Below are 115,343 nucleotides of genomic sequence, written 5' to 3' on the forward strand. Positions count from 1 at the left end.
CGTACGTTACGTGGCATGGCGATCAGTGAGCTGCCCAACTCCCGGACCGAGGCGGACGGTTCGGCCGTCCTCAGGGTCCTCAGCTACAACGTGCGATCGATGCGCGACGACGAGGACGCCCTCGCCCGGGTGATCCGGGCCTGCGCGCCCGACCTCGTCTTCGTCCAGGAGGCCCCGCGCTTCTTCCGCTGGCGCAAGCACGCCGCCCGGCTCGCGGCCAAGAGCGAGCTCGTCATGCTCAGCGGCGGCGCCACCGCGGCCGGACCGATGCTGCTCTGCTCCCTGCGGGCCACCGTGGAACGCACCGAGGACGTGCTGCTGCCGCTCACCCCCGGCCTCCACCGGCGGGGTCTCGCGACGGCCGTCGTCCGCTTCGCCGGGGCCCGGGTCGGACTCGTCAGCTGCCATCTGAGCCTGCGGAAGGAGGAGCGGTACGCCCAGGCCGGGATGGTCCTCGAACAGGTCGCCGCCCTGGGGACCCCGTACGCCCTCGTCGCGGGAGACCTCAACGAAAGGCCCGACGGCCCCGCCTTCCGCCGGCTGACGAAGGAACTCCAGGACGGCTGGGAGGTCAGCCCCTGGGGCGGCGCGAACACCTCGACACCCGCCGACCCGCACCAGCGGATCGACGCGGTCCTGGCCACCCCGGGCGTCGAGTTCCTCGGCTGCGGAGTGCCCACCGACCTCGATCCGGCGGATCTGCGGGCCGCCACCGACCACCTTCCGGTGCTCGCGGCGGTCCGCGTCCCCGCGTCGTAGGAAACGGCCGTGCGACGGCCGGACGGCTCAGACCACCGCGCCGCGGCCCGGGTCGTCGAAGCCGTCGTCATCGTCGTCGTGCTTCATGCGCCCCACCAGGGTGGCGAAGCCGCCCAGGAAGCCGCCGACGCACAGCGTGGTCAGCCACCACGTCATGTCCCACCGGAGCAGGACCGCGAGCAGCATCAGTACCGGCCCGCCGACCACGGCGAGCCAGGCGAACTTGGTCGTCGTGTCCGCGTCCGGCAGCGGCGGGGGCTCCGGCGGGACGAAGTGGCCCTCCTCCGAGCCACCGGGGGCGTCCTCCGGTTCGGCGGGCGAGTAGTCCCGGGGGCCGGCGGGCCGCACCCCGGGCGCGAAGACGACGGAGCTGCCGAGCGCGGGGCGCGCGGGACCGTCGTCCTCCGGACCCTCGTCCCCCTCCGCCTCGGGTCCCCCGGAGGCCTCCGGGGTGGTCTCGGCGGTGTCGGGCCTGGGCTTCGGCTTCCAGGGCGTGCCCTCACCGAGGGTCGGCCGCGGCTTCACGGGCCGGGTCCCACCGCCCCCGTCGCTCCCTTCCGCGTCCGCGTCATCTGTGCTTTCGGGCTCCGGCAGCGACAGGTTCTCGATGGTCCGGAACGGCTTCGCCTCCGGCGGATCCACGGGCTCGTCGCCGTACCCGGCGACGATCGCGGCCCAGGCCGCCTCCTCGTCGATGGGCTGCGGCTCCCGTTCGCCGCCGTCCTGCTGTTCAGCCACCGCTCCTGCTCCCCTTTCCGTCGACCAGACCCGGAGCGAGACGCTCGACGAAGGCCAGGCTCTCGTCGAAGATCCGCTCCGCGTCATGGTCCAACGTCGCCACGTGGTAGCTCTGTTCCAGCAGGATCTCCCGGACGTCCGTCGAGGAGATCCGGGAGAGGATCCGGGCCGAGTCGGCCGGCGGCACGACGTGGTCCTGCGGGCTGTGCAGCAGCACCACCGGCTGGGTCACCTGGGGGAGCTCCGCGTCCACGGTCCGGAAGAACCGGCGCAGGGAGTACGCGGCGTGCAGCGGCACCCGGTCGTAGCCGACCTCGGTCACGCCCTCCTTGGCGATGTCGCTGGCGATGCCCGGGTTCGACGGGATCAGATGGCGGACGACCGGCAGCGCGTGAGCGGCCAGACCGTGCACCTTGTTGGCCGGATTCACCAGGACGATGCCCTTCACGGCGTCCCCGTGCTGGGCGGCGAGCCGCAGGGTCAGCGCCCCGCCCATGGAGAGGCCGAACACGAAGACGGTCTCGCACCGCTCCAGGAGCTCGCGCAGCGCCCGGTCCACCTCCGCGTACCAGTCGTGCCAGGTGGTGAGCTGCATGTCCTGCCAGCGGGTGCCGTGGCCGGGCAGCAGGGGCAGGGACACCGTCAGACCGCGTTCGGCGAGGTACTCCGCCCACGGGCGCAGTGACTGCGGGGAGCCGGTGAATCCGTGACAGAGAAGAACGCCGACCTCTCCGCCCTCGTGGCGGTACGGCTCGGCTCCGGGAAGGACCGGCACCGGGGTCTCCTGTTCGGTTGCGACTTCGGCGTCTTCAGGTGCGCCGGAGCGACGGAAAATGGGGAAGGACCTTCACGGTACGCGACCGGACCGACACCGACCAGGGCCGTAGCGGGGGCCGTGCGCCGGTACGGGATAAAGTCGTCGCCACGGCACACGGAAGGCATGGCGAGTTGATCTACGGCGCAATGAAGTTCTCCCTCGGAGGGTCCCTGAAGCTTGCCTTCCGACCCTGGGTGGAGGGTCTGGAGAACGTTCCCGCCGAGGGTCCCGCGATCCTGGCGAGCAACCACCTGTCGTTCTCCGACTCCTTCTTCCTGCCCGCCGTCCTCGACCGCAAGGTCACCTTCATCGCCAAGGCGGAGTACTTCACCTCGCCGGGCGTGAAGGGCAAGCTGACGGCCGCCTTCTTCAAGGGTGTCGGCCAGCTCCCGGTGGACCGTTCGGGTGCGCGGGGCGCGGGCGAGGCGGCCATCAAGGCCGGCATCGAGGTCATCGAGAAGGGCGGGCTCTTCGGGATCTACCCCGAGGGCACCCGCTCGCCCGACGGGCGGCTCTACCGGGGCAAGCCCGGCGGTCTGGCGCGGGTGGCCCTGGCCACCGGCGCGCCGGTGATCCCGGTCGCCATGATCGACACCGAGAAGATCCAGCCTCCCGGCAAGGTCGTCCCCAAGCTGATGCGGCCGGGGATCCGGATCGGCAAGCCGCTGGACTTCACCCGGTACCAGGGCATGGAGGGTGACCGCTTCATCCTCCGCTCGGTCACCGACGAGGTCATGTACGAGATCATGAAGCTGTCCGGCCAGGAGTACGTCGACATCTACGCGACCGCCGCCAAGCGGCAGATCGCGGACGCGGAGAAGGCGGCCAAGGAGGCCGTCAAGGCCGAGATCGCGGCCCGGGAAGAGTCCGGCGCGTAGGCACGGGGGCGCAAGAGCTCGGCGGGTGACCACGAGCGCGTAGGAGCCCGGCGGGCAGAACGGTCCGGCGGGTCGTTCCGGGCGTGACAGTCCGGCGGGTAGGCCCGGACACGTGACGGTCCGGCGGGTAGGCGTCCTTCGCGGACGTCCGGGGGTGGGGGAGATGGCCAAGCGCGAGCGTGTCGTGCGCATGTCGGTCGAGCAGCCGTTGTGGCGGGCGCTCACCGGCTACCGCGTCCTGACGATGGTGTACGCCGTCCTGCTGTTCGCCTTCGGGCGGGAGCGGTACGAGCGGCCCTGGGTCGCCGTCGCCTATCTGGCGGTGATGTGCGTCTGGACCCTCGCCACCCTCCCCAAGGTGGCGAACGCGGCCAGCTGCACCAAGCGCTTCCTCGGCGTCGACCTCACCGTCGCCCTCGTCGGCATCCTCCTCACCCCCCTCGCCGACGCCCACGCCCAGACGATCGACGGCCCCACCCTGCCGTCGATATGGACCGCGGGATCCGTCCTCGCCTTCGCCATCAAGGGCGGCTGGCGCTGGGCCGGAGTCGCCTCCTCCCTCGTCGCCGTCGCCAACATCGTCGAGCGCGGCCACCCCAGTCGGGACACCTTCCACAACGTCCTGCTCGTCTGGGTGGCCTCCATCGCCATCGGATACGTGGTCGAGGTCGCCCGCGCCTCCGAGCGCACCCTCGCCCGCGCCCTGGAGATCGAGGCCGCGACCCGGGAGCGGGAGCGGCTCGCCAGGGACATCCACGACAGCGTCCTCCAGGTCCTCGCGATGGTGCAGCGGCGCGGCACGGCGCTCGGCGGCGAGGCCGCCGAACTGGGACGGATGGCGGGGGAGCAGGAGGTGGCCCTCCGTACCCTCGTCGCGGGCGGACTGACCCGCCCGAGCCTGGTGTCCGAGGACGAGTCCGAGGGGGCCGTCGTCCGCGTGGTCGAGGTCGACGACCCGGACGACGACACGCCCGTCGACCTGCGAGTCCTCCTCGCGCCGCGCGCCGGGGCCCGGGTCACCCTCTCCGAGCCGGGCGCCCCGGTCCTCCTGCCGCCGCCCGCCGCCCGTGAGCTGGCCGCCGCCGTCGGCGCCGCCCTGGACAATGTGCGGGTGCACGCGGGGGAGGACGCCCAGGCCTGGATCCTCGTCGAGGACTGGCCGGACGAGGTGATCGTCACCGTCAGGGACGACGGCCCCGGCATCCCGGAGGGCCGCCTCGCGCAGGCGGAGGGCGAGGGTCGGATGGGCGTCGCACTCTCCATCCGGGGGAGACTGCGGGAGCTGGGCGGCACGGCCGAGCTGGTCTCGGTACCCGGCCAGGGCACGGAAGTCGAGTTGAAGGTTCCACGGGGGAAGGCAGGACGAGGAAGATGAACGAGCAGCAGGCCGAGCGGCCGATCAGGGTGATGGTCGTCGACGACCATCCGATGTGGCGGGACGCGGTCGCCCGCGATCTGGCCGAGGCGGGCCTCGACGTGGTGGCCACCGCGGGCGACGGCGAGCAGGCGGTGCGCCGTGCCCGGACGGTGACCCCGGACGTCCTGGTCCTGGACCTGAACCTGCCCGTGAAGCCGGGCGTCCAGGTGTGCAAGGAGCTGGTCGGCGGCCGGCCCGAACTGCGGGTCCTCGTCCTCTCGGCGAGCGGTGAGCACGCCGACGTCCTGGAGGCGGTCAAGTCCGGCGCCACCGGCTACCTCCTCAAGTCGGCCAGTACGGCGGAGCTGATCGACGCCGTGCGGCGGACCGCGGTCGGCGACCCCGTCTTCACCCCCGGTCTCGCCGGTCTCGTCCTCGGCGAGTACCGCAGGCTCGCGTCCGAGCCGGTCCCGGCGACGGGCGGCGACGAGCCGAAGGCCCCGCAGCTGACCGAGCGCGAGACGGAGGTCCTGCGGCTCGTCGCCAAGGGGCTCAGCTACAAGCAGATCGCCGAGCGGCTTGTCATCTCGCACCGCACGGTGCAGAACCACGTCCAGAACACCCTGGGCAAGCTCCAGCTGCACAACCGGGTGGAACTCGTCCGGTACGCCATCGAGCGGGGCCTCGACGACGCCTGAGTCCCGGGGCCGGGCGGGCCGACGGAAGGGGTCGTATATTCGCGAGGAGTGCGGACATACGGCCCATCACCGTCCTGAGGGGAATCTCGTGGAAATCCTGGCATTCGGCGTGCAGGCGGACGAGAAGCCCCTGATCGAGAAGGCGTTCGCGGGGCACCACGACGTCCGCTGTCTGAGCGTCTTCCTCAGCGAGGACACCGCCCCCATCGCGGCCGGCTACGAGATCGTCTCCACCAGCGTCAACGCCAACCTGAACAACCGGGTCCTGCAGACCCTCGCCGCCGGCGGGACGCAGATGATCGCCCAGCGCTCGACGGGCTTCAACAACATCGACCTGGAGGTCGCCGAGCGCCTGGGCCTCACCGTCGCCCGTGTCTCGTACTACTCGCCGTACTCCGTCGCGGAGTTCGCGTGGACCCTCGCCATGGCCGTCAACCGTCGGATCGTCCGCGCCTCCAACCGCACCCGCGACTTCGACTTCCGGCTCGACGGACTGATGGGCCGTGACCTGCGGGGCCGTACCGTCGGCGTCCTCGGCACCGGCAAGATCGGCGAGGCCTTCACCCGGATCGCCCACGGCTTCGGCATGAAGCTCCTCGGCTGGGACGTCGCCGAGAACCCCACCTGCGTCGCACTCGGCATGACGTACGTCGAGAAGGAACGGCTCCTCGCCGAGGCCGACCTCATCAGCCTCCACGTGCCGCTGCTCCCCTCCACCCAGCACCTCCTCGACGCCGCCGCCCTCAAGATCATGAAGGACGACGCCATCCTGGTGAACTCCAGCCGCGGCGGTCTCATCGACACCGAGGCGCTGGTCGTCGAACTCCGGGGCGGACGCTTCGCCGGCGTCGGCCTCGACGTGTACGAGGCGGAGGCGGGGCTCTTCTTCCTCGACAGGTCCCTGGAGGTCGTCGAGGACGACACCCTGGCCCGCCTGGTCACCTTCCCGAACGTGGTGGTCACCTCCCACCAGGCGTACTACACCGTGGACGCGGTCGGCCAGATCATCGACACCACGGTCCGGAACGTCCTCGACTACACCGCGGGGCGGCGCAGCGAGAACGTCCTGGTCCCGCGAGGCTAGGGCCTGTCTTTCGGATCATGCCGGGCTCGCGGCGTCCGGTGCCGCGCCTCGCCGCGTTGTCGTCGGTCTCCCCCCAAGCTCTCGGCTTCGCTCGAGGAGGGCGGTACCCCCACCGCTCCGCGTTGGCTCCCTCCTCCGCCTTGCGATGCACGGCACCAGACGCCGCTCCCTGTTCCGGCCCGATCCAAAAGACAGGCCCTAGTCAGACGAGCACCCCCGCGAGGAGCGAGGCGGTCAGCGCGGCCCCTTCGAGCGTCAGGACGGACTCGGGGTGGAACTGCACGCCCGCGAAGCCCGGCCCGCGCAGCGCGTGCACCTCGCCGGTCTCCGCGTCCCGGCTCACCTCGATCCGGTGCAGTGCCAGCTCCGTCGCCGTCCGATCGTCGCAGCGGGCGGTGAAGCTGTTGTAGAAGCCGACCGTCCGCTCCTGCCCGAACAGGTCGATCCGCATCTGGGCCCCCTGGAACGGGGTCCGCTTGCGGACGATCTCCAGGCCCAGTTCGGCGGCGATCAGCTCGTGCCCGAGGCAGACGCCGAGGAGACCGTGCCGGTGGTCCCGTACGAGGTCGGCCGTCAGACCGCGCAGGAAGCGCATCTTCGGGTCGGCGGTGTCCGAGGGGTTCCCGGGGCCGGGGCCGAGGACCACCGGCCCCTCGTGGGTCAGTGCCAGCTCGCGCAGCCCCGGCTCGTCGTAGCGGAGCACCGACACGTCGAGGCCGGAGGAGCGCAGGACGTGCGCCAGCATCGCCGTGAAGGTGTCCTCGGCGTCGATCACGAGGGCGTGGCCCGACAGCTCCGCCGACCGGACCTGCATCTTCAGCCAGAACGGCGCCAGATCGGCCCGCCGCGCGTCCAGGGCGGCCCGCACCCGCGGATCGTCGGCGAGGAGTACGGGGGCCGGTGCCGGTCCGCCGGACGGCCGCCCCTCCCGTACCCCCAGGGCGGTGAGCACGCCGGCCGCCTTCGCGTGGGTCTCCGCGACCTCGCCCGCCGGGTCCGAGTGCCGGACGAGGGTCGCGCCGACCGGCACCCGCAGCCGTCCGTCGGCGTCGATGTCGGCCGTCCGGATCAGGATGGGCGAGTCGAGCGTCTGGGCGCCGCCCTCGTCCGTGCCGAGCAGGGCGAGCGCCCCCGCGTAGTAGCCGCGCCCGCCCTCCTCGTGACGCTCGATCACCCGGCAGGCGTTCTGCACGGGCGAGCCGGTCACCGTCGCCGCGAACATCGTCTCCCGCAGCACCTCCCGCACGTCGAGCGAGGACCGGCCGCGCAACTCGTACTCGGTGTGCGCGAGATGGGCCATCTCCTTCAGGCGCGGGCCGATCACCACCCCGCCCATGTCGCCGACCGTGCACATCATCTTGAGCTCCTCGTCGACCACCATGGAGAGTTCCTCCGTCTCCTTCCGGTCGGCGAGGAAGCCGAGGAGGCCCTCGGCGGTGGGGGCGGTCCCGGCCGGGTAGCGGTAGGTGCCGCTGATCGGGTTCATCACGACCGTGCCTCCCGACATCCGGACGTGCACCTCGGGGCTCGCCCCGACGAGCGTCCGGTCGCCGGTGTGCACCACGAACGTCCAGTACGCGCCGCGCTCGCCGGCGAGCAGCCGCCGGAAGAGCGCGAGGGCGTCGGCCCGGCCGAAGCCCGGGATCTCACCGGTGTACGTCCGCCGGATGACGAAGTTCGCGCCCTCGCCGGAGCCGATCTCCTCGTCGATGACCCGCCGCACGGTCCCGGCGTACTCCTCGTCGGAGACGTCGAACCCGCCGCCCTCGACGGTCACGTCGTGCGCGGGAAGCTGGGCGAGCGCCTCCGCGAGCGGCAGCTCGTACGTCTCGTCGGCGACGAGCACGGAGAGCGGGGTGCCGTCGTCCCGCACGTCGAAGCCCCGCTCCCGGATCTGCCGGAAGGGCACGAGCGCGAGCGTCGGCAGCGGGCCGACGGGCAGCTCGGCGAGGCGCTCGGCCTCGTGGACCCGGCCGATCAGCACCTCGACGGTGTCGTGGTCACGGCCGGGGGTGCGCCTGCGGAGCAGGGCGAAGGGCGGGCAGGAATCGTCGAGGAGACGGGAGAGGTCCATGGGGCGGGTCTGTTCCTTCCGGGAGGACTACGGAGAGGAGGAGACGGCCCGGGTACGAGAAAAGGCCGCCCCTCGGGCGGCCTTCGCGTGTCAGTCGGTGTACGCGCGATCAGTGGGCCGCCGGATGAGCGGTCCACCACCAGTTCTGGATCTGAGGCGCGAACATGCGAGCACTGTAACCCGACGGGACACGGAAACGGGGCCCGGTCCGCACCGTGGACGGTGCGAGCCGGACCCCGAGGCCCGTCGGACTACCCGATCAGAAGATCAGATTGTAGCTCTGCCAGCCGGGACCGACCTGCACGCGCGGGGCGTACGGGGAGGTCGCGCTGCCGGTGCCCTTGTACAGCCACAGGGTGCCGGAACCGTCGCGGGCCACGAAGTCCACCTTGCCGTCGCCGGTGAGGTCGCTCGGTCCCACGATGCTGTTGTAGATCTTCCAGCCGGTGCCGACCTGGACGCGCGGGGCGTACGGGGCGGTGGCGCTGCCGGTTCCCTTGTACAGCCAGATGATCCCGTTGGCGTCGCGGCCGATCAGGTCCGGCTTGCCGTCGGAGGTCAGGTCGCCGGTGCTGACGATGTTGTTGTAGATCTGCCAGCCGGTGCCGACCTTCACGCGGGGCGCGAACGGCACGGCCGGGGTGCCCGTGCCCTTGTACAGCCAGATGACACCCGACTTCTCACGGGCGATCAGGTCGGCCTTGCCGTCACCGGTCAGGTCGCGGACGCCCATGATCTGGTCGTAGATCTGCCAGCCGCCACCGGTCCTCAGCCGCGCCTTGAACGGCGCGGAGGGGTTGCCGCTGCCCTGGTAGTACCAGAGCACGCCGGAGGCGTCGCGGGCGACGGCGTCGCCGGTGCCGTCGGCGCGGAGCGCCGTCATCGGGGTGACCGCGTTGTAGACCCCCCAGCCACCCCCGACCCGGTACCGGGTCAGGAACGGCGCGGTGGAGCTGCCGGTGCCCTGGTACTGCCAGAGGACACCGGAGGTGTCACGGGCGAGGAGGTTGTAGCGGTTGTTCGCGGGGACGGGGGCGGTGGCGGGAGCTTCGGTGATCTCGCTCTGCTTCACCCAGACGATCTTGTGGTGGTAGCGGATCGGCACGAACATCGTGGAGCCGATGACGTTCTTCTGCGCGGAGCCGAACCACTCGTCGCCCGCCACGGCCGGACCGGCCTTCACGTAGGCCTGGTCGGCCGGGAGGGAGAACTCCGTGAGCGAGTCGTTCTCGTCGCCCGGCGCTTCGAGACCGGCGGCCGTGTAGGCGGCGGTCTCGGGGTAGGAGCGGCCGTAGATCTTGGCCGGGGTCTCAGCGGACCTGGCCTTCACCGTGGTGGCGCTCACCGGCGCGGTGTACTGGCCGCCGGGGTTGTGGAACCACGCCTTCACGCCCGCGTACCAGATCGCGGTCCAGTCGGACCGGACCTCGGCGACGACGTACAGACCACCGGCGCGGAGCTTGCTGCCGTAGTACCAGCCCAGGGTCGGGTCGTTGCCGGTGAAGTACGGGTCCTTGACGATCGGGTCGCTGGTCGAGGGCCCCGTGTGCAGGTAGACGAAGTTCGACGGCCGCGGGGACGCGGTCAGCGTCTGCCCGGTGTCCTCGTCGACGTACGTCAGCTTGGGCTGGTTGGCCTCGGTGAGCGGCGGCACCGCGCGGACCGTCTGCCCGGCACGGAGCAGGCCGCCCGCGCCCTTGTCGCCCTGGGGGGCGCCGAGCAGGGACATGTAGTAGTTCCAGTCCCAGTACGGGCCCGCGTCCCAATGGAGGTCGCCGGTGCGGCCGTCCGTCGCGAGCGCCACCTCGTCGTGGCCGATGATGTGCTCACGGTCGAGCGGTACGTTGTACTGCTTGGCCAGGTGCTTCACCAGCTCGGCGGAGGTGCGGTAGAGCTGCGGGTCGAACCAGAAGCCCTCCTTGAGGGCCCAGCCCACATGCTCCACACCGATGGTGTGCATGTTGTGGCTCCAGTTGCCCGCGTGCCAGGCCACGTCCTTGTTCTGGACCAGCTGGTTGACCAGGTCGCCCTTCTCGCTGACCAGGTACTGGGCGCTGACCGCACCCGTCGGGCTGCTCAGCGTGTTGTACGAAGAGGTCCAGTCGCCCTCGGTGTCGTGGATGACGATCTGCCGGATGTCCATGCCGTCGGCGGGACGGTTGGCGAAGGTGAAGTTCTTCCGCCCCGTGGACGTGGGGACGATGAACTTGGCCTGGCAGTTCACGGTCGTCGGGCATTCGAGGGTCGCCGTCGTCGCCGTGGTGGTCGCGAAGGAGGCGGCCAGCGGCACGTTCGCCGGTTTCACCGGCTCGACCGAGGGGTCGGCCGGCAGGGCGACCTGCTCGCCGTCGAGGGTGAGCGCTCGCTCGCCGTTCTCGATCGACTCGAAGACGCGCTTCGCGAAGACGTCGGCGCCCTTCTTCTGCGAGGACTCGCTGAACCGGGCCACGGCCGGGTACCAGTCGCCCGGTTCCTCGGACAGCTCGGCACCGGCCTGTTTCTGGTACTCGGCCAGGAGCGCGGCGCCGGCCCGGATGGAGGCGTTGGTGTCGTTCTGGACGGCCTCGGTGGAGCTGTCGATCAGCTCGGCGGCCTTGTCCAGGGTGTGCAGCTTCGGGTCGTCGGTGTCCACGACCGACTTCTCGAGGATGCGGCGGACGGCCTCCGGGTCGAAGTTCTTCTCGAACTCCGCGTGGCCGCTGCCGTTGGAGTGCCGGATCTGCTCGTCGGTGATCTCGACCTCGACATCGCCCGGGTCGACCTTCGTCAGGCCCATGACGTTGTACCCGCCGGTGGTGCTGGGCGCGCCGTCGTGCGACTCCCACAGCGACTTCTGGTACGACACCGCCATCAGCACGCTCTGCGGCACATCGAACTCGCGCGCCGCGTTTGCGAACTGCGACTGCAGGGAAGTGTCCCCAGCAGCCTTGCCGTCGTCCGCCGTGCCCAGGAGGCTCGGTGAGGCGACCGCGAGGGTGCCGATCGTCGCCGTGGCGACGACGGCGGCCGCCGCTCCGTACAAGAGTCGTTTCTTCTTGCGGTCCCTGCGGTGCCTCTGGGTCACGCCCACCCCTGTAGTTCGACTGTGAACTTGTTGAAACGGGCCAGAGGGTAACACCCCCCGAAGGCGTGAAGATCGCCCTTGGACATATCGGGCGCGCGTCTCAGCCACTGGTCAGGGGGACAGGACCGGACGAAGAACCCCGTAATGTGGTGGGTGTGACCGTGAACGCTGATTCCCACGCCGTCGCCAAGGCGACCTGGCGAGACCTGCCCGCGGCGCAGCAGCCCGAGTACCCCGATGCCGAGGCTCTGCGCGATGTGATCGCGGACCTCGAGTCGTATCCTCCGCTCGTCTTCGCCGGCGAGTGCGACCAGCTGCGCGCCCGGATGGGAGCCGTCGCCCGTGGCGAGGCGTTCCTGCTCCAGGGCGGCGACTGCGCCGAGGCCTTCGACGCCGTGTCCGCCGACCACATCAGGGCCAAGCTCAAGACGCTGCTCCAGATGAGCGCCGTCCTCACCTACGCGGCCTCCGTGCCCGTGGTGAAGGTCGGCCGCATCGCCGGCCAGTACTCGAAGCCCCGCTCCAAGGGCACCGAGACCCGTGACGGCGTGACCCTGCCGACGTACCGGGGCGACTCGGTCAACGGCTTCGCCTTCGACGAGAAGTCCCGCATCCCGGACCCCGAGCGCCTGAAGCGGATGTACAACGCCTCCGCCTCCACGCTCAACCTGGTGCGCGCCTTCACCACCGGCGGCTACGCCGACCTGCGCCAGGTGCACGCCTGGAACCAGGACTTCGTCAAGGCGTCCCCCTCCGGACAGCGCTACGAGCAGCTGGCCCGCGAGATCGACAACGCGCTGAACTTCATGAAGGCCTGCGGCACCGACCCGGCCGAGTTCAAGGCCGTCGAGTTCTACGCCTCCCACGAGGCGCTGCTGCTCGACTACGAGGGCGCCCTCACGCGTACGGACTCGCGCACCGGCAAGCTGTACGACACCTCCGGCCACATGGTCTGGATCGGCGAGCGCACCCGCCAGCTGGACCACGCCCACATCGAGTTCGCCTCGCGGATCGCGAACCCGATCGGCATCAAGCTGGGCCCGACCACCTCGGTGGACGAGGCGCTGACGTACATCGACCGTCTCGACCCCGACCGCGAGCCCGGCCGGCTGACCTTCATCGTCCGCATGGGCGCCGACAAGGTCCGTGACAAGCTCCCCGAGCTGGTCGAGAAGGTCACCGCCTCCGGTGCGGTCGTCGCCTGGGTCACCGACCCGATGCACGGCAACACCTTCGAGGCCGCCTCCGGCCACAAGACGCGCCGTTTCGACGACGTGCTCGACGAGGTCAAGGGCTTCTTCGAGGTCCACAAGGGCCTCGGCACCCACCCGGGCGGCATCCACGTCGAGCTCACCGGTGACGACGTCACCGAGTGCGTCGGCGGCGGCGACGAGATCTTCGTCGACGACCTGCACCAGCGCTACGAGACGGCCTGCGACCCGCGCCTCAACCGCAGCCAGTCCCTCGACCTGGCGTTCCTGGTGGCGGAGATGTACCGCGATCAGTAAGTAGGTACCTACGACGACGGGGCGCGGATCCATGTGATCCGCGCCCCATCGTCGTATCCAGGGCTTTTGCGGTCCCCCCGCGCCGGGTAAGGTTAGGTTAGCCTTATCGATCACGGCGGGAGGTGAACCGCGTTGTACGTCTGCTCATGCTTCGGTGTGACGGAGAAGCAGGTCAAGGAGCATGCGAGCGCGGGCGCCTGCACGCCTCGCCAGATCGCCTCCGCCTGCAAGGCCGGAACGGACTGCGGTTCCTGTGTCCGTCGAATTCAGGCCATTCTCGGTCGCGGCAACTGCCCCCGGCGCGAACTCCTCGACCAGGGCGTTCCCGCGCTGACCGCAGAGCCCGCCGTCGTCGGGGAAGTCGCCCGGCTCGGGGAAGCCGCCTAGCTCGGCTGCTCGATCAGCGTCGAGATGTAGAGCGCCTCGCCCAGGGACTCGATCAGCTCCAGCTGCGTGTCCAGGTAGTCGATGTGGTGCTCCTCGTCGGCGAGGATCTCCTCGAAGAGGTTCGCCGAGGTGATGTCACCCTTGGCGCGCATGACCTCGATGCCGCGCTTGAGGCGGTCGATCGCCTCCACCTCGACCTGCCGGTCCGCCTGGAACATCTCGGTGATGGTCTGGCCGACCCGCACATGGAAGAGCCGCTGGTAGTTGGGCAGACCGTCGAGCATGAGGATGCGCTCGGTGATCTTGTCCGCGTGCTTCATCTCATCGATGGACTCTTCGCGGGTGTACTTGGCGAGCTTCGTCCACCCCTTGTTGTCCTGGATGCGGTAGTGCAGCCAGTACTGGTTGATGGCCGTCAGCTCGCCGGTCAGCTGCTCGTTGAGGAACTCGAGGACCTCGGGGTCGCCCTGCATCGCAGAGGCTCCTTCCACGTTACGTGTTTATGCCGTCACTGGGCAGGATGGCCGCATCCTCGCACCCCGAATGGGGGGCGTCCAGTAAGTGCAGGCTTAGTGTGAGTTGCCCGAATCCCGTGGCGGGGAAGGTCTCCTGGTCATGACCACCCCTCGCCGTCTGTCACCATGGATGGCATGGGTCAGCCGGAGAGCGGGGTACACCGGGAAGCGGGGCAGCCGGATCGTTCACCGGACCTTCCGCCGGGTCAGCGGCTCCAGCGCGGCTGGCCGGTCACCCATTACGGGCCCGTCCCCAAGTTCAAGCCGGACCGCTGGGAGTTCCGTGTCTTCGGGGCGACGGCGGACGGTGACAAGCGGTGCTGGAACCACGAGGAGTTCTCGGCCCTGCCGTTCTCCACGGTCGTGGCCGATCTGCACTGCGTCACGAAATTCAGCATGCTCGGGGCCGAATGGGGTGGTGTCGCCGCCCGGACGGTCCTGGACCTCGCGCCGCCCGCTCCCCAGGTCACGCACGTGATGGTCTGGGCCGAGTACGGCTACAGCGCCAACATGCGGCTCGCCGACTTCGCCGCCGACGGCGCGATCTTCGCCACCCACAAGGACGGTGAGCTGCTCACCGCCGAGCACGGCTTCCCCCTCAGGCTCGTCGTCCCCCACTTGTACGCCTGGAAGGGCCCGAAGTGGGTCCGGGGTGTGGAGTACATGGCCGCCGACCGCAGGGGCTTCTGGGAGGAGCGCGGCTACCACAACCTCGGCGACCCCTGGAAAGAGCAGCGGTACTCGTACCAGGAGGAACCGGGAGACGGCCCGGAGCTGTAGGGGCCTGTGGGCCGGTTCTTTTCGGTCAGTGGTGGTACTGGTGGACCACCGCGTGGCCCTTGCCGCGGCCGATCATCCACTTGTTGATCGGTGTGGTGATCACGAACGCGGCGGCGAGCGCGATGGCGAGCACGATCCAGAAGAACGGCTCCGAGAGGTGCGCGTCCATGGCGCCGGGCCAGAGGGCGAGCACGCCGTTGTCGATGGTCTCCATGACCGCGATGGAGAGGGTGTCGGCCGCGAGGGCCACCTTGAACGCCGTCCTGAAGTCGACGCCGGCGGCCAGGACGCCGCGCAGGGTGAGCGCGTAGCCGAAGAAGAAGGCCAGGATGATCGCGAGGATCATCGTCTCCACGTTGCCCCAGCCGAGCGAGGTGCCGATGACCATGCCGAGTACCTCGCCGATGGCGCAGCCGGTGAGGCAGTGCAGGGTGGCCTTGGCCGCCATGGCCCAGGAGACCTTGCCGGAGTGGCCCGCGTGCTCGTGGTCGGCGTGCTCGTGGCTCGCGTGAGCGGTGTGAGCGCCGTCGTCGTGGTGGGTGTGTGCGTCGTGGTTCATCGGGTGCCCCCCATGTCGGGTAGCGGTTCCTGCCGTTACAGGAACCGTATACCCCCTAGGGGTATTCCTCAACGGGAAACGGCGTCCCTGAGCTTCTTCAGCAGCTCCACGTCCGCCAGATGCCCGTCCTTGCCGCCCGGCGTCTCGATGACCAGCGGCACGCCGTCGGTCGCCGGGTGCCGGAGAAGGTTGCGGAACCCGTCCTCGCCGATGTGACCCATGCCGATGTTCGCGTGCCGGTCCTTGCGCGCGCCGACCACGTCCTGAGAGTCGTTCGCGTGGATCAGCTTCAGGCGGCCCTCGCCCACCGTCGCCACCAGCTCGTCGAGGGTCCGTGTCGCACCGTCGGGACCGGTCAGGTCGTGGCCGGCGGCGAAGATGTGGCAGGTGTCGAGGCAGATGCCCAGCTTGGGGTGGTGGTCGAGCGCGTCGAAGTACGGCCCGAAGTCCTCCGCGCGCGAACAGAGCGAGAAGCCCTGCCCGGCCGTCGACTCCAGGAGCAGATACGGATCGTCCTCGTGCGTCAGCTCGTCGAGGAGCGGCAGCAGCCGCTCCCGTACCTGGGCGAGCGCCACCGTGCGGGGGCGGCCCCCGGTCGCCGATCCGGTGTGCACCACCACGCCCTTCGCGCCGATCTCCCGGCCCCGCCGTAGCGAGTGCCGCATCGACTCCACCGACTTCTCGGCGGTGGCCTCGGTGTGCGAGCCGAAGTTGATCAGGTACGGGGCGTGCACCCAGGCCGAGATCGACTCGGCCTCGCACTCCGCCCGGAACCGCTCGTCCTGGGCCGGGTTGCCCACCGGGGTGGCCCAGCCGCGCGGGTTGGCGACGAAGACCTGCACGGTCTCCGCGCCCAGCTCACGGGCGTAGCCCAGACCGGTCGTGGCGAGGCCACCGGCCACCGGGACGTGGCCGCCGACGGGATTGCGCATCGGTTTCTACAGTCCCTTGATCGTGATCGTGACGGTGGATCCCTCGGGCGCGGTGGAGCCGCCCTCCACGGACTGGCTCGCGACCGTGTCGCCGAGGTAGGGGAAGGACTTCTTGACCTCCACCTCGAAGCCCGCGTCCTCCAGGGCCGTGCGGGCGTCGTCGGCCGTCTCCCCGGTGACGTCCGGGACCTCGACCTGCTTCGGTCCCTTGGAGACGGTGAGCGTGATGGTGTCGCCGTCGGCGGCCCGGCTGCCCTCGGCGAGGGACTGCGCGGCGACCGTGCCGGCGGCCTCGGGGGAGTGGATGCGCTCCGGGGCGACCCGGACGGTCAGCCCGTCCTCCTGGAGCAGGGCCGTGGCGTCGGCGACGGTCTCGCCGGCGACGTCGGGTACGTCGATCGGCGCGCCCCTGCTGACCAGCAGGGCCACGGCCGAGTCGGGGGCGCGCTCGGTGCCGGGCTCGGGGTCGGAGCCGATCACGGAGCCCTGCGCGACGGACTCGCTGAACGCGGTGGTGATCACCCCGGGCAGCAGGCCCTCCCGTTCGAGGGCGGCCTTGGCCTCGGCGAGCGGCTTGTTCTTGAGGTTGGGCACCTTCACGACCTCGGGGCCGCGGGAGAGCGTCAGGGTGACCGTGCCGTTGCCCCGGATGCGCTCGCCCGGTGCCGGGTCGACGGCCATGACGGTGCCGCGCTCGTACACCTCGCTGAACGCGCGCTTCGTCGCGCCGACCTCCAGGCCGGCGTCGGTGATCCGCTGCGTGGCGGCGGCCTCGGTCTGGCCGAGGACGGCGGGGACGCGGGTGAACTGGCCGGAATTGATGTACCAGACACCGGCGCCGAGACCGAGTGCGAGCAGGACGGCGACGACCACGAGGAGCGGGCCGCGCGGCGGGCGCCTGCGGGCCGTGGGCACGGGGGACTCCGGTGCGGGCAGCCGGTTCGTGTGCTGGACCTGATGGGCGTCGTCCGCCTCGGCCGCCGGTACGGGCCGGGCGATCACGCTGGTCCGGTCCTCGGCCGTGTCCCTGGCCTCGGAGCGCGCCTGCGGGGGCACGGCGTCGAGCTGGTCCTCGCCGAGTGCGGCGCGGGCCTCCCGGAGGAGGGCGAGAAGGGCGACGGCGTCGTGCGGGCGGGCCTCGGGGTGACGGGCCGTGGCCGCCGCCACCAGCTCGTCCAGCTCCAGGGCGAGCCCCGGGACGGTGGCGGAGGGGGCGGGGACGTCCGTGTGGAGGTGCTGGTAGAGGACCTGCGCGGGGGTGTCACCGGCGTGCGGCTTGCCGCCGGTCAGCATCTCGTACAGGACGACACCGCAGGCGTACACGTCGGCGCGGGTGTCGGCGGTGCCGTGTTCGATCTGCTCCGGCGCGAGGTACGAGACCGTGCCGAGGACCGAGCCGGTGGTCGCGGTCGCCGAGCCCACGGCCCGTACGAGACCGAAGTCGGCGACCTTGACCCGGCCGTCGTCCCCTATCAGGACGTTCTCCGGCTTCATGTCGCGGTGCACGAACCCGGCCCGGTGCGCGGCGCCGAGCGCGGCGAGCACCGGCTCCAGGATGTCGAGGGCGGCCCGGGGCGCGAGGGCGCCGCGCTCGCGCAGCACGTCACGGAGGGTGCAGCCCTCGACGTACTCCATCGCCAGGTAGACGTACGCGCCCTCGGTGCCCTGGTCGAAGACGCCGACCACGTTCGGGTGCGAGAGCCGTGCGACGGACTTCGCCTCGCGGATGAAACGCTCGACGAAGGCGGCGTCGGTGGCGAGGGCGGGGTGCATCACCTTGAGCGCGAGGACGCGGTCGAGGCGGGTGTCCACGGCCCGGTAGACCGTGGCCATCCCGCCGACGGCGATGCGCGCGTCGACGCGGTAGCGGCCGTCGAGCAGCCGCCCGACGAGGGGGTCCTGGAGGGTCGTGTCCACGACGACGAGTCTACGAGCCGGTCGGCGGGGGCTCGGCCGGGTGGCCCCGACTGCGACGGAGCTGTGACGAGCCCCGCACCACGCCCCCGCCGCCCCCGTCAGAACGCCGGGCGTTCCGGGTCCAGGACGGGGCGGCCCTCCATCGGGGAGGACGCCTCCGCGAAGTGGCGGCGGGGGATGCGGCCCGCCCGGTGGGCGAGGCGGCCCCCCTCCACCGCGTGCCGCATCGCCGCCGCCATCAGGACCGGCTCCTGCGCCCGGGTCACCGCCGACGCCAGCATCACCGCCGCGCACCCCAGCTCCATGGCGAGCGCCGCGTCCGACGCGGTGCCCGCGCCCGCGTCGAGGATCACCGGCACCCCGGCCCGTTCCGCGATCAGCTGGAAGTTGTGCGGGTTGCGGATGCCGAGCCCCGAGCCGATCGGGGAGCCGAGCGGCATGATCGCCGCGCACCCCACGTCCTCCAGCTTGCGCGCCAGGACCGGGTCGTCGTTGGTGTAGGGGAGGACGGTGAAGCCGTCGTCGACGAGGGTCTCGGCCGCGGCGAGGAGCTCCTCCCCGTCCGGCAGCAGGGTCCGCTCGTCGGCGACGACCTCCAGCTTGATCCAGTCGGTGCCGAGCGCCTCCCGCGCGAGCCGGGCGGTCAGGACCGCCTCGCCGGCCGTGAAGCAGCCCGCCGTGTTCGGCAGGACCCGGATGCCGAGCCGGTCGAGGACGGACAGGACCGAGCCCTGGACGGTCGGGTCCAGGCGCCGCATGGCGACCGTCGTCAGTTCCGTACCGCTGGCGATCAGCGAGCGTTCCAGGACGTCGAGGCTGGGCGCCCCGCCGGTGCCCATGATGAGGCGCGAGGTGAACTCCGTACCCCCGAGGGTGAACACGTCGTCGGACATCGCGCTCAGCCTCCCTGCACCGCGGTGAGGACCTCGACCCGGTCGCCCTCGCCGAGCGGAGTCGCCGCCCACTCGCCGCGCGGCACGACCGTCTCGTTGAGGGCGGCGGCCACCCCGGAGCGGGACGTGGTCAGGGTCGCGACGAGGGCGTCGAGGGTGAGGGGGCCGGAGAGCTCGCGCGGTTCTCCGTTCACGGACACGTTCATGCGGGCTGCTCCTGACGTACGGGGAGGGCGGGGGAGAAACGGCGGGGGGTGAAGGGGCGCGCCTCGTCCGGGAGGACGCCCGTGGTGAGCACCTCGGCCATGACGTCGCCGGTGACGGGGGTGAGGAGGACCCCGTTGCGGTAGTGGCCGGTGGCCAGGTGGAGGCCGGGCAGGGCGGTGGGGCCGAGCAGCGGCGCGTTGTCCGGGGACGCGGGGCGGAGCCCGGCGAGGGTCTCGGTGAGCGGCAGCTCGGTGAGGCCGGGGACGAGTTCGTGGGCGTCGCGCAGCAGCTCGTACACCCCGCCCGCCGTCACCGTGGTGTCCCAGCCAAGCTCCTCGCTGGTGGCGCCCACGACGAGCTCGCCGTTCGCGCGCGGCACCAGGTAGACGTGGCTGCCCCGGACGACGGCCCGGACGGTACGGGAGAGGAAGGGGGCGTACGGGGCGGGCACCCGCAGCCGCAGGACCTGGCCCTTGACGGGGCGGACGGGCGGCAGCACCTCGGCGGGGACGCCCGCGAGCCGCCCGCTCAGGCTTCCGGCGGCGAGGACGACCTGGTCGGCCGTCAGTTCCCGGTCCCCGGCGAGTACGGCACCGCGCGCCCGGTCCCGTACCACCGTCAGGCTCTGCGCGAGCGCGCGGTGGAAGACCACCCCGGCCCGTTCGCAGGCGACGAGGAGCGCGGCGGCGAGCCGGCGCGGGTCGACCTGGTGGTCGCCGTCGACCCGCAGCCCGCCCCGCACCCCCGGGGCGAGCATCGGTTCGAGGCGGCGGCACTCGCGGCCGCTGAGCCACTCGGAGGTGAGCCCGCAGCGGGTCTGCAGGGCGTGCAGTTCGCGCAGGTGGGCCCGGTCGTCGGCGTCGAGGGCGACGGCGAGGGTGCCGCAGGCGCGGTAGCCGACGTCGTGGCCGGTGAACTCCTGGAGCTCGGCGACGAACGCGGGATAGCGCGCGGCGGAGGCGAGGTTGAGCCCGAGCAGGGTCTCCTCGCCGTAGTGGAGTTCGGTGACGGCGGCGAGCATGCCGGCCGCGACCCGTGCGGCGCCGCCGCCCGGGTCCGGGTCGACGACGGCGGTGCGCAGTCCGCGCCGCGCGGCCCGCCAGGCCGTGACCAGACCGATGATGCCGCCGCCGACGACGAGGACGTCGGAGGTATCGGTGCCATGGGTGGCGTCGGTGACTTCACTGACATCGGAAGAACGCATGGGCGTCCAGCCCCTCCCTTCGCCGGCATGACCCGGATCAGGTTCGTACGGTCGGAGGCCGTCCCAGCCTCCCTCTCAGCCCGGTGCGTCCGGGCTCCCGCGAGTGCTTTACGCCCGCCAGACTAACCGCAGGCCCTTTCGGGGCCCAGGCCCCTCCCTGGCTGACGGTGCGTCAGGAACGTAAGGTGGGCGGGTGAGCGAGCAGAAGCAGGCCCAGCAGCATGTCGTGATCGTCGGCGCCGGGATGGCGGGCGTGCAGACCGCCGTCGCCCTGCGCGAACAGGGCTTCACCGGCCCCGTGACCCTCATCGGGGCCGAGACCCACCAGCCCTACGACCGGCCCCCGCTCTCCAAGGCCATCCTCCTCGGCACGGCCGAGAACTCCGCCTTCGACGTCGACTTCGAGGACCTCGGCATCGAGCTGCGCCTCGGCCTCGACGTCACCGGGCTGCGCGCCGCCGACCACGAGATCGACACCGAGGCCGGGCCCGTCCCGTACGACGTCCTGGTCGTCGCCACCGGGGCCCACCCGGTCACCCTGCCCGGCACCGAGGGCGTCCCCGGGATCCACCTGCTGCGCACCCTCGACGACGCCGTGCGCCTCGGCCCCGTCCTGGAGCGCCGCCACGACGTCGTGGTCGTCGGCGCGGGATGGATCGGCGCCGAGTTCGCCACCGCCGCGCGCGAGGCGGGCTGCGCCGTCACCGTCGTCGAGGCCGCCGACCGCCCCCTCGCCGGCGCCCTGCCCGCCGAGGTCACCACCCCCATGGCCGAGTGGTACGGAGCAGGCGGCGCCGAACTCCTCACCCACGCGCGCGTGGACTCCGTCGAGCCCGGCGCGCCCGGGCGGGTGGTCCTCGCCGACGGCCGCGAGCTCCCCGCCGACGCCGTCGTCGTCGGCATCGGCGCCCGCCCCGCCACCGACTGGCTCGCGGACTCCGGCATCGCCCTCGACCCGAGCGGCGCCGTCACCGCCGACGAGCGGCTGCGCACCTCCCTGCCCGACGTGTACGCCGTCGGCGACTGCGCCTCCTTCCCCTCCGCCCGCTACGGGGAGCGCCTCCTCGTCCACCACTGGGACAACGCGCTCCAGGGCCCCCGCACGGTCGCCGCCACGATCACCGGGGCCGACTCCGGGCCGTACGACCCCGTTCCGTACTTCTGGTCCGAGCAGTTCGGCCGCTTCGTCCAGTACGCCGGGCACCACGCGGGCGCGGACGAGCTGCTGTGGCGCGGCGACCCGGCCGGGGAAGCCTGGTCCGTGCTCTGGCTGCGCGCCGGAACGCTGGTGGCCCTCCTCGCCGTCGGCCGCCCCCGCGACCTGGCCCAGGGCCGCAAGCTCATCGAGACGGCCGCGCACGTCGACCCCGCACGCGCCGCCGACCCGGCCGTGCCCCTGAAGGCGGCGGTCCGATAGGTCCGTCCCCCTGAAGGAGGCGTCGCACGGGGCCCGGGTACCGGCTGTCGGTCCGGGATGGCAGGCTTGTCCTGTGACCGAGATTGACGTAAAGATCGATGCGCTCGTCCCCGCCTGGCTCTACGTGCCCGACATCGCGGAGATGCTCGATGTCGAGGTGACGCGCGTGCGGCAGCTGATCAAGGAAGGTCAGCTCATCGCCGTGCGCCGTGGAGAGAACAACGCCCTGCAGATTCCCGCCGCCTTCATCCAGGGCGACAAGATCGTCAAGGGCCTCGTCGGGCTCCTGACCGTGCTGCGGGACGACGGCTTCACCGACGAGGAGATGCTGGAGTGGCTCTTCACTCCGGACGAGAGCCTGCCGGGCACGCCCGCGCAGGCGCTCAACGAGAACCGCGGCACGGAGGTGAAGCGCCGCGCCCAGGCGCTCGCCCTCTGAGGCACGCACGCACCAGGACACCATCAGCGGGTGTCGCGGCGACCGGCCCTTCGCGGGGCCGGCCGCCGCGGCGCCGGCGACACCGACGGGGGGAACCCACCCATGCCCACGCCTCGTGAGCGGCTCGCCGACGCCCGGCTCTACCTCTGCACCGACGCGCGGAAGCGCCAGGGCGACCTGCCCGCCTTCCTCGACGCCGTGCTCTCCTCCGGCGTGGACATCGTGCAGCTCCGCGACAAGGGCATGGAGGCCGGTGAGGAGCTGGAGCACCTCGCCGTCTTCGCCGAAGCCGCCCGCCGGCACGGCAGACTGCTCGCCGTGAACGACCGGGCCGACGTCGCCCACGCCATCGGCTCCGACGTGCTCCACCTGGGCCAGGGCGACCTTCCCGTGCCCGCCGCCCGCGCGATCCTCGGCGAGGACGTCCTGATCGGCCGTTCCTGCCACGCCGAGACCGAGGTGGCCGCGGCCGCCGCCGAACCGGGCGTGGACTACTTCTGCACCGGGCCCTGCTGGCCCACCCCCACCAAGCCCGGACGGTACGCGCCGGGCCTCGGCCTCGTGCGGTACGCGGCCGGGCTGGCCCAGGACCGGCCCTGGTTCGCCATCGGCGGCATCGACGAGACCAACCTCGACGAGGTCCTGGACGCGGGCGCGCGCCGGATCGTCGTCGTCCGCGCGATCACCGAGGCCGACGACCCGGCCGCCGCGACGGCCGCCCTCGCCAAGCGGGTACGGGAGCGCGCGGAAGTCTAGGACCTGCCTTCCCGGCAGCACCCGGAGGGGCTCGCGAGGGCATCCGCCGGGCCTCCGCCGGGCGCCAGGCGGCGTGACCGGCGGTGTGTCCGAAAAGGTGTCCAGCACTCGGACGCCGTTTACGCGGCTTCCCGGACCGCGTCTAACCTGCCCGTATGGCCCTTGGTACCGCTTCCGTCCGCTCCGACCGCGCTCGCACGGTCCGCGACATCCTCGCCTCCGGCGGCACGTCGTACTCCTTCGAGTTCTACGCGCCCCGGACCGAGAAGGGCGAGCAGGGCCTCTGGAACGCCATGCGGCGGGTCGAGGCGGTCGGGCCGAGCTTCGTCTCCGTGACCTACGGCGCCGGCGGCTCCACCCGCGGCGGCACCGTGAAGGCCACCCAGAAGATCGCCTCCGACACCACGCTCACCCCCGTCGCCCACCTCACGGCCGTCGACCACTCGGTGGCCGAGCTGCGCAACGTCCTCGGCCAGTACGCCGACGCCGGCATCCGCAACATGCTCGCGCTGCGCGGCGACCCGGCCGGCGACCCGCTGGGCGAGTGGGTCGAGCACCCCGAGGGCGTGCGCTACGCGGCCGACCTCGTCCGGCTGATCAAGGAGTCGGGCGACTTCTGCGTGGGCGTCGCCGCCTTCCCCGAGATGCACCCCCGCTCCACCGACTGGGACACGGACATCCGGCACTTCGTGGACAAGTGCCGCGCGGGCGCCGACTACGCGATCACCCAGATGTTCTTCGACCCGGAGAACTATCTGCGACTCCGCGACAGCGTCGCGAAGGCGGGCTGCGAGACCCCGATCATCCCCGAGGTCATGCCCGTCGTGAACGTGAAGACCCTCGACCGGCTGCCCCAGCTGAGCAACGCGCTCTTCCCCCCGGACGTGAAAGAGCGCATCCTCGCCGTCAAGGACGATCCCGCCGCTGTACGCTCCATCGGTATCGAGTTCGCGACGGAGTTCTGCGCGCGGCTGCTCTCCGAGGGTGTCCCCGGACTGCACTTCATCACGCTGAACAGTTCCACCGCGACGCTCGAGATCTACGAGAATCTCGGACTGCACCAGCAGTCGTGACCGGTCGTACCCGCCCCGACCCGCGGCGGTGACCGTGGAGAGGGGCGGCGGGGCATGGGGTGGACGGTCCTCTACATCGCGTTCGGCGTGGTCGCACTGTGGCTGCTGGGGGAGGTGCTCCTCCAGTACAAGGCACGGCTGCGCTGGCGGGTGCTCGCCTTCTGCGGCTTCCTCGGTGTGGTCCTGGGCGTACTGCTGCCCTCGGTGGCGGTGATCATCGTGGGGGCGGTCGCCTTCGCCGTCGGCCAGACCTATGTGACGCTCTCCTTCCGCCGCGGCTTCTCCACCGGCTGGGCGATCGGCGGCAACCCGGGAGCGAGCCGTCGCCGCCGGTCCGGTGGGGCGGCCAAGGCAGGGCCGACCCTCGAGGTCACCGAGCTCTCCTACGACGGCCAGGACCCCGGGTACACCGTGCCCGACGAGGCCGACGTCCACGCGGCCGCAGAGACGACCGCGGTCTACGAGCCGCTGCCGATTCCCGAGGACACCGGCCAGTACGCGGTCTACGGCGGCGCCCACCAGGGCGCCGGGCACCAGGACGCCGGTCAGGGTGGCGGGTACGCGCCGCAGCAGCCCGCCTACGACCCGTACGCCCCCGGCTACGAGCAGCAGCCCGCCTACGACTACGGCGCCGCCGGACAGCAGCAGTACGCCGCCTACTCCGACCCGTACATCGGCCCGGGCACGGACGGCCAGCAGTACGGCTCCTACTACGGCGACCCGTACGCCCCCTCGTACACCTACGACACGCCGCCCGGCGGTGTCTGGGTCCCGCAGCAGCGCGACGCCGAGCCGGCGCCCCAGCCGCCGCAGCAGCAGCCGGACGCCCCGGGCACGTACGGCTACGAGCCGCACCCGGACGACCAGCAGCAGTACCGGTACTGAGTCGTACCGGTACCGAGTGACCGTGAGACGGTGAAGGCCCCGGCGCGTCGCGCCGGGGCCTTCGCGTGCTCACCGCGAGCCGCGGAAGTCCGCGCCCTCCACGATGAACCCCGCCACGAGCGCGCCCGACATGCCCGCGTGGGCCAGCCCGCCGCCGGGATGGGACCAGCCGCCCGCGAGCCAGAGGCCCGGCAGCGGTGACCGGTTGGCGGCCGGGAGCAGCAGGCCGTCGGCCCCGGCGAGCGCCGGTCCCGGCACCTCGGCGGCGCCCGTGTCCCGCCGTACGTCCTCCGGGGTGCGGACGTGCCGCCAGAGGAGCCGCTCCCGCAGCCCCGGGACCGCCCGCCCGGCCGCCTCGACCATGCCGTCGGCGAAGGCCTCCCACGCACCCGCGTCCCGCTCCGGAGACGTACGGACGGTCGCGGTGACCGTCACCGACTCGTGGTCCGCGTCGGGGCGCAGCGCCGGGTCGTCCGGACGCAGCACCGTCACCGTCGGCCGATCGCCGTCCGCGTGCACGACCGTGCGGTGGACCCCCGCCGACTCACGGGGCCCGCGCAGCGCCAGACAGACCGTCACCCGGCTCGTGCCGAGCACCTGATGGCGAGGTAGGCCGTCGCTCTGCGGGGGGAGGGCCGGCACCGGGGCCCCGGAGACGACGTGGTCGGCCTCGACGGTGTCGCCTCCGGCCAGCCGGACGCCGACCGCCCGGCCGTCCTTCTCCAGGACGTCCTCCACGGGCGTGTCGAAGACGAACTCGACACGCCGCTTCCGGCACCGCTCGTACACCGCGTCCGCGAGCGCCCGCAGCCCCCCGCCCACGTACCAGCTGCCGAAGGTCTGCTCCATGTACGGCAGGACGGCGGCCGAGGCCGGGGCGGTCGCCGGGTCGAAGCCGTACGTCCACGCGTACGCGTCGAGGAGGGCGGCCAGCCTCGGGTCGCGCAGCTCCCGCGTCCCGATCCGCGCGAGCGTCGTCGTGGGACGGCGCAACAGGCCCGGCTTCAGGGCCGGGTACGGCTCACGGGCGAGCGGGGTGGGGTCGGCAGGCTGGGGCTCCTCCAGGAGCGGGCGGCGGGTGCGGTCCCAGGCCTCGCGGGCGCGGACCAGGAAGTCGCCCCAGCGCTCGCCCGCTCCGGCTCCCAGAGCCGCGTCCAGGGCGGCGACCGTACCGGCCCGGGAGGCGTTCGGCAGGTCCACGCGGGTGCCGTCGGCGAAGACGTGCCGGCTCGCCGGGTCGACCTGCGTCAGCGCGACGCACTCCTCGAGGGGCTCCTTGCCGGTTTTCACGAACAGGTCCCGGTACACGGCGGGCAGGTGCAGCAGTCCGGGGCCGGTGTCGAAGGCGAACCCGTCCCGCTCGAAGCGGCCGACCGCGCCGCCGTACGTCGCGCCCCGCTCGTACACCGTCACCCGGTGGCCCGCCACGGCCAGCCGGGCCGCCGCCGCCATGGCGCCGAGTCCCGCGCCGATCACCACAATCCGTGCCATGCCGGCGACTCTATCCGGCGCCTCGGACACTCCCGTACGGCCGGTCGGGCGTCGGTCGGGGAGCCGACGGGGAGCGGTCGGACGTCGGCGGAGGGGTGGTCAGAAGTGCTCCGAGCCGTCCTCCGACGGTGGTCGCGAGCGGGCCCCGGCCGTCACGTCCACGAGCCGTCTCTCCTCCCTGCGCTGGGACCTGCGGCGCAGGAAGCGGCGGATCCGCTTCGCCAGGAAGACCAGTATCGCCAGACCGAGGGCGAGCAGGACGGCCGCGATGACCGCCGCCGCCACCGGATGGAAGATCGCGAAGGTGACGATCGCCGCGACCCCGAGGTCCTCCGCCAGGCTCAGCGCGACGTTGGAGAACGGCTCGGGCGAGGTGTTGACCGCCATCCTCGTCCCCGCCTTGACGAAGTGGCTCAACAAGGCCGTCGAACCGCCGACGGCACCCGCCGCCAGCTGGGGCAGCGAACCGTCCTGCCCGGCGAGCAGGGCGCCGACGACGGCCCCCGAGACCGGCCGGATCACCGTGTGGACCGAGTCCCATATCGAGTCGACGTACGGGATCTTGTCCGCCACCGCCTCGCACAGGAAGAGCACACCGGCGACGACGAGGACATCGGTGCGCTGCAAGGACTCGGGCACCTCGTCGGTGAGCCCGGTCGCGCCGAAGACGCCGAACAGCAGGACCACCGCGTACGCGTTGATCCCGCTCGCCCAGCCGCTGGTGAACACCAGGGGGAGTACGGACACGCCCGCGATCGTAACCAGGACTGAGTACCCGTACCTAGGGGTCGAGATGAGTAGATGCGCGGATGGGCGGGGCAGCCCCCGCGGGAGAGAGTGGAGTCACGGAAGGGGCGCGGCTCCGGCACCGCCGGCACGGGGCTGCGGAACGGGGCCGCGCACCTGACGGCACGGGGGTGCGTGAAAAAGAAACCGGTGCGGCGAGGCTCGGGGGGATCGAGCCTCGCCGCACCGGTCTTTTCGTGATCCACGCGCGCGTGTCGCCGTTCCGCTGAGCCACGCGCGCGTGCCGTTCGCTACTTGCCGCCGCCCACCCGGCCGTGCAGCAGCCGCGAGAGCGCCGCGTGCACGTCGTCGAGCGACCGCTCGCTCTGGAAGGCCTGCCAGTCGAGGGCCGCCACGAGGACCATGCCGACAAGCGCCGCCGCCGTCAGCTGGACGTCGATGTCCTCGCTCAGCTCACCGGCCGCGACCCCCTCCCGCAGCACCCCCTCGACCACCGCGACCGCCTCCTGGCGGACCACCAGGAGCGTCGAGTTCCAGGCCCTGTTGGTGCGCCAGAGCTCGGCCACGTACAGCTGGGTGAAGGCCGGGTAGCGGTCGATGAAGACGAGGCCCGCCCGAATCATCGCGTCGAGCGCGTCGACCCGGCTCCCGCCGCGCTCGGCGGTCTCCTCTGCCGCCGAGCGCAGCGAGGCCGTGAGCAGCGACACGCCGTGGCGCAGCAGCTCCTCGAAGAGCTCGGTCTTGCTCTTGAAGTTGTAGTAGACCGTGCCCTTGGCCACGCCGGCCCGCTCGGCGATCTCGTCCACCGTCGTCGCGGAGAAACCCTGCTCCGCGATGAGGGTGACGGCCGCCTCGTAGAGCTTCGCGCGCGTGGCCTGGCGTCGGGTGCTGCTGCTGTCCATGGGGTCGATTCTCACAGGTGTGGCGGATGGCACAGGACCGCTCTCACAGGGTGAGTTCGGGGTGGAGGCGGTCGAGCGTCCAGACCTGGCGCTTGCGGGCCGAGACGGCGGTGAGGGCCAGGGCGCCCAGGGTGAAGGCGGTCAGGACCGCGCAGGCCTGCCAGACGGGCCCGATCCCGCCGCCCGTGATCAGCCGGCGCAGCGCCTCGACCACGTAGGTCATCGGGAGGAACGGGTGCACGGCGTTGAAGAAGCCCGGACTGGTCTGGACGGGGTACGTGCCGCCCGCCGAGGTCAGCTGGAGCATCAGGACGGCGAGGACCAGGATCCGGCCGGCCGCGCCGAAGCGGGCGTTGAGCCACTGGATGATCGCCGCGAAGCAGCAGGTGACCAGCGCCAGGAAGCCGACGGTTCCGGCGGCCCGGTCCATCTGGAGGCCGAGGCCCCAGTGCAGCACGGACATGAGGGCGGCGACCTGGAGGATGCCGATCGCCGCCACCGGGAACCAGCCCGCGAGCGCGATCCGCCAGGCGGAGGCACCGGCGGCCAGGGCACGCCGGTTCATCGGCTGGATGATCATGTACGCGACCATCGCGCCGACCCAGAGGGAGAGCGGGATGAAGTACGGGGCGAAACCGGTGCCGTAGTTCGGTGCCTTGTGCAGCGACTGGGAGGCCAGCTGTACGGGGTCCGCCATGACCTCCGTACGCCGGTCACGGTCCTGCTTGTCGTAGTCCGGGATCTGCTCGACGCCGTCGTGCAGACCACCGGCCAGCTCGCCCGAGCCGTCGGCCAGCTTGAACAGACCGCCGTCGAGGGCTCCGGCGCCCTTCTTGAGCTTGCCGACCCCGGTGTCGAGGCTGACGGAACCGGCCTTGGCGTCGGTGATGCCGGTGTGCAGCCGGTCCGCGCCCGCCGCGACCTTCTTCGCGCCCGCGTTCAGCTCGTTGATCTTCCGGATGGCGTCCTCGACGTCCTCGTCGAGGTGCGGGGCGCGGGTGGCCAGTTCGTCGGCCTGCTTCTTGAGCGTGACGAGCCGGGCGTCCAGGACCTTCAGATCGCCGCTGCTGTCCTTGGTCAGCTCGTGCACGTCGTCCGCGATGGTGGCCACGTCGTCGGCGGTGACCGAGGCCTTCTTCAGCTTCTCGCAGATCCGGGCGTCGGCCTCCGGCTTCAGCTCGCATTCCTCGCGGTGGATCGCGGCCAGACCGTCGTCCGCCTCGTGGGCCGCGGCGCGGAGCACCGGAGCGCGCTTGACCAGGTCGGCGAGGTTGTTGCGGACGGCGGTGGTGGAGTCCGAGACGAGACGGGCGGTGTCGCGGATCGACTTGCCGTTGTTCGCCAGGTAGGGACGGACCTTGTCGGCGGTGCCGTTGACCTTGTCGGCGAGCGACTGGGTGCCGTTCGCGACCTGGCGGGAGCCGCTCTCCAGGTCCTTGGCGCCCTTGTCGAGCTTCTTCAGTCCTGCGGCCAGGTCGCCGCTGCCGGTCTTGGCGGTCTTCAGACCGTCCGCCAGGTCCTTGGAGCCCTTCTTCGCCTTGTCCACGCCCTGCTTGAGGTCGTCGGCGCCCTTGGCGGCCTTCGCGGTCGCGTCGTGGATGTCGGAGAAGGAGATGAAGATCTTGTCCAGGAAGGAGCGCGAGGACTTGGTGGAGGCCGCGGTGCGCACCTCGGAGAAGACCGTCCGCGAGATCTGGCCGACGATGTAGTTGTTGGCGTCGTTCGTCCGCACCCGGAGGGCGCCGGTCTCGGGGGAGTCGCCGGAGCTGGAGGCGATCCGGGAGCTGAAGTCGCCGGGCATGGTCAGGGACAGGTAGTACGTCCCGTTCTCGACGCCCTCGCGTGCCTCGGCGTCGCTCACCCGGTGCCAGGCGAAGGTGCTGCTCTCCAGGAGCCCCTCGGTGATGTCGTCACCGGCGTTGATCGGCTTGCCATCGGCGGTGGCGCCCCGGTCCTCGTTGACGAGGGCCACGGGGATCTTGTCGAGCCTGCTGTACGGATCCCAGAACGAGTACAGGTACAGGGCGCCGTACAGCAGGGGCAGCAGCAGGATCGCGACGAGTGCGGCGCGCGGCAGCTTTCCCCTGCCGAAACGCTTCAGCTCAAGCGCGGCCAGTTTCGGCGAGCGCATCGGCCGCCCCCTCCTCGGTCGTGTCGTTCTCGGTGTCGTTCTCGGAGTCGGCATCGGAGCCGGAGTCTGTGCCGGCTTCGGCTTCGGCTTCCGTTTCGGCTTCCGCTTCGGGTTCGTCGTTGTCGTTGTCGTTGTCGTTGTCGTCGTCCGGTGCCGCCTGCGCGGCGGGTGTCTCCGGCGCCGTGGCGTCCCCGCGCGTGGTGATCCGCAGGGCGTCCTCCGGAGCCTCGCTGCAGACGGCGAGGACGGTCGTCCCGGAAGCGGCCACCGAGCGCAGCAGCGCCCAGGCCTCGGCCCGGTCGGTGTCCGAGAGCTTCAGGTCCGTGTCGTCCACGGCGAGCAGCCGCGGGCGGCCGATCAGGGCCAGGGCGATCGAGAGCCGCAGTGCCTCGAGCCGCTCCAGGTCCCGTACGGAGGTCCGCTCGCCCTTCGGCAGCGTGGAGAGGTCGAGCCCCGCGGCCTGCAGGGCCTCCTCGATCCGGGCCCGGGTGGCCGCGGCCCGCTCGGACGGGCGCCGCAGCAGCCCGCGGACGGAACCGTCGTAACGGCGCTGGAGCAGGGCCCGCTCGCCCAGGTGCTCGGCGACCGTGAAGGCCGGGTCCAGCTCGCTGACGCCCGGCACGTGTCCGAGGGCGCCGATCCGGCGCACCGCGGCCATCTTCCGGGGCAGCGGGAGACCGCCCACCTCGGCGGTGCCCTCCTTGGCCTTCATCCGCCCGGTGAGCGCGAGCAGCAGACAGGTGCGGCCCGAACCCGAGGGTCCTTCGATCGCCACCAGCGCGCCCGGCTCCGCCCGGAAGGACACCCCCCGGAAGGCCCAGCCGCGCGGCCCCTTCAGCCCGAAGCCGTCCGCGACGACGGCGGCGCCGCGCGGCCGCTCATCGGCTTCCGCTCCCACGGCCCCCCACCCCCTGTTCCCCTTTTTGAACTGACTGGTCAGTGCAAAAACTACCCCGGTCGTGGATTTCGAGCAAAAGCCCAGGTCAGGGGCGTTGTCAGTGGGGCCGGGCACGATGGACACATACGGCCACGACGCCGTCACGCGACGACAGGAGGACTCGTCATGGCAAGCCCTTCCGCAGCAGCCGCGCCCCGCCGCGACCCCGGAGGCCGTCCCGTCCCCGCCGCACTGTTCGCCCCTGCAGCGTCCGGCCCGGCGGCGTCCGGCTCCGGGTCCGGACCCGCGTCCGACGTCCACCCCGTGCCGCGTCGCGCCGCCGCCCCGCCCGCAGCCCTCGACCTCCTCGCCAAGGCCCGCGCGGGACTGGCCGAGGCCGCCACCCTCGACCGCCCCCACGAGCGGTACGCCGCCGCCCACCTCGCCGCGCTCAGAGCCGCCGCCGCCGTGCTCGCCGCCCGCGCCCGGCCCCTGCCGGGCCCCCGCCGAAGGCAGCCGATACGGAGCGCCTGGGAGCTCCTCGCAGGGCTCGCGCCGGAGCTGACCGAGTGGAGCGCCCTCTTCGCCTCGGGCGCCGGGCGCAGAGCCCGGGCCGAGGCCGGAATCACGAGCGCGGCGACCCCGCGCGAGGCCGACGACCTGCTCAGGGACGCCGCCCACTTCCTCCGCCTGGTCGAGCGGCTGCTCGCCCTCAAGCCGGTGCCGCCCCGCAGGACCGGGACGGACGAGACGGACGGATGATCCGGAACGCGGGACCGAGGCCATAGGGTGGGGAGGTCCGTACCCGTCACCGAGGAGTCAACAGCCGTGCCGGACCCTTCCTCTGTCTTCGGTCGAGAGGCGACGTCACGTCCGTCGCGCGCCTCCCTCCGTACCGCCGTCGTCTGGGACGTCCTCAAAGACGCCCTCGACCGCCGGATCGAGGCCACCGGGAAGGACAGCCTCGACGTCCTCGACACGGGCGGCGGCTCCGGGAACTTCGCGGTTCCGGTCGCCCGCCTCGGCCACCGGGTCACCGTCGTCGACCCCAGCCCCAACGCGCTCTTCGCGCTGGAGCGCCGGGCCGCCGAGGCCGGCGTCGCCGACCTGGTGACCGGTGTCCAGGGCGACATCAGCGGCCTCTTCGACGTGGCCGGGCGAGAGGGATACGACGCCGTGCTCTGCCACGGGGTCCTGGAGTACGTCGACGACCCCGCCGAGGGCGTGCGCAACGCGGTCGCCGCGCTCCGGCCCGGCGGCAGCCTCAGCCTGCTCGCCGCCGGACTCGGCGGCGCCGTCCTCGCCCGCGCGCTCGCCGGGCACTTCACCGAGGCCCGGCACGCGCTCTCCGACCCGGCGGGCCGCTGGGGCGCGGGCGACCCGGTGCCCCGGCGCTTCACCGCCGAGCAGCTCGGCGAACTGGCCGAAGCGGCCGGAATCGACATCGGCGCCGTACACGGCGTCCGGGTCTTCGCCGACCTCGTCCCCGGCGTCCTCGTCGACACCGAGCCCGGTGCGGCGGAGGCCCTGCTCAAGCTGGAGGCGGCGGCGGCCGAGCTGCCCGCCTTCCACGCGATCGCCACGCAGCTGCACGTCCTGGGCGAGAAGCGGGCCTGAGCTGGAGCCCACCCGTTCGACGGTGCGGGTCGCGGCGCTCGATGGAGTACGCCACAGCCCGCCCCGTATCGGGCTTCGCCCCGTATGATCGGGGGACAGCATCCGGCATGACGGAGGAGGGGCTGGGGAATCAACGCCTCAGCAACCGATCCGCATGGCGGCCCGGATTGGCTAATCGGCATTGAGGGCGGGTTTCACGGGGGCGAATCCCTGCCTATCCTGAAAGGGCCGCAAACCGGTCGCCCCCGCGACCGACGACTAGGAGGACTCCGTGCCGCTCTCGGAGCACGAGCAGCGAATGCTCGAGCAGATGGAGCGAGCGCTGTACGCCGAAGATCCCAAGTTCGCGACAGCGCTCGAGGGAAGCGGACTGCGTACGTACACCCGGCGACGGGTCTACCAGGCAGTCGCCGGCTTCCTGGTGGGTATCGCGCTCCTCATGGCCGGAATGGTCGCACAGCAGATCTGGATCAGCGTGGTGGGATTCCTCGTCATGCTGGGCTGCGCGGTCCTGGCCGTCACCGGGTGGCGCAAGGCGCCGAAACCGGGTGAGCAGCAGGCCGGGGGTGGGACGGCGGCAGGTGGCCGTCAGACCCGGCAGCAGCGACGCTCCATGATGAACCGAATGGAAGAGCGGTGGCAGCGCCGCCGCGACGAGCAGCAGGGCGGCGGCCACTGACGGGCCCCGAGCGGTAGCCCCGCACCCGCACATGACCGAGCCCCGCAGGCCGCGCCACTCGCGCGACCGGCGGGGCTCGGTCGTACCCGCACACACTCACGGCCCGCGCCCTGCCCGTCCGTGGATGCCGGGGCCCCGGCATCCACGGAGAGGTCAGTTCGGGTTGTGGGTGGGGCGGCGGAACAGGGCAGCCGCCCGGGTCGACAGGGCGTGGCGGCGTACCGACCAGGCCGTCGACACCTCAGACCAGCGGGTCGACGCGGCCCAGCGCAGGCGGGCCGCCGAGCGCGGGGCCAGCGTCGCGCGCAGGCGGGTGCGGCGGTCGGAGGTCGCGTGGAAGCCCGCCCTGATGCGGGCGGCGTCGTCCGCCAGGCCGGTGGCCGGGCGCGAGTGAGGCGCGTACAGCACCTCCTCGACCGCCCGCGCCACCCGGTGCACCGCGCCCGCGGCCTCGTCCGGCAGCTCGCCCAGGCGGACGATCCGGGCCGCCGTCTTCCGCGGGGTCCGCGACTCGTCAGGCTCGACCCCGTAGTCCCAGGCCGTGTCGTTGATCTCCTGCCAGGCGGCGAGTGTCCGTGCCGCCGTCTCCTCGGGGCCGCGCGCCCCGTCCGAGCCGAGCCGCCGGGCCCGTACCCGGGTCCGCCAGAGCAGCGGGAGGAGGGGGAGCGAGAGCAGGAGCAGGGCCGCCAGGGTCACCAGAACCACCATCAGGGGGTTCGTGCCGGAGCCGTCCGACGACACATCGCCCACAGCCGCGTCCGGACCGCAGTCACCGAGCCTCCGCATCTGCGGGGTGCAGCTCTCCGAGGCGCTCGGCGCGGCGGAGGGCAGCGCCGAGGCGCTCTGTTGGGGCTGCGCGGGACCGGTGGCCGCACCCGAGGGCGTGTCCGCCCGGGTGTACTCGGGGGTGGAGCCCCGCGAAGGAGTCGGCTCGAACCGCGTCCACCCGGCCCCCTCGAAGTACAGCTCGGGCCAGGCGTGCGCGTCCCGGATGCCGACCGACAGGGAGCCGTCGGACTGCGCCGTACCCGGCATGAAGCCCACGGCGACCCGGGCCGGGATGCCGAGGGTGCGGGCCATCGCCGCCATGGTGAAGGAGAAGTGGACGCAGAAGCCCTCCTTGTCCTTCAGGAAGCGGGAGATCGCCTGCACTCCGGTGCCGGACACCACGTCGACGTCGTAGCGGAAGCCGCCGTCCCGGGCGAACCAGTCCTGGAGCTTCACCGCCTGCTCGTAGTCGCTCGTCGCGCCCTGGGTGATCCGCAGCGCGGTGGCCCTCACATCGGCCGGGAGCGATGCGGGGACCTTGGTGTACTCGCGGCGCAGCTTCTCCGGGGCGGGGCCGGCCGCGGCCAGCTCCTTGGCCGTGGGCCGTACGTCCAGGCTGGCGACCTGGTAGCGGGCGCCGCGGGTGGTCTGCTTGTCGTCGCCGACGAGCATCCGGCCGGCCGGTTCGTACCGCCAGCGCCCGCCGATGTCGACGCGGCCGGCCGGGTACGGCATCGGCAGCCACTTCTGCTCGTAGTTCTCGGAGGCGACGAAGTTGCTGGTCACCTCGGTGACCGCGACCTCCTGCGAGAGTCCCTCGGGCCAGGGCAGCTGCTTGGGCACGTCCTCGATCGGGCGGACGGAGGACTTCCACGAGGTGCCGTCGAACTGGTCGAGCGACACGAGCCGCAGATACATGCCGGAGGTGTCGCGGGCGTTGGTCCGGTAGCGCAGGACCTCGCGGTCCTCCGGCTGGCGCAGGTTCTCCTGGAGGGAGACCAGCGGGTTCACGGCCGAGATCGTGCCGCCCTTGCCCGCGCCCCCCGTGCCCTCGCCGTCACCGCCGCCGCCCAGCAGTCCGCCGGTGAAGCCGGGCAGTGCGAGCGGTACCACCAGGGCGACGCCCATGGCCACGGCGCCGATCCGGCGGCCCGTGCGGGCCGGGGCGAAGGCGTTGCCGCCGCTCCCGGTGGCCGAGCCGCCGCGGCCGGGACGCTGGGCGCCGCCGAAGACCCGCCCCCACTGGGAGAGCCGGTCGCGGCTCTCCGCCAGGAGCAGCAGCAGATAGCCGGAGGCGGCGAGGAGGAACCAGAGCCAGCCCGCCCCGCCGCCGGAGAGTCCGGCCGCCACCGAGTACAGGGCGAGCAGCGGAAGGCCGGCCGGGGCGGCCTTGCGGAAGGTGACCGCGAGGGTGTCGACCAGGAGACCGATCGCGACCACACCGCCGACCAGCATGAGCCGGATGCCCTCGGTGTCCGGCGCGGGGACCGCGTACTGGCCGACGTCCGAGGCGCCGGCCTTGAACAGGTCGATGGCGTGGCCGATGGCCTGCGGCCCGGGGAGGAACCAGAGGACGGCCTGCTCCCGGGCGAAGATCGCGGTCAGCGCGACCAGCGTGACGGCGATCTGGGCGAGCAGGGTCAACGGCCGGGCGAGCGGTGCCCGCCGGGCCAGCGTGCCCACGCCGCTCACCAGGGCGAGGACGAAGGCCGCCGTGAAGATCCAGTTCGCCGGCTTCACCAGGGGGAGCATCGCTCCGGCCGCCATCAGGGTGGCGCCCCAGGCGGCCAGGGTCAGCCGTGCGCGCCCGCTCATGACCATCCTCCGTAGGTGTCGGCCGCGGACTCCGCGCGGACTCCGGCCGCCTGCTGCCACAGGTCGGCGAGCCGCGCCCCCGGCGGTACGGCCAGCGCCGTCCAGCCGGCCTCGCGCAGCTGCTGCACCCGGTGATCGACGGCGCCGGCGACCGGGCCGCCGGTCACCCAGGTCCCGGAGTCCAGGACGAAGGCGACGGCCGCGCCGGCGCGGCCGCGCATCCGGGCGGTGAGGGCCGCCTGCTCCTCGTCGAGGTCGCCGACGAAGGCGACGAGCAGCCCTTCGTCGCCGCCGCGCAGCACGTCGGAGGCGCGGGAGAGACCGCCGCCCTCGGAGTGGTCGACCACCGCGAGGGTGTCCATCATCAGACCCGCCGACTCGGCCGAGTCCTGGGCCGAGCCGGCGAAGCCCTCGGCGCCCTCGCCGGGCACCACGCTGCCGGTGTCGGTGACCAGCCGGACGGCGTAGCCGCGCTCCAGCATGTGGACCAGGGCGGAGGCGGCGCCGGAGACCGCCCACTCGAACGCGGAGTCCGGCCCCGAGCCCTGGTAGGCGACCCGGCGGGTGTCGAGGAGAACCGTGCAGCGGGCCCGCTGCGGCTGCTCCTCGCGGCGGACCATCAGTTCGCCGTACCGGGCGGTGGAGCGCCAGTGCACCCGGCGCAGGTCGTCGCCGTGGCGGTAGGCGCGCGGGATGATGTCGTCGTCGCCGGCGAGGGCGAGCGAGCGCTGCTGCCCGTCGCCGTACCCCGAGGCCTCGCCGAAGAGCTTCACCGGCGGAAGGACCTCGGTCCTCGGTACGACGGTGAGGGTGTCGTACGCGCTGAAGGAGCGGGTCAGCTCGCACATCCCGAAGGGGTCGTTGAGCCGGAGCTGGAGCGGGCCGAGCGGGAAGCGTCCGCGCAGGTCGGAGCGGACCCGGTAGGACACCTCGCGCCGCCCGCCCGCCTCGACCCGGTCGAGGACGAAGCGGGGCCGGGGCCCGAGCATGTACGGCACGTGGTCCTGGAGCATGAGCAGCCCGGTGGGCAGCTTGGAGACGTTCTCCATCCGCAGCTGGACCCGGGCCTCGGTGCCCGCCTCCACCCGCTGGGGGGTGAGCCGGCGGGAGGCCGCGACCCGGTAGCGGGTGCGGTGCAGCACGAGGACGCAGATCAGCGGCAGCGTGGCGAGCAGCAGCCCGACGCGCAGCAGGTCGGCCTGGCCGAGGACGTACGCGCAGACGGCGGCGGCCACCCCCGCGGCGAGGAAGGAACGGCCACGGGTGGTGAGACCGCCGAAGGCGGCCCGCAGACCGCCCCGGTCGTCGTCGCCCCGCTGCCCGTCCGGAACGGCAGCGGCACTCATCACAGCCGCCGGGCGCCGGGCTGCTGGCCGTAGAGCGGTCCGGCGGCGGGCGGGGCCGCGGCCGGGACGGGGGTGCGCTGCAGGATGTCGTGGACGACCTGCTCGGCGGTGCGGCGGTTCAGCTGTGCCTGCGCCGTCGGCAGCAGGCGGTGGGCGAGGACCGGCGCGGCGAGGGCCTGGAGGTCGTCGGGCAACACGTACTCCCGGCCGCTGAGCGCGGCGGAGGCCTTGGCGGCCCGCAGCAGGTGCAGCGTGGCCCGCGGGGAGGCACCGAGCCGCAGGTCGGGGTGGGTGCGGGTGGCGGAGACCAGGTCGACCGCGTACCGCCGTACGGCGTCGGCGACGTGGACCGCGCGCACCGCCTCGATCAGCTTCAGGATGTCGTGGGCGTGCGCGACCGGCTGCAGGTCGTCGAGCGGGGAGACCGAGCCGTGCGCGTCGAGCATCTGGAACTCGGCCTCGGCGCTCGGGTAGCCGATGGAGACCCGGGCCATGAAGCGGTCGCGCTGGGCCTCGGGCAGCGGGTAGGTGCCCTCCATCTCGACCGGGTTCTGCGTGGCGACCACCATGAACGGGCTGGGCAGCTCGTAGGTCTGGCCGTCGACGGTGACCTGGTGCTCCTCCATGGACTCCAGGAGCGCGGACTGGGTCTTCGGCGAGGCGCGGTTGATCTCGTCGCCGATCACGATCTGCGCGAAGATCGCGCCCGGCTTGAACTCGAAGTCCCGCCGCTGCTGGTCGAAGATCGACACGCCGGTGACGTCCGAGGGCAGCAGGTCGGGGGTGAACTGGATGCGGCGCACCGAGCAGTCGATGGACCGCGCCAGGGTCTTGGCGAGCATGGTCTTGCCGACGCCGGGGACATCCTCGATGAGGAGGTGCCCCTCGGCGAGCAGCACGGTCAGCGAAAGCCGAACGACCTCGGGCTTGCCCTCGATCACGCTCTCCACCGACCTGCGGACACGCTCCACAGTGGTGGTCAGATCAGCGAGGCTCGCTCGATCGTCATAGGTCGTCACCCGGCCCTCCTCGGCCTTCCGGAACACGGACACCTGCCCCCGGTGGAATGTTCGGGGGGTGTCACCCGAGCATTCTTGTTCGCATCGCCGGGTCGTGTCACTTGCCCGTGGACAAGTGCGAGGGAAATGCCGGGCTTTGGACGGTTACGCCTGGTCGGCGGGACCGTCCGCCGACTCGGTCGACGGGTCGATCTCGCGCAGCAGGCCCGTCGTCACGTCGAAGACGAAGCCCCGGACGTCGTCCGAGTGCAGCAGGAAGGGGGAGGTCCGCACCCGCTGCATCGACTGCCGGACGTCCTGGTCCACGTCGCGGAAGGACTCGACCGCCCAGGCCGGCCGCTGGCCGACCTCCATCTCCAGCTCGTGCCGGAACTCCTCGGTGAGGGACTCCAGGCCGCAGCCTGTGTGGTGGATCAGCACCACGCTGCGGGTGCCGAGGGCCCGCTGGCTGATGGTCAGAGACCGGATCACGTCGTCGGTGACCACGCCGCCCGCGTTGCGGATGGTGTGGCAGTCGCCGAGTTCGAGGCCGAGGGCCGCGTGGAGGTCGAGACGGGCGTCCATGCAGGCGACGACGGCGACGCCCAGGACGGGCCGCGCGTCCATGCCGGGGTCGGTGAAATCGGCGGCATAGCGTGCGTTCGCCTCGACGAGACGGTCGGTGACCGTGCTGCTGGTGCGCACGGCGTCGGCAGAGGAGTGCGTAGAGGTCGACATGAAACCGACGTTAATGGTCACAGGCCCTCCAGGCCTGCTGTGAGAGGGGACAAAGAACGCCATTGTGGCTTGTTGTGAGCTAAGCCACAGCCGTCGGCCGCCCGGGCCCCGAACGGGTGAGCCGTCCGGAATGTCCGGGCGGCTCCCCGGCGCCGTGCGACGCGCCAGCCGGTTGATTGACCGGCGGGTCCCGTGGACTAAAGTGACGCGAAGTTCACGGAGACAACGAGCGATTTCCGCGGTTTCTCCCCCGTGTGTGCGGCGGTACCTACGGCTCGGCCTCCTCCCGCTCGCCCGTACCTCCGCGCCGGATCTGAGAGGGCGCATTGAGCAACGACCGTCACGTCCCGGTCATGCTCCAGCGGTGCCTGGACATGTTGGCCCCCGCCCTGGAGCGCCCCGGCGCGGTCGTCGTCGACTGCACCCTGGGCCTCGGCGGACACAGCGAGGCGCTCCTGAAGCGGTTCCCCGAGGCGCGGCTCGTAGCCCTCGACCGCGACAAGGAGGCCCTGCGGCTCTCCGGCGAGCGGCTCGCCCCTTACGGGGAGCGCGCCACCCTCGTCCACGCCGTGTACGACGAGCTGCCCGAGGTCCTCGACCGGCTCGGCATCCCCACGGTCGACGGCGTCCTCTTCGACCTCGGCGTCTCCTCCATGCAGCTGGACGAGGCCGACCGCGGCTTCGCCTACGCCCAGGACGCCCCGCTCGACATGCGCATGGACCAGACGACCGGCATCAGCGCCGCCGAGGTCCTCAACACCTACCCGCCGGGCGAGCTGGTCCGCATCCTCCGCGCGTACGGCGAGGAGAAGCAGGCCAAGCGGATCGTCTCCGCGATCGTGCGCGAGCGCGAGAAGGAGCCGTTCAGCAACAGCGCCCGGCTCGTCGAGCTCATCCGCGACTCCCTGCCGCAGGCCGCCAAGCGCACCGGCGGCAACCCGGCCAAGCGCACCTTCCAGGCCCTGCGCATCGAGGTCAACGGCGAGCTGAGCGTCCTGGAGCGGGCGATCCCGGCGGCCGTGAAGGCCCTCGGCGTCGGCGGCCGGATCGCCGTCCTCTCGTACCACTCCCTGGAGGACCGGCTCGTCAAGCAGGTCTTCGCGGCCGGTGCGGCGAACACCGCCCCGCCCGGCCTGCCGGTCGTCCCGGAGAAGTACCAGCCCCGCCTGAAGCTGCTCACCCGGGGCGCGGAGCTGCCCACCGAGGAAGAGGTCGCCGAGAACCGGCGCGCCGCCCCGGCCCGGCTCAGGGGCGCCGAGCGGATCCGGGAAGACGTCCTGTGAGCACGGCGAAGGGGCCGCTCAAAGGGCGGGCCGCGCGGCTCGGACGGCTCATGCCGTCAGGGCCCAGCTCGGCCGCCCGCACCCCCTTCGTCCTGCTCGTCGTGGTGCTGCTCGGCGGCGGTCTGATCACCCTGCTGCTGCTGAACTCGGCCCTCAACCAGGGCTCCTTCCAGCTCAACGAGCTCAAGAACAAGACCACCGAGCTCACCGACGAGGAGCAGGCGCTCCAGCGGGACGTCGACGACTACGCGGCCCCCGACGCCCTGGAGCGGCGGGCCCGCGAGCTCGGCATGGTTCCCGGCGGCAGCCCCGCGTTCCTGGGCCCCGACGGCAAGGTGCTCGGCGAGCCCTCGGTCGCGACGGCCCCGAAGCCGAGCCCGACACCGAGCGCCACGCCGAAGAGCGCGCCGCCGGCCCCGACGGGTTCCCAGGCGGCCTCCTCGAAGCCTCCGGTGGACCCCGGCACGGACCCGGCCGGCACCCTTCCCGCCGCCGACGGGAGCCCCACCGGCGCGGACCCGGCACGGACAGGTCCCGCGACCGCGCCCGCAGAGACCCCCACCCCACCGACCTCCGGCAGGTGACCGAGCAGTGCCCCCCAAGGAGCCCCCGCGCCGTCGCGTCCCCGGCCCCGCCAGGCCCGCACGCCCCCGGCCCGCCTCCGCCGGAGCCCGCCCGTCCCGTCCGGCACCGCGCCCGGCCGCGAAGCGGACCGCGCCCCGGCCGCCGGCCCGGCAGCCCCGCACCATCCGGCTCGGCAGCCCCCGGCCCCGGCTGCGCCTGATCTCGCTCGGACTGACCCTCGTCATGCTGGCCTTCGTGGTGCGGCTGCTCCAGGTGCAGGCCGTCGACGCCAGCGCGTACGCGGCCAAGGCCGACAAGTACCGCTTCCAGGAGTACACGCTCTCCGCCGAGCGGGGCGAGATCACCGACCGCAACGGCATCGCTCTCGCCGCGAGCGTCGACGCGTACGACATCACCGCCGACCCCAAGCTCTTCACCCCCGAGGAGTCCAAGGTCCCCGACGCGCCCGAGCAGGCCGCCGCCCTCCTCGCCCCGCTCCTCGGCAAGGAGCCCGCGGAGCTCGCGAAGAAGCTCCGTACCCCCAAGTCCCGCTACACCCTGCTCGCCCGCAAGCAGACCCCGCAGGTCTGGAACCAGATCAGGGACCTCAGGCGGGTCTACGGGCAGAAGGCCCAGCGCTCCGCCGGCGGCAACGGCGTCAACCTCCTCGGCGGCATCCTCAGCGAGCCCAGCACCAAGCGCGTCTACCCGAACGGCGAACTGGCCGCCGGGATACTGGGCTACGTCAACGCCGAGGGCAAGGGCGCGGGCGGCGTGGAGTCCATGCTCGACCCGGAGCTCGCGGGCAAGGACGGCAAGATCCGCTTCACCCAGTCCGGCGGCCGCCAGGTGCCCACCGCGGGCTCCCAGGGCACCCCCGCCGTCCCGGGCTCCGACATCGAGCTCACCATCGACCGGGACATCCAGTGGGCCGCCCAGCAGGCCATCACCGAGCAGGTGAGGAAGTCCAAGGCCGACCGGGGCTACGTCATCGTGCAGGACACCAGGACCGGCGAGGTCCTCGCCATGGCCAACGCCCCCGGCTTCGACCCCAACGACCTCTCCGCCGCCAACGCCGCCTCCATGGGCAACGCGGCCCTCCAGGACGCCTACGAGCCCGGCTCCACCAGCAAGGTCATGTCCATGGCCGCCGTCCTGGAGGAGGGCAGGGCGACCCCCGACACCCATGTCACCGTCCCCAACCGGCTCCACCGCGGCGACCGGCTCTTCAAGGACGACGTCGACCACAAGACCTGGTACCTGACCCTCAACGGCGTTCTCGCCAAGTCCAGCAACATCGGCACCATCCTCGCCACCGGCCAGCTCGGCGCCACCCAGGCCGAGTCCAACCGGGTCCTCCACGGCTATCTGCGCAAGTTCGGCATCGGCAGCCCCAGTGGCCTGAACTACCCGGGCGAGACCTCCGGCATCCTCGCCAAGCCCCAGGACTGGTCGACCTCGCAGCAGTACACGATCCCCTTCGGCCAGGGCCTCTCCGTCAACGCCCTGCAGGCCGCCTCCGTGTACTCGACCATCGCCAACGGAGGCGTACGCGTCGAACCGACCCTGGTCCGCGGCACCAAGGGGCCCGACGGGCGCTTCGCCCCCGCCCCCACGCCCAAGGAGACCCGCGTCGTCAGCGAGAAGACCGCCGACACCCTCGCCAGGATGCTGGAGTCCGTCGTCGACGACCGGGAGGGCACCGGCACCAGGGCGGCCATCCCCGGCTACCGCGTCGCCGGCAAGACCGGTACCGCCAACCGCGTCGACCCCGAACTCGGCCGCTACAAGGGCTACACCGCCTCCTTCGCCGGGTTCGCCCCCGCCGACGAACCGCGGATCACCGTCTACTGCGCCATCCAGAACCCCACCAAGGGCAGCTACTTCGGCGGCCAGATCTGCGGCCCCATCTACAAGAAGGTCATGGAGTTCTCCCTCAAGACCCTCCACGTCGCCCCCACGGGCAGCGCCCCCGCCCGACTGCCGGTCTTCTCCGAACCCACCCCGTGACACTCCGGGAGCACCAGTGACAACGATCACCCCCCATTCCGGGAACCGGAAATCGAACTCCGGCGAGGCCCCGGGCGCTTTTGGCCCCCCACAGGGTGCGCCCGGTACGCTCACCGCCGTGCCACACGCTGATCAGTACCGAACCGCCCCGCCCCGGCCGGAGCAGGCCCGCCCGACACCCCTGGGCGACCTGGCCGCGCAGCTGGGGGTCGACGCCCCCCAGCCCGCCGAGATCTCGGGCATCACCCACGACTCGCGGGCCGTGCGCCCCGGCGACCTGTACGCGGCCCTGGCCGGCGCCCACATGCACGGCGCCGACTTCGCCGCCCAGGCAGCCGGACTCGGCGCCGCCGCGATCCTCACCGACCCGGCGGGCGCCGAGCGCGCCGCCGCGACCGGCCTGCCGGTCCTCGTCGTCGAGAACCCGCGCGGCCGGATGGGCGAACTCGCCGCCGAGATCTACGGACGGCCCGGCGCCGACCTCCTCCAGATCGGCATCACCGGCACCTCCGGCAAGACCACCACGGCCTACCTCGTCGAGGGCGGACTGCGCGGCGCCGGCCACCACACCGGCCTCGTCGGCACCGTCGAGATGCGGATCGGCGACGAGCGCATCAAGTCGGAGCGGACCACCCCCGAGGCCACCGACCTCCAGGCGCTGTTCGCCGTCATGCGCGAGCGCGGTGTCGACGCGGTCGCCATGGAGGTCTCCAGCCACGCGCTCGTGCTCGGCCGGGTCGACGGCTGCGTCTTCGACGTCGCCGTCTTCAACAACCTCAGCCCGGAGCACATGGAGTTCCACTCCGACATGGACGACTACTTCCGGGCGAAGGCCGGGCTCTTCACGCCCGAGCGCAGCCGCCTGGGCGTGGTCAACCTCGACGACGCGTACGGCCGCAGGCTCGTGACGGAGGCGACCGTCCCGGTCGTCACCTTCTCCGCCGAGGGCCGCGCCGACGCCGACTGGCGCGCCGAGGACCTCGTCCTCGGCTCCCACGACTCGACGTTCACCGCCGTCGGCCCCGAGGGCGTGCGGATCGCCGCCACCGCCCCGCTGCCGGGCCCGTTCAACGTCGCCAACACCCTCGCCGCCATCGCCACCCTCGCCGCCGCGGGCATCGACCCCAAGAGCGCCGCCGAGGGCGTCGCGGCCGTCCCCGGCGTACCGGGGCGCCTGGAGCGGGTCGAGGCCGGCCAGCCGTACCTCGCCGTCGTCGACTACGCGCACAAGACGGACGCCGTCGAATCGGTCCTGCGCTCCCTGCGCGAGGTCACCGAGGGCAGGCTGCACGTGGTCATCGGCTGCGGCGGCGACCGGGACACCACCAAGCGCGGCCCGATGGGCGCCGCCACGGCCCGGCTCGCCGACACCGCCGTGCTGACCTCCGACAACCCCCGCTCCGAGGACCCGCTCGTGATCCTCACCGCCATGCTCGCGGGCGCCGCGGAGGTACCGGCGGGGGAGCGCGGCGACGTCCTGGTCGAACCCGACCGGGCAGCCGCCATCGCGGCCGCCGTCGCCCGCGCGCGGCCGGGCGACACCGTCCTGATCGCCGGCAAGGGCCACGAGCAGGGCCAGGACGTCGCCGGGGTGGTCCGCCCCTTCGACGACCGCGAGGTCCTGCGCGCGGCGATCCTCCGACAGAACGCCCGGGACCTCCCCGGCGAAGCCAGCCACCAGAACAGTCAGGGATGAAGCAGTGATCGCCCTCTCCCTCGCCGAGATCGCCGAAATCGTCGGCGGGCAGGCGCACGACATACCGGATCCGGCCGTCCGGATCACCGGGCCCGTCGTCATCGACTCCCGCGAGGTGCGGGCCGGCAGCCTCTTCGCGGCCTTCGCCGGTGAGCACGTCGACGGCCACGACTACGCGGAACGCGCGGTCGCCACGGGTGCGACGGCCGTGCTCGCGGTCCGCCCCGTCGGCGTCCCCGCGATCGTCGTGGACGACGTCCAGACCGCGCTCGGCGCCCTCGCCCGCACCGTCGTCGAACGCCTCGGCACCGACGTCGTCGCCCTCACCGGCTCGGCGGGCAAGACCTCCACGAAGGACCTGATCGCACAGGTCCTCGACCGCCACGCGCCCACGGTGTGGACGCCCGGCTCCCTCAACAACGAGATCGGCCTGCCGCTCACCGCGCTCCGCGCGAGCGACGAGACCCGCCACCTGGTCCTGGAGATGGGTGCCCGCGGGATCGGGCACATCCGCTACCTCACCGGCCTCACCCCGCCGCGCATCGGCCTCGTCCTCAACGTGGGCACCGCCCACATCGGCGAGTTCGGCGGCCGGGAGCAGATCGCCGTGGCCAAGGGCGAACTCGTCGAGTCGCTGCCGTCGGCCGAGGAGGGCGGTGTGGCGGTCCTCAACGCCGACGACCCGCTCGTCCGCGCGATGGCGAGCCGCACCAAGGCCCGCGTGACCTTCTTCGGCGAAGCGGACGAAGCGGCCGTACGGGCCGAGAACGTCCACCTCACCGAGACCGGACAGCCCTCTTTCCGGCTTCACACACCCACCGGGTGCAGTGACGTGACCTTGCGCCTGTACGGTGAGCACCACGTGTCGAACGCGCTCGCAGCGGCCGCCGTCGCGCACGAGTTGGGCATGCCTGTCGAGGAGATCGCCACCGCGCTCTCCGAGGCCGGCACCCTTTCGCGCTGGCGCATGGAGGTCACCGAGCGTCCGGACGGCGTGACGATCGTCAACGACGCCTACAACGCGAACCCCGAGTCCATGCGAGCCGCCCTGCGCGCGCTCGCGGCCATGGGCAGGGCCGCACAGGCCCGAGGGGCTCGTACGTGGGCGGTGCTCGGCAAGATGGCCGAGCTCGGTGACGCATCGCTCGTCGAGCACGACGCGGTCGGACGGCTCGCCGTCCGGCTCAACGTCAGCAAGCTCGTCGCGGTCGGGGACAGGGAAGCGTCCTGGCTGCAACTGGGCGCATATAACGAGGGTTCGTGGGGTGAGGAGTCGGTGCACGTGTCCGACGCGCAGGCGGCTGTCGACCTGTTGCGCAGTGAGCTGCGCCCGGGGGACGTCGTCCTTGTGAAGGCTTCCAGGTCGGTCGGTCTCGAACAGGTCGCCCTGGCTCTCCTCGACACCGAGGGCGAGGTCACCGGCCGATGAGGCAGATCCTCTTCGCGGGGGCCATCGGGCTCTTCCTGACCCTGATCGGCACGCCGCTGCTGATCAAGCTCCTCGCCCGCAAGGGATACGGGCAGTTCATCCGCGACGACGGCCCCCGCGGCCACGCCGGGAAGAAGGGCACGCCCACCATGGGCGGCATCTCCTTCATCCTGGCCACGCTCATCGCGTACGCCCTGGCCAAGGTCATCACCGGTGAGGACCCGACGTACTCGGGCGTCCTGGTGCTGTTCCTGATGGCCGGCATGGGCCTGGTCGGCTTCCTCGACGACTACATCAAGATCGTCAAGCAGCGTTCGCTGGGCCTGCGGGCCAAGGCGAAGATGGCCGGCCAGCTGATCGTCGGCATCGCCTTCGCCGTGCTGTCGCTGCAGTTCGCCGACCTGCGCGGGCTCACGCCCGCCTCCGAGAAGCTCTCCTTCATCACGGACTTCGGCTGGACCATCGGTCCGGTGCTGTTCGTGATCTGGGCGCTCTTCATGATTCTCGCCATGTCCAACGGCGTGAACCTGACGGACGGTCTGGACGGCCTGGCGACCGGCGCCTCGGTGATGGTCTTCGGCGCGTACACCTTCATCGGGCTCTGGCAGTTCCAGGAGTCCTGTGCGAACGCCATGACCCTGACCAACCCCAACGCCTGCTTCGAGGTGCGCGACCCGCTCGACCTCGCGGTCGTCGCCTCCGCGCTGATGGGTTCCTGCTTCGGCTTCCTGTGGTGGAACACCTCGCCGGCCAAGATCTTCATGGGTGACACCGGCTCGCTGGCGCTCGGCGGCGCGCTCGCCGGTCTCGCCATCTGCTCCCGTACGGAGCTCCTGCTGGCCCTGCTCGGCGGCCTGTTCGTACTGATCACGATGTCCGTGGTCATCCAGGTCGGCTCGTTCAAGATGACCGGCAAGCGCGTCTTCCGGATGGCACCCCTCCAGCACCACTTCGAACTCAAGGGGTGGTCCGAGGTCCTTGTCGTCGTCCGGTTCTGGATCATCCAGGGCATGTGCGTGATCGTGGGCCTGGGCCTCTTCTACGCGGGATGGGCATCGGAGAAGTGACAGAACAGCTCGACTGGACCGGCAGGAACGTCACCGTCGCGGGGCTCGGGGTGTCCGGCATTCCGGCCGCCCGCGTCCTGCACGGCCTCGGCGCGGCCGTGACCGTCGTCAACGACGGCGACGACGAGCGCTCCCGGGCGCAGGCCGCCGCACTGGAGGCGGAGGGCATCACCGTCCGCCTGGGCGACGGGGAGACCCTGCCGTCCGGCACCGAGCTGATCGTCACCACCCCCGGCTGGCGGCCCGACAAGCCGCTCTTCACGGCCGCCGCCGAGGCGGGCGTGGAGATCTGGGGCGACGTCGAGCTGGCCTGGCGCCTGCGGGGCCCCGACGCGGCCCCCTGGCTGGCGGTCACCGGCACCAACGGCAAGACCACGACCGTACGGATGCTCGCCTCGATCCTGGAGGCGGCGGGCCTGCGGACCGCGGCCGTCGGCAACATCGGCGTCTCGCTGCTCGACGCCGTCCTCGGCGAGGAGCGGTACGACGTGCTCGCCGTCGAGCTCTCCAGCTACCAGCTCCACTGGGCGCCCTCGGTCCGCGCCCACTCGGCCGCCGTGCTCAACCTCGCGCCCGACCACCTCGACTGGCACGGCTCCATGGAGGCGTACGCCGCCGACAAGGGCCGGATCTACGAGGGCAACCGGATCGCCTGCGTGTACAACGTCGCGGACAAGGCGACCGAGGACCTGGTCGTGGAGGCCGACGTCGAGGAGGGCTGCCGGGCGATCGGCTTCACCCTCGGCACCCCCGGCCCGTCCCAGCTCGGCGTCGTCGAGGGCATCCTCGTCGACCGGGCCTTCGTCGAGAACCGGCAGAAGAACGCCCAGGAGCTCGCCGAGGTCGCCGACGTCCAGCCCCCGGCCCCGCACAACATCGCCAACGCGCTCGCCGCCGCCGCCCTCGCCCGCGCCTTCGGCGTCGACGCGAAGGCCGTACGGGACGGCCTGAGGGCCTTCCGGCCCGACCCGCACCGCATCGAACTGGTCGAGGAGGTCCAGGGAGTCACGTACGTCGACGACTCCAAGGCCACCAACACCCACGCCGCCGAAGCCTCGTTGGCGGCCTACGACCCGATCGTCTGGATCGCCGGCGGACTCGCCAAGGGCGCGACCTTCGACGAGCTCGTGGAGAAGTCGGCGAAGCGCTTGCGCGGCGCCGTCCTGATCGGCGCCGACCGCGCCCTGATCCGCGAAGCCCTGGCGCGACACGCCCCGGAAGTACCGGTGGTGGACCTCGACCGGACCGACACTGGGGCGATGTCCGAGGCGGTCCGCGAGGCGGCACGGATGGCCCGACCGGGGGACACGGTGCTCCTCGCCCCGGCCTGCGCCTCGATGGACATGTTCACCAACTACAACAAGCGCGGCGAGGCCTTCGCGGACGCGGTCCGCGCCCTGGCCGCCACCGGGGACGCCTGACCTGCCCAGTGGGAAGGTCCGGCAGGACCGGGCACGACCGGAGGGGGCAGCGACCATGCCGAGCAAGATCGCAGGGACACGCCGGCCTTCCGCCGTACGCGGCGGAGGGCGGGCCCCCGCGACCCCGCGGCGGGTGCGCGGCGGAGGAGTACGAGGCCTTCGTGATCGGGCCCTGAAGGCCTGGGACCGGCCGCTGACGGCCTATTACGTGATCATCGGCGCGGGGATGCTCATCACCGCGCTCGGCCTCGTGATGGTCTACTCCGCCTCGATGATCACGGCGCTCACCTACGACCTCGTGCCGTCCTACTTCTTCCGCAAGCAGTTCTTCGCCGCCCTGCTCGGCACCGGACTCCTCCTGGTCGCCTCCCGGATGCCGGTGAAGCTGCACCGGGCCCTCGCCTACCCGATCCTGGTCGGCGCCGTCTTCCTGATGGTGCTCGTGCAGATCCCCGGGATAGGGCACGCGGTCAACGGCAACCAGAACTGGATCTCCCTCGGCGGCCCCTTCCAGCTCCAGCCCAGCGAGTTCGGCAAGCTGGCGCTGATCCTGTGGGGCGCCGACCTGCTCGCCCGCAAGCACGACACCCGGCTCCTGACCCAGTGGAAGCACATGCTCGTGCCCCTGGTCCCGGGAGCCTTCATGCTGCTCGGACTGATCATGCTCGGCGGCGACATGGGCACCTCGATCATCCTCGCCGCCATCCTCTTCGGGCTCCTGTGGACCGCCGGAGCACCCACCCGGCTCTTCGTCGGGGTGCTCACGGTCGCCGGCGCGATCGGCGTCCTGCTGATCAAGACGAGTGACAACCGGATGAAGCGCTTCGACTGCATCGGAGCGACCGACCCCGGCGGGGAGGGAGCCCCCTGTCTGCAGGCCGCGCACGGAATCTATGCTCTGGCGTCGGGTGGATGGTTCGGTTCCGGTCTCGGTGCGAGCGTCGAGAAATGGGGCCAACTGCCCGAGGCGCACACCGACTTCATCTTCGCGGTCACCGGTGAGGAACTGGGTCTCGCGGGGACGCTGTCGGTACTCGCCCTGTTCGCGGCTCTAGGCTATGCGGGTATCCGCGTGGCCGGAGGCACGGAGGACCCCTTCGTGAGGTTCGCCGCGGGAGGTGTGACCACCTGGATCACGGCTCAGGCCGTGATCAACATCGGTGCGGTGCTCGGTCTGCTGCCGATCGCCGGGGTCCCGCTCCCGTTGTTCTCCTACGGTGGGTCGGCCCTGCTGCCGACCATGTTCGCCGTCGGGCTCCTCATCGCCTTCGCGCGACAGGAACCCGCCGCGAAAGCGGCCCTGGCCATGCGCCGCCCCGGCTGGGGCAAGCGGGCCGGGGTGAGATGGAAGTCGATGCGACGGCGCGTCAAGAAGCGCCCGTCCGGAGAGCGGTGAATTTCGGTGCATGTCGTACTCGCCGGCGGGGGGACCGCCGGCCACATCGAGCCGGCGCTGGCCCTCGCGGACGCCCTGCGCAGGCAGGACCCCAGTGTGGGGATCACGGCGCTCGGCACGGAGAAGGGTCTGGAGACCCGGCTCGTGCCCGAGCGCGGCTACGAGCTGGCCCTGATCCCCGCCGTACCGCTGCCCCGCAAGCCCACCCCCGAGCTGATCACCGTCCCCGGGCGGCTGCGCGGCACGATCAAGGCCGCAGAGCAGATCCTGGAGCGCACCAAGGCGGACTGCGTGGTGGGCTTCGGCGGTTACGTGGCGCTGCCCGGCTATCTCGCGGCCAAGCGGCTCGGTGTGCCCATCGTGGTCCACGAGGCCAACGCCAGGCCCGGGCTCGCCAACAAGATCGGCTCGCGGTACGCGGCCGGGGTCGCCGTCGCCACCCCGGACAGCAAGCTCCGCAACGCGCGCTACATCGGCATCCCGCTGCGGCACACCATCGCGACCCTCGACCGGGCGCGGGTGCGTCCCGAGGCGCGCGCCGCGTTCGGGCTCGACCCGAACCTGCCGACGCTCCTCGTCTCGGGCGGCTCGCAGGGCGCCCGGCGGCTCAACGAGGTCGTCCAGCAGATCGCCCCGGTGCTCCAGCGCTCGGGCATCCAGATCCTGCACGCGGTCGGCCCGAAGAACGAAATGCCGCGCGTCGACAACATGCCCGGAATGCCGCCCTACGTGCCGGTACCGTACGTGGACCGGATGGATCTCGCGTACGCCGCGGCCGACATGATGCTCTGCCGCGCGGGCGCGATGACCGTCGCCGAGCTCTCCGCCGTCGGGCTGCCCGCCGCGTACGTCCCGCTGCCCATCGGCAACGGCGAACAGCGGCTCAACGCCCAGCCGGTGGTCAAGGCCGGCGGCGGACTCCTCGTCGACGACGCGGAGCTGACGCCGCAGTGGGTGCAGGGCAACGTCCTGCCCGTCCTGGCCGATCCGCACCGGTTGTACGAGATGTCCCGCGCCGCCGCCGAGTTCGGCCGCCGGGACGCCGACGACCTGCTCGTCGGCATGGTGTACGAGGCGATCGCCGCCCGCCGGCAGGCGTAGCGCGGCGGCTGAGGGCAGGAGACGCCAGGTGGCAGCCGGACCGACGACCGCCGAGAAGAGCGGCGCCAGCACGTCGAAGGGGTCGTCGGACGGTCCGTCCCGCACGGGTGCCCGGAATGGCAAGTTCCGGGTACCCGGCGCCCGGGTGCTCCTGATCGCGCTCGCGGTCCTCGCGCTCGTGGCCGGCGGGGTCTGGGCGCTCTACGGCTCGACCTGGTTCCGTGTGGAACGTGTGAAGACTTACGGCACCTCGGTCCTGACCCCGCGTGAGGTCGAGGAGGTCGCCGCCGTCCCGGTCGGCGCCCCGCTCGTCTCGCTCGACACCGAGGCCGTCGAGGCCCGGCTCAGGCAGCGGCTGCCGCGCATCGAGTCGGTGGACGTCGTGCGGTCCTGGCCGCACGGAATCGGGCTGAAAGTGACGGAAAGGAAGCCCGTTCTGTTGATGAAAAAGGGCGGAAAGTTCGTCGAAGTGGACGCGACCGGTACGCCGTTCGCCACGGTCGACACCGCCCCCCGAGGCGTCCCCCTGCTCGTCCTCGACGCCGCCTCCTCCCCGAGCCTGCGCCGCTTCGACGCGGACCGGCTGCTCAGAGAGGCGGTCCGCGTCCGGGGTGAACTCCCGGCGGAAATCGCCCGGAACACTCGTGTCGTGCGCGTCACCTCGTACGACTCCGTCACTCTGGAGCTGACCAGGGGGCGCAGCGTCTTCTGGGGGAGCGGCGAGCACGGTCCGGTCAAGGCCCGGGTGCTCACCGCGCTCCTGAAGGCCACTCCCAAAGCGGGGCACTTCGATGTAAGTGCCCCCACGGCGCCCGCCTCGTCCGGAAGTTGACGGGTATCGCCCCTGGCCAGCACCCTGGTTGGCCAGCGCTACGGGTGATCACATAGGGTGAAAAGAAAAACGGGAGGTTCGGCGTGTTCGTTGAACGTGCGCCGCTTGTCGACTTAGTGTCTCGTTCGGAAGAGTCCAGCGAACAGAGACACTGGTAACCCTAAACTTCAACGTTAGGGTTTGGGTCGGCGTTTCGGACCGTCCCAATCGGCATCCGTCGTCAGCAGCGCGCCCAACCACCGCGCGGCGACGACACGTAACTCGAGGCGAGAGGCCTTCGACGTGGCAGCACCGCAGAACTACCTCGCAGTCATCAAGGTCATCGGTGTCGGCGGCGGTGGTGTCAATGCCATCAACCGAATGATCGAGGTCGGTCTCAAGGGCGTCGAGTTCATCGCGATCAACACCGACGCGCAAGCGCTGTTGATGAGCGACGCCGACGTCAAGCTCGACGTCGGCCGTGAACTCACCCGCGGCCTGGGGGCCGGGGCCAACCCGGCCGTCGGTCGCAAGGCGGCAGAGGACCACCGTGAGGAGATCGAGGAGGTCCTCAAGGGGGCCGACATGGTCTTCGTCACCGCCGGCGAAGGCGGCGGCACCGGCACCGGCGGCGCACCCGTCGTCGCCAACATCGCACGCTCGCTCGGCGCCCTCACGATCGGTGTGGTCACCCGGCCGTTCACCTTCGAAGGACGCCGTCGTGCCAACCAGGCGGAGGACGGCATCGCCGAACTCCGCGAAGAGGTCGACACCCTCATCGTCATCCCGAACGACCGGCTCCTGTCGATCTCGGACCGTCAGGTCTCCGTGCTCGACGCCTTCAAGTCGGCCGACCAGGTGCTGCTGAGCGGTGTCCAGGGCATCACCGACCTCATCACCACCCCGGGTCTGATCAACCTCGACTTCGCCGACGTCAAGTCGGTCATGTCCGAGGCGGGTTCGGCCCTCATGGGCATCGGCTCCGCCCGCGGCGACGACCGCGCGGTGGCGGCGGCGGAGATGGCGATCTCCTCGCCGCTCCTGGAAGCCTCCATCGACGGCGCCCGCGGCGTGCTGCTCTCCATCTCCGGCGGCAGCGACCTCGGTCTCTTCGAGATCAACGAGGCCGCGCAGCTGGTCAGCGAGGCCGCCCACCCCGAGGCCAACATCATCTTCGGCGCCGTCATCGACGACGCCCTCGGCGACGAGGTCCGGGTCACCGTCATCGCGGCAGGCTTCGACGGCGGCCAGCCGCCGGCCCGCCGGGACAACATCATCGGCTCGGTCTCGGCCAAGCGCGAGGAGCCGGCCCCGGCGCCCCGCCACGTCGAGAACTCCCGCCCGCTGGGAGGCCTCGGCACCGTCGCCCCGCGCGAGGAGCCAGCCCCGGCTCCGGCCGAGCCGGCCCCGGCGGTCAACGAGACCCCGCTGTCGTCGGCCCCTCCGGTCGTCCCGCCGGCCCGTCCGTACGCGGACAGCCAGGCCGAAGAGCTGGACGTCCCGGACTTCCTGAAGTGATAGGACAGCGCTTCGACGCGAACGGCGCGCACTTCGCCTTCACCGACAGGTGGGGCGGGGTGAGCGCCGTTCCGTACGAGGAGCTCAACCTCGGCGGCGCGGTGGGGGACGACCCCGAAGCCGTACGGACCAACCGGGCGCTCGCGGCCGGCGCCCTCGGGCTCGACCCGGCGCGGGTGGTCTGGATGAACCAGGTGCACGGCGCCGACGTCGCCGAGGTCGACGGGCCGTGGGGCACCGCCGGGATCCCCTCGGTGGACGCCCTCGTCACCACCCGGCCGGGACTCGGTCTCGCCGTCCTCACCGCGGACTGCGTTCCCGTCCTCCTCGCCGACCCGGTCGCCGGAGTCGCCGCCGCCGCCCACGCCGGACGCCCCGGAATGGTGGCGGGAGTGGTCCCGGCCGCGGTGGCGGCCATGATCGAACTCGGCGCCGATCCCGCCCGTGTCGTCGCCCGCACCGGCCCCGCCGTCTGCGGGCGCTGCTACGAGGTGCCGGAGGCCATGCGGGCCGAGGTCGCCGAGACCGAACCGGCCGCCTGGGCCGAGACGAGCTGGGGCACCCCGGCCGTCGACGTCACCGCCGGAGTGCACGCCCAGCTCGAACGGCTCGGTGTCACCGACCTGCGGGCCAGTACGGTCTGCACCCGGGAGTCCGGTGACCACTACTCGTACCGCCGCGATCGCACCACGGGGCGACTCGCGGGATATGTCTGGTTGGACTGAGAAGAGACATGACGGACCGCACGTCGGAACTCGCCGACAATCTGGCCCGGGTGGAGGCGCGCATCGCCGCCGCCTGCGCCGCCGCCGGCCGCCCGCGGGAGGAGGTGACGCTCATCGTGGTCACCAAGACCTACCCCGCGAGCGACGTGAGAATCCTTCACGGGCTCGGTGTGCGGCACGTCGCCGAGAACCGCGACCAGGACGCCGCCCCCAAGGCGGCGGCCTGTGCCGACCTTGATCTGACCTGGCACTTCGTGGGCCAGTTGCAGACCAACAAGGTCAGATCCGTGGTGGGTTATGCCGATGTGGTGCAGTCTGTCGACCGCTTGAAGCTCGTTTCCTCTCTCTCCGCCGCGGCGGAGAAGGAGGGCCGCGAACTCGGCTGCCTCCTCCAGGTCGCCCTCGACGCCGGGTCCGGCGAGCGGGGCGAGCGGGGCGGTGTCGCGCCCGACGGGATCGAGGAGTTGGCGGTCGCGGTGGACGCCGCACCCGGACTGCGGCTCGACGGTCTGATGACCGTCGCACCGCTCGCCGGTCCGTACGCGGGACGGCAACGCGCCGCCTTCGACCGGTTGATGGATTTGTCGACTGCCCTGCGCGCGACCCGTCCGGCTGCGAACATGGTGTCAGCAGGGATGAGTGCGGACCTCGAGGAGGCCGTCGCTGCCGGGGCGACACACGTACGCGTCGGTACGGCGGTACTCGGCGTCCGCCCGAAGCTCGGGTAACGTCGCGAAGCAAGTCGGACCACAGCAGAAAATATGGTCATTCCGCAGAACGGCGGGATGGCCCGTGGATCGCGGGCACTTGGTGACGCTGCGAATTGGCCAGTAGGGCGATCCACCACAGAGCGGAGGAATCGGAGAATGGCCGGCGCGATGCGCAAGATGGCGGTCTACCTCGGCCTCGTGGAGGACGATGGGTACGACGGCCGGGGCTTTGACCCCGACGACGACTTCGAACCCGAGCTGGAGCCGGAGCCCGAGCGCGACCGGCGTCACACCCCTCCGCGCCAGGTGGAGCGCGAGGAGCCGGTACGAGTGGTGCAGCCCCCTGCTCCCCGGGAACCGATCGCTCATTCTGTCCCGGTACTCGCCGAAAGTGGACGTCCGGCCCGAATTGCCCCCGTGGCATCCATCACACCCGAACGTCCGAGCATGGAGAAGAACGCACCGGTGATCATGCCCAAGGTCGTGTCCGAGCGGGAGCCCTACCGCATCACCACGCTGCACCCGCGGACGTACAACGAGGCCCGTACCATCGGGGAACACTTCCGTGAGGGCACCCCGGTGATCATGAACCTCACGGAGATGGACGACACGGACGCGAAGCGACTTGTCGACTTTGCCGCCGGACTCGTCTTCGGGCTCCATGGCAGCATTGAGCGCGTGACGCAGAAGGTGTTCCTGTTGTCGCCTGCTAACGTCGATGTCACGGCGGAGGACAAGGCCCGGATCGCAGAGGGCGGATTCTTCAACCAGAGCTGAGAACACGAGAACCGGACGGGCCGGTCGCGAAGCGGCCGGACAAGTAAGAGCACGTAAGTCAGGGGAGAGGGAAACGCGGGATGGGCGTCGCACTACAGGTGGTCTACATCGTGCTGATGTGCTTCCTCGTCCTCCTGATCGTCCGACTTGTCATGGACTACGTCTTCCAGTTCGCCCGTTCATGGCAACCCGGTAAGGCGATGGTGGTCGTTCTCGAGGCCACTTACACTGTCACCGATCCACCGCTCAAGCTTCTGCGGCGACTCATCCCGCCGCTGCGTCTCGGGGGCGTGGCACTCGACCTGTCCTTCTTCGTTCTGATGATCATCGTCTACATCCTGATCTCCATCGTGAGCAGCTTCGCGAGGTGAATGTGGACGATACGGTCTTGCCGACTGCCGACGACTACGTAGAGGTGAAGAAGAGATGCCGCTGACCCCCGAGGACGTGCGGAACAAGCAGTTCACGACCGTCCGCCTCCGAGAAGGCTATGACGAGGACGAGGTCGATGCCTTCCTCGACGAGGTCGAGGCCGAGCTGACCCGCCTGCTCCGCGAGAACGAGGACCTGCGCGCCAAGCTGGCCGCCGCGACCCGTGCCGCCGCGCAGAACCAGCAGCAGCAGGGGATGCGCAAGCCCCCGGAGCCGCAGGATCGTCCCGTCGGTCCCGGCGCCCCCGTGCCCGCGGCCATATCCGGACCGCCGGTCCAGCAGCAGCCGCCGCAGATGGGCCCGCCGCAGCTGCCGTCCGGTGCCCCGCAGCTTCCCGCCGGCCCGATGCAGGGCGGCCCCATGCAGGGTGGGCCCATGCAGGGCGGCCCCATGCAGGGTGGCCCGATGGGCCCCGGCCCGATGCAGGGCGGCCCGATGGGTCACCCGCAGCAGCAGCAGATGCAGCAGATGCAGCAGCAGCAGATGCCGCCGCAGATGCAGCAGCAGCCTGCCCAGGGTCCCGGTGGCGACAGCGCCGCGCGTGTCCTCTCGCTGGCCCAGCAGACCGCCGACCAGGCGATCGCCGAGGCCCGTTCCGAGGCCAACAAGATCGTCGGCGAGGCGCGTTCCCGCGCCGAGGGCCTGGAGCGGGACGCCCGCGCCAAGGCGGACGCTCTTGAGCGGGACGCCCAGGAGAAGCACCGCGTCGCCATGGGCTCCCTGGAGTCCGCCCGCGCCACGCTCGAGCGCAAGGTCGAGGACCTGCGCGGCTTCGAGCGCGAGTACCGCACGCGGCTGAAGTCCTACCTGGAGTCGCAGCTGCGTCAGCTGGAGACCCAGGCCGACGACTCGCTGGCCCCGCCGCGCACCCCGGCCGCGGCCTCGCTGCCGCCGGCCCCGTCGATGGCCTCGGCCGGCGCGGGCGCGCCGTCCTACGGTGGGAACGGCTCCATGGGCGGTGCGCCGTCCATGGGTGGCGCCCCGTCCTACGGCGGCCAGCAGCAGATGTCTCCGGCGATGACCCAGCCGATGGCTCCGGTCCGCCCGCAGGCACCGCAGCCGATGCAGCAGGCGCCGGCGCCGATGCGCGGCTTCCTGATCGACGAGGACGACAACTGACGGCGCCTGGTCGCGCGATGAGCGCGTAGCCGTCGGCAGGCTGGAAGGGCCGGTCCCCTACGGGGGGCCGGCCCTTTGCCGTGCGTCAGGGGCCTGTCTTCCGGATCAGGCCGGGCTCGCGTGCGCGTCCGGGGTACGGCGAAGGGCCCGGCACCGTCACCGGTGCCGGGCCCTTCGCCGTATCGCCTACGCCTTGCGGAGGCGGAACGTCAGGGACAGGCCCTCGTCCTCGAACGGGGCGCCGTACGTGTCGTCCGCGTCGCCCTGGGCGTGGTCCGTGGCCAGGACCTCGTCGGCGATGAGGTCCGCGTGGGCCGTGAGGGCCTCGACGGTCTCCGGGGACTCCGACGTCCAGCGCAGGGCGATGCGGTCCGCGACGTCCAGGCCGCTGTTCTTGCGGGCCTCCTGGATCAGGCGGATCGCGTCACGGGCCAGGCCCGCCTTGCGCAGCTCCGGGGTGATCTCCAGGTCCAGGGCGACCGTCGCGCCCGCGTCGGAGGCGACCGACCAGCCTTCGCGCGGGGTCTCCGTGATGATGACCTCCTCGGAGGTGACGGTGATCGTCTCGCCGTTCACCTCCAGGGTCGCCTCGCCCTCGCGCAGGGCCAGCGAGAGCGCCGCCGCGTCGGCCGCCGCGACCGCCTTCGCCACGTCCTGGACGCCCTTCCCGAAGCGCTTGCCGAGCGCGCGGAAGTTGGCCTTCGCCGTCGTGTCGACGAGCGAGCCGCCGACCTCCGACAGGGACGCGAGGGAGCTGACGTTCAGCTCCTCCGTGATCTGGGCCTGGAGCTCGGGGGAGAGGGACGCGAAGCCCGTCGCCGCCACCAGCGCGCGGGAGAGCGGCTGGCGGGTCTTCACGCCCGACTCGGCGCGGGTCGCCCGGCCCAGCTCCACCAGACGCCGGACCAGCAGCATCTGCTCCGAGAGCGTCTTGTCGATCCGGTCCGTGTCCGCCTCGGGCCAGGTGGCCAGGTGGACGGATTCCGGGGCGTCCGGCGTCACCGGCGCCACCAGGTCCTGCCAGACCCGCTCCGTGATGAAGGGGGTCAGCGGGGCCATCAGGCGGGTGACCGTCTCGATCACGTCGTGGAGGGTGCGCAGCGCCGCCTTGTCGCCCTGCCAGAAGCGGCGGCGGGACCGGCGTACGTACCAGTTGGAAAGGTCGTCGACGAAGGCCGAGATCAGCTTGCCGGTGCGCTGGGTGTCGTACGACTCCATCGCCTCGGTCGTCTCGGCGACGAGCGTGTTCAGCTCGGAGAGGAGCCAGCGGTCGAGGACCGTGCGGTCGGCCGGCGCCGGGTCCGCCGCGCTCGGCGCCCAGCCGGACGTACGGGCGTACAGCGCCTGGAAGGCGACCGTGTTCCAGTACGTCAGGAGCGTCTTGCGGACGACCTCCTGGATCGTGCCGTGGCCCACCCGGCGCGCCGCCCACGGCGAGCCGCCGGCCGCCATGAACCAGCGGACGGCGTCGGCGCCGTGCTGGTCCATCAGCGGGATGGGCTGGAGGATGTTGCCCAGGTGCTTGGACATCTTGCGGCCGTCCTCGGCGAGGATGTGGCCCAGGCAGACCACGTTCTCGTAGGACGACTTGTCGAAGACGAGGGTGCCGACCGCCATCAGCGTGTAGAACCAGCCGCGGGTCTGGTCGATGGCCTCGGAGATGAACTGCGCCGGGTACCGGGACTCGAACAGTTCCTTGTTCTCGTACGGGTAGCCGTACTGCGCGAACGGCATCGAGCCCGAGTCGTACCAGGCGTCGATGACCTCGGGTACGCGCGTCGCCGTCTTCCCGCAGCCGTCGGTCGGGCAGGCGAACGTGACCGCGTCGATGTACGGGCGGTGCGGGTCGAGCTCCGACTGGTCCGTGCCGGTCAGCTCGGTCAGCTCGGTGCGCGAGCCCACGCAGGTGAGGTGGTCGTCCTCGCAGCGCCAGATCGGCAGCGGGGTGCCCCAGTAGCGGTTCCGGGAGAGCGCCCAGTCGACGTTGTTCGTCAGCCAGTCGCCGAAGCGGCCGTGCTTGACCGAGTCCGGGAACCAGTTGGTCCGCTCGTTCTCGGCGAGCATGCGGTCCTTGACCGCGGTCGTGCGGATGTACCAGGACGGCTGCGCGTAGTAGAGCAGGGCCGTGTGGCAGCGCCAGCAGTGCGGGTAGCTGTGCTCGTACGCGATGTGCCGGAAGAGCAGGCCGCGGGCCTCCAGGTCGGCGGTGAGCGCCTCGTCGGCCTTCTTGAAGAAGACGCCGCCGACCAGCGGCACGTCCTCCTCGAAGGTGCCGTCGGGGCGCACCGGGTTCACGACCGGCAGGCCGTACGCCTTGCAGACCTTGAGGTCGTCCTCACCGAAGGCGGGGGACTGGTGGACCAGACCCGTACCGTCCTCGGTCGTCACGTACTCGGCGTTGACGACGTAGTGCGCCGGAGCGTCGAAGGGGATCAGCTCGAAGGGACGCTGGTACGTCCAGCGCTCCATCTCGGCGCCCGTGAACGACTCGCCGGTGGTGACCCAGCCCTCGCCGAGCGCCTTCTCGACCAGCGGCTGCGCGACCACGAGCCGCTCGTCGCCGTCGGTGGCGACCACGTAGGTGACCTCGGGGTGGGCGGCGACCGCCGTGTTGGACACCAGGGTCCACGGGGTCGTCGTCCAGACGAGGAGCGCCGCCTTGCCGGCCAGCGGTCCCGAGGTCAGCGGGAAGCGCACGTAGACGGAGGGGTCGACGACCGTCTCGTAGCCCTGGGCCAGCTCGTGGTCGGAGAGGCCGGTGCCGCAGCGGGGACACCAGGGGGCGACCCGGTGGTCCTGGACGAGGAGGTCCTTGTCGAAGATCTGCTTCAGGGACCACCAGACCGACTCGATGTACGAGGGGTCCATGGTCCGGTACGCGTCGTCCAGGTCGACCCAGTAGCCCATGCGGGTCGTGAGCTCGGCGAAGGCGTCGGTGTGGCGGGTCACGGACTCGCGGCACTTGTCGTTGAACGCGGCGATGCCGTATTCCTCGATGTCCTTCTTGCCGGAGAAGCCGAGCTCCTTCTCGACGGCGAGCTCGACCGGCAGGCCGTGGCAGTCCCAGCCGGCCTTGCGGGCCACGTGGTAGCCGCGCATGGTCCGGAAGCGGGGGAAGACGTCCTTGAAGACGCGGGCCTCGATGTGGTGCGCACCGGGCATGCCGTTGGCCGTGGGCGGGCCTTCGTAGAACACCCACTCGGGGCGTCCTTCGGACTGTTCGAGGGTCTTGGCGAAGACCTTGTTCTCGTGCCAGAAATCGAGCACGGCGTGCTCCATCGCGGGCAGGTCTACCTGGGCGGGCACCTGGCGGTACTGCGGCGGTGTCATCGAGTTCCTCCGGCGGACTGTCGTCGTTCCGTCGGAGGGACGAGAGCGCTGCTCCCGCGGTACCACCCTCCTTGGCCCGGGGCGCATCCGCCCTGAGCCCCCTCATTGGGGTCGCGACGCCGGGTCTAGTCACCGCGCTGTCGTGCGGCTTTCTTCCGACGGCTCCGGGGTGATGCTTCACATCGGGCTCGCCCCCGGGCTCTCACCGTCCCCGGGTCGCTCATGGCTGCGTACGACGCTACTCGTCCCCATCCAAGCCTTTCGCTGGGCCCAGTGTACGGGCCCCGGAGCCCGGCGGCAGACCGGTTTTCCGTGACCCGAATGGCCACACGGGCGAGCGGGACTCGGGGTACGGCCATGTGGGGGAGGGGCGGGACGGATTACCCGGCGGGGAGCTGGGCACAACGGAGGCAGGCCCGCCCCGAGGGGCGCGGGGGCGGGTGGGAACGGCGGCGTGCCCCGTTGCCGCGGGCCTTGGGCCGATTTATCGTCCCAGCACGATTCGCGAGCAAGATCACAAAATGTGAAGGGGCCGCGACATGGTGGCGAAGAAGACCGCCGCGAAGAAGACCTCGACCGCCGGTTCCACCGGTTCGGCCGAGGGCGCCAAGGACGTGGCCGGGAAGAAGACGACGGTCGCGGAGCCGCCGACGGTCGCGAAGAATGCGAGGACCACGAAGAAAGCGCACGACGCGCACGACGGGCACGACGCTCACGACGCGAAGGAGCCGGCAGTCGCGCGGAAGTCGGTCGTGAAGAAGGCTGCCGTGAAGAAGGCGGTCGCGGAGGACGCGGTCGCGACGGAGGACGGGGTCACCGCCGCCGAGCGGGCGCCCGCCGAGAAGACGCCTGCCAAGAAGGCCGTGGCGAGGAAGGCGGCCGCCAAGAAGGCGCCCGCCGCGAAGAAGCAGACAGGAGCCAGGACGGTGGCAGCGAAGAAGACCGCGGGTGGCGTCACGACCGCCGGGGACGAGACCGCCGTGCCTCCGGCCCGTACCGGCGAGCTCGCGGTGCGGCCGGGCGAGGACCCCTGGACCCCGGCGGAGGTCACCGAGGCCCGCACCGTGCTCCAGTCGGAGGTGCTGAGACTCCGCAGCGAGCTCGCGCACTCCCAGGAGGAGCTCACCGGCCTCATGCGGGACTCCGGTGACGGCGCGGGGGACGACCAGGCCGACACCGGCACCAAGAACATCACCCGGGAGCACGAGCTGGCTCTCGCGGCCAACGCCCGGGAGATGCTGGAGCAGACCGAGCACGCCCTGGAACGGCTCGACGCCGGCACGTACGGGCTCTGCGAGGTGTGCGGCAAGCCGATCGGCAAGGCGCGGATGCAGGCCTTCCCGCGGGCCACGCTCTGCGTCGAGGACAAGCAGCGGCAGGAGCGGCGCGGCTGACGATCTCGGCTGACGGTCTCGTACGCCTGTGCCGTACCCTCGGGGCACGGTCAGGCATCGAGGTCGAGGGACTCACTCACGTGGCAGAGGCGGAGCGCATCATCGGTACGCCGGATTCAGCAGGGGCCGACGGGTCGGTCCCCTCCGAAGAGACGGCCGTCCCCGACGGGTCGGCCGCCTCCGGGGAGCGGCCGCGGGGCAGGCGCAGGATCCTCGCCCTGTTCGTGGTGGCCGTCGTCGCCTACCTGCTCGACCTGGGCAGCAAGATGCTGGTGGTCGCCAAGCTGGAGGGCCGCGAGCCGATCCGGGTGATCGGCGACGTGCTGCGCTTCGACGCCATCCGGAACCCGGGTGCCGCGTTCGGCATGGGCGAGGCCTTCACGATCATCTTCACCTGCATCGCCGTCGCCGTGATCGTCGTGATCATCCGGCTGGCGCGCAAGCTCTACAGCCTGCCCTGGGCCATCGCGCTCGGTCTGCTGCTCGGCGGCGCGCTGGGCAACCTCACGGACCGGATCTTCCGCTCGCCGGGGGTCTTCGAGGGCGCCGTGGTCGACTTCATCGCCCCCGCGCACTTCGCCGTCTTCAACCTCGCCGACTCGGCGATCGTGTGCGGCGGCATCCTCATCGTGATCCTGTCGTTCCGGGGTCTGGACCCGGACGGAACGGTCCACAAGGACTGACGCCCGGACGGAGTACCTCCCGCACCAGGCATACTCGACGGGTGAGCATGAGTCCCGAGATCCGCACGCTGCCCGTTCCCGATGGCCTTGAGGGCGAGCGCGTCGACGCCGCCATCGCCCGTATGTTCGGGTTCTCCCGTACGAAGGCGGCCGAGCTGGCCGCCGCAGGGAAGGTCCAGGTCGACGGCTCCGTCGTCGGCAAGTCCGAGCGGGTGAGCGGCGGGGCGTGGCTGGAGGTCGAGATGCCGGGCGCTGCCGCGCCCGTCCAGATCGTCGCCGAGCCCGTCGAGGGCATGGAGATCATCCACGACGACGACGACATCGTCGTGATCATGAAGCCCGTCGGTGTGGCCGCGCACCCCAGCCCCGGCTGGACCGGCACCACGGTCATCGGCGGCCTCGCCGCCGCCGGCTACCGCATCTCCACCTCCGGCGCCGCCGAGCGCCAGGGCATCGTGCACCGCCTCGACGTCGGCACCTCCGGTCTGATGGTGGTCGCCAAGTCGGAGTACGCGTACACCTCGCTCAAGCGCCAGTTCAAGGAGCGCGTGGTCGACAAGCGCTACCACGCCCTCGTGCAGGGGCACCCCGACCCGATGAGCGGCACCATCGACGCCCCCATCGGCCGGCACCCGAACCACGACTACAAGTGGGCGGTCACCGCCGAGGGCAAGCCCTCGGTCACGCACTACGACCTCATCGAGGCGTACCGCTCGGCCTCGTTGCTCGACATCAAGCTGGAGACGGGCCGCACCCACCAGATCCGGGTGCACATGTCCGCCCACCGCCACCCCTGCGTCGGCGACCTCACCTACGGCGCGGACCCGACGATCGCCAAGCGACTCGGCCTGACCCGGCAGTGGCTGCACGCCGTCCGCCTCGGTTTCGAGCACCCGGGCGACGGCTCGTGGGTCGAGTTCGCCAGCACCTACCCCGAGGACCTGCGCAAGGCCCTCGACCGGATCGCGGCGGAGAGTCAGTGAGTGCCGTGTTCGGCGTCCGCGAGGCGCTGAGCCCCGAGGACCGGGAGGCGTGCTTCGCGGTGCGCCGCGAGGTCTTCGTCGAGGAGCAGGGCGTTCCGCAGGAGCTGGAGTACGACGCGTACGACGCGACCGCGGCGCATGTGCTCGCCGTGCGCGAGGACGGGCTGCCGCTGGGCACCGGGCGCCTTCTGTTCGGGGCGGACGCGGTCGGGAAGACCGGGGGCGACGCCTCGGTGGGCTCGCTCGGCCGGCTCGCGGTCGCCAAGGCGGCCCGCGGCCTCGGCGTCGGCGCCGCGCTCGTCCGGGCCGTCGAGGACGTGGCGCGCGAGCGCGGTCTGACCGCCGTCGACCTGCACGCGCAGACCCACGCGCTGGGCTTCTACGAGCGCCTCGGCTACGAGGCGTACGGCCCGGAGTTCCCCGACGCGGGCATGCCGCACCGGGCGATGCGAAGGTTCCTGTAGGCGGAGGTCTCTCCGGTCGTGGGCCGGGCGCCGTCGTTGTCTGTTCCCTGATGCCCCTTCGGGGCGCCAGGTGTGAAAACGGGCATACGTGGCAGGGTGGGCCCGTGGATCAATTGGCCCTGTTGTTCTTGCTGCTGCTCGGCGCCCTGCTCACCGTCCCCCTCGGTGAGCGGCTCGGACTGCCCGCCCCCGTCCTGATGACCCTCATCGGGATCGTGCTGGCCTTCCTGCCCTTCGTGCCGAACGTCGAGATCCCGCCGGAACTCATCCTCCCGTTGGTCCTGCCCCCGCTGCTGTACGCCTCCGTGCAGCGCACCTCCTGGCGCCAGTTCGCGGCCAACAAGCGGCCCATCTTCCTGCTCGCGGTCGCCCTGGTCTTCGTCACCACGGCCGCGGTCGGCGCGGTCGCGCACTCGCTCGTGCCCGGCCTTCCGCTGGCCGCCGCCATCGCGCTCGGCGCCCTCGTCGCGCCGCCCGACCCGGTCGCGGCGACCGCCGTGGCCGGCTCGCTCGGACTGCCCCGCCGGCTGGTGTCGATCCTGGAGGGCGAGGGCCTCTTCAACGACGTCACCGCGATCGTGCTCTACCACGTGGCCATCGCCGCCGTCGTCAGCGGCTCCTTCTCCTGGCCCGAGGCGGTCGGCGCGCTGGTGCTCTCCGCCGTGGTCGCCCTGGTCGTCGGCCTGGGGCTCGGCTGGCTCTCCAACAAGCTCATCGGGCTGCTCGGCGACGCCACCCTCCAGACCGGCCTCACCCTCCTGGTGCCCTTCGTGAGCTACGTGCTCGCCGAGGAACTGCACGGCTCCGGCGTCCTCGCCGTCCTGGTCACGGCCCTCTTCCTCGCCGAGCACGCGGCCGACGCCGACGACGTGATGGGCCGGCTCGCCGGGCAGACCTTCTGGCAGATCGTCGACACCCTCGTCACGGGCATCGCCTTCGGCCTCATCGGTCTCGAACTCGTCCACGTCTTCGGGGTGGCGGACGGGCACGGCCTGGAGATGCTCGGCTGGGGCGCCGCCGTCGTCGCGGTGGTCGTCGGGGTCCGGCTCCTCTGGCTGCTGCCCGCCACCTGGCTCGCGAAGCGGCTGCACACGCGCCGGGACGTCGACGAGGAGATCCCGACGAGCTGGCGGGAGACCATCGTCATGTGGTGGGCGGGGATGCGCGGGGTGGCCTCGGTCGCCCTTGCGCTCGCGATCCCGCTCCGTACCGACGACGGCTCGCCCTTTCCCGGCCGCGACGAGATCGTCTTCATCGCCTTCTGTGTGATCATCGCCACCCTCGTCTGCCAGGGGCTCACCCTGCCCTGGCTGGTCAGGCGGCTCGGGGTGCGGGCCGACGCGGACGCCGAGCGGGCCCTCGAACGGGATCTGGCCATCCGGGCGGCGAAGGCCGCCAAGCGCAGGCTCAAGGAGATCGAGGAGGTCGAGGAGCTGCCGGAGGACCTTCAGGAGCGGCTGCTGCGCGGGGCGTACGACATCGGGGCGCGGATCAGCCCCGACATGGTCGACGAGGAGCGGAAGGCCGCCTTCGCGGAGCGCTCGAAGCGGTTCAAGGCCGTGCAGCGGATCCAGCACGAGCTGATGTCGGCCGCCCGGCACGAGGTCCTCTCGGCGCGCAGCGAGCCGGGCGCCGACCCGGAGGTGGTGGACCGGGTGCTGCGCAAGCTGGACGTGCGCAGCCTGCGGTGAGGCCGGTGCCCCGGGGGCCGGATGGCAGGATGGGACGCATGGACATCATGCTCTTCCACTCGGCCTACGGGCTGACCCCTTCCGTCGAGGCCGCTGCCGAGCGGCTCCGCGCCGCCGGGCACCAGGTCTGGACCCCGGACCTCTACGGGGGCCGGACGGTCGGGACCGTGGAGGAGGGTGTGGAGCTCCGGGACGAGATCGGCAAGGACGAGCTGCTGAAGCGGGCGGTCCTCGCCGCCGCCCCCTACTCCGAGCGCGGACTGGTCTACATGGGCCTGTCCCTCGGGGCCTCGATCGCGCAGACCCTGGCGCTCGGGGACGAGAAGGCGCGCGGGCTGCTGCTGTTCCACGGCACCTCGGACCTGGCGGAGTCCGCGTCGGTGGACGAGTTGCCGGTGCAGCTGCACGTGGCCGATCCCGACCCGTTCGAGACGCACGACTGGCTGTCCTCCTGGTACCTCCAGATGCGCAAGGCGGGGGCGGACGTGGAGATCTACCGTTACCCGGGCGCCGGGCACGTGTTCACGGACGCGGAGCTGCCGGACTGGGACGAGGAGGCGGCCGAGCGGGCCTGGTCGGTGGCGCTGGCCTTCATCGAGGATCTCTAGGACCTGTAGGACCGTAGGACCTGTCGAACGGGCGTGGCCCCCGGGGGAGTTCCCCGGGGGCCACACCTCTGTCCGGCCGGATCAGGATCAGGCGCGGTAGGCGGTCCAGTAGTCGTTCATCCGGGTCACCTGACCCTGGGTGAACTGGTACATGCACGCGTCGTACGTGTAGTCCATGAAGTTGTGGATCGGGTCCACGCCGGTCTTGGAGGCGCAGGAGTCACGGCCGGTCGGGCACTCGTACGCGGGGCTCTTCTCGGCCGGGGTGTCGGCGACGGAGTCACCGGCGCCGTTGCAGCCGCCCTGGAAGGTGTGGTAGAGGCCCATCCAGTGGCCGACCTCGTGGGTGGCGGTGTCACCCTCGTTGTAGTTGGCCGCGGAGCCGCCCGGGAGGGAGGAATCGAGGACGACGACACCGTCCATGGACGGGTTCGAGGCGTACGAGGACGGGAAGGTCGCCCAGCCGAGGAGGCCGCCGCTCAGGTTCGCCGTGTAGAAGTTCAGCGCGCCGGCGCCGCCCTGGCGGAGGGTCTGCTTCATCGCCTTCTCGGCGGTGGAGCCGGAGGCCAGGTTGTACCAGGAGGCGTTGTCCGTGTAGGTGGTCGCGGCAAGGGTGAACTGGAAGTTGGAGTTCACGTTGCCGGTGCCCTGGCCGGCGTACGCCGAGTTCAGGACCGCCATCTGGTTGTTGATCTGGGTGGCGGTGAGCTTGCCCGTCGTACCGGAGTGGATGACGTGGAAGTAGACCGGGATGTTCACCACCGCGGCGGCGCCGGCTTCGGCGGAGGCGCTGAGGCGGCCCTCGGCGCGGGCGGCGTCCAGCTTCTTCTTGAAGTCCGCGTCCATGGCCTTGGCCTGGGCGGCCGTGACCTCGTTCGGCTCGAAGGCGTGGCTGTCGGCGCCGCGCGCCTTGCGGGCGCCGGAGAGGGCCTCGTGGTCGTCGTGGCCGTCCACGCACTCCTCGGCCGAGGAACCGGCCAGGGTGGTGACGGCGGCGCCGGTGGCCACCGGGGCGGAAAGGGGTGCCAGGGCCAGGGTTCCGGCCATCACGGCAGTGCCGAGCATACGACGTGACATACGCGGCGATATACGGACAAGAGCACGCACGGTGACTCCTCGCGGGGGGTGGTGGTGAGGAACTTCCTCGCCACTGCGGGGAGATTACGCGTCCATGTCAGGCGTCGTTGAGAAGCGATCAGGCCCAATCATTCATGGAGCAATTCGGGGCATCGGGAAGAAAATCTTGGGCGGCTTCCGGAGTTTGAGACGTCGACGTAACAGTCGAAGTGGCGGAGGCGGGTGGTGTGTCCGGATTCGATCTCGAAAACCGGCCACCCGCCGTAGCGATGTGATCTTCTGTTAACAGAAGCGATCATGGCTGAAAATCAACCATGATGGTCCGCCAGGGGAACAACGGGGAAACGTCAGCGGACGGGTTGGTACACCCGCTCCACGCGCTGCGTACCACTGAGCGTCCGGTACGAGCGTGCCCAGGCCGTCGACGCGGCCGGATCCGTCTTGTCGGAGACCGTGTAGTAGTCCATCTGCGAGCGCTCGGCGGTCACGTCGAGGACGCCGTACCCGTGGTGGTCCATGTCCACCCACTTCACATGCCGGTTGGCGGCCTTCACGGCGCCCGCGGCCACCACCGAGACCGTCCCCGGCGCCACGTGCAGCAGGTCGTCGAGGTTGTCCGAGGTCACCGAGGTGACGACGAACTCCGTCGCCGCCGAGGCCGAGAACGGGTACGTCGCCGCCTTCACCGGGACGTCGTTGGCCCAGGCCATGTGGATGTCGCCGGTCAGGAAGACGGTGTTGCGGATGGCCCGCGAGGTCAGGTGCGCGAGGAGTTCCTTCCGGTCGTCCGTGTACCCGTCCCACTGGTCGACGTTGACCGCGAGCCCCTCCTTCGGCAGGCCCATCAGCTCGGCGAGCGGCTCCAGGAGGTGGGCGGGCAGGGCGCCGAAGGCGACCGGCGTGATCATCACGGAGGTGCCGACCAGCTGCCAGGTCGCGGCCGAGCCCGCGAGCCCCGACTTGAGCCAGTCGAGCTGGGCGCGGCCCGTGATGCTCCGCTCCGGGTCGTCGACCGAGCCGCTGCCCGTCTTCGCCGGGGCCGAGCGGAACGAGCGCAGGTCGAGCAGGTGCAGATCGGCCAGCGTGCCGAAGCGGAGGCGCCGGAAGACGGTCCCCTCGGTGGAGGCGCGGACCGGCATCCACTCGAAGTACGCCTGCTTGGCGGCGGCCACCCGTGCCGCCCACTCGCCCTCGGCCTCCGGTGTGTGGTTCTCGGCCCCGCCCGTCCAGGCGTCGTTCGCGAACTCGTGGTCGTCCCATATCGCGATCACCGGGTGGGCCGCGTGCAGCGCCTGGAGGTCCGCGTCCGTCCTGTAGTGGCCGTGCCGGGTGCGGTAGTCGGCGAGCGAGACGATCTCGTGGCGCGGCTCGTGCTGCCGGACGGTGTACTTCGCCTCCGGGTAGGTGCCGCTGCCGTACTCGTACAGGTAGTCGCCGAGATGGAGGATCGCGTCCAGGTCGGCGCGGGCGGCGAGATGGCGGTACGCGGAGAAGTGGCCGGCCTCCCAGTTCGCGCAGGAGACCACGCCGAAGCGGACGCCGGGCGCGGCGGCGTCGAGCGCCGGCGCCGTACGGGTCCGGGCGGCGGGGGAGACGACGGAGTCCGCGGTGAAGCGGAACCAGTAGGAGGTGGCCGGGCGCAGACCCCGGACGTCCGCCTTCACGGTGTGGTCGGATGCGGCGCTCGCCGTGGTCGTGCCGGAGGCGACGACCCGGGCGAAGGCGCGGTCCTCGGCCATCTCCCAGCCGACCTGGACGTCCGGGCCGAGGCCCGATCCCGGCACGGCCTCGGGGGTGGGGGTGACGCGCGTCCAGAGCAGGACGCCGTCGGGCAGCGGGTCGCCGGAGGCGACGCCGTGGAGGAACGCGGTCGCCGCGGGGGCGGCCTGGGCCGTGGAGGCCGCGCCGAGGAGGGCCGGCGCGGCGGCGGCGGTGACGGCGGCGGCCTTGACGACCGTGCGCCGGCTGGGGGAAGGAAGATCGAATCGACTGGTCACGGCCAGTCAGATTACTGGCGGGTACGCCCGGAAGGCAGGCGAAATCCGGAAGTTCGCCGGTCCGTCGCCCACCGGCCGCACCCCGGCAGCGCACGCGCCGCCGCACAGGGGAGCCCCCTGACCCACAGGGTCAGGGGGCTGTTTCGCGCAAGGGGTCGGACCCGGTCAGGCCTTGAGGGCCGCGTCGACCGCCGTGGTGAACTCGGCCGGCGTCATCGGCGGGTTGTCGGTGCCCGCGACCGTCACCGGCTTGCCGTCCATCTTCAGGGTCGGGGTGCCCGTCACGCCGCTGGCGTCGAAGGCCTTGGACATCTTCATCGCCCAGGCGTCGAAGGTGCCGTCCTCGACGTTCTTCTTGAACTCGGCGTTGCCCTTGAGGGCCGGTACGGAGTCCGCGATCTCCAGGAGGTAGGAGTCCTTGGCGAACTTGTCGTCGTTCTCCTCCGGGTGGAACTCCTCCGAGTAGAGCGCCGCCTTGTACTTCAGGAAGGCCTCGGGGCTCACGTCCAGGGCCGCGCCGAGCGCGGACAGGGCGTTCTTCGAGCCCTCACCGGTGGCGGCGTCGTCGATGAACGTGGCACCGACGTACTTGATCTTGTACTTGCCGGCCTCGACGTCCTTCTCGACCGTGGAGCCCACGGACTGCTCGAAGGTCGCGCAGACCGGGCAGCGCGAGTCCTCGTACAGCTCCAGGGTCTTCTTCGCCGACTCCTTGCCGACGACGACGGTCGTGCCGTTCGTGCCCGAGGTGTTCTTCGGGGCCTTCACGGTCGAGGCCTCCGCCACCGACTCCCAGTGGGAGGGCTTGTTGGACTGCACCACGGCGTAGCCGATGCCGCCGGCGGCGGCCAGGACGGCCAGCGCCGAGACGCCGACGACGAGCTGCCGGCGCGCCCGGTCCTTCTTCGCCTGGCGCTCGCGCTCGACGCGCAGCCGCTCGCGGGCGGCGGCCTTGTTGGACTGCGAGTTGCGTGCACTCATGATCGTGTTCTCCGTGGGGTGAGGTCCGTCGGGACCGGGAAGCCGAGAGGGGACTGCGTGCTCGGGGGCCTGCGCCGCTCAGACGAGAGCGAGGCTCGGGCACGGCGGTCCCCGCCGTCCCACGGAGTGCGTGAGGAACCGGGTGCGGGAGGGCCGGGGCCGTCCCGCGGGCCGCTGGGCGCGCCGCGGCGCCGGACCGGTGCGGAAGAGGGCCGCGACGAGCAGCAGCGGTCGGAAGGCGGAGGCGGCCATCGCGCCGAGCAGCCGGACGAGCGCCCGCTCCCCGCCGCGCAGCCAGAGCGCGGCCGAGAGCCCCACGCCCACATGGGCGAGGAGCAGCAGCCACGGCAGCGACGGGTCCGGGGAGTCGAGCAGGGCGGCCGTGGTGCCGCTCTCGGGGGCCGCGACGCCCGGCAGCGGGGTGCCCACGGCGCCGCCGCAGAACACCTCCAGGCCCACCGCGCGCAGCGATCCGGCGACCGGGCCGCCGGCGGCCCCGTAACAGACCGCCTGACCGCTGGTGAAGAGCGTGTCGGCCGCCAGCTCCAGCGGCACGAGGAGCCCGGCGATCGGGCCGAGGCCGCGCTCGCGGCCGGCCAGCGCGTATGCCACGGCGTAGACGCCGACGGCGACCGGGACGACCGTGCCGAGCGGCAGCGGCACGCGGGAGAGCAGCACGTGGGAGGCCACGGACAGCGTCACGACCAGTGCCGTGAAGAACGCCGCCCGCAGCGCCCTCAGCTGCGTCCCTGCCATGTCCATCGTCGTGGAGTGTGCCATGCCGGGCCGTAAGGAGTCGCTAAGCGCGAGCTGTGCGACGCCTCACCGGCCCCACCGTCACAGGCCCGGGATCCGCCCGTTGCGGAAGAGGTCCACGAAGATCTGGTGGTCGGCCCGCGCCCGTGCGCCGTAGGCGTGCGCGAAGTCCACCAGGAGGTCCGCGAACCCCTCCTCGTCGGCGGCGATCGCCGCGTCGATGGCCCGCTCGGTCGAGAACGGCACGAGCGAGTGGCCGCTGGAGTCGTCCGCCGCCGCGTGCATGGTCGCCGTGGCGCGACCCAGGTCCGCGACGGTCGCGGCGATCTCGTCCAGGTCGTCGATGTCGGACCAGTCGAGGTCCACCGCGTACGGCGAGACCTCCGCGACCAGCTGCCCGGCCCCGTCGAGCTCGGTCCAGCCCAGCCACGGGTCCGCGTGGGCCTGGAGCGCCCGCTGCGAGATCACGGTGCGGTGGCCCTCGTGCCGGAAGTACTCCCGTACCGCCGAGTCCGTCACATGGCGGGAGACCGCCGGCGTCTGCGCCTGCTTCAGGTAGATCACGACGTCGTTCTCCAGGGCGTCGCTGTTGCCCTCCAGGAGGATGTTGTAGGAGGGGAGGCCGGCCGAGCCGATGCCGATCCCGCGCCGCCCGACGACGTCCTTGACCCGGTACGAGTCGGGGCGGTCCAGGCTGGACTCCGGCAGGGTCTCCAGGTATCCGTCGAAGGCGGCGAGGACCTTGTACCGCGTGGCGGCGTCCAGCTCGATCGCCCCGCCGCCCGCCGAGAAGCGGCGCTCGGAGTCGCGGATCTCCGTCATCGAGTCGAGCAGCCCGAAGCGGGTCAGCGAGCGTGCCTCGCGCAGGGCGCCCAGGAGGGCCCCGTCGGCGGTCTCCAGCGTGAAGGAGGAGAGGTCCGACGAGTAGGTGTCCGCGGCGCCGGTCGCGAGCGCGTGGATCCGCTCCCGGTAGGCGGTGGCGCAGATCCGCACCAGGTCGGTGATCTGGCCGTCGCCGAGCGCCTTCGCGTACCCGAGGAGCGCCAGGGAGGCGGTGAGCCGCTTGAGGTCCCAGGTGAAGGGGCCGACGTACGCCTCGTCGAAGTCGTTGACGTTGAAGATCAGCCGCCCGTTGGCGTTCATGTAGGTGCCGAAGTTCTCGGCGTGCAGATCGCCGTGGATCCAGACCCGGCCGGTGCGTTCGTCCAGGTAGGGGCCTCCGAGGGCCTCCCGCTCCAGGTCGGAGTAGAAGAGGCAGGCCGTGCCCCGGTAGAAGGCGAAGGCGGAGCCGGCCATCTTCCGGAACTTGACGCGGAAGGCCGCGGGGTCGGCGGCGAGGAGCTCGCCGAAGGCGGTGTCGAAGACGGCGAGGATGTGCTCACCGCGCTCGGCGGCGGTGGGCTGGGGGACCGACATTCGAGGTGCCTCCTGGTACCGGGCGTGCTGACAGGCTGTTCATGACAAATGGGACAGGTGTTCCCTGTCTCTCAACGCGCGACCCTAGCCCCGAGTGCCCCTCGGCTGTCAGTCGCCCGACGTAGACTTCCACGGTCCCCCCAGCCACCCCTGTGACCGCTACGGAGACCTCTCGCCGTGACCAAGCCGCCCTTCACGCACCTCCACGTCCACACCCAGTACTCGCTGCTGGACGGTGCCGCGCGGCTGAAGGACATGTTCAACGCGTGCAACGAGATGGGCATGACCCATATCGCCATGTCCGACCACGGCAACCTGCACGGGGCGTACGACTTCTTCCACACGGCGAAGAAGGCCGGGGTGACGCCGATCATCGGCATCGAGGCGTACGTCGCCCCCGAGTCCCGGCGCAACAAGCGGAAGATCCAGTGGGGCCAGCCGCACCAGAAGCGGGACGACGTCTCCGGTTCCGGTGGCTACACCCACAAGACGATCTGGGCGGCGAACGACACCGGACTGCACAACCTCTTCAAGCTCTCCTCCGACGCGTACGCCGAGGGCTGGCTCCAGAAGTGGCCCCGGATGGACAAGGAGACCATCTCCAAGTGGTCGGAGGGGCTCATCGCCTCCACCGGCTGCCCCTCCGGCGAGCTGCAGACCCGCCTTCGCCTCGGCCAGTTCGACGAGGCCCTCAAGTCGGCCTCCGAGTACCAGGACATCTTCGGCAAGGAGCGGTACTTCCTGGAGCTGATGGACCACGGCATCGAGATCGAGCGCCGGGTCCGCGACGGGCTCCTGGAGATCGGCAAGAAGCTCGGCATCCCGCCGCTGGTCACCAACGACTCGCACTACACGTACGCGCACGAGTCGACCGCGCACGACGCCCTGCTCTGCATCCAGACCGGCAAGAACCTCTCCGACCCGGACCGCTTCCGCTTCGACGGCACCGGCTACTACCTCAAGTCCACGGACGAGATGTACGCGATCGACTCCTCGGACGCCTGGCAGGAGGGCTGCCGCAACACCCTCCTGGTCGCCGAGCAGGTCAGCACCGAGGGCATGTTCGTCGAGAAGAACCTCATGCCGAAGTTCGACATCCCGGAGGGCTACACCGAGGTCAGCTGGTTCCGCGAGGAGACCATGCGGGGCATGCACCGCCGCTTCCCCGGCGGCATCCCCGACGACCGCATGAAGCAGGTCGAGTACGAGATGGACACCATCATCTCGATGGGCTTCCCCGGCTACTTCCTCGTCGTCGCCGACTTCATCATGTGGGCCAAGAAGCAGGGCATCGCCGTGGGCCCCGGCCGAGGCTCCGCGGCCGGCTCGATCGTCGCGTACGCCATGGGCATCACCGACCTCGACCCGATCCCGCACGGCCTGATCTTCGAGCGCTTCCTCAACCCCGAGCGCATCTCGATGCCCGATGTCGACATCGACTTCGACGAGCGCCGGCGCGTCGAGGTGATCCGCTACGTGACGGAGAAGTACGGCTCCGACAAGGTCGCCATGATCGGCACGTACGGCAAGATCAAGGCGAAGAACGCGATCAAGGACTCCGCGCGCGTCCTCGGCTACCCGTACGCCATGGGCGACCGGCTCACCAAGGCCATGCCCGCCGACGTCCTCGGCAAGGGCATCGACCTCAACGGCATCACCGACCCCTCGCACCCCCGCTACAGCGAGGCCGGCGAGATCCGCGCGATGTACGAGAACGAGCCGGACGTCAAGAAGGTCATCGACACCGCCCGGGGCGTCGAGGGCCTGGTCCGCCAGATGGGCGTCCACGCGGCCGGCGTGATCATGTCCAGCGAGCCGATCGTCGACCACGCGCCGATCTGGGTCCGGCACACCGACGGCGTCACCATCACGCAGTGGGACTACCCCCAGTGCGAGTCGCTCGGCCTGCTCAAGATGGACTTCCTGGGCCTGCGCAACCTCACCATCATGGACGACGCCGTCAAGATGGTGAAGGCCAACAAGGGCATCGACCTCGACCTGCTGGCCCTGCCGCTGGACGACCCGGCCACCTTCGAACTGCTCCAGCGCGGTGAGACCCTCGGCGTCTTCCAGTTCGACGGCGGGCCCATGCGCTCGCTGCTCCGGCTGATGAAGCCCGACAACTTCGAAGACATCTCCGCCGTGTCCGCCCTGTACCGGCCGGGCCCGATGGGCATGAACTCGCACACGAACTACGCCCTGCGCAAGAACAAGCAGCAGGAGATCACCCCGATCCACCCCGAGCTGGAGAAGCCGCTCGAAGAGGTGCTCGCGGTCACCTACGGCCTCATCGTGTACCAGGAGCAGGTGCAGAAGGCCGCCCAGATCATCGCCGGCTACTCGCTCGGCGAGGCCGACATCCTCCGTCGCGTCATGGGCAAGAAGAAGCCCGAGGAGCTGGCGAAGAACTTCACCATCTTCCAGGCCGGAGCCAAGAAGAACGGCTACAGCGACGAGGCCATCAAGGCCCTCTGGGACGTCCTGGTCCCCTTCGCCGGCTACGCCTTCAACAAGGCCCACTCGGCCGCGTACGGCCTGGTCTCCTACTGGACCGCCTACCTCAAGGCCAACCACCCCGCCGAGTACATGGCGGGACTGCTCACCTCGGTCAAGGACGACAAGGACAAGTCCGCGGTCTACCTCAACGAATGCCGCCGCATGGGCATCAAGGTCCTGCCGCCCAACGTGAACGAGTCCGAGTCGAACTTCGCCGCCCAGGGCGACGACGTGATCCTCTTCGGCCTCTCCGCCGTCCGCAACGTCGGCACCAACGTCGTCGAGTCGATCATCAAGTCGCGCAAGGCGAAGGGGAAGTACACCTCCTTCCCGGACTTCCTCGACAAGGTCGAGGCCGTCGTCTGCAACAAGCGGACCATCGAGTCGCTGATCAAGGCCGGCGCCTTCGACGAGATGGGCCACACCCGCAAGGGCCTGGTCGCCCACCACGAACCGATGATCGACAACGTGGTGGCGGTCAAGCGCAAGGAGGCCGAGGGACAGTTCGACCTCTTCGGCGGCATGGGCGACGAGGCGACCGACGAGCCCGGCTTCGGCCTCGACGTCGAGTTCTCCGACGTCGAGTGGGAGAAGTCGTACCTGCTCGCCCAGGAGCGCGAGATGCTCGGCCTGTACGTCTCCGACCACCCGCTCTTCGGCATCGAGCACGTCCTGTCCGACAAGACGGACGCGGCGATCTCCCAGCTCACCGGCGGCGAGCACTCCGACGGCGCGGTCGTCACCATCGGCGGCATCATCTCCGGCCTCCAGCGCAAGATGACCAAGCAGGGCAACGCCTGGGCGATCGCCACCGTCGAGGACCTGGCCGGCTCCATCGAGTGCATGTTCTTCCCGGCCACCTACCAGCTGGTCTCCACCCAGCTCGTCGAGGACACGGTCGTCTTCGTCAAGGGACGGCTCGACAAGCGCGAGGACGTCCCCCGGCTGGTCGCCATGGAGCTGATGGTCCCCGACCTGTCGAACGCCGGGACCAACGCACCGGTCGTCCTCACCATCCCCACCGTCAAGGTGACCCCGCCGATGGTCACCCGGCTCGGTGAGATCCTCGGCCACCACAAGGGCAACACCGAGGTCCGGATCAAGCTCCAGGGCCCCCGCAAGACGACGGTGCTCCGGCTCGACCGGCACCGGGTGCAGGCCGACCCGGCGCTCTTCGGCGACCTGAAGGTGCTGCTCGGCCCGTCCTGCCTGGCCGGCTAGGGAATCAGACACCCCCTAGCGGCCTCCTCCGCCCACGCGCAAGGGGCGCGCCCGTCGTCACGGGCGCGCCCCTTTGCCGTGGGTGCGTCAGTTGTGGCCGAAGCGCTTCTGACGGCCCTTGCGTGCCATGTCCCCCGGCGTGACCTGGCTGGCGCGCTGCTCGGCCTGGGACTCCATCGACGACTGCTGTGCCTGCTGGGCGCCGCGCTCGGCCGGCGACTGCTGCTTCTGGCTACGGTTCTGACTGCGGTTCTTGGCCATGGGGATGCCTCCTCAAAGGGACCTGGGGCCTGTCCGGCGGATCATGGCCGGGCCCGCGACGTCCGGCACGGCACCTCGCCGCGTTGCCGAAACGCCCGCATAGCTCCGCTATGAGGACGCTCCGGCGCCGTGCGAGGCGCCGCACCAGCCGCCGCGGCCTGTCCGGCCCTGATCCGCCGGACAGGCCCTGGGGGCCAGGGCCGCTGTCAGACTCACATACGGCATGAACCGGCGCATGTTGGATCATTACGGAACGTAAGCACCCGCCCGAACGTGACTTCCGCCACGCCGATGATCCAGTTCCGACCGTCGAGCCCCCGCGCTTCGGGCAGACTCGAAGCAAACTCCGAAGCAACTCCGATCCCGAGGTTCCCGAAAGAGGGTGGAACACGTGGACCGCTGCGTCGTCCTGGTGGACGCCGGCTACCTGCTGGGCGCCGCCGCCAGTCTGCTCGCCGGGGAACCGGCCCGCTCCCGGATCACCGTCGACCACGCCGGGCTCATCCAGCAGCTGCGCCAGCGCGCGGAGGCCGAGACCGCGCTGCCCCTCCTGCGGATCTACTGGTTCGACGGCGCGCCCGACCGGGTGCCCCAGCCCGAGCACCGCAGACTGCGGGTGATGCCCCGGGTCACCGTCCGGCTCGGCGCACTGACCCGGAGCGACGGACGCTGGGCCCAGAAGGGCGTCGACGCGGCCATGCACACCGAGCTGACCGAGCTGGCCAGGAACCGGGCCTGCTCCGACATCGTGCTCGTCACCGGCGACGGCGACCTGCTGCCCGGCCTGATGTCCGCCAAGGAACACGGCGTCGCCGTCCACCTCTGGGCCGTCCAGGCCGCCGACGGCGACTACAACCAGTCCGAGGACCTCGTCGCCGAGGCCGACGAGCGCCGGGTCCTCGACCGGGTCTGGATCACCCGCGCCGTCCGCGCCAAGGACCTCACCGGGATCTGCGCACCCCCGCCCGCCCCGCGCCCCGAGATCGCCGCCATCCTCTCCGCGCCGCTGCCCGAGGCGGCCCTCGCCGCCTCCGCGGAACGCGCGGCCGAAGCGGCCGCCTCGCCCGCCGGGACCGCGGGGGAGGGCTCCGCGCCCCACGGCAACGGACACGTCCGCCCCAACGGCCACGGGCACGTCCATCCCAACGGCCACGTCCGGGACGACGAGCACACGCACGGCGCCGACGTCCCCGCCCCCGCCCCGGGCAAGGGCGTCCCCACCCCCAAGGACCTCGCCGGACTGCGCGCCCCCGCCGCCGCCGGCACCCCGGGCGGCCCAGTGCCGCAGGGCGCGAGCGCGCTCCGCTGGTCCTCCGACCGGGGATGGGTGGAGCGCCCCGCCCCCGCGCTCGGTGAACCCGCCGAGACCGCGTCCCTGCCCACCCTCGCCACCCTCACCAGCGCCGAGCAGCGCTGGGCGGACCGCGAGGAGGACATCACCACCGTCGGCGGCGACCCGTTCGAGGTCGGACAGGTGTTCGCCCGCCGGTGGATGGAACGGCTCCCCGAGCAGAGCCACGTCCAGAAGCTCTCCACGCTCTACCCGCGCATCCCGCACCGCATCGACGGCGAACTCCTCCGCTACGCGGCACGATTCGGCCTCCTCGCCCACAAGGACGACCAGATCGACGAGCACGACCGCTACGCCATCCGGGCCGGCTTCTGGCGCGAGATCGACGTCCGGGCCGCCGCCGAACACGCCCCCGCGCCCGGAGCGGGCCCGGCGACCCCGTAGTCTCTTCCCCCGTGAGTACGGTGTGCGTGGTGCGGGATCTGGTCAAGACGTACCCCGCCACGCGCGGCAGGCGCGGAGCGCCCGCGACACCCGAGGTGCGGGCCACCGACGGGATCAGTCTCGACGTGCGCGGCGGCGAGATCTTCGGGCTGCTCGGCCCCAACGGAGCCGGCAAGTCCACGCTGGTCCGCCAGCTCACCGGCCTGCTGCGCCCCGACTCCGGCACCGTCCGGCTCCTCGGCCACGACCTCGTACGCCACCCCGAGCGGGCCGCCCGGCTCCTCGCGTACCTCGGCCAGGAGTCCACCGCCCTCGACGAGCTGACCGTCGCCCTCGCCGCCGAGACCACCGGACGGCTGCGCGGCCTCACCGCCCACGACGCGCGCGCCGGGCGCGACGCCGTCCTCGACGAACTCGGCCTCGGTCCGCTCGCCTCCCGGCCCCTCAGGAAGCTCTCCGGCGGCCAGCGGCGGCTCGCCTGCTTCGCCGCCGCGCTCGTCGGCCGGCGGCCCGTCCTCGTCCTCGACGAGCCCACCACCGGCATGGACCCCGTCGCCCGCCGCGCCGTCTGGGCGGCCGTCGACCGGCGGCGCGCCGAACACGGCGCCACCGTGCTGCTCGTCACCCACAACGTCATCGAGGCCGAGACCGTGCTCGACCGGGTCGCCGTCCTCGAACACGGCAAGGTCATCGCCTGCGACACCCCGGCCGGGCTCAAGGAACGCGTCGCGGGCGAGGTCCGCGTCGAGCTGGTCTGGCGCGACGCCGCACCCCTCCATCTCCCCGAGGTCGCCGCGCTGCGCGGACTCGCCCAGGAGACGGGCCGGCGCTGGATCCTCAGGCTCGCCCCCGACGCGGCCCGCGCGGCGGTCGCCACCGTCACCGGCGGGGCCGCCTTCGCCGCCCTCGACGACTTCACCCTGGCCACGCCCAGCCTGGAGGACGTGTACCTGGCGCTGGGCGGCGCGACCGAGGGGCTGGTGAAGGCATGACCCGCCGCGGTCCCCGGGCCGTCGGCCCCGACCCCCGAAGCCCGCGCGTTCCGTACGTGACCGTCAGGAGCTGTACGCAGTGAGCACCCTGCCCGCCGAGGCCCTGCCGACCGGCGCGTCCTCCCTCCGGACCCGCGACGACGAGACCCACGAGGGCGAGACCCACGAGGGCGAGGCCGCCGCGGCGCCCCTCGCCCCGCGCGCCCGCCTGCTGCCCTCCCTGGCCGCCGTGTACCGCGCCCAGCTGTCCCGTGCCCGGGTCGCCCGCATCCCGCTGCTCTTCGTCGCCACCTTCCAGTCCGTCGGGATCATGGTCCTGATGCGCGGGGTCGTCGACGGCGGCTCCGAGGCACGCGCGGTCGTGGCCGGCTCCACGGTCCTCGTCGTCGCCTTCGTCGCGCTCAACCTGCTCGCCCAGTACTTCGGGCAGCTGCGGGCGACCGGCGGCCTCGACCACTACGCCACCCTGCCCGTGCCGCCCGCCGCCGTGGTGCTCGGCGCCGCCGGGGCGTACGCCTCCTTCACCCTGCCCGGCACCGCCGTCACCGCCGTCGCCGGCTCCGTGCTCTTCGGACTGCCGCTCGGCCACCTCTGGATCCTGGCCGCCGTCGTCCCGCTCGCCGGGGCCGCCCTGGCAGGGCTCGGCGCTGCCCTCGGACTCCTCGCACCCCGCCAGGAACTGGCCACCCTCCTCGGCCAGCTCGGCATGTCGGCGGCGCTGCTGCTCGGCGTCCTGCCGGCGGAGCGGCTTCCGGAGCCCATCGGTCTGGCGCGGGACCTGCTGCCGTCGACGTACGGAGTGGAGGCCCTGGCCCGCACCTTCGACCCGCACCCCGACTGGACGGCCGTCGGCCTCGACCTCGCCGTGTGCGGGGCGGTCGGCGTGCTCTCCCTCGCGGTCGCCACCTGGGCCTACCGGCGGGCCGCCGTCCGCTGAGGCGGGCCACAGGCACACCTGGCACGATGGCTGAGTGACCGCACCTCTGACTCCGCCTCACCAGCCGCCGCCGCACGACCCCGACTGGCCGCCGCCGCCCCCGCCGATGCTCGGTCCGGCAGGGGACCCGATCACGGTGGCCGAAGTCGTGCAGGGCGTTCTGGTGACCCTCGTCTCGGCGGTCGCGGGCGCGCTCCTCGGAGTGCTCTGGCTGAATCTGGCCCCGCGGGTCCTGCTCATCTCGGACGGTGAGGGGGTCTACCTCCGCAACTCCGAGGGGGAGGCGGCGATCGGCTCCGACGGAACGTTCGTCCTTCTCGCACTGGCCTTCGGCGCGATCGCCGGGCTCGTCGTCTTCCTGCTGCGCCGCAAGGGCGGCGTGCCGCTGGTGCTCGGCCTCGCCGTCGGCGGCGTGCTGGGCTCCCTGCTCGCCTGGGGACTCGGCACGTACTTCGGCCCGGCGCGGGACGTGGTCGCCCACGCGAAGGCGGTCGGCCCCAACGTGGCCTTCGAGGCACCGCTCGAACTGAACCTGGGGGCCGCCGCCATGCTGGCCTGGCCGCTCGCGGCGACGCTCGTGCACCTGGCGCTGACCGCCCTCTTCGGGCCGCGCGACCCGGAACCGGAACCGTGGGACCAGCCGAAGCCGTACGCCCCGGGCCCCGGCCCGAGCTGACGCGGCCGTACGGACGGCCGTGCCGGCGGGGAACGTCAGGCGCGGCCGATCGGGGCCACGACCGCCGAGGTGAGGGCGGCCAGGTCGGCGGGGGACAGCTCGACCTCCAGGCCGCGCCGACCCGCCGAGACACAGATGGACGCGTGGTCCGAGGCCGAGGAGTCGAGGACCGTGCGGAGCCGCTTGCGCTGACCGAGCGGCGAGATGCCGCCCCGCACGTAGCCCGTCGTCCGCTCCGCCGCCGCCGGGTCCGCCATCGCCGCGCGCTTGCCGCCGACCGCCGAGGCCAGCGCCTTCAGATCGAGCTGGCCCGCCACCGGGACCACCGCGACCGTCAGCTCGCCGTCGACATCCGCCACCAGCGTCTTGAAGACCCGGTCGGGGGAGACACCGAGGGCCTCCGCCGCCTCCTCGCCGTACGAGGGGGAGGCCGGGTCGTGCTCGTAGGCGTGCACGGTGAACGCGGTACCGGCCGCCGTCAGGGCGACCGTCGCAGGGGTGCCGCCGCTGTTCTTCTTCTGCTTCTTCGCCACGCGCTCTTCCTCGGCTCAGCCCGGTTCGGTGGGTCCGGATCGGCTCAGTTCGGGTACGTCGGGCCCTGCGTCAGGTCGACCACCGGCAGCGAGGGCAGGTGCCGCAGCACCGCCGTCTCCGCGCGCAGCAGCGTCAGCTCCTCACGCAGCCGGGTCGCCGTGTCGGGCGCCTGGAGCAGCCGCTGCTTGGACGGGGTGTCGAGCACCGCCGCGGCCGCGACCAGGTACGACACCACCGAGGGGTCGTCCGGCAGGTCGCTCGCCGTCAGCGAGCGCTCCCGTGCCCCCGCGAGCCGCTTCTGATAGCTCCGGAAGGCCCGCAGCACCCCCTCGGAGAGGGTGCCGGCCTCCTCGCCCTGCTCCTCGGGGATCTCCTCGGTCTCGGCGACCAGGAACGGCCCGCTCGCGTCGACCGAGAGCAGCCGGACCCGGGTCGTGCCGGTGGCCATCACCTCGAAGCTGCCGTCCGCGCGCTCACGGATCGACGCCGCGTCCGCGATGCAGCCGACCCGGTGGAAGGCCTGGATGGGGTCGGAGCCGAAGCCCGCCGCCGGGCCCTTCTCGGGCAGCGCCGTCTGGTCCGGCATGCCGGGTGCGGTCGGCGCGACCTCGCGGCCGTCCCGGATGGCGACGACGGCGAAGCGGCGCGGCTCCGAGTCGTCGATCGTGAGCAGCTCGCGCATCATGGCGCGATAGCGCTCCTCGAAGACGTTGAGCGGCAGCACGAGGCCGGGGAACAGCACCGCGTTGAGCGGGAAGAGTGGCAGGCGAGCGGTGGTCACAGCGGTCAGCCTAATGGCCGCCGGGCCCGCTCCGTCCGGCCCGTCCACGTCCGGCGTCCCGGAAGGCCGACCGGCGGGCCGGCTCGCGCCGCACCCGGTCCCGCACGGCGAGGAAACGGAGGAGGGGATCCTCCCGTACGGAGCCCCGCCCGGCACTGCGCGCGGCCCCCCACGGGAACGAGGTCGCGTGGGCCCCGATCCGGCCGAACTCCTCCCGCGCCTCCGCCCACCGGCCACGCTCGACCAGCACGTACGCGAGCAGGTTGCGGACCTCGGCCGGCCACGGGTCGCCCACCGGGAACGCCGCCGACAGCGTCAGGGCACGGTCCGCCGCCCGGTCGATCCGGGCCTCGGGCACGGCCGGGTCGCTGTCCGTCGGTACCCGGAGCCGGTCGTAGGCCGCGCGGACCGGCAGCGCCCGGACGAGCGAGTCGGGGGCGGCGTCGTCGGCCGCCTCCTCGGCGAAGTCGAAGGCGGCGCGGTGCGAGCCGTACCACTGCGCGGAGAGGTACTTGAGCGCCGCGACGTGACAGCCGTAGTGGTGCGGGGAGCGGCGCACGGCCTGCTCCCAGTGCGACTCGAAGACGCCGTGCCCCGCGTGCGCCCCGCGCGCGTGGTCCAGGGCGAGACGCCACGGCACCGGGTCGTGCGGAGCCGCCTCGGTGACCGCCGTGACGAGCGGGCCGAGCTCGCGCAGCCGCTCGGCCCGGGCGGGCGACTCCCAGGCCCTGCGGACGGCGAGCTGCGCCGTGACGAGGAGCGCGTCGGGGTCGCCCGGCGAGGCGGAGAGCCAGTGGGCCAGCCAGTCGCCCCTGCTGTACGCGAAGGTCGCGAGCCGGGTGACGTACCGGTCGCGGTCCTCCCACTCGCCGGAGTCCCGGGTGGTGGCGAGCAGTTTCGCGGCGGGCTCCGGATCGGCGAGGGCGGCGGCGACCAGGGCGGGGGCGAGCCGCCCGTCCGGGGCGTCGAGCAGCACGTCGTCGTCCGGGACGAACCCGGCGGCGGGCCGCGGGGCGTACCGGGCCGGGTGGACGGCGCCGATCAGGGCACGGAACAAGGACATGGTGTGTCGTATTCTCCCCCGGCCCCCGCCGCCCCGGCAGCCCACCTCACACCCCGTACACCAAACCTCCGCCGCTCACCCCCTGCTCAGCAGCCGGGTCGCGCCCGCCGCCACCGTGGTCGCCAGGATCCAGCCGAGCAGGATGAGCACCGCCGCGGCCCACTGCCAGACGCCTTCGAGGCGCCAGTAGCCGTCCTGGCCGAGGTTGATCACGGGTATCAGCAGGTCGAGGGCGTACAGCGGGCCGTTCCACGCGGGGGCCTCCTCCGCCTTCAGCGGTATCGGGCGGTAGCGGGAGAACGCCACCGTGCCCGCCGCCCACAGGACCGCCATCCACAGGGCCGCCCGGCCCGGCCGGTAGCCGTACGCCACGGTCCAGTCCTGGACGTATCCCCAGAGCTTCCCCGCCAGCGGCAGGGTCTCCCGTCTGCGCCGCTGCTTGGCGAGCAGCACCTCGCGGGCGTCGGCGTCCTCCCCGCTGTTGCGCAGGACCGTCGCCAGTCGTTCGTACGGCTCGGGGGCGTACTCCGGGGTCGCCGCCGCGACCCACTCCAGGCGCCAGGCCAGCGGGAAGCGCTCGTACGGCACCAGGTTCTCGTAGACGAAGCCGCCCATCGCGAGCCCGCCGGGGCCCGGCCAGCTGGTCCACAGGTCGATCAGGGTGACGACCTTGGCGCCGTTGAGCACGACGCGGCCCTCCTCCGGGCGCTCGCCGTTGAACCTCAGCTCCGGGGTGACTATCCGGCGCAGCGAGACCTCCTCCCGGCGTGCCCCGTTCAGCAGGAACCGGGCGTGGTGCAGGTCCACCGCGTCACCGAACCGCCCGTCGTCGAGCCGCACCCCGCCGTGGAACTCCACCGGTTTGCGCCGGGCGCCCTGGGTGGGCGTCACGCCGTACGGCGGGGTGGCCGTCGAGTTGCCCGCGGTCCCCGCGGGGCCCGTCTCCTCGTACACCCAGGCCGCGTTCAGATAGAGCGAGCGCTCCACCGTCAGCTGCGGCGCGTTCAGCGCGCGGCGGCCCTGGGCGCCGCGCAGCACGCTGCCGCGCAGGCTGAGCGAGACGCCGACCTTCGCCCCGCGCAGGCTCAGCTCCCCGTGCGTCTCGATCAGCTCGGCCTGCAGGTCCTGGGCGACCACGAGGCCGTCCGCGGTGATGGCCCGTCCCCGCCGGTCCGGCCACACCTGGATCTGGTTGACGAGCAGGTCCGTGCCGATCTGCGCGTCGGTGAGCCGGATGCCCCGCTGCACCCGGCAGCGCGGCAGGTGCAGGTCCCCCTCGGTGTGCAGCCGGGCCGCCTCCAGGCGCGGCAGGGCGCACTCGACCATGCGCAGCGTCCCGAAGCGGGCCTCGGGCAGCACCACCTCGCCGTCGAACCGGCAGCCGTACAGCTCGACGTACGGCCCTATCGTCCCGCCCGCCAGGTTGAGCACCCCGGTGATGCGGACCCCGCGCAGCTTCAGCGCGGCCACCCGCCCGGATCTGGCCGGCGGCCCCGCGAGCAGCAGCAGCGCCACCACCTCGGCGCGGACGCTCCGCTCCTCTCCCCATTCCCTCGTCCCGAAGGGGTCGTCCCACTCCGCGACGCCCTCCGTCAGATCGCACGTCCTGCCGATCCGGAACGCCCGCCACACGGCCCGTTCCGGGCCCGTGAGACCGTCCGGCATTCCGTCCTCGTGCGGCTCGGTCACTGCCGCCCCCTCGCTTTCCACGATCCGTCTCCGCGATTCCGTGATTCCGTGTCGAGATTCCGCGGTTCCGATTCGTACAGCCGTTCTTCCCGCTGAGTGACGGGCTGAACGCTAACGGTCAGGAGTGGCGAGAGGACGCCAATGTGACGTGTATCAGTCAGTGATTGGCATGTATCAGCTGGTGATACGGGCGACCGGCGTTGTAGGCCGTCTGCGAGAATTGACCCGTGATCTCTCGAATCGATCTGCGCGGCGAGGCCCTCCCCGAGGGTTCCGCCCTGCGCGACCTGCTGCCCCGTGCCGAGTTCGACGTGGAAGCCGCCCTGGAGAAGGTGCGGCCGATCTGCGAGGACGTACGGCATCATGGCGCCGCAGCGGTGATCGACTACGGGGAGAAATTCGACGGCGTCCGCATCGAGCGCCTGCGCGTCCCCGCCGAGGAGCTCCGCCGCGCCCTCGACGAGCTCGACCCGGCCGTCCGCGCCGCCCTGGAGGAGTCCATCCGGCGCGCCCGCCTCGTCCACCGGAACCAGCGCCGCACCACCCACACCACCCAGGTCGTCCCCGGCGGCACGGTCACCGAGAAGTGGATCCCGGTCGACCGCGTCGGCCTGTACGTGCCGGGCGGCCGCTCCGTCTATCCGTCCTCCGTCGTGATGAACGTCGTCCCCGCCCAGGAGGCCGGCGTCGAGGGCGTGGCCATCGCCTCCCCGCCGCAGAAGGAGTTCGGCGGCCTGCCGCACCCCACGATCCTCGCCGCCTGCGCCCTGCTCGGCGTCGACGAGGTCTACGCGGCCGGCGGCGCCCAGGCCATCGCCATGTTCGCGTACGGCACGCGGAGCACCGCCGACGAGCCCGGCTGCGCCCCCGTCAACCTGGTCACCGGCCCCGGCAACATCTACGTCGCCGCCGCCAAGCGCCTCCTCAAGGGCCGCATCGGCATCGACGCCGAGGCCGGCCCCACCGAGATCGCGGTCCTCGCGGACTCCACCGCCGACCCCGTCCACGTCGCCGCCGACCTGATCAGCCAGGCCGAGCACGACCCGATGGCCGCCTCCGTCCTCGTCACCGACTCCGAGGAGCTGGCCGCGGCCACCGAGGCCGAGCTGAAGACCCAGGTCGCCGCCTCCAAGCACGTCGACGACCGGATCGTCCCCGCCCTGGCCGGCCGCCAGTCCGCGATCGTCCTCGTCGACGGCCTCGACGAGGGCCTGCGCGTCGTCGACGCGTACGGCGCCGAGCACCTGGAGATCCAGACCCGCGACGCCGCCGCCGTCGCCGACCGCGTCCGCAACGCGGGCGCGATCTTCGTCGGCCCCTGGGCCCCCGTCTCGCTCGGCGACTACTGCGCCGGCTCCAACCACGTCCTGCCCACCGGCGGCTGCGCCTGCCACTCCTCGGGCCTCTCCGTGCAGTCCTTCCTGCGCGGGGTGCACATCGTGGACTACACGCGCGACGCGCTCGCCGACGTCGCCCACCACGTGGTGACCCTCGCCGAGGCCGAGGACCTGCCCGCCCACGGCGCCGCGATCAAGGCCCGTTTCGGGTGGAAGGTGCCGGAGAGCAAGTGACCCCGAACGAGACAGTCCGCATCGACGACCTCCCCGTCCGCGACGAGCTGCGCGGCAAGTCCCCCTACGGCGCGCCCCAGCTCGACGTCCCCGTCCAGCTGAACACCAACGAGAACCCCTACCCGCTGCCCGAGTCCCTGGTGGCCCGGATCGCGGAGCGGGTCGCCGAGGCCGCCCGCGGCCTCAACCGCTACCCCGACCGGGACGCGGTCGAGCTGCGCACCGAACTCGCCCGCTACCTCACCCGCACCGGAAAGCACCCGGTCGCCGTCGAGAACGTGTGGGCGGCCAACGGCTCCAACGAGGTCCTCCAGCAGCTGCTCCAGACCTTCGGCGGCCCCGGCCGTACCGCCATCGGCTTCGAGCCCTCGTACTCGATGCACGCCCTCATCGCCCGCGGCACCGGCACCGGCTGGATCTCCGGCCCGCGCCACGAGGACTTCCGCCTGGACGTGGCGGCGGCCGAGAAGGCGATCGCCGAGCACCGGCCCGACGTCGTCTTCATCACCTCCCCCAACAACCCCACCGGCACCGCCGTCGCGGCCGACGCCGTCCTCGCCCTCTACGAGGCGGCCCAGGCGGCCAGGCCCTCCATGGTGGTCGTCGACGAGGCGTACGTGGAGTTCAGCCACCGGGACTCGCTGCTGCCCCTCATCGAGGGCCGCCCGAACCTGGTGGTCTCCCGGACCATGTCCAAGGCCTTCGGCGCCGCGGGACTGCGCCTCGGCTACCTCGCCGCCCACCCCGCCGTGGTCGACGCCGTCCAGCTGGTCCGCCTCCCGTACCACCTCTCCGCCGTCACCCAGGCGACGGCGCTCGCCGCCCTCGAGCACACCGACACCCTCCTCGGGTACGTCGAACAGCTCAAGGGCGAGCGCGACCGGCTCGTCACCGAGCTGCGCGCGATCGGCTTCGAGGTCACCGACTCGGACGCCAACTTCGTGCAGTTCGGGAAGTTCCCCGACACCCACGCGGCCTGGCAGCGGATCCTCGACCGGGGCGTCCTTGTCCGGGACAACGGCGTACCGGGATGGCTGCGGGTCACCGCCGGCACACCCGAAGAGAACGACGCGTTCCTCGACGCGGTTCGTGAATTGATGAAGGAGCAGGAGCGATGAGCCGCGTAGGCCGCGTTGAGCGCACCACCAAGGAGACCTCCGTCGTCGTCGAGATCGACCTCGACGGCACCGGAAAGGTCGACGTGTCGACCGGGGTCGGCTTCTACGACCACATGCTCGACCAGCTCGGCCGGCACGGTCTGTTCGACCTCACCGTCAAGACCGACGGCGACCTGCACATCGACTCGCACCACACCATCGAGGACACCGCCCTCGCCCTCGGCGCCGCCTTCAAGCAGGCCCTCGGCGACAAGGTCGGCATCTACCGCTTCGGCAACTGCACCGTCCCCCTGGACGAGTCGCTCGCCCAGGTGACCGTCGACCTCTCCGGCCGGCCGTACCTCGTGCACACCGAGCCCGAGAACATGGCGCCGATGATCGGCTCGTACGACACGACGATGACCCGGCACATCCTGGAGTCCTTCGTCGCCCAGGCCCAGATCGCGCTGCACGTCCACGTCCCGTACGGGCGCAACGCCCACCACATCGTGGAGTGCCAGTTCAAGGCGCTCGCCCGCGCCCTCCGCTACGCCTCCGAGCGCGACGTGCGCGCCGCCGGCATCCTCCCCTCCACGAAGGGCGCCCTCTAGTCGTGAACGGCCTCTCCACCGTCCTCATCGTCGTCGGGCTCTTCCTGCTCGGCGGCATCTACTCCTTCGCCAAGCAGCAGATGCCCAAGAGCGTCATCGTGCTGCTCTCCGTCGGCGCGGCGATGTGCCTCACCGCCGGCGTGCTCCGACTGAGCGTGTGGGCGTGACCATGAGCACCTCCTCCCCGAAGAAGGTCGTCGTCTTCGACTACGGCTTCGGCAACGTCCGCTCCGCCGAGCGCGCCCTCGCCCGGGTCGGCGCCGACGTCGAGATCACCCGCGACTACGACAAGGCCATGAACGCCGACGGGCTCCTCGTCCCCGGCGTCGGTGCCTTCTCCGCCTGCATGCAGGGACTCAAGGAGGCCCGCGGCGACTGGATCGTCGGCCGCAGGCTCTCCGGCGGACGCCCGGTCATGGGCATCTGCGTCGGCATGCAGATCCTCTTCGCCCACGGCATCGAGCACGGCGTTGAGACCGAGGGCCTCGACGAGTGGCCCGGTACCGTCGAGCCGCTGAACGCCCCCGTCGTCCCCCACATGGGCTGGAACACCGTCGACGCGCCCGCCGACACGCAGCTGTTCGCCGGCCTCGACGCCGACGCCCGGTACTACTTCGTGCACTCCTACGCGGTGCGCGAGTGGACCCTGGAGGTCGGCAACAAGAACATGCGCGCCCCCAAGGTCACCTGGGCCACCCACGGCGAACCCTTCGTCGCGGCCGTCGAGAACGGCGCCCTGTGGGCCACCCAGTTCCACCCCGAGAAGTCCGGCGACGCCGGAGCCCAGCTCCTCACCAATTGGATCGAGACCCTCTGATCATGGCTCAGACGCTTGAACTCCTCCCCGCCGTCGACGTCCGCGACGGCCAGGCCGTCCGCCTCGTGCACGGCGAGTCGGGCACCGAGACCTCCTACGGCTCCCCGCTCGAAGCGGCCCTCGCCTGGCAGAACTCCGGCGCCGAGTGGCTCCACCTGGTGGACCTCGACGCCGCCTTCGGCACCGGGGACAACCGGCAGCTGATCGCCGAGGTCGCCCGGGCCATGGACATCAAGGTCGAGCTCTCCGGCGGCATCCGCGACGACGCCTCGCTCGCCGCCGCCCTCGCCACCGGCTGCACCCGCGTCAACCTCGGCACCGCCGCCCTGGAGACCCCCGAGTGGGTCGCCAAGGTCATCGCCGAGCACGGCGACAAGATCGCCGTCGGACTCGACGTACGCGGCACGACGCTCCGCGGCCGGGGCTGGACCCGCGACGGCGGCGACCTCTACGAGACGCTCGCCCGCCTCGACTCCGAGGGCTGCTCCCGCTACGTCGTCACCGACATCGCCAAGGACGGCACCCTCCAGGGCCCCAACCTGGAGCTCCTGAAGAACGTCTGCGCGGCCACCGACAAGCCCGTCGTCGCCTCCGGCGGCGTCTCCTCCCTGGACGACCTGCGGGCCCTGTCCGAGCTGGTCCCGCTGGGCGTGGAGGGCGCCATCGTCGGCAAGGCGCTCTACGCCAAGGCGTTCACCCTGGAAGAGGCGCTCGCGGCGGTGCGGCCGTGACCGCCGAGGTCCGCAAGGTCGTGACCGGCGCTCCCTGGGAGGACCAGTTCGGCTACTCCCGCGCGGTGCGGCTGCCGAACGGCCTGGTCCTGGTCTCCGGCTGTACGTCGGTGGTCGGCGGCCAGATCGCCGGGGGAGGCCCCTACGAGCAGGCGATGAACTCCTTCAACGTGGCCTTCGGCGCGCTGAAGCAGCTGGACATGGGCCCGGAGCACGTCGTGCGCACCCGGATGTACATCACGCACGCCCGGGACGTGGAGGAGGTCGGCCGCGCGCACAAGGAGCTGTTCGACGCCGTCCGCCCCGCCGCCTCGATGATCATCGTCTCCGGCTTCGTCGACCCCAGCCTGGTCGTCGAGGTCGAGGTGGAAGCCTTCCGGGGTGATGCGGCATGAGCCTCGCCGTACGGGTGATCCCCTGCCTGGACGTCGACAACGGCCGGGTCGTCAAGGGCGTCAACTTCCAGAACCTGCGGGACGCCGGTGACCCCGTCGAGATGGCGAAGCTGTACGACGCCGAGGGTGCCGACGAGCTGTGCTTCCTCGACATCACCGCCTCCTCCGGCAACCGGGAGACCACCTACGACGTGGTGCGCCGCACCGCCGAGCAGGTCTTCATCCCGCTCACGGTCGGCGGCGGCGTCCGGGCGGCACAGGACGTCGACAAGTTGCTGCGGGCCGGGGCCGACAAGGTGGGCGTCAACACAGCCGCCATCGCGCGCCCCGAGCTGATCCAGGAGATCGCGGAGCGCTTCGGCCGCCAGGTGCTGGTCCTGTCGGTCGACGCCCGGCGTACCGCCTCGGGGTCCTTCGAGGTGACGACGCACGGCGGCCGCAAGGGCACCGGCATCGACGCCGTCGAGTGGGCGCACCGGGCCGCCGAGCTCGGGGCGGGGGAGATCCTGCTCAACTCGATGGACGCGGACGGGACGAAGGACGGCTACGACACCGAGATGATCGCGGCCGTGCGCAAGCACGTCACGGTGCCGGTGATCGCCTCCGGCGGCGCCGGCAAGCTCGCCGACTTCCCGCCGGCCGTGGCGGCGGGCGCGGACGCGGTGCTCGCGGCCTCCGTCTTCCACTTCGGCGACCTGCGGATCCCCCAGGTCAAGGACGCGCTGCGGGAGGCGGGCCACCAGGTCCGCTGAGCGGGTGCGGGTGAGGGCCCCTCCGGGGGCCCTCCTTCTTCGCCAGATGCGCAGGATTATTTGCGCAATTCTCATTGCGCAGTTTTTCCTTCGCATCTAACGTCGTGTCATGACCTCGCCGGAGAACCGCCGGATCACCGATCTCGGCACCCTCAAAGCCATCTCGCACCCGCTGCGGATGCGCCTCTACCGCGCCCTCTTCGTGGCCCGCACCGCCACCGCCTCCCAGCTCGCCGACCAGGTCGACGAGGCCGTCTCCCTCGTCAGCTACCACCTGCGCAAGCTCGCCGACCACGGCCTCATCGAGGAGGCCGAGACCCAGTCGGCGGACGGCCGTGAACGCTGGTGGCAGCCCAGCTCGTACGGCTTCAGCATCCAGGAGGAGGACGTCCGGGACGCCCCCGAACTGGTCGCCGCGAGCGACGCCTTCGGGCGGACCGTCAACGAACAGCGCGTCGAACTCCACCGCCGCTTCCTCGACGAGCGGCTCACCTGGTCCGACGAGTGGCGCTCCGCCTCCGTCAGCAGCGAATGGCTGCCCCGCCTCACCGCCGCCGAACTCACCGCCCTCGGCCAGGAGCTCGAAGCCGTCCTCATGAAGCACGACCAGGCCGCCCGCGCCGCCGAAGCGGCCGGCGAGACCGAGGGCCGCGAGAACGTCGCTGTCCACCTCCACGCGTTCCCCTACCGCTCGTGACGGCCACCCAGCTCGCCCCCGTAGAGCGCCCCGCCTACCGCGACCCCAACATCCTGCGCTGGCTCGGCGCCTACACCGCCTCCACCACCGGCGACATGGTCTACCACCTGGCCCTCTCCTGGGCCGCGGTCCAGAGCGGCACCCCCGCGCAGGCCGGCATCGTGCTCGCCCTCAGCGCCGTGATGCGCGCCCTCCTGATGCTCTTCGGGGGAGTGGTCGCCGACCGGTTCGGACCCCGCCGGGTCGTCATCTCCTCCGACGCCGTCCGCTGTGTCGTCGTCCTCGGCGTCGCCGCCCTGCTCGCCCTCTCCACCCCGGGGCTCTGGGCCCTCGCCGCCCTCGCGCTCGTCTTCGGAGCCGTGGACGCCCTCTTCATGCCCGCCGTCGGCGCCCTGCCGCCGCGGATCGCCCCCACCGCGCAGCTCGGCAGGGTCCAGGGCATGCGGGGCCTCTCCTACCGGACATCGGTCCTGCTCGGCGCCCCGCTCGGCGGACTCGCGGTCGCCCTCGGCGGACCGGCCGCCGCGTTCGGCGCGGCGGGTCTGCTCTTCGCCTTCTCGCTGCCCCTGCTCCTGGCGCTCCGCCTCTCGCCACTGCCCTCCGACGACGGGCAGCCACGGGAGAGGACCACCGCCCTGCGCGACCTGACCGACGGACTGCGCTACATCCGCCGGCACCGCGTCCTCGGCCCGCTGACGATCGTCATCGCCCTGAGCGACCTCGGCTTCGTCGGCCCCCTCAACGTCGGCCTCGCGCTCCTCTCCGACCAGCGCGGCTGGGGCGCCGCCGGCATCGGCTGGGTCCTCGCCGGCTTCGGCACGGGAGCAGGCGCCGCGTCCCTGGTCCTGACCGTACGGGGCCGCGTCCCGCGCGCGGGACGGATGCTCTCCTGGACCATCGCCCTCGGCGCGGTGTCGATCGGCGCCCTCGCGTACGTACCGGGGCTGCCCGCGGCCGTGGCCGTGTCCGTCGCGATCGGTCTGCTCGCCGGACTCAGCGGCGCCCTGTGCGGAGCACTCACCCAGACCGAGTGCGACCCCGCCTACCTGGGCCGGGTCACCTCGGTGACCACCTTCTTCAGCCTCGGCGTCGCCCCGCTGAGCTTCCCGCTCACCGGGGCGGCCGTCGGACTGTGGGGCCCGGCGCCGGTCTTCACCGCCAGCGCCGCCGTCTGCGCCCTCGGCGGGCTCTACGGCCTCTCGGTGAAGGCCCTGCGCCGCGCGGAAATGCCCTGACGGACCGCAACCCGTTTCCGGGTCAGAGCCCCAGCTGCTTGGTCTCGCGCATCCGCTCGATCGCCTCCGCCTCCCCGTCCAGCTCCACCTTCGCCGCGTCCTGGCGCCCGTACAGGTACATCACCAGCTCACCCGGCTCCCCCGAGACCGTCACCACGGGGGTGCCTCGGTGCGCCACCGCCGTCTGGCCGTTCGGGCGGCGAAGGACCAGGCCCACCGGGACCTTGCGGCCGAGGAGCCGGGCGGTGCGCTCCAGACGGGACCAGAGGGCGTCCGCGAAGACCGGGTCGAGCGCGCGCGCCGACCAGTCGGGCTGGGCGCGGCGCACGTCCTCCGCGTGGACGTAGAACTCGACGACGTTCGCCCCCTCGTCCACCTGCTTGATGGTGAACGGCGAGAACCGCGGCGGCCCCGTACGGATGAGCTGGATCAGCTCCTCGTAGGGCTTGTCGGCGAACTCCGCCTGCACCCGGTCCTGCCGTTCCTTCAGCGCCGGTACGAGCGAACCGGCCGCCGCGTCCGGGCGCCGCTCGCGCACCACCACATGGGCCGCGAGGTCCCGGGTACGCCAGCCCTCGCAGAGCGTCGGTGCGTCCGGGCCCGCCGCCTCCAACAGGTCGGCGAGCAGAAGCCGTTCACGTTTGGCATGGGTCGACATGACCTCCAGCGTACGACCGCCGCCACCGGTCCGCCCAGTGGACGCTCCGCCGGACACCACCCCGGGGCGCGGCACAATGGCGACATGAGCAGCAATCTCGACCCGGCCGTCGCCGCCCGCCTCAAGCGCAGCCCCGACGGGCTCGTCCCCGCCATCGCCCAGCAGTACGACACCGGCGAGGTGCTGATGCTGGGCTGGATGGACGACGAGGCCCTGCACCGCACCCTCACCACCGGCCGCTGCACCTACTGGTCGCGCAGCCGCCAGGAGTACTGGGTCAAGGGTGACACCTCCGGCCACGTCCAGCACGTCAAGTCCGTCGCCCTCGACTGCGACGCGGACACCCTCCTCGTCAAGGTCGACCAGGTCGGGGCCGCCTGCCACACCGGCGCCCGCACCTGCTTCGACGCCGACGTGCTCCCCGTATCCCAGTAAGGTCCGGTGCCATGGATCTCGACACCTTCCGCAAGCTGGCGGCCGACCGCCGCGTCATCCCCGTCAGCCGCAGGCTCCTCGCGGACGGCGACACCCCGGTCGGGCTCTACCGCAAGCTCGCCGCCGAGCGGCCCGGCACCTTTCTCCTCGAATCCGCGGAGAACGGCCGCAGCTGGTCCCGCTACTCCTTCATCGGCGTCCGCAGCGACGCCACCCTGACGGTGAAGGACGGCCAGGCGCACTGGCTCGGCACCCCGCCCGTCGGCGTCCCCACGGACGGCGACCCGCTCCAGGCCCTGCGCGCCACCGTCGAGACCCTCCACACCCCCCGCGACCTGGCGTCCGGGATGCCCCCCTTCACCGGCGGCATGGTCGGCTACCTCGGCTACGACATCGTGCGCCGACTGGAGAAGATCGGGGACTCCACCCGCGACGACCTGCGGCTCCCCGAGCTGACCATGCTCCTCACCAGCGACCTCGCGGTCCTCGACCACTGGGACGGCTCGGTCCTGCTGATCGCCAACGCGATCAACCACAACGACCTGGAGACCGGCGTCGAGGAGGCGTACGCGCACGCCGTCGCCCGCCTCGACGCGATGGAGGCCGACCTGGCCAGGCCCGTCGCCACCGCCCCCACCGCCCTCCCCGCCTCCGCGCTGCCGGACTTCTCCGCCCTCTGGGGCGGCCCGGCCTACCAGGACGCCGTCGAGGACATCAAGGAACGCATCCGCGCGGGCGAGGCCTTCCAGGTCGTGCCCTCACAGCGGTTCGAGACCCCCTGCGCCGCCTCAGCGCTCGACGTCTACCGGGTCCTGCGGGCCACCAACCCCTCCCCGTACATGTACCTCTTCCGCTTCGAGAACGGCTTCGACGTCGTCGGATCCAGCCCCGAGGCCCTCGTCAAGGTCGAGGACGGGCACGCGCTGCTCCACCCCATCGCCGGCACCCGGCACCGCGGCGCCACCCCGCAGGAGGACCACGACCTCGCCGAGGAACTGCTCGCCGACCCCAAGGAGCGCGCCGAGCACCTCATGCTCGTCGACCTCGGCCGCAACGACCTCGGGCGGGTCTGCACCCCCGGCTCCGTCGAGGTCGTCGACTTCATGTCCGTCGAGCGCTACTCGCACGTCATGCACATCGTCTCCACCGTGACCGGCGAGGTCGCCGAGGGCAGGACCGCCTTCGACGTGCTCACCGCCTGCTTCCCGGCCGGCACGCTCTCCGGCGCGCCCAAGCCCCGCGCCATGCAGATCATCGAGGAGCTCGAACCCTCCCGCCGGGGCCTCTACGGCGGATGTGTCGGTTATCTCGATTTCGCCGGCGACGCGGACACGGCCATCGCCATCCGCACCGCCCTGCTCCGCGACGGAACGGCGTACGTGCAGGCCGGAGCGGGTGTCGTCGCCGACTCCGACCCCGTGGCCGAGGACAACGAGTGCCGGAACAAGGCCGCCGCCGTCCTCCGCGCCGTCCACACCGCCAACCGGATGAACGGCAGCTGAGCACGTAGGGGATAGTGGGGTACGTGAGTGCCGTACCCGTACCCCAGCCCCGGGCCGCCCGTGCGGCCGTCCCCACCGGCGGCCGCCGCAGCCTGGCCGCGGCCCTCCTCCTCGGCGCCCTCGGCGCCACCATAGTCCTGCTCTCCGCGGGCCAGATCTGGGCGGAGGGCACCGCGTCCGTCGGCGGCGGCACCGTCCCCGTCGAGGCCGACGGCGGCACGGTCACCGGTGTGCCGACCGCCCTCGCGATCGTCGGTCTCGCCGCGCTCTTCGCCGTCTTCGCCGTCCGCCGCACCGGCCGCACCCTCGTCGCCGCGCTCCTCGCGCTCAGCGGCGCGGGCGCCGCGCTCGCCGCCGTCCTCGGCGCGTCCGACAGCTCCGCCCTCAACGCGGAGGCCGCCCGCATCAGCGGCGACACCGCCGCCGCCGTGGCCGGCCTGACGCACACCGCCTGGCCGTACGTGACCGCCGCAGGCGCCGTCCTCATCCTGCTCGCCGGCCTCTTCGCCCTGCGCTTCGGCAAGAGCTGGCCGGCGATGGGCGGCCGCTACGAGCGCTCCGGAACCCCCCGCGCCGCGCGCAAGGCGCCCACGACCGACCCGGACCGGCCCGAGGACCTCTGGAAGGCCCTGGACCGCGGCGAGGACCCCACCCGCGGCGCCTGACGGAGGAGCCGGCCGCGACGCGTGATCGTCCCGGTACCCCCGATTCATCCTCGCGCGCCCGCGTGCGGGACAATGAGCGCAGAGTGTCCGCGCACGCGAGACCTCACCATCGAGCAACTGCAACGAGGAGCAACTCATGGCGGGCAGCGCCCACGGACACACCCCGGCCGCCTGGACCGGTGTCATCATCTCCTTCATCGGCTTCTGCATCGCCGGAGTCTTCATGGTGGCCGCCAACCAGCCCGGCTTCTGGGCCGGCATGGGTGTCATTGTCCTCGGCGGCATCGTCGGCGGCGCGATGAAGGCGGCCGGCCTCGGCATGCCGAAGGAGTCGGCGGCCGTCGCCGCCGCCCGCGAGGCCGCGACCGCGACCGCGCGAGCCCGTTCCTGAAGCGCGACGACACACCCGAGAGCGCAGTCCGGCCGTGCCGGGCTGCGCTCCCGCGCGTCGGGGGCGAGAATCACCGGGTGGACCCGCAGCCGACGGCCGCAGCCGTGACCGACACCTCCTCCACCCGACCGGGTGAACCTGGCCCGACGGGTGAACCTGCCCCGCCGGGCGAACTCGGCCCGCCGGGCGAGTCCGGCCCGCCCCATCCCTCCGGTGCGGTGCCCCCGCACGCGGGGGTGTGGCCCGGCGGGCCCGTACCGCCGCCGCCACCCCGCTCGCCGGCGCGACGGCTCTCCGCGCCCCTCGCCACGCTCGCCGGGGTCTCCGCCGCCTTCGCGTACGTCGGGACCGTCGACCCCAACGAACCCGGGCACTACCCGGTCTGCCCGCTGCTCCGCTTCACCGGCGTCTACTGCCCCGGCTGCGGCGGACTGCGCAGCGCCCACGCCTTCGCCCACGGCGACCTCCCGGCCGCCCTCGGCGCCAACGCCCTCGCCGTCGTCGGCTACGGACTCTTCGGCGTCCTCATGACCCTCTGGCTGATTCGAGCCGTCCGCGGGGAGCCCATGCGCCTCGCGATCTCCTCGGTCTGGTGGTGGGGGATCGGGGCCGTACTCGCCCTCTTCACCCTGGTCCGGAACCTTCCCTTCGGCTCCGCGCTGGCCCCCTGAGGGTCCCGCGCGGCACCGGGAGGACCCTGGAGAGAGTCCCAGCAGGTGGGACGCCGCTCCGCTCGATGCGATGACGGAGCCGTCCTGCGGATAGGATCGATGTGGCTGAACCTGGTTCATCATCACCATCAACGTCCCGGAAGGGGGCCCCTCGCGTGAGTGTGCTCGACGAGATCATCGAAGGCGTACGCGCCGACCTCGCAGAGCGGCAGGCGCGGGTCACCCTCGACGAGCTCAAGGAGCGCGCCGCCAAGGCCCCGCAGGCCAAGGACGGCGTCGCCGCGCTGCGCGGAGACGGCGTCAAGGTCATCTGCGAGGTCAAGCGCTCCAGCCCGTCCAAGGGCGCGCTCGCCGCGATCGCCGACCCGGCCGGTCTCGCCGCGGACTACGAGGCGGGCGGCGCCGCCGTCATCTCCGTCCTCACCGAGCAGCGCCGCTTCGGCGGCTCGCTCGCGGACCTGGAGGCCGTCAGGGCCCGGGTCGACATCCCGGTCCTGCGCAAGGACTTCATCGTCACCGCGTACCAGCTCTGGGAGGCACGGGCGTACGGAGCGGATCTCGCGCTCCTCATCGTCGCCGCCCTTGAGCAGGAGGCGCTGGTCTCCCTCATCGAGCGCGCCGAGTCCATCGGGCTCACCCCGCTCGTCGAGGTGCACGACGAGGACGAGGTCGAGCGGGCCGTCGACGCGGGCGCCCGGATCATCGGCGTCAACGCGCGCAACCTCAAGACCCTCAAGGTCGACCGCACCACCTTCGAGCGCGTCGCCCCGGAGATCCCCGCGCACATCGTCAAGGTCGCCGAGTCCGGCGTCCGAGGCCCGCACGACCTCATCGCCTACGCCAACGCGGGCGCCGACGCGGTCCTGGTCGGCGAGTCCCTCGTCACCGGCCGCGACCCGAAGGCCGCCGTCGCCGACCTCGTCGCCGCCGGCGCCCACCCCGCCCTCCGGCACGGCCGGAGCTGACCGCGCCATGACCCGCCGCCGCGCCACGCCGACCTTCCGGGGCACCGCCCCGGGCCCGGTCGGCGTGCCGTCGGCGAACCCCGTGGGGCGGCGCCGACTGCTGCGTACCGCGGCGTCCGTCCCCGCCCACGCCCCGCTGGCCCGTGGCTGCCGGCCGCGTGGCTGCCGCGCACCCGCCCGCCGTGTCCACGGCCGCCGGGTGCGGTACGTCATCGGCTCGGAGCCCGGCCAGGTCAACGGCATGCGATGGCGTCCGCGCCTCGCGCGCGTACTCACACACGACCTCGACGCCGTCTGACACGCCGAGCACCGACCGGCAGCTGCGACCCCACCGCCGTGTGGGCAGTCGTCCCGCGCTGGGCGGGACGGGTGGGCACACGGGACGGCGCCCTCGGCGGCGCCTCCGCCTCCTGTACCGGCCCGCACCACGAGGGCGCCGCACCACGGGTGCGGGTCCAGGCGCGGAAACCTGGGCCCGGCAAGGGGCGCCGTTCCGTTGTGCCCACCCGTTCCGCCCCAGCGGAACGACTGCCCACAACGGGGGTGGCGGACGGTCGGCGACGGCGTTGCCGTACGTGTGTGGTTCGCGCGCATAACGTGACCATCAACCCCACGTCACACGGGGCATCCGCCCCGCGAGGAGCAACCGCATGTCCAGCGAGTTCTTCATTCCGGACCCGGAGGGTCAGGTCCCCACCGCCGAGGGCTACTTCGGCGCCTACGGCGGCAAGTTCATCCCGGAGGCCCTCGTCGCCGCCGTGGACGAGGTCGCCGTCGAGTACGACAAGGCCAAGGCCGACCCCGAGTTCGCCCGCGAGCTCAACGACCTGATGGTCAACTACACCGGCCGCCCGAGCGCCCTCACCGAGGTCCCCCGGTTCGCCGAGCACGCCGGCGGCGCCCGGATCTTCCTCAAGCGGGAGGACCTCAACCACACCGGCTCGCACAAGATCAACAACGTGCTCGGCCAGGCCCTGCTGACCAAGCGCATGGGCAAGACCCGGGTCATCGCCGAGACCGGCGCCGGCCAGCACGGCGTCGCCACCGCCACCGCCTGCGCCCTCTTCGGCCTCGACTGCACCATCTACATGGGCGAGGTCGACACCCAGCGCCAGGCCCTCAACGTGGCCCGGATGCGGATGCTCGGCGCCGAGGTCATCGCCGTGAAGTCCGGCAGCCGCACCCTCAAGGACGCCATCAACGAGGCGTTCCGCGACTGGGTCGCCAACGTCGACAGGACCCACTACCTGTTCGGCACCGTCGCGGGACCGCACCCCTTCCCCGCGATGGTCCGCGACTTCCACCGGGTCATCGGCGTCGAGGCCCGCCGCCAGCTCCTGGAGCGCGCCGGGCGCCTGCCCGACGCGGCGATCGCCTGCGTCGGCGGCGGCTCCAACGCCATCGGCCTCTTCCACGCCTTCATCCCGGACGCGGACGTCCGCCTGATCGGCTGCGAGCCGGCCGGCCACGGCGTCGAGACCGGTGAACACGCGGCCACCCTCACCGCCGGCGAACCGGGCATCCTGCACGGTTCGCGGTCGTACGTCCTCCAGGACGAGGAGGGCCAGATCACCGAGCCGTACTCGATCTCGGCGGGCCTGGACTACCCGGGCATCGGCCCCGAGCACGCGTACCTCAAGGACAGCGGGCGCGGCGAGTACCGCGCCGTCACCGACGACGCCGCCATGCAGGCGCTGCGACTGCTCTCCCGCACCGAGGGCATCATCCCGGCCATCGAGTCGGCGCACGCGCTCGCGGGGGCCCTGGAGGTCGGCAAGGAGCTCGGCAAGGACGCGCTGCTCCTCGTCAACCTCTCGGGCCGCGGTGACAAGGACATGGACACGGCCGCCCGCTACTTCGGCCTGTACGACACCGACGCCGAGGTCGCCGCGGACGCCGGCGCCGGCACCGCAGAGATCGAGGGGGACGCCAAGTGACCGGCAACATCCAGCTGCTCAGCGACACCCTCGCCAAGGCGAAGGCGGACAACAGGGCGGCGCTCATCGCCTACCTGCCGGCCGGCTTCCCGACCGTGGACGGCGGCATCGCGGCCATCAAGGCCGTCTTCGACGGCGGCGCGGACGTGGTCGAGGTCGGCCTCCCGCACAGCGACCCGGTGCTCGACGGTCCGGTCATCCAGACCGCCGACGACATCGCCCTGCGCGGCGGCGTCAAGATCGCCGACGTGATGCGCACGGTCAAGGAGGCCCACGCGGCCACCGGCAAGCCCGTCCTCGTCATGACGTACTGGAACCCCATCGACCGGTACGGCGTCGAACGCTTCACCGAGGAGCTCGCCGCCGCCGGCGGCGCGGGCTGCATCCTGCCCGACCTGCCGGTCCAGGAGTCCGCGCTCTGGCGCGAGCACGCCGACAAGCACGGTCTCGCCACCGTCTTCGTCGTCGCGCCCAGCAGCAAGGACGAGCGCCTCGCCACCATCACGGCGGCCGGCTCCGGCTTCGTCTACGCCGCCTCCCTGATGGGGGTCACCGGCACCCGCGCGTCGGTCGGCGAACAGGCCGCCGACCTCGTCCGCCGCACCCGGGCCACGGCGGATCTCCCCGTCTGCGTCGGGCTCGGCGTCTCCGACGCCAAGCAGGCGCGCGAGGTCGCGGCCTTCGCCGACGGCGTGATCGTCGGCTCCGCCTTCGTGAAGCGGATCCTCGACGCCGACGGCGACGAGGCCGCGGGACTCGCCGCCGTAAGGGAACTGGCGGCCGAACTCGCCGAGGGTGTCCGCCGCGTTTCGTAACCCATTCGGATGGATCTGGGACCGGGGAGGCACGCACGTGCCTCCCCGGTTCGTTCCTGGGGTGTGAGCGAGAAGAACCGTGGTGACGGGTCAGGGAGCGCGCGGGAGCGCCTCCAACAGCAGCGTGAGCGCGAGAAGGCCCGCGAGAAGCAGCGACGTGTCCTGATCGTGTCGGCGGCGGTGGTCGGCGTACTCGGCCTGGCCGCGGTCGTCGGCGTGATCGCCGCGGGCGGCGACAAGGACGGCGGGTCGGACAAGGCGGGCCCGGTCGTCGCCCCCACCGGGGCGACCGAGGAGGACGGCAAGCCCGCCATCCCGACGGGCAGGACGGACGCACCGTCGACGCTCGCGATCTGGGAGGACTTCCGCTGCCCCGCGTGCGCCCAGTTCGAGAACGTCATGCGGGACACGATCCACGAGCTGGAGGCGTCCGGCGCCCTCAGAACCGAGTACCACCTCGCCACCCTCATCGACGGGAACATGGGCGGCAGCGGCTCCCTGCGCGCGGCGAACGCGTCGGCGTGCGCCCAGGACGCGGGGAAGTTCACCGCGTACCACGACACGCTCTACATCAACCAGCCGCAGGAGACGGACGACGCCTTCGGGAAGAACGAGAAGCTGATCGAGCTGGCGGCGAAGGTGCCGGGGCTCGACACGCCCGCGTTCCGCAGCTGTGTGAACGACGGCACGCACGACAGCTGGGTGGTCAAGTCGAACGAGGCCTTCCAGAACGGCGGCTTCCGCGGCACGCCCTCCGTCCTCCTCAACGGAGAATCGATCTTCCCGACCAAGGGGGGCGAGCAGATCTCCCCGGAGAACCTGAAGAAGTGGGTCGCCGAGGCCAACAAGGGCAAGAAGCCCGGCACGGCCGCCCCTTCGGCGGGGCAGTCCGCAGGTTAGTTACCCATACGTTGCCGGGTGGGCTGCCGTCCCGCCCGCCCGGCAGGGTAGCGTCGGTCCTGCCATGGACCTTGCCTATATTCCCAGCCCGTCGACCGGCGTGATCAACCTCGGACCGATCCCGCTGCGCGGCTATGCCTTCTGCATCATCATCGGTGTCTTCGTCGCCGTCTGGTACGGCAACAAGCGCTGGATCGCCCGGGGCGGCACCGCCGGCACCGTGGCCGACATCGCCGTCTGGGCGGTGCCCTTCGGCCTCGTCGGCGGACGCCTCTACCACGTGATCACCGACTACCAGCTGTACTTCAGCGAGGGTGAGAACTGGGTCGACGCCTTCAAGATCTGGGAGGGCGGCCTCGGTATCTGGGGCGCCATCGCGCTCGGCGCGGTCGGTGCCTGGATCGGCTGTCGCCGACGGGGCATCCCGCTCCCGGCCTACGCCGACGCCATCGCCCCCGGAATCGCCTTCGCCCAGGCCATCGGCCGCTGGGGCAACTGGTTCAACCAGGAGCTGTACGGCAAGCCGACCGACCTGCCCTGGGCCCTGGAGATCTCCGAGAGCGCGAACCGCGAGGCCGGGACGTACCACCCGACCTTCCTGTACGAGTCGCTCTGGTGCATCGGCGTCGCCCTCCTGGTCATCTGGGCCGACCGCCGCTTCAAGCTTGGCCACGGGCGCGCCTTCGCGCTCTACGTCGCCGCCTACTGCGCCGGCCGGGCCTGGATCGAGTACATGCGCGTCGACGAGGCGCACCACGTGCTCGGCCTGCGGCTGAACGTGTGGACGGCGATCATCGTCTTCGTCCTCGCGGTGGTCTACATCGTGATCTCGTCGCGGATCCGCCCGGGCCGCGAGGAGATCGTGGAGCCCAAGGCCGACAAGAGCGAGAAGATCGCGAAGGCCGACGAGGCCGACGAGGCGCACGCGGATGAGGATGCGGCCGCGACCGCGGACGACGCGGACGCCGAGCCCGAGGACGCCGCGGCCGACGAGGACGCGGACTCCGACAAGGACGCGGAGCGCGGTGCCGACAACGGCGCAGGGTCCGCCGCCAAGAGCTGATCCCTTCCAGCCGGCCGGAGGGCCGTCGGGACCGAGAGGTCCCGGCGGCCCTTTTTCATGCCTCAGCCCGTCCTCGCCGCCAGGGCGAGGACGCGGTGGGCGCCCTCCACCACCGCGGCGTCGACGAAGCGGCCGTCCGGGAGGGCCTGGGCGCCCCGCTCCGTCGCGGCCGCCGCGACGACCTCCCGCGCCGCGTCGATCTCCTCCGGGGTGGGGAGGTAGGCGCGCTCGATCACCGGGAGCTGGCGGGGGTGGATGGCCGCCCGGCCGAAGAAGCCCAGGGCCCGGCCCCGGGCGCAGCCGGCCGCCAGTCCCTCCAGGTCGCCGACGTCCGGGTGGACCGACTGGGCGGGGGCCGGGAGGCCGGCCGCGCGGGCCGCGACCACCACCCGGCCGCGCGACCAGTCGAGGCCGCTGTCCTCCCGTACCCCCAGGTCGGCGCGGAGGTCCGTCTCGCCGAGCGCGATGCCGCGCACGGCGGGGTGGGCCGTGGCGACCGCGTACGCCTGCTCCACGGCGAGGGCGCTCTCCAGGAGCGGGTAGAGGGGGAGCCCCGGGGCGGCTTCGGCGATCCGGTGGATGTCAGTGGCGTGTGTCACCTTGGGTACACGGAGACCGCAGAGGCCGGGGAGGGGGGCCAGGGTGGGGATGTCGTGCGGGGAGTGGACGCGGACGTGCACCGGGACGGGGTGGATGTCCGTGAGGAGATCCGCCGTGGCGTCGAGGGCGTACGTCTTGCGGTGCGGGGCGACCGCGTCCTCCAGGTCGACGATCACGATGTCGGCGCCCGAGGCGAGGGCCTTGCGGACGACCTCGGGCCGGTCGCCCGGGGCGTACAGCCAGGTGAGGGGGGTGCGGACCAGGCTGAGACCGTCGACCCCCGCGAGGGTGCTCATACCGCCCCCTGGTCGCGGAGGCGGTCGATCTCGGCGGGGGTGAGGCCGAGTTCGGAGAGGACGGCGGTGGTGTCGGCGCCGTGGGGGCGGCCGGGCCAGCGGATGCCTCCGGGTGTCTCGGAGAGGCGGAAGAGGACGTTCTGCATCTTGATCGGGCCGAGTTCGGGGTCCTCGACCTCGGTGACGGTGCCGAGCGCCCGGTACTGCGGGTCGTCGACGACGTCCCGGATGTCGTAGACGGGGGCGATGGCCGCCTCCGCCTTCTCGAAGGCCGCCATCGCCTCGTCCCGGGTGCGACGGGCGATCCACGAGCCGACCGCCTCGTCCAGGACGTCGGCGTTCGCGGCCCGTCCGGCGCCGTCGGCGAACCACGGCTCGTCGATCAGCTCCGGACGGCCGACGAGCCGCAGTACCCGCTCGGCGATCGACTGGGCGGAGGTGGAGACGGCGACCCAGGAGCCGTCGGCGGTCCGGTAGGTGTTGCGCGGGGCGTTGTTGCGGGAGCGGTTGCCCGTCCGGGGCTGTACATAACCGAGTTGGTCGTACCAGAGGGGGTGGGGGCCGATGACGGCGAGCATCGGTTCGATGATCGCCATGTCGACGACCTGGCCGCGGCCGGTCGTCGTCCTGGCGGTGAGCGCGGTCATCACCGCGTACGCCGTGGCCAGGGCGGCGATGGAGTCGGCCAGGCCGAAGGGGGGCAGGGTGGGCGGGCCGTCGGGTTCGCCGGTGATGGCCGCGAAGCCGCTCATCGCCTCGGCGAGGGTGCCGAAGCCCGGCCGGTGGGCGTACGGGCCGAACTGGCCGAAGCCGGTGACGCGGGCGAGGACCAGACGCGGGTTGACGGTGGAGAGCTCCTCCCAGCCCAGGCCCCAGCGTTCCAGGGTGCCGGGGCGGAAGTTCTCCACGATCACGTCGGCGTCGGCGGCGAGAGCCAGGAGGGTGTCACGGCCTCCCGGCGAGGACAGGTCGAGGGTGATCGTCCGCTTGTTGCGGCCGAGGACCTTCCACCAGAGACCGATGCCGTCCTTGGCGGGGCCGTGGCCACGGGACGGATCGGGCTTGCGGGGATGCTCGACCTTGACGACGTCGGCGCCGAAGTCGCCGAGCATCATGGCCGCGAGAGGGCCGGCGAAGAGGGTCGCGAGATCCAGGACGTGCAGCCCGCGCAGAGGCGGAGCGGGTGCCTCGGGCGCGGTGGCCGGTGGGTGGACCGTGGCGTGCACGGTGGCGTGGACGGTCATACGGGGTCGGCCTCCAGGGTGTCGGGGGAGTGGAAGGCGGCCTCGATCTCGACGCGGTACGGCATCGAGGTCGACGCGCCCTCGCGCCGGACGGAGAGCGCGGCGGCGGCCTGTGCCCAGGCCAGGGCCTCCGGGGCGGGGCGGCCCTCGCCGAGGGCGACCGCGAGCGCGCCCACGAAGGTGTCTCCGGCACCGGTGGTGTCCACGGCCCGGACCCGGGGCGCGGGCACCAGGACCGGATCGGCGCCCCGCGCCGCGTACAGGCTGCCGGCCGCACCCAGGGTGACGACCACCTCGGGGACGTCCCGGAGCAGGGCCATGGCGGCCTCGCGCGGGTCGGTCAGTCCGGTGAGCGCGGCGGCCTCGTGCTCGTTGGGCACCAACAGGTCGACGGCGGCGAGGAGTTCGGGGGGCAGTGGCTGGGCGGGAGCCGGGGTGAGGACGGTGCGGACGCCCAGCCGGCGGGCGGTCGCGGCGCCCTCCACGACGACGGAGAGGGGGAGTTCGAGCTGCAGGAGGAGGACGTCCGCGGTGCCGATGAGTGCCTCGTCGCCGTGGGAGAGGGAGGTGACGGTGCCGTTGGCACCGGGGACGACGACGATCGCGTTGCCGCCCTCGTCGTCGACGACGATGTGGGCGGTGCCGGAGGCGCCCTCGGCGGTGCGCAGGAGATCGGTGTCCACCGAGCAGTGCTCCAGGCTGTCGCGCAGCCGTGCTCCGAAGTCGTCCGCGCCGACGGCTCCGATCATCGCCACCTCGGCGCCCGCGCGTGCCGCGGCGACGGCCTGGTTGGCGCCCTTGCCGCCCGGGACCGTGAGGAAGGAGCGGCCGGTGACGGTCTCCCCGAGGGCCGGGGCCCTCGGTACGTAGGTGACGAGGTCCATGTTCGTGCTGCCGAGTACGACGATGCTGGTCATGGGCGTACTGCCTCCCGGTGGGTCAGTTCGGCCAGGGTGTCGAAGCCGACGCCGTCGAAGGACGGGACGGAGGTCGAGAGACGGTTCTTGAGCGGAGCGGTCCACCGCTCGGGCAGCCGGTCGGGGTGCCCGGCGAGCAGCCCGGCGACCGAACCCGCGGTGGCGCCGTTGGAGTCGGTGTCCCAGCCGCCGGACACGGCCGCGCAGACGGAGCGGGAGAAGTCGCCGTCGGCGTGGGTGAGGGCGGCGGCGAGCAGCGCGGCGTTGGGGACGGCATGCACCCAGTGGTACCCGCCGAGTTCCGCGTGCAGCCGGTCGACGACGGTGTCGAAGTCGGTCGTCTCGCGGGCCAGCCCGATTCCTCGGCGGACGGCCTCCGCGAGGCGGGAGCGCGGCGGGATCACCCCGAGGCCGGCGGCGAGCGACTGGTGGACGTCGGCGGTGCCGGTCGCCGCGGTGGCGAGGACGGCGGCGACGAACATGGCGCCGTAGACGCCGTTCGCGGTGTGGGTGAGCACCGCGTCCCGGTACGCCTGCGCCGCGGCGGCGGCCGGGTCGCCGGGGTGGGTCCAGCCGTGGACGTCGGCCCGGATCTGGGCGCCGATCCACTCGCGGAAGGGGTTGCGGTGGACGGCGGTCAGCGGGGGTTCGACGCCGTCGAGGAGGTTGCGGTAGGCGACGCGCTCGGCCGTGAAGGTGCGGCCGGCGGGAAGCTCGTCGAGCCAGAGGCGGGCGACGTCGGCGGTGGTGAAGTCGCGGCCGTACCGCTGGAGCAGCAGCAGGTTGAGCAGGGGGTAGTTGAGGTCGTCGTCCTCGGGCATGCCGTCGATGTTCTCGGCGAGGGAGGTGGTGGCGGAGCGACGGTTCCAGGGGTGGGCGGCCAGTAGGCCCTGGGGTACGCCGCGGGCGGTGAACCAGGTGGAGAGCGGCCAGTTGCCGGTGGCGCGGGCGAGGGCGCGGATGGCCGAGAGGGGGAGCTTCTCGACGGGCTTGCCGAGCAGACAGCCGGCGGCGCGGCCGAGCCAGGCGGCGTGCAGACGGTCGCGGAGTCCGTCGGGGGCTTCGCGACCGAGCCCCTGGCGTGTGTGGAGCCTCGGCGCTTCGTGTGGGGCGGCACCGGCCGGCTCGGGTGCGGGCAGGTCCTGGGGGGCGCGGGGCGGGAGGCCGGGGCCCGGCGGTGGGGGTTGTGCCCACCCTCCCCCAAGCTCTCGGCTTCGCTCGGGCAGGGGGTGCCCCCATCGCGCTGCGGGACGTTTGCCCACAGCGGTGCCGGTGGGGCGACTGTTCGTCAGGGTCTGGATGTCGTGGAGGGGGGTCGGTTCGCGGTTCGCCAGGGGGGTCGGGAGGGACGCCAGCGCGGTCAGGAGTTCTTCCGCCAGGGGGCGGAGGTCCGGGCGGGGGGTCGCGGACGCGCCTGCCGTCTCCGGGGCCGGGGGGCCGCCCGCCGCCGCCCAGCGGGCCGCGAGGGCGGTCGCGGCGCGGCCGTCCTCCCTCGCCTGGCGCAGTTCGTGGCCCACCAGGTCCTCCGGCTGGACCCAGGTCAGACGGAGGTTCACCGGTCCGCGCTCGTCAGGGCCGCGAACGCCGACGCGTGGGCCCTGCGCCGTTCCGTGTCCTCGGCGAACACCTCGCGGGTCACTTCGGCGAGCGCCCTCGCCGGGGCGTGCAGGTCGAGGCGGCTCGCCTCCGCCACCTGCTTCGCCCAGTCGGCGGGCACGGCCGCTTCCCCGTACAGCGCCCCCACGATCGCGCCCGCCATCGTGGCGATCGAGTCGCAGTCACGGCCGTAGTTGACCGCGCCCAGGACCGTACGGCGGTAGTCGCCCTCGCCGACAAGGAGCATGCCGAGGGCGATCGGGAGTTCCTCGATCGCGTGCAGCCGGGAGGGCCGGCGGGCACCGAGGGAGGGGGAGCGGTAGTCGGGTCCTACCGAGTCGAAGGGGGCCACCGCCCTGCGGAGCGGGGTCAGCGCCGATTCGAAGTCCCTGTGGCCGGACGCCACTTCGGCGACCGCCTCGATCGCCGACCGCGTGCCGTCCTTCGCGAGGGCGAGGGCCGTCCCCACCACCGTCGACGGCGTGGCGCCCGGCGCGCACGCCGCGGCCACCGCCGCCGCGAACACCCCCGCCGCCTCGCGGCCGTACGAGGACTGGTGCGCCCCCGCCACGTCGAGGGCCTCGGCGTACGCGGCCTCCGGGTGGGCGGCGTTGACGAGCCCGACCGGCGCCATGTACATCGCGGCGCCGCAGTTGACGATGTTGCCGCTGCCCGCCTCGCGCGGGTCCACATGGCCGTAGTGGAGCCGGGCCACGATCCACTTCTCGGCGAGGAAGATCCGCTGGAGGGGGAGCGCCTCGGCCTCCAGCTCGGGGATCCAGACCGGGGAGCCCATGAGTTCGGGGACGAGATGGTCCGCGACCGCGTACGCGTCGAGATGGCCGCGGACTCGTCCGTACACCCGGACCAGGGCGTGGGTCATCAAGGTGTCGTCGGTGACGCGCCCGTCGCCCTTGTGGTACGGGGCGACGGGGCGGGCGGTGCGCCACTCGTCGCCGTTCCAGGGGCCGACGATCCCGGTCACCCGGCCGCCGTGGCGCTCCACGATCTGCTCGGGCGTGTAGCCCTCGACGGGGCCGCCGAGCGCGTCGCCGACGGCGGCCCCGAGGAGGCTGCCGGTGATCCGGTCATCCAGGCTGGGCACATCCAGTGTGGGTGTCATGTCGGAATTGTCCACCCGGGGTGGCCGGTTCCGTGGCTGCGAGGAGCCCGGCGAGTTCGACCAGATCCGTCCCCGCGAGCCGGGGCAGCGCACAGCCCGCGAGCGTCCGGCACGCGTCACGCCACGTCACCGGCACCGAACGGCCCCCGCCGAGCGCCCCGGTGAGCGCGCCCGCGAGCGCGGGGGCGGAGTCGGCGACCCGGGACAGGCAGACCGCGGCCGGTACGGCGGCCGTCATCGCGCCACGGGCGGCGGTGGCGAGGGCGAGGGCGACCGGGACGGTCTCGGCGGCGGCGATGCCGTAGCTGTAGACGTGGTCCACGATCTGGTGCTCCAGGAGCGGGACCAGCTCGAAGGCCGAACCGGCGGTCTGGGCCAACTTCACCGCGTACCGGGCGTTGCGGCCGATCTCCGTGACGGGCGGGAGTTCGTCGAGCGCCGCCTCGACGCTCTCGTCGACCGTAGCCCCGCCGAAGGCCGCGGCGACGGCCGCGGCCATCGCACGGGCGCCGTGCACACCGTCGCCGTCCTGGGTGTACCGGGCGTCGAACTCGGCGAGTTCGGCGGCGGCGCGCGGGTCGCCGGGGTGGACGAGGGCCAGGACCACGGCCCGCACGCACGCGGCGTCGTCGAAGAAGTGCGGGTTGTCGTGGCCGGTCGCGGGCGGGCGCAGACCGGTGGCGAGATTGCCGAGCCCCGCGCGGACGGAGATCCGGGCGCGGAGCGGGAGCACGGCGGACTCGACCTCGGGGGCGCGCTCGGCCGCGGCGGCGACCTGTCCGGCGAGGGCGTTCCAGGCGAGGTCGACGGCGGCGCGGAGGCGGCGCTCCTGGGGCAGGCCGGCGAAGACCTGGCCCGAGGCGGTGAGGACCGCCTCTGCGGTGAAGACCGCCCACTCGGCGTCGTCGGAGGGGCCGAGGCGGAGGGGTTCGGGCGGCTGGTTGAGGGCGATGGGGACGGGGAGGGTGGTCGTCGCGTTCTGTTCGGCGAAGGTGTCCAGTTCGCGGGTGAGCCGGCGGGTCCACTCGGGCATTCGGGCGGCGCGGTGGCGGGCGGCGGGCCATCCGGCGGCGTCGCCTGCGGCGAGCCCGAGGAGGAGGCCTTCGACCGCGTCGCGGGCGGGTCTGCGGGAGGGCTCGGGGGGTGGGGCCTCGTGGATCGCGCCCCACGAGCCGGTGCCGCGCACCGGTGTGAGCTCCCGGGCGGGTCCCTGCGGGGCGAGGTCCGGTGAGCCGGAACCCGGCACCGGGGGCGCCGTCGGGTCCTGATGGGCACCCGGCAGAGGGCCGGGATCCGGCATGGGGGCCTGTGCCCACCCGTCCCGCCCCGCGGGACGCTTGCCCACAGGGGTGGCGCTGGTGACGGCGGCCGTGGTGGTCGGTGTGTTCGGTTCCGGGGTCATCAGGATTCGCCCTCCGGGGTCAGCAGGTCCGCGACGTCCAGGACGTGGTAGCCGCGCATCGATGGCAGGCAGCTGCCCGTCACCGGGGTGATGGCCGTCGCCCAGGACTCGGGGATCGCGCGCATGCCGCCCGCCGCGCCGGCCAGCGCGCCCGCCACCGCCGCCGTCGTGTCGGCGTCGCGGCCCATGTTGACGGCGGTCAGGACGGCCGTACGGAAGTCCCCGCGGGCCGCGGCGAAGGCGCCGAAGGCCAGGCCCACGGCCTCCGGTGCCAGGTCCGTCCAGGGGTAGCCGCCGATGACGACCGCCGAGCGGACCTGGCGTTCGCGGGTGAGCGGGTCCGGCTGGACCCGTTGGGCGGCGACCACCGCGCGCCGCAGCGAGCGGGCCGTCCAGGAGTCCATCGGGACGACCGAGAGGGCCGCCGCGATCACGGAGGTGACCGTCTCGCCCGCCATCGCCGCCGCGACGCCCGCCGCGACCGCCTGGCCGCCGTAGATGCCCTCGCCGTCGTGGCTGACGCTGCCGTCGATCGCGACGAGCCGGGCCGCCTCGGCCGGGCGGCCGGCGGCGAAGACGCCGAAGGGGGCGGCGCGCATCGCGAGACCGTCCGACCACGCGTGGCGGTGCTGGGCGGAGATGGGGGCGGCGAGCCCCCGACGCAGGTTCTCCAGGGTGCCGCGCTCCGAGAAGCCCGCACCGCGGAACGGTCCTTCGTCGAGGTCGGCGATCCAGTGGTGCCAGGCCCGCTCGACGTGCCGGACGGTGAGGGCCGAGCCGTGCCGGGCGAGGAGCAGCGCGGAGAAGATCGCGTACTCGGTGTCGTCGGTGCCCGCGGGGCTCTCGGTCACGAAGCCCTCGATCCGGCCCCAGCGGCGGCGGATCTCGGAGGGCCGCATGTTCTCGGCGGGCGCGCCGAGCGCGTCGCCGACGGCGAGGCCGAGGAGCGCCCCTCTCGCCCGTTCGCGCGTGTCGCATGCCGTGGTGGTCACCATCTCGCGGCCCCTTCCTCGGGAGAGGCGCACCCATGGCGCCCCGATGCCTGGATCTGTGCCACGGGGGGCCGCGAACTCGCCGAAGAAACGTCTCTGTCACCCGCCTGACACCTCGCCAGAAGTGGTGACCGCACCAAGGCGAGCCTTAGTAAGTACGGCCTGCCTTGCTGGCGCGCCCCTTACATCGCGCGTATTTTCGAGGATGTTGGGGGCAGCGGGTGCGACCCGGCCCGCCGGAACGAGGGGAGAGCCATGTCCATCATCGAAGCTCAGGCACCACTGCACGAGGCCCACCGCGACAACCACACGCACCGGGACGTCAACGGCGGCTGGCTGCGTCCCGCCGTGTTCGGCGCGATGGACGGCCTCGTCTCCAACCTCGCCCTGATGACCGGCGTCGCCGGAGGCTCGGTCTCCCCGCAGACCGTCGTCATCACCGGGCTCGCCGGCCTCGCGGCCGGAGCCTTCTCCATGGCCGCCGGCGAGTACACCTCCGTCGCCTCCCAGCGCGAGCTCGTCCAGGCGGAACTGGACGTCGAACGTCGGCAGTTGCGCAAGCACCCGACCGACGAGATGGAGGAGCTGGCCGCGCTCTACGTCTCCCGCGGTGTCGAGCCCGCGCTCGCCCGCGAGGTCGCGATGCAGCTGTCGAAGGACCCCGAGCAGGCCCTGGAGATCCACGCGCGCGAGGAGCTGGGCATCGACCCCGACGACCTGCCGTCGCCGATGGTCGCCGCCGTCTCGTCCTTCGGCTCCTTCGCGCTCGGCGCGCTGCTGCCCGTACTGCCGTACCTGCTCGGGGCGACCTCGCTCTGGCCGGCCGTGCTGCTCGCGCTCCTGGGCCTCTTCGCCTGCGGAGCCCTCGTGGCCCGGGTGACCGCCCGCGGCTGGCTCTTCAGCGGGCTGCGCCAGCTCGTCCTGGGCGGTGCGGCCGCGGCCGTCACCTACGGCCTCGGCATGCTCCTCGGGGCCGCGCTGTAGCCCGGCAGGCGCCAGGAACGGATTCCGTACGCGCAGAGACGCCCGAGAGGCCCCTCCAAGGGGCCTTTCCGGCATTTCAGGGCACCCTTGTGGGAGGAAAGGGGCGGAATGGCTGTGACGTATATCCCTGGTCCGAACCACGGCAGCGATGAGACACTATGCAGGACGCCACATATGTAGCCGGTTACCCGGCGGTTTCGAACCCGTGACCAACGGGAATGAGGCATGAGCGTCGCTGGGCAACGAAGCCCACACAGTGACGGGTCGCCGTAGGCCCGAGATCATCCGGGCCACCCCGATCCGTCCCCCGCGGGACGGCATCCGTGCCCGCACCCCATAGGTGAACCCGCGCCACCGCTCCGTGTCGGTGGTGTCCGCATGTTGGAATGAGCTATCCGCTTCGCGAGAAGCCAGCCATCATGTAACCTGCACGAAATTTCGCGGAGGGCCAGCGTCGTCCCTCGGCAGCAGCTCCCCCAGACGTGGTCTGGGAGGTGCCCCCAGCCACGACGACGACGGGAGAGCCGATGCGTTCCGACGCCTGGTCGCCCATGGACGGTCGCCCTGCTCCGCAGGGAATGTACGACCCCCGTAACGAGCACGACGCCTGTGGTGTCGGGTTCGTGGCCACCCTCACCGGTGTAGCAAGCCACGCGCTGGTCGAGCAGGCGCTGACCGTACTGCGCAACCTCGAACACCGCGGCGCCACCGGCTCCGAGCCCGACTCCGGCGACGGCGCCGGCATCCTGCTCCAGGTCCCGGACGCCTTCCTGCGCGAGGTCGCCGGATTCGAGCTCCCCGAGGCCGGCGCGTACGCCGTCGGCATCGCGTTCCTCCCTGCCGACGGCTCCGCACAGGCCGTCTCGCAGATCGAGACGATCGCGTCCGAAGAAGGCCTGAACGTCCTCGGCTGGCGCGAGGTCCCCGTCGCCCCCGAGCTGCTCGGCGCCTCCGCCCGCTCCACCATGCCGGTCTTCAGCCAGCTCTTCGTCGCGGACGCCGAAGGCGCCGCCACCGGCATCGCGCTGGACCGCAAGGCCTTCGTGCTGCGCAAGCGCGCCGAACGCGAGGCGGCGACCTACTTCCCGTCGCTCTCCGCCCGCACCATCGTCTACAAGGGCATGCTGACCACCGGCCAGCTGGAGCCCTTCTTCCCGGACCTGTCGGACCGCCGCTGCGCCACCGCCGTGGCCCTGGTCCACTCCCGGTTCTCCACCAACACCTTCCCGAGCTGGCCGCTGGCCCACCCGTACCGCTTCGTCGCCCACAACGGTGAGATCAACACCGTCAAGGGCAACCGGAACTGGATGACCGCCCGCGAGGCCCAGCTCGCCTCCGACGTCTTCGGCGAGGGCTCGCTGGACCGCATCTTCCCGGTCTGCACCCCCGACGCCTCCGACTCGGCCTCCTTCGACGAGGTCCTGGAGCTGCTCCACCTCGGCGGCCGCTCGCTGCCGCACGCCGTCCTGATGATGGTCCCGGAGGCGTGGGAGAACCACGAGACCATGGACCCGGACCGCCGCGCCTTCTACCAGTACCACTCCACGATGATGGAGCCCTGGGACGGCCCGGCCTGCGTCACCTTCACCGACGGCGTCCAGGTCGGCGCGGTCCTCGACCGCAACGGTCTGCGCCCCGGCCGCTACTGGGTCACCGACGAGGGCCTCGTCGTCCTCTCCTCCGAGGTCGGCGTCCTCGACATCGACCCCGCCAAGGTCGTCCGCAAGGGCCGCCTCCAGCCCGGCAAGATGTTCCTCGTCGACACCGCCGAGCACCGCATCGTCGAGGACGACGAGATCAAGGCCGCCCTCGCCGCCGAGCACCCGTACGCGGAGTGGCTGGAGACCGGCGAGATCGAGCTCTCCGACCTCCCCGAGCGCGAGCACATCGTGCACACCCACGCCTCGGTCACCCGCCGCCAGCAGACCTTCGGCTACACCGAGGAAGAACTCCGCGTCATCCTCGCCCCGATGGCCCGCACCGCCGGCGAGCCGCTCGGCTCCATGGGCACGGACTCGCCCATCGCGGCCCTCTCCGCCCGCCCCCGGCTGCTCTTCGACTACTTCACCCAGCTCTTCGCGCAGGTCACCAACCCGCCGCTCGACGCCATCCGCGAAGAGCTCGTGACCTCCCTGCGCTCCTCCCTCGGCCCCCAGGGCAACCTCCTGGAGCCGACCCCGGTGTCGTGTCGCAGCGTCACGCTGCCCTTCCCGGTGATCGACAACGACGAGCTGGCCAAGCTCATACACATCAACGCCGACGGCGACATGCCCGGCATGAAGGCCGTCACCCTCTCCGGTCTCTACCGGGTCTCAGGCGGCGGCGACGCCCTCGCCGCCCGCATCGAGGACATCTGCGCCGAGGCCGACACCGCCATCGAGGGCGGCGCCCGCCTGATCGTGCTCTCCGACCGGCACTCCGACGCCGAGCACGCCCCGATCCCCTCGCTGCTGCTCACCGCGGCCGTCCACCACCACCTCATCCGCACCAAGCAGCGCACCAAGGTGGGCCTGCTCGTCGAGGCCGGTGACGTCCGCGAGGTCCACCACGTCGCCCTGCTCATCGGCTACGGCGCCGCGGCGGTCAACCCGTACCTCGCGATGGAGTCCGTCGAGGACCTGGTCCGCGCCGGCACCTTCATCGAGGGCCTGGAGCCCGAGCAGGCCATCCGGAACCTGATCTACGCCCTCGGCAAGGGCGTCCTCAAGGTCATGTCCAAGATGGGCATCTCCACCGTCGCCTCCTACCGTGGCGCCCAGGTCTTCGAGGCCGTCGGCCTCGACGAGACCTTCGTCGCCACGTACTTCAACGGCACGGCCACCAAGATCGGCGGCGCCGGCCTCGACGTCGTCGCCAAGGAGGTCGCCGCCCGCCACGCCAAGGCGTACCCCGTCTCCGGCGTCCCCTCGGCGCACCGCGCCCTGGACATCGGCGGCGAGTACCAGTGGCGCCGCGAGGGCGAGCCGCACCTGTTCGACCCGGAGACCGTCTTCCGCCTCCAGCACGCCACGCGCAACAAGCGGTACGACATCTTCAAGCAGTACACGGAGCGGGTGAACGAGCAGTCCGAGCGCCTCATGACGCTCCGCGGCCTCTTCGGCTTCTCCACCGACCGGGAGCCGATCCCGCTCGACGAGGTCGAGCCGGTCTCCGAGATCGTCAAGCGCTTCTCCACCGGCGCCATGTCGTACGGCTCCATCTCCAAGGAGGCGCACGAGACCCTCGCCGTCGCCATGAACCAGCTGGGCGCCAAGTCCAACACCGGTGAGGGCGGCGAGGACCCGGACCGCCTCTACGACCCGACGCGCCGCTCCGCCATCAAGCAGGTCGCCTCCGGCCGCTTCGGCGTCACCAGCGAGTACCTGGTCAACGCCGACGACATCCAGATCAAGATGGCCCAGGGCGCC

General features: G+C 72.1%; 106 protein-coding genes and 1 riboswitch (1 of these 107 only partly in view). Of the genes, 66 read left to right on the forward strand and 40 right to left on the reverse strand.

Features of this window, described 5'->3' with window-relative positions; genetic code table 11:
* Positions 1-15 precede the first annotated feature (15 nt).
* On the forward strand, positions 16-759 hold the full coding sequence (locus IO20_RS0101585) for an endonuclease/exonuclease/phosphatase family protein (RefSeq protein ID WP_030547423.1): 744 nt from the start codon (positions 16-18) through the stop codon (positions 757-759).
* A 27-nt stretch (positions 760-786) separates the two neighbouring features.
* Here IO20_RS0101585 and IO20_RS0101590 read toward each other — a convergent pair whose 3' ends face one another.
* Positions 787-1,497 carry a hypothetical protein gene (locus tag IO20_RS0101590; protein WP_030547421.1) on the reverse strand — a complete coding sequence of 237 codons (711 nt, stop codon included), beginning with the start codon at positions 1,495-1,497 and terminating at the stop codon, positions 787-789.
* Positions 1,490-2,272 carry an alpha/beta hydrolase gene (locus IO20_RS0101595; protein WP_030547419.1) on the reverse strand — a complete coding sequence of 261 codons (783 nt, stop codon included), beginning with the start codon at positions 2,270-2,272 and terminating at the stop codon, positions 1,490-1,492. The genes IO20_RS0101590 and IO20_RS0101595 overlap by 8 nt, the downstream gene beginning before the upstream one ends.
* Before the next feature lie 188 nt (positions 2,273-2,460).
* Between IO20_RS0101595 and IO20_RS0101600 the strand changes: the two genes are divergently transcribed.
* The 4 genes from IO20_RS0101600 to IO20_RS0101615 all read left to right on the forward strand — a co-directional run bounded on the left by IO20_RS0101600 (position 2,461) and on the right by IO20_RS0101615 (position 6,331).
* Positions 2,461-3,192, forward strand: coding sequence for a lysophospholipid acyltransferase family protein (locus IO20_RS0101600; RefSeq protein WP_030547417.1), 732 nt, complete (start codon positions 2,461-2,463; stop codon positions 3,190-3,192).
* 163 nt (positions 3,193-3,355) lie between these two features.
* Positions 3,356-4,567, forward strand: a complete 1,212-nt coding sequence (macS, locus tag IO20_RS0101605; protein ID WP_030547414.1) for a MacS family sensor histidine kinase — start codon at positions 3,356-3,358, stop codon at positions 4,565-4,567.
* Positions 4,564-5,247 carry a response regulator gene (locus tag IO20_RS0101610; protein ID WP_030547412.1) on the forward strand — a complete coding sequence of 228 codons (684 nt, stop codon included), beginning with the start codon at positions 4,564-4,566 and terminating at the stop codon, positions 5,245-5,247. Before macS ends, IO20_RS0101610 begins: the two co-directional genes overlap by 4 nt.
* An 88-nt stretch (positions 5,248-5,335) precedes the next feature.
* Positions 5,336-6,331 (forward strand): 2-hydroxyacid dehydrogenase, encoded by a 996-nt coding sequence (locus IO20_RS0101615; protein ID WP_030547409.1) that lies wholly within the window; start codon positions 5,336-5,338, stop codon positions 6,329-6,331.
* Between the two features lie 202 nt (positions 6,332-6,533).
* On the opposite strand, the gene IO20_RS0101620 is transcribed toward IO20_RS0101615, so the two are convergent.
* The 3 genes from IO20_RS0101620 to IO20_RS0101625 form a co-directional block, all read right to left on the reverse strand.
* A complete protein-coding gene (locus tag IO20_RS0101620; RefSeq protein WP_030547407.1) occupies positions 6,534-8,405 on the reverse strand; it encodes an anthranilate synthase family protein in 1,872 nt (623 codons plus the stop codon).
* Positions 8,406-8,514: 109 nt separating this feature from the next.
* The gene (locus IO20_RS42260) at positions 8,515-8,571 is read right to left on the reverse strand and encodes a trp operon leader peptide (protein ID WP_071892416.1); all 57 of its coding nucleotides are present in this window, start codon (positions 8,569-8,571) and stop codon (positions 8,515-8,517) included.
* 93 nt (positions 8,572-8,664) lie between these two features.
* Positions 8,665-11,469 carry an N-acetylmuramoyl-L-alanine amidase gene (locus tag IO20_RS0101625; protein ID WP_030547404.1) on the reverse strand — a complete coding sequence of 935 codons (2,805 nt, stop codon included), beginning with the start codon at positions 11,467-11,469 and terminating at the stop codon, positions 8,665-8,667.
* A gap of 155 nt (positions 11,470-11,624) precedes the next feature.
* Here IO20_RS0101625 and IO20_RS0101630 point away from each other — a divergent pair, with 155 nt between their 5' ends.
* Entirely contained in the window at positions 11,625-12,977 is a 1,353-nt protein-coding gene (locus tag IO20_RS0101630) for a class II 3-deoxy-7-phosphoheptulonate synthase (RefSeq protein WP_031126651.1), read from the forward strand.
* A 132-nt stretch (positions 12,978-13,109) separates the two neighbouring features.
* Entirely contained in the window at positions 13,110-13,364 is a 255-nt protein-coding gene (locus tag IO20_RS38190) for a (2Fe-2S)-binding protein (RefSeq protein ID WP_030547401.1), read from the forward strand.
* Here IO20_RS38190 and bfr read toward each other — a convergent pair.
* Positions 13,361-13,837 carry a bacterioferritin gene (bfr, locus tag IO20_RS0101635; protein ID WP_024755581.1) on the reverse strand — a complete coding sequence of 159 codons (477 nt, stop codon included), beginning with the start codon at positions 13,835-13,837 and terminating at the stop codon, positions 13,361-13,363. The genes IO20_RS38190 and bfr overlap by 4 nt on opposite strands.
* A 177-nt stretch (positions 13,838-14,014) precedes the next feature.
* On the opposite strand from bfr, the gene IO20_RS0101640 reads away from it, so the two are divergent.
* Positions 14,015-14,659 carry a sulfite oxidase-like oxidoreductase gene (locus IO20_RS0101640; RefSeq protein ID WP_030547397.1) on the forward strand — a complete coding sequence of 215 codons (645 nt, stop codon included), beginning with the start codon at positions 14,015-14,017 and terminating at the stop codon, positions 14,657-14,659.
* Positions 14,660-14,684: 25 nt separating this feature from the next.
* On the opposite strand, the gene IO20_RS0101645 is transcribed toward IO20_RS0101640, so the two are convergent.
* The 6 genes from IO20_RS0101645 to thiO all read right to left on the reverse strand — a co-directional run bounded on the left by IO20_RS0101645 (position 14,685) and on the right by thiO (position 20,371).
* Entirely contained in the window at positions 14,685-15,218 is a 534-nt protein-coding gene (locus IO20_RS0101645) for a DUF4396 domain-containing protein (protein ID WP_030547395.1), read from the reverse strand.
* Positions 15,219-15,286: 68 nt separating this feature from the next.
* Positions 15,287-16,150: a deoxyribonuclease IV gene (locus IO20_RS0101650; protein ID WP_030547393.1), complete on the reverse strand. Its 864-nt coding sequence runs from the start codon at positions 16,148-16,150 to the stop codon at positions 15,287-15,289.
* Between the two features lie 6 nt (positions 16,151-16,156).
* Positions 16,157-18,067, reverse strand: coding sequence for a Stk1 family PASTA domain-containing Ser/Thr kinase (gene pknB, locus IO20_RS0101655; RefSeq protein ID WP_030547391.1), 1,911 nt, complete (start codon positions 18,065-18,067; stop codon positions 16,157-16,159).
* 98 nt (positions 18,068-18,165) lie between these two features.
* Complete coding sequence (locus tag IO20_RS0101660; RefSeq protein WP_030547388.1) at positions 18,166-18,960, reverse strand: thiazole synthase; 795 nt, start codon at positions 18,958-18,960, stop codon at positions 18,166-18,168.
* Positions 18,961-18,965: 5 nt separating this feature from the next.
* Positions 18,966-19,166: a sulfur carrier protein ThiS gene (gene thiS, locus IO20_RS0101665; protein WP_030219578.1), complete on the reverse strand. Its 201-nt coding sequence runs from the start codon at positions 19,164-19,166 to the stop codon at positions 18,966-18,968.
* Entirely contained in the window at positions 19,163-20,371 is a 1,209-nt protein-coding gene (thiO, locus tag IO20_RS0101670; protein WP_030547387.1) for a glycine oxidase ThiO, read from the reverse strand. The genes thiS and thiO overlap by 4 nt, the downstream gene beginning before the upstream one ends.
* Positions 20,369-20,482, reverse strand: a riboswitch (TPP riboswitch). Its footprint overlaps the gene before it by 3 nt.
* An 82-nt stretch (positions 20,483-20,564) precedes the next feature.
* Here thiO and IO20_RS0101675 point away from each other — a divergent pair.
* The 5 genes from IO20_RS0101675 (at position 20,565) to IO20_RS0101695 (ending at position 24,941) form a co-directional block, all read left to right on the forward strand.
* Positions 20,565-21,788, forward strand: a complete 1,224-nt coding sequence (locus IO20_RS0101675) for an NAD(P)/FAD-dependent oxidoreductase (protein ID WP_030547384.1) — start codon at positions 20,565-20,567, stop codon at positions 21,786-21,788.
* A gap of 73 nt (positions 21,789-21,861) precedes the next feature.
* Complete coding sequence (locus IO20_RS0101680; RefSeq protein ID WP_030219572.1) at positions 21,862-22,227, forward strand: Rv2175c family DNA-binding protein; 366 nt, start codon at positions 21,862-21,864, stop codon at positions 22,225-22,227.
* Positions 22,228-22,329: 102 nt separating this feature from the next.
* A complete protein-coding gene (gene thiE, locus IO20_RS0101685; RefSeq protein ID WP_030547382.1) occupies positions 22,330-22,983 on the forward strand; it encodes a thiamine phosphate synthase in 654 nt (217 codons plus the stop codon).
* 155 nt (positions 22,984-23,138) lie between these two features.
* Positions 23,139-24,056 carry a methylenetetrahydrofolate reductase [NAD(P)H] gene (gene metF / locus IO20_RS0101690; protein ID WP_030211497.1) on the forward strand — a complete coding sequence of 306 codons (918 nt, stop codon included), beginning with the start codon at positions 23,139-23,141 and terminating at the stop codon, positions 24,054-24,056.
* Between the two features lie 54 nt (positions 24,057-24,110).
* Positions 24,111-24,941, forward strand: a complete 831-nt coding sequence (locus IO20_RS0101695; RefSeq protein WP_030547381.1) for a hypothetical protein — start codon at positions 24,111-24,113, stop codon at positions 24,939-24,941.
* 69 nt (positions 24,942-25,010) lie between these two features.
* Here IO20_RS0101695 and IO20_RS0101700 read toward each other — a convergent pair whose 3' ends face one another.
* From IO20_RS0101700 to IO20_RS0101720, 5 genes are all read right to left on the reverse strand, one after another.
* A complete protein-coding gene (locus tag IO20_RS0101700) occupies positions 25,011-26,432 on the reverse strand; it encodes a phytoene desaturase family protein (RefSeq protein ID WP_030547380.1) in 1,422 nt (473 codons plus the stop codon).
* 99 nt (positions 26,433-26,531) lie between these two features.
* On the reverse strand, positions 26,532-27,179 hold the full coding sequence (locus IO20_RS0101705) for a DUF4126 domain-containing protein (protein WP_030547379.1): 648 nt from the start codon (positions 27,177-27,179) through the stop codon (positions 26,532-26,534).
* 290 nt (positions 27,180-27,469) lie between these two features.
* On the reverse strand, positions 27,470-28,081 hold the full coding sequence (locus IO20_RS0101710; protein ID WP_030547378.1) for a TetR/AcrR family transcriptional regulator: 612 nt from the start codon (positions 28,079-28,081) through the stop codon (positions 27,470-27,472).
* 43 nt (positions 28,082-28,124) lie between these two features.
* Positions 28,125-30,212 (reverse strand): YhgE/Pip domain-containing protein, encoded by a 2,088-nt coding sequence (locus tag IO20_RS0101715; RefSeq protein ID WP_030547377.1) that lies wholly within the window; start codon positions 30,210-30,212, stop codon positions 28,125-28,127.
* On the reverse strand, positions 30,184-31,110 hold the full coding sequence (locus tag IO20_RS0101720) for an ATP-binding cassette domain-containing protein (protein WP_030547375.1): 927 nt from the start codon (positions 31,108-31,110) through the stop codon (positions 30,184-30,186). The genes IO20_RS0101715 and IO20_RS0101720 overlap by 29 nt, the downstream gene beginning before the upstream one ends.
* 165 nt (positions 31,111-31,275) lie before the next feature.
* Here IO20_RS0101720 and IO20_RS36185 point away from each other — a divergent pair, with 165 nt between their 5' ends.
* From IO20_RS36185 to IO20_RS0101735, 3 genes are all read left to right on the forward strand, one after another.
* Entirely contained in the window at positions 31,276-31,851 is a 576-nt protein-coding gene (locus IO20_RS36185) for an SAV_6107 family HEPN domain-containing protein (protein ID WP_030547373.1), read from the forward strand.
* A gap of 66 nt (positions 31,852-31,917) precedes the next feature.
* Positions 31,918-32,706 carry a methyltransferase gene (locus IO20_RS0101730; RefSeq protein WP_030211512.1) on the forward strand — a complete coding sequence of 263 codons (789 nt, stop codon included), beginning with the start codon at positions 31,918-31,920 and terminating at the stop codon, positions 32,704-32,706.
* A gap of 271 nt (positions 32,707-32,977) precedes the next feature.
* Positions 32,978-33,385, forward strand: coding sequence for a DUF3040 domain-containing protein (locus IO20_RS0101735; protein ID WP_030547372.1), 408 nt, complete (start codon positions 32,978-32,980; stop codon positions 33,383-33,385).
* Between the two features lie 153 nt (positions 33,386-33,538).
* Here IO20_RS0101735 and IO20_RS0101740 read toward each other — a convergent pair whose 3' ends face one another.
* The 4 genes from IO20_RS0101740 to IO20_RS0101755 form a co-directional block, all read right to left on the reverse strand.
* Positions 33,539-35,968, reverse strand: a complete 2,430-nt coding sequence (locus IO20_RS0101740) for a transglutaminase TgpA family protein (RefSeq protein WP_030547371.1) — start codon at positions 35,966-35,968, stop codon at positions 33,539-33,541.
* Positions 35,965-37,314 carry a DUF58 domain-containing protein gene (locus tag IO20_RS0101745; RefSeq protein WP_030547369.1) on the reverse strand — a complete coding sequence of 450 codons (1,350 nt, stop codon included), beginning with the start codon at positions 37,312-37,314 and terminating at the stop codon, positions 35,965-35,967. The genes IO20_RS0101740 and IO20_RS0101745 overlap by 4 nt, the downstream gene beginning before the upstream one ends.
* Complete coding sequence (locus tag IO20_RS0101750) at positions 37,314-38,333, reverse strand: AAA family ATPase (RefSeq protein WP_030547366.1); 1,020 nt, start codon at positions 38,331-38,333, stop codon at positions 37,314-37,316. Before IO20_RS0101750 ends, IO20_RS0101745 begins: the two co-directional genes overlap by 1 nt.
* A 144-nt stretch (positions 38,334-38,477) precedes the next feature.
* On the reverse strand, positions 38,478-39,050 hold the full coding sequence (locus tag IO20_RS0101755) for a beta-class carbonic anhydrase (protein WP_031126660.1): 573 nt from the start codon (positions 39,048-39,050) through the stop codon (positions 38,478-38,480).
* A gap of 326 nt (positions 39,051-39,376) precedes the next feature.
* On the opposite strand from IO20_RS0101755, the gene rsmH reads away from it, so the two are divergent.
* The 16 genes from rsmH to IO20_RS0101835 all read left to right on the forward strand — a co-directional run bounded on the left by rsmH (position 39,377) and on the right by IO20_RS0101835 (position 57,109).
* The gene (gene rsmH, locus IO20_RS0101760; RefSeq protein ID WP_030547363.1) at positions 39,377-40,333 is read left to right on the forward strand and encodes a 16S rRNA (cytosine(1402)-N(4))-methyltransferase RsmH; all 957 of its coding nucleotides are present in this window, start codon (positions 39,377-39,379) and stop codon (positions 40,331-40,333) included.
* On the forward strand, positions 40,330-40,917 hold the full coding sequence (ftsL, locus tag IO20_RS0101765) for a cell division protein FtsL (RefSeq protein WP_030547361.1): 588 nt from the start codon (positions 40,330-40,332) through the stop codon (positions 40,915-40,917). The genes rsmH and ftsL overlap by 4 nt, the downstream gene beginning before the upstream one ends.
* Before the next feature lie 7 nt (positions 40,918-40,924).
* Complete coding sequence (locus IO20_RS0101770) at positions 40,925-42,907, forward strand: peptidoglycan D,D-transpeptidase FtsI family protein (protein ID WP_030547355.1); 1,983 nt, start codon at positions 40,925-40,927, stop codon at positions 42,905-42,907.
* Positions 42,908-42,923: 16 nt separating this feature from the next.
* Positions 42,924-44,603 carry a UDP-N-acetylmuramoyl-L-alanyl-D-glutamate--2,6-diaminopimelate ligase gene (locus IO20_RS0101775; RefSeq protein ID WP_030547353.1) on the forward strand — a complete coding sequence of 560 codons (1,680 nt, stop codon included), beginning with the start codon at positions 42,924-42,926 and terminating at the stop codon, positions 44,601-44,603.
* Positions 44,604-44,607: 4 nt separating this feature from the next.
* A complete protein-coding gene (locus tag IO20_RS0101780; RefSeq protein ID WP_030547351.1) occupies positions 44,608-46,032 on the forward strand; it encodes a UDP-N-acetylmuramoyl-tripeptide--D-alanyl-D-alanine ligase in 1,425 nt (474 codons plus the stop codon).
* The gene (mraY, locus tag IO20_RS0101785) at positions 46,029-47,099 is read left to right on the forward strand and encodes a phospho-N-acetylmuramoyl-pentapeptide-transferase (protein WP_030547349.1); all 1,071 of its coding nucleotides are present in this window, start codon (positions 46,029-46,031) and stop codon (positions 47,097-47,099) included. Before IO20_RS0101780 ends, mraY begins: the two co-directional genes overlap by 4 nt.
* Entirely contained in the window at positions 47,081-48,520 is a 1,440-nt protein-coding gene (gene murD / locus IO20_RS0101790) for a UDP-N-acetylmuramoyl-L-alanine--D-glutamate ligase (protein ID WP_030547347.1), read from the forward strand. The genes mraY and murD overlap by 19 nt, the downstream gene beginning before the upstream one ends.
* 55 nt (positions 48,521-48,575) lie before the next feature.
* Positions 48,576-49,916 carry a putative lipid II flippase FtsW gene (ftsW, locus tag IO20_RS0101795; RefSeq protein ID WP_030547345.1) on the forward strand — a complete coding sequence of 447 codons (1,341 nt, stop codon included), beginning with the start codon at positions 48,576-48,578 and terminating at the stop codon, positions 49,914-49,916.
* A 6-nt stretch (positions 49,917-49,922) separates the two neighbouring features.
* Positions 49,923-51,017, forward strand: a complete 1,095-nt coding sequence (murG, locus tag IO20_RS0101800) for an undecaprenyldiphospho-muramoylpentapeptide beta-N-acetylglucosaminyltransferase (protein WP_024757246.1) — start codon at positions 49,923-49,925, stop codon at positions 51,015-51,017.
* A gap of 28 nt (positions 51,018-51,045) precedes the next feature.
* A complete protein-coding gene (locus IO20_RS0101805) occupies positions 51,046-51,849 on the forward strand; it encodes a cell division protein FtsQ/DivIB (protein WP_030547343.1) in 804 nt (267 codons plus the stop codon).
* Positions 51,850-52,131: 282 nt separating this feature from the next.
* Positions 52,132-53,346: a cell division protein FtsZ gene (gene ftsZ / locus IO20_RS0101810; protein ID WP_030547340.1), complete on the forward strand. Its 1,215-nt coding sequence runs from the start codon at positions 52,132-52,134 to the stop codon at positions 53,344-53,346.
* Positions 53,343-54,071 (forward strand): peptidoglycan editing factor PgeF, encoded by a 729-nt coding sequence (gene pgeF, locus IO20_RS0101815; protein ID WP_030547338.1) that lies wholly within the window; start codon positions 53,343-53,345, stop codon positions 54,069-54,071. Before ftsZ ends, pgeF begins: the two co-directional genes overlap by 4 nt.
* A gap of 8 nt (positions 54,072-54,079) precedes the next feature.
* Complete coding sequence (locus IO20_RS0101820) at positions 54,080-54,799, forward strand: YggS family pyridoxal phosphate-dependent enzyme (protein WP_030547336.1); 720 nt, start codon at positions 54,080-54,082, stop codon at positions 54,797-54,799.
* Between the two features lie 138 nt (positions 54,800-54,937).
* Positions 54,938-55,558 (forward strand): cell division protein SepF, encoded by a 621-nt coding sequence (locus IO20_RS0101825; RefSeq protein WP_030211547.1) that lies wholly within the window; start codon positions 54,938-54,940, stop codon positions 55,556-55,558.
* 80 nt (positions 55,559-55,638) lie between these two features.
* Positions 55,639-55,929 (forward strand): YggT family protein, encoded by a 291-nt coding sequence (locus tag IO20_RS0101830; RefSeq protein ID WP_017238790.1) that lies wholly within the window; start codon positions 55,639-55,641, stop codon positions 55,927-55,929.
* Between the two features lie 55 nt (positions 55,930-55,984).
* Positions 55,985-57,109, forward strand: a complete 1,125-nt coding sequence (locus IO20_RS0101835) for a DivIVA domain-containing protein (RefSeq protein ID WP_030547333.1) — start codon at positions 55,985-55,987, stop codon at positions 57,107-57,109.
* Positions 57,110-57,295: 186 nt separating this feature from the next.
* Here the strand turns inward: IO20_RS0101835 and ileS are convergent, their stop codons facing one another.
* Complete coding sequence (gene ileS, locus IO20_RS0101840; protein ID WP_030547331.1) at positions 57,296-60,439, reverse strand: isoleucine--tRNA ligase; 3,144 nt, start codon at positions 60,437-60,439, stop codon at positions 57,296-57,298.
* 539 nt (positions 60,440-60,978) lie between these two features.
* On the opposite strand from ileS, the gene IO20_RS36190 reads away from it, so the two are divergent.
* The 6 genes from IO20_RS36190 (at position 60,979) to IO20_RS0101870 (ending at position 66,262) form a co-directional block, all read left to right on the forward strand.
* Complete coding sequence (locus tag IO20_RS36190; protein ID WP_030547329.1) at positions 60,979-61,833, forward strand: TraR/DksA family transcriptional regulator; 855 nt, start codon at positions 60,979-60,981, stop codon at positions 61,831-61,833.
* Positions 61,834-61,913: 80 nt separating this feature from the next.
* Complete coding sequence (gene lspA / locus IO20_RS0101850; protein WP_030547327.1) at positions 61,914-62,516, forward strand: signal peptidase II; 603 nt, start codon at positions 61,914-61,916, stop codon at positions 62,514-62,516.
* Between the two features lie 41 nt (positions 62,517-62,557).
* Positions 62,558-63,499 (forward strand): RluA family pseudouridine synthase, encoded by a 942-nt coding sequence (locus IO20_RS0101855; protein WP_030211555.1) that lies wholly within the window; start codon positions 62,558-62,560, stop codon positions 63,497-63,499.
* Positions 63,496-63,963, forward strand: coding sequence for a GNAT family N-acetyltransferase (locus tag IO20_RS0101860; protein WP_030547324.1), 468 nt, complete (start codon positions 63,496-63,498; stop codon positions 63,961-63,963). The genes IO20_RS0101855 and IO20_RS0101860 overlap by 4 nt, the downstream gene beginning before the upstream one ends.
* Positions 63,964-64,067: 104 nt before the next feature.
* Complete coding sequence (locus tag IO20_RS0101865; RefSeq protein WP_030547322.1) at positions 64,068-65,654, forward strand: Na+/H+ antiporter; 1,587 nt, start codon at positions 64,068-64,070, stop codon at positions 65,652-65,654.
* 29 nt (positions 65,655-65,683) lie between these two features.
* On the forward strand, positions 65,684-66,262 hold the full coding sequence (locus tag IO20_RS0101870) for a dienelactone hydrolase family protein (RefSeq protein WP_078945870.1): 579 nt from the start codon (positions 65,684-65,686) through the stop codon (positions 66,260-66,262).
* Between the two features lie 87 nt (positions 66,263-66,349).
* On the opposite strand, the gene IO20_RS0101875 is transcribed toward IO20_RS0101870, so the two are convergent.
* The 5 genes from IO20_RS0101875 to IO20_RS0101895 all read right to left on the reverse strand — a co-directional run bounded on the left by IO20_RS0101875 (position 66,350) and on the right by IO20_RS0101895 (position 72,489).
* Positions 66,350-67,327 carry a zinc metalloprotease gene (locus IO20_RS0101875; protein WP_051874312.1) on the reverse strand — a complete coding sequence of 326 codons (978 nt, stop codon included), beginning with the start codon at positions 67,325-67,327 and terminating at the stop codon, positions 66,350-66,352.
* A 359-nt stretch (positions 67,328-67,686) separates the two neighbouring features.
* On the reverse strand, positions 67,687-69,336 hold the full coding sequence (locus IO20_RS0101880) for an alkaline phosphatase D family protein (RefSeq protein ID WP_030547315.1): 1,650 nt from the start codon (positions 69,334-69,336) through the stop codon (positions 67,687-67,689).
* A gap of 165 nt (positions 69,337-69,501) precedes the next feature.
* Positions 69,502-70,317: a DsbA family protein gene (locus IO20_RS0101885; RefSeq protein ID WP_030547313.1), complete on the reverse strand. Its 816-nt coding sequence runs from the start codon at positions 70,315-70,317 to the stop codon at positions 69,502-69,504.
* A 78-nt stretch (positions 70,318-70,395) separates the two neighbouring features.
* Positions 70,396-71,079 (reverse strand): hypothetical protein, encoded by a 684-nt coding sequence (locus IO20_RS0101890; RefSeq protein ID WP_030547311.1) that lies wholly within the window; start codon positions 71,077-71,079, stop codon positions 70,396-70,398.
* A gap of 75 nt (positions 71,080-71,154) precedes the next feature.
* Positions 71,155-72,489 carry a DUF2252 domain-containing protein gene (locus IO20_RS0101895; RefSeq protein WP_030547310.1) on the reverse strand — a complete coding sequence of 445 codons (1,335 nt, stop codon included), beginning with the start codon at positions 72,487-72,489 and terminating at the stop codon, positions 71,155-71,157.
* 177 nt (positions 72,490-72,666) lie between these two features.
* Here IO20_RS0101895 and dnaE point away from each other — a divergent pair, with 177 nt between their 5' ends.
* Positions 72,667-76,206 carry a DNA polymerase III subunit alpha gene (dnaE, locus tag IO20_RS0101900; RefSeq protein WP_031126664.1) on the forward strand — a complete coding sequence of 1,180 codons (3,540 nt, stop codon included), beginning with the start codon at positions 72,667-72,669 and terminating at the stop codon, positions 76,204-76,206.
* Between the two features lie 87 nt (positions 76,207-76,293).
* On the opposite strand, the gene IO20_RS40655 is transcribed toward dnaE, so the two are convergent.
* Complete coding sequence (locus tag IO20_RS40655; RefSeq protein ID WP_169749501.1) at positions 76,294-76,467, reverse strand: hypothetical protein; 174 nt, start codon at positions 76,465-76,467, stop codon at positions 76,294-76,296.
* A 382-nt stretch (positions 76,468-76,849) separates the two neighbouring features.
* Between IO20_RS40655 and IO20_RS0101910 the strand changes: the two genes are divergently transcribed.
* The 4 genes from IO20_RS0101910 to IO20_RS0101925 all read left to right on the forward strand — a co-directional run bounded on the left by IO20_RS0101910 (position 76,850) and on the right by IO20_RS0101925 (position 80,807).
* Positions 76,850-78,202, forward strand: a complete 1,353-nt coding sequence (locus IO20_RS0101910; RefSeq protein ID WP_030547308.1) for an NYN domain-containing protein — start codon at positions 76,850-76,852, stop codon at positions 78,200-78,202.
* An 11-nt stretch (positions 78,203-78,213) separates the two neighbouring features.
* On the forward strand, positions 78,214-79,194 hold the full coding sequence (locus IO20_RS0101915) for an ABC transporter ATP-binding protein (protein ID WP_030547307.1): 981 nt from the start codon (positions 78,214-78,216) through the stop codon (positions 79,192-79,194).
* Between the two features lie 79 nt (positions 79,195-79,273).
* On the forward strand, positions 79,274-80,131 hold the full coding sequence (locus IO20_RS0101920; RefSeq protein ID WP_030547306.1) for an ABC transporter permease: 858 nt from the start codon (positions 79,274-79,276) through the stop codon (positions 80,129-80,131).
* A 34-nt stretch (positions 80,132-80,165) separates the two neighbouring features.
* Complete coding sequence (locus tag IO20_RS0101925; RefSeq protein WP_030547305.1) at positions 80,166-80,807, forward strand: hypothetical protein; 642 nt, start codon at positions 80,166-80,168, stop codon at positions 80,805-80,807.
* Positions 80,808-80,842: 35 nt separating this feature from the next.
* Here IO20_RS0101925 and ybaK read toward each other — a convergent pair whose 3' ends face one another.
* From ybaK to IO20_RS0101945, 4 genes are all read right to left on the reverse strand, one after another.
* A complete protein-coding gene (gene ybaK / locus IO20_RS0101930; RefSeq protein ID WP_030211583.1) occupies positions 80,843-81,340 on the reverse strand; it encodes a Cys-tRNA(Pro) deacylase in 498 nt (165 codons plus the stop codon).
* A gap of 44 nt (positions 81,341-81,384) precedes the next feature.
* Positions 81,385-82,122: an LON peptidase substrate-binding domain-containing protein gene (locus tag IO20_RS0101935; protein WP_030211585.1), complete on the reverse strand. Its 738-nt coding sequence runs from the start codon at positions 82,120-82,122 to the stop codon at positions 81,385-81,387.
* Between the two features lie 10 nt (positions 82,123-82,132).
* Positions 82,133-83,185 (reverse strand): hypothetical protein, encoded by a 1,053-nt coding sequence (locus tag IO20_RS0101940; protein ID WP_030547303.1) that lies wholly within the window; start codon positions 83,183-83,185, stop codon positions 82,133-82,135.
* Positions 83,186-83,260: 75 nt separating this feature from the next.
* Positions 83,261-84,874, reverse strand: coding sequence for a hypothetical protein (locus tag IO20_RS0101945; protein WP_030547301.1), 1,614 nt, complete (start codon positions 84,872-84,874; stop codon positions 83,261-83,263).
* A gap of 227 nt (positions 84,875-85,101) precedes the next feature.
* Here IO20_RS0101945 and hisD point away from each other — a divergent pair, with 227 nt between their 5' ends.
* The 10 genes from hisD (at position 85,102) to IO20_RS0101995 (ending at position 92,780) form a co-directional block, all read left to right on the forward strand.
* On the forward strand, positions 85,102-86,445 hold the full coding sequence (hisD, locus tag IO20_RS0101950) for a histidinol dehydrogenase (protein WP_030547299.1): 1,344 nt from the start codon (positions 85,102-85,104) through the stop codon (positions 86,443-86,445).
* Positions 86,442-87,563, forward strand: coding sequence for a histidinol-phosphate transaminase (locus IO20_RS0101955; protein ID WP_030547297.1), 1,122 nt, complete (start codon positions 86,442-86,444; stop codon positions 87,561-87,563). The genes hisD and IO20_RS0101955 overlap by 4 nt, the downstream gene beginning before the upstream one ends.
* Positions 87,560-88,153: an imidazoleglycerol-phosphate dehydratase HisB gene (gene hisB / locus IO20_RS0101960; RefSeq protein WP_030211590.1), complete on the forward strand. Its 594-nt coding sequence runs from the start codon at positions 87,560-87,562 to the stop codon at positions 88,151-88,153. Before IO20_RS0101955 ends, hisB begins: the two co-directional genes overlap by 4 nt.
* A 2-nt stretch (positions 88,154-88,155) precedes the next feature.
* A complete protein-coding gene (locus IO20_RS40660; protein ID WP_030211591.1) occupies positions 88,156-88,320 on the forward strand; it encodes a hypothetical protein in 165 nt (54 codons plus the stop codon).
* A gap of 2 nt (positions 88,321-88,322) precedes the next feature.
* The gene (hisH, locus tag IO20_RS0101970) at positions 88,323-88,970 is read left to right on the forward strand and encodes an imidazole glycerol phosphate synthase subunit HisH (RefSeq protein WP_030547294.1); all 648 of its coding nucleotides are present in this window, start codon (positions 88,323-88,325) and stop codon (positions 88,968-88,970) included.
* Between the two features lie 2 nt (positions 88,971-88,972).
* Positions 88,973-89,701: a bifunctional 1-(5-phosphoribosyl)-5-((5-phosphoribosylamino)methylideneamino)imidazole-4-carboxamide isomerase/phosphoribosylanthranilate isomerase PriA gene (priA, locus tag IO20_RS0101975; protein WP_030547292.1), complete on the forward strand. Its 729-nt coding sequence runs from the start codon at positions 88,973-88,975 to the stop codon at positions 89,699-89,701.
* On the forward strand, positions 89,698-90,096 hold the full coding sequence (locus IO20_RS0101980) for a RidA family protein (protein ID WP_030547290.1): 399 nt from the start codon (positions 89,698-89,700) through the stop codon (positions 90,094-90,096). The genes priA and IO20_RS0101980 overlap by 4 nt, the downstream gene beginning before the upstream one ends.
* Positions 90,093-90,848 (forward strand): imidazole glycerol phosphate synthase subunit HisF, encoded by a 756-nt coding sequence (gene hisF, locus IO20_RS0101985; RefSeq protein WP_030211599.1) that lies wholly within the window; start codon positions 90,093-90,095, stop codon positions 90,846-90,848. Before IO20_RS0101980 ends, hisF begins: the two co-directional genes overlap by 4 nt.
* A gap of 109 nt (positions 90,849-90,957) precedes the next feature.
* Complete coding sequence (locus IO20_RS0101990; RefSeq protein WP_030547288.1) at positions 90,958-91,545, forward strand: ArsR/SmtB family transcription factor; 588 nt, start codon at positions 90,958-90,960, stop codon at positions 91,543-91,545.
* Positions 91,542-92,780 carry an MFS transporter gene (locus tag IO20_RS0101995; RefSeq protein ID WP_030547285.1) on the forward strand — a complete coding sequence of 413 codons (1,239 nt, stop codon included), beginning with the start codon at positions 91,542-91,544 and terminating at the stop codon, positions 92,778-92,780. The genes IO20_RS0101990 and IO20_RS0101995 overlap by 4 nt, the downstream gene beginning before the upstream one ends.
* Before the next feature lie 22 nt (positions 92,781-92,802).
* Here the strand turns inward: IO20_RS0101995 and IO20_RS0102000 are convergent, their stop codons facing one another.
* On the reverse strand, positions 92,803-93,438 hold the full coding sequence (locus tag IO20_RS0102000; protein ID WP_030547282.1) for a TIGR03085 family metal-binding protein: 636 nt from the start codon (positions 93,436-93,438) through the stop codon (positions 92,803-92,805).
* A gap of 84 nt (positions 93,439-93,522) precedes the next feature.
* Here IO20_RS0102000 and hisI point away from each other — a divergent pair, with 84 nt between their 5' ends.
* From hisI to lgt, 11 genes are all read left to right on the forward strand, one after another.
* The gene (gene hisI, locus IO20_RS0102005) at positions 93,523-93,873 is read left to right on the forward strand and encodes a phosphoribosyl-AMP cyclohydrolase (protein ID WP_030547280.1); all 351 of its coding nucleotides are present in this window, start codon (positions 93,523-93,525) and stop codon (positions 93,871-93,873) included.
* Positions 93,874-93,884: 11 nt separating this feature from the next.
* Positions 93,885-95,375: an anthranilate synthase component I gene (locus IO20_RS0102010; protein WP_030547278.1), complete on the forward strand. Its 1,491-nt coding sequence runs from the start codon at positions 93,885-93,887 to the stop codon at positions 95,373-95,375.
* Positions 95,376-95,389: 14 nt separating this feature from the next.
* Positions 95,390-96,040, forward strand: a complete 651-nt coding sequence (locus IO20_RS0102015; RefSeq protein ID WP_030547276.1) for a TIGR02234 family membrane protein — start codon at positions 95,390-95,392, stop codon at positions 96,038-96,040.
* Between the two features lie 136 nt (positions 96,041-96,176).
* A complete protein-coding gene (locus IO20_RS0102020; RefSeq protein ID WP_030547274.1) occupies positions 96,177-96,431 on the forward strand; it encodes an HGxxPAAW family protein in 255 nt (84 codons plus the stop codon).
* Positions 96,432-96,649: 218 nt separating this feature from the next.
* Entirely contained in the window at positions 96,650-97,102 is a 453-nt protein-coding gene (locus tag IO20_RS0102025; RefSeq protein ID WP_106978536.1) for a DUF2752 domain-containing protein, read from the forward strand.
* A 155-nt stretch (positions 97,103-97,257) separates the two neighbouring features.
* Entirely contained in the window at positions 97,258-98,067 is an 810-nt protein-coding gene (trpC, locus tag IO20_RS0102030) for an indole-3-glycerol phosphate synthase TrpC (protein ID WP_030547270.1), read from the forward strand.
* A gap of 7 nt (positions 98,068-98,074) precedes the next feature.
* A complete protein-coding gene (gene trpM, locus IO20_RS0102035; RefSeq protein ID WP_031126668.1) occupies positions 98,075-98,365 on the forward strand; it encodes a tryptophan biosynthesis modulator TrpM in 291 nt (96 codons plus the stop codon).
* Positions 98,366-98,717: 352 nt separating this feature from the next.
* Entirely contained in the window at positions 98,718-100,004 is a 1,287-nt protein-coding gene (gene trpB, locus IO20_RS0102040) for a tryptophan synthase subunit beta (protein WP_030547266.1), read from the forward strand.
* A complete protein-coding gene (gene trpA, locus IO20_RS0102045; protein ID WP_030547264.1) occupies positions 100,001-100,819 on the forward strand; it encodes a tryptophan synthase subunit alpha in 819 nt (272 codons plus the stop codon). Before trpB ends, trpA begins: the two co-directional genes overlap by 4 nt.
* A 63-nt stretch (positions 100,820-100,882) precedes the next feature.
* Positions 100,883-101,719: a DsbA family protein gene (locus tag IO20_RS0102050; protein WP_030547262.1), complete on the forward strand. Its 837-nt coding sequence runs from the start codon at positions 100,883-100,885 to the stop codon at positions 101,717-101,719.
* Positions 101,720-101,783: 64 nt separating this feature from the next.
* Positions 101,784-102,782 carry a prolipoprotein diacylglyceryl transferase gene (gene lgt / locus IO20_RS0102055; RefSeq protein ID WP_078945869.1) on the forward strand — a complete coding sequence of 333 codons (999 nt, stop codon included), beginning with the start codon at positions 101,784-101,786 and terminating at the stop codon, positions 102,780-102,782.
* Between the two features lie 62 nt (positions 102,783-102,844).
* Here the strand turns inward: lgt and IO20_RS0102060 are convergent, their stop codons facing one another.
* The 7 genes from IO20_RS0102060 to IO20_RS0102090 form a co-directional block, all read right to left on the reverse strand.
* The gene (locus tag IO20_RS0102060; protein ID WP_051874311.1) at positions 102,845-103,678 is read right to left on the reverse strand and encodes an HpcH/HpaI aldolase/citrate lyase family protein; all 834 of its coding nucleotides are present in this window, start codon (positions 103,676-103,678) and stop codon (positions 102,845-102,847) included.
* The gene (locus tag IO20_RS0102065) at positions 103,675-104,922 is read right to left on the reverse strand and encodes a CaiB/BaiF CoA transferase family protein (protein WP_051874310.1); all 1,248 of its coding nucleotides are present in this window, start codon (positions 104,920-104,922) and stop codon (positions 103,675-103,677) included. The genes IO20_RS0102060 and IO20_RS0102065 overlap by 4 nt, the downstream gene beginning before the upstream one ends.
* On the reverse strand, positions 104,919-105,839 hold the full coding sequence (gene rbsK / locus IO20_RS0102070) for a ribokinase (RefSeq protein WP_030547254.1): 921 nt from the start codon (positions 105,837-105,839) through the stop codon (positions 104,919-104,921). The genes IO20_RS0102065 and rbsK overlap by 4 nt, the downstream gene beginning before the upstream one ends.
* Positions 105,836-107,395, reverse strand: coding sequence for an ADP-ribosylglycohydrolase family protein (locus tag IO20_RS0102075; protein WP_030547251.1), 1,560 nt, complete (start codon positions 107,393-107,395; stop codon positions 105,836-105,838). Before IO20_RS0102075 ends, rbsK begins: the two co-directional genes overlap by 4 nt.
* Positions 107,392-108,558, reverse strand: a complete 1,167-nt coding sequence (locus tag IO20_RS0102080) for an ADP-ribosylglycohydrolase family protein (protein WP_030547249.1) — start codon at positions 108,556-108,558, stop codon at positions 107,392-107,394. Before IO20_RS0102080 ends, IO20_RS0102075 begins: the two co-directional genes overlap by 4 nt.
* Positions 108,524-109,858 carry an ADP-ribosylglycohydrolase family protein gene (locus tag IO20_RS0102085; protein WP_037634468.1) on the reverse strand — a complete coding sequence of 445 codons (1,335 nt, stop codon included), beginning with the start codon at positions 109,856-109,858 and terminating at the stop codon, positions 108,524-108,526. The genes IO20_RS0102080 and IO20_RS0102085 overlap by 35 nt, the downstream gene beginning before the upstream one ends.
* A gap of 101 nt (positions 109,859-109,959) precedes the next feature.
* Complete coding sequence (locus IO20_RS0102090; RefSeq protein ID WP_030547245.1) at positions 109,960-110,955, reverse strand: ADP-ribosylglycohydrolase family protein; 996 nt, start codon at positions 110,953-110,955, stop codon at positions 109,960-109,962.
* Positions 110,956-111,207: 252 nt separating this feature from the next.
* On the opposite strand from IO20_RS0102090, the gene IO20_RS0102095 reads away from it, so the two are divergent.
* Together IO20_RS0102095 and gltB are read left to right on the forward strand one after the other, a co-directional pair.
* Positions 111,208-111,936 carry a VIT1/CCC1 transporter family protein gene (locus tag IO20_RS0102095; RefSeq protein WP_030547243.1) on the forward strand — a complete coding sequence of 243 codons (729 nt, stop codon included), beginning with the start codon at positions 111,208-111,210 and terminating at the stop codon, positions 111,934-111,936.
* A 527-nt stretch (positions 111,937-112,463) separates the two neighbouring features.
* Positions 112,464-115,343 carry the 5' portion of a glutamate synthase large subunit gene (gene gltB, locus IO20_RS0102100; protein WP_030547241.1) on the forward strand. 1,686 nt of this gene lie beyond the right edge of the window, so 2,880 of the gene's 4,566 nt are visible here — the first part of the coding sequence; the start codon lies at positions 112,464-112,466; the stop codon falls past the right edge of the window.

The organism is Streptomyces exfoliatus, from assembly GCF_000725545.1.
In the GTDB taxonomy this organism is placed as follows: Bacteria; Actinomycetota; Actinomycetes; order Streptomycetales; family Streptomycetaceae; genus Streptomyces; species Streptomyces exfoliatus.

Coding starts and splice junctions, on each gene's coding strand:
- IO20_RS0101640 (WP_030547397.1), top strand. CDS start 14,015: ATGGGTCAGCCGGAGAGCGGGGTACACCGGGAAGCGGGGCAGCCGGAT.
- IO20_RS0102080 (WP_030547249.1), bottom strand. CDS start 108,558: ATGACACCCACACTGGATGTGCCCAGCCTGGATGACCGGATCACCGGC.
- thiO (WP_030547387.1), bottom strand. CDS start 20,371: ATGCGTTCTTCCGATGTCAGTGAAGTCACCGACGCCACCCATGGCACC.
- IO20_RS0102010 (WP_030547278.1), top strand. CDS start 93,885: ATGGATCTCGACACCTTCCGCAAGCTGGCGGCCGACCGCCGCGTCATC.
- thiE (WP_030547382.1), top strand. CDS start 22,330: ATGCCCACGCCTCGTGAGCGGCTCGCCGACGCCCGGCTCTACCTCTGC.
- metF (WP_030211497.1), top strand. CDS start 23,139: ATGGCCCTTGGTACCGCTTCCGTCCGCTCCGACCGCGCTCGCACGGTC.
- thiS (WP_030219578.1), bottom strand. CDS start 19,166: ATGAACGTGTCCGTGAACGGAGAACCGCGCGAGCTCTCCGGCCCCCTC.
- IO20_RS0101740 (WP_030547371.1), bottom strand. CDS start 35,968: ATGAGCGGGCGCGCACGGCTGACCCTGGCCGCCTGGGGCGCCACCCTG.
- IO20_RS0102095 (WP_030547243.1), top strand. CDS start 111,208: ATGTCCATCATCGAAGCTCAGGCACCACTGCACGAGGCCCACCGCGAC.
- mraY (WP_030547349.1), top strand. CDS start 46,029: ATGAGGCAGATCCTCTTCGCGGGGGCCATCGGGCTCTTCCTGACCCTG.
- IO20_RS0101650 (WP_030547393.1), bottom strand. CDS start 16,150: ATGCGCAATCCCGTCGGCGGCCACGTCCCGGTGGCCGGTGGCCTCGCC.
- ftsW (WP_030547345.1), top strand. CDS start 48,576: ATGCCGAGCAAGATCGCAGGGACACGCCGGCCTTCCGCCGTACGCGGC.
- IO20_RS40655 (WP_169749501.1), bottom strand. CDS start 76,467: ATGGCCAAGAACCGCAGTCAGAACCGTAGCCAGAAGCAGCAGTCGCCG.
- IO20_RS0101600 (WP_030547417.1), top strand. CDS start 2,461: ATGAAGTTCTCCCTCGGAGGGTCCCTGAAGCTTGCCTTCCGACCCTGG.
- IO20_RS0101895 (WP_030547310.1), bottom strand. CDS start 72,489: ATGTCGGTCCCCCAGCCCACCGCCGCCGAGCGCGGTGAGCACATCCTC.
- IO20_RS0102085 (WP_037634468.1), bottom strand. CDS start 109,858: ATGCCGGATCCCGGCCCTCTGCCGGGTGCCCATCAGGACCCGACGGCG.
- IO20_RS0101890 (WP_030547311.1), bottom strand. CDS start 71,079: ATGGACATGGCAGGGACGCAGCTGAGGGCGCTGCGGGCGGCGTTCTTC.
- IO20_RS0101830 (WP_017238790.1), top strand. CDS start 55,639: ATGGGCGTCGCACTACAGGTGGTCTACATCGTGCTGATGTGCTTCCTC.
- IO20_RS36185 (WP_030547373.1), top strand. CDS start 31,276: ATGGCAAGCCCTTCCGCAGCAGCCGCGCCCCGCCGCGACCCCGGAGGC.
- ileS (WP_030547331.1), bottom strand. CDS start 60,439: ATGACACCGCCGCAGTACCGCCAGGTGCCCGCCCAGGTAGACCTGCCC.
- IO20_RS0102065 (WP_051874310.1), bottom strand. CDS start 104,922: ATGACCGTCCACGCCACCGTGCACGCCACGGTCCACCCACCGGCCACC.
- IO20_RS0101885 (WP_030547313.1), bottom strand. CDS start 70,317: ATGAGTGCACGCAACTCGCAGTCCAACAAGGCCGCCGCCCGCGAGCGG.
- hisH (WP_030547294.1), top strand. CDS start 88,323: ATGAGCACCTCCTCCCCGAAGAAGGTCGTCGTCTTCGACTACGGCTTC.
- IO20_RS0101755 (WP_031126660.1), bottom strand. CDS start 39,050: ATGTCGACCTCTACGCACTCCTCTGCCGACGCCGTGCGCACCAGCAGC.
- IO20_RS0101710 (WP_030547378.1), bottom strand. CDS start 28,081: ATGGACAGCAGCAGCACCCGACGCCAGGCCACGCGCGCGAAGCTCTAC.
- IO20_RS0101875 (WP_051874312.1), bottom strand. CDS start 67,327: ATGCTCGGCACTGCCGTGATGGCCGGAACCCTGGCCCTGGCACCCCTT.
- IO20_RS0101645 (WP_030547395.1), bottom strand. CDS start 15,218: ATGAACCACGACGCACACACCCACCACGACGACGGCGCTCACACCGCT.
- IO20_RS0102000 (WP_030547282.1), bottom strand. CDS start 93,438: ATGTCGACCCATGCCAAACGTGAACGGCTTCTGCTCGCCGACCTGTTG.
- trpB (WP_030547266.1), top strand. CDS start 98,718: ATGTCCAGCGAGTTCTTCATTCCGGACCCGGAGGGTCAGGTCCCCACC.
- bfr (WP_024755581.1), bottom strand. CDS start 13,837: ATGCAGGGCGACCCCGAGGTCCTCGAGTTCCTCAACGAGCAGCTGACC.
- IO20_RS0102090 (WP_030547245.1), bottom strand. CDS start 110,955: ATGGTGACCACCACGGCATGCGACACGCGCGAACGGGCGAGAGGGGCG.
- IO20_RS0101835 (WP_030547333.1), top strand. CDS start 55,985: ATGCCGCTGACCCCCGAGGACGTGCGGAACAAGCAGTTCACGACCGTC.
- lgt (WP_078945869.1), top strand. CDS start 101,784: ATGGACCTTGCCTATATTCCCAGCCCGTCGACCGGCGTGATCAACCTC.
- IO20_RS0101585 (WP_030547423.1), top strand. CDS start 16: ATGGCGATCAGTGAGCTGCCCAACTCCCGGACCGAGGCGGACGGTTCG.
- IO20_RS0101715 (WP_030547377.1), bottom strand. CDS start 30,212: ATGCGCTCGCCGAAACTGGCCGCGCTTGAGCTGAAGCGTTTCGGCAGG.
- IO20_RS0101700 (WP_030547380.1), bottom strand. CDS start 26,432: ATGGCACGGATTGTGGTGATCGGCGCGGGACTCGGCGCCATGGCGGCG.
- IO20_RS0101940 (WP_030547303.1), bottom strand. CDS start 83,185: ATGTCCTTGTTCCGTGCCCTGATCGGCGCCGTCCACCCGGCCCGGTAC.
- rbsK (WP_030547254.1), bottom strand. CDS start 105,839: ATGACCAGCATCGTCGTACTCGGCAGCACGAACATGGACCTCGTCACC.
- IO20_RS0101695 (WP_030547381.1), top strand. CDS start 24,111: ATGGGGTGGACGGTCCTCTACATCGCGTTCGGCGTGGTCGCACTGTGG.
- hisF (WP_030211599.1), top strand. CDS start 90,093: ATGAGCCTCGCCGTACGGGTGATCCCCTGCCTGGACGTCGACAACGGC.
- IO20_RS0101745 (WP_030547369.1), bottom strand. CDS start 37,314: ATGAGTGCCGCTGCCGTTCCGGACGGGCAGCGGGGCGACGACGACCGG.
- IO20_RS36190 (WP_030547329.1), top strand. CDS start 60,979: ATGGTGGCGAAGAAGACCGCCGCGAAGAAGACCTCGACCGCCGGTTCC.
- murD (WP_030547347.1), top strand. CDS start 47,081: ATGGGCATCGGAGAAGTGACAGAACAGCTCGACTGGACCGGCAGGAAC.
- hisI (WP_030547280.1), top strand. CDS start 93,523: ATGAGCAGCAATCTCGACCCGGCCGTCGCCGCCCGCCTCAAGCGCAGC.
- hisB (WP_030211590.1), top strand. CDS start 87,560: ATGAGCCGCGTAGGCCGCGTTGAGCGCACCACCAAGGAGACCTCCGTC.
- IO20_RS0101825 (WP_030211547.1), top strand. CDS start 54,938: ATGGCCGGCGCGATGCGCAAGATGGCGGTCTACCTCGGCCTCGTGGAG.
- IO20_RS0102020 (WP_030547274.1), top strand. CDS start 96,177: ATGGCGGGCAGCGCCCACGGACACACCCCGGCCGCCTGGACCGGTGTC.
- IO20_RS0101870 (WP_078945870.1), top strand. CDS start 65,684: ATGGGACGCATGGACATCATGCTCTTCCACTCGGCCTACGGGCTGACC.
- macS (WP_030547414.1), top strand. CDS start 3,356: ATGGCCAAGCGCGAGCGTGTCGTGCGCATGTCGGTCGAGCAGCCGTTG.
- IO20_RS0101610 (WP_030547412.1), top strand. CDS start 4,564: ATGAACGAGCAGCAGGCCGAGCGGCCGATCAGGGTGATGGTCGTCGAC.
- IO20_RS0101990 (WP_030547288.1), top strand. CDS start 90,958: ATGACCTCGCCGGAGAACCGCCGGATCACCGATCTCGGCACCCTCAAA.
- IO20_RS0101620 (WP_030547407.1), bottom strand. CDS start 8,405: ATGGACCTCTCCCGTCTCCTCGACGATTCCTGCCCGCCCTTCGCCCTG.
- priA (WP_030547292.1), top strand. CDS start 88,973: ATGGCTCAGACGCTTGAACTCCTCCCCGCCGTCGACGTCCGCGACGGC.
- IO20_RS0102060 (WP_051874311.1), bottom strand. CDS start 103,678: ATGAGCACCCTCGCGGGGGTCGACGGTCTCAGCCTGGTCCGCACCCCC.
- IO20_RS0101820 (WP_030547336.1), top strand. CDS start 54,080: ATGACGGACCGCACGTCGGAACTCGCCGACAATCTGGCCCGGGTGGAG.
- IO20_RS0101660 (WP_030547388.1), bottom strand. CDS start 18,960: ATGTCCGACGACGTGTTCACCCTCGGGGGTACGGAGTTCACCTCGCGC.
- trpM (WP_031126668.1), top strand. CDS start 98,075: ATGACCCGCCGCCGCGCCACGCCGACCTTCCGGGGCACCGCCCCGGGC.